The 115,343-nt window shown below is 65.9% G+C and carries 94 protein-coding genes and 1 tRNA gene (1 of these 95 running past the window's edge); 68 read left to right on the top strand and 27 right to left on the bottom strand.

Annotated elements, in window-relative coordinates:
* On the top strand, positions 1 to 520 hold the end of the coding sequence (locus QWL29_RS05385; protein ID WP_305821855.1) for a sugar-transfer associated ATP-grasp domain-containing protein. Its footprint begins 530 nt before the window's first position; the window shows 520 of its 1,050 coding nt (coding positions 531–1,050); its start codon lies beyond the left edge, outside the window; its stop codon occupies positions 518 to 520.
* A gap of 6 nt (positions 521 to 526) precedes the next feature.
* On the opposite strand, the gene QWL29_RS05380 is transcribed toward QWL29_RS05385, so the two are convergent.
* Positions 527 to 601, bottom strand: a tRNA-Arg gene (locus tag QWL29_RS05380).
* 223 nt (positions 602 to 824) lie between these two features.
* Here QWL29_RS05380 and QWL29_RS05375 point away from each other — a divergent pair.
* The 28 genes from QWL29_RS05375 (at position 825) to QWL29_RS05240 (ending at position 38,185) form a co-directional block, all read left to right on the top strand.
* Positions 825 to 2,738, top strand: coding sequence for an ATP-binding cassette domain-containing protein (locus tag QWL29_RS05375; protein ID WP_305821854.1), 1,914 nt, complete (start codon positions 825 to 827; stop codon positions 2,736 to 2,738).
* A gap of 231 nt (positions 2,739 to 2,969) precedes the next feature.
* Positions 2,970 to 4,166, top strand: a complete 1,197-nt coding sequence (epsL, locus tag QWL29_RS05370; RefSeq protein ID WP_308634911.1) for an XrtB/PEP-CTERM-associated polysaccharide biosynthesis outer membrane protein EpsL — start codon at positions 2,970 to 2,972, stop codon at positions 4,164 to 4,166.
* A 10-nt stretch (positions 4,167 to 4,176) separates the two neighbouring features.
* On the top strand, positions 4,177 to 5,559 hold the full coding sequence (locus QWL29_RS05365; protein WP_305821852.1) for an undecaprenyl-phosphate glucose phosphotransferase: 1,383 nt from the start codon (positions 4,177 to 4,179) through the stop codon (positions 5,557 to 5,559).
* 202 nt (positions 5,560 to 5,761) lie between these two features.
* Positions 5,762 to 6,736, top strand: coding sequence for a GDP-L-fucose synthase (gene fcl, locus QWL29_RS05360; RefSeq protein WP_305821851.1), 975 nt, complete (start codon positions 5,762 to 5,764; stop codon positions 6,734 to 6,736).
* 30 nt (positions 6,737 to 6,766) lie between these two features.
* The gene (locus QWL29_RS05355; protein ID WP_305821850.1) at positions 6,767 to 7,840 is read left to right on the top strand and encodes an EpsD family peptidyl-prolyl cis-trans isomerase; all 1,074 of its coding nucleotides are present in this window, start codon (positions 6,767 to 6,769) and stop codon (positions 7,838 to 7,840) included.
* Between the two features lie 28 nt (positions 7,841 to 7,868).
* A complete protein-coding gene (gene epsE, locus QWL29_RS05350; protein WP_305821849.1) occupies positions 7,869 to 8,657 on the top strand; it encodes a polysaccharide export protein EpsE in 789 nt (262 codons plus the stop codon).
* A 13-nt stretch (positions 8,658 to 8,670) separates the two neighbouring features.
* Positions 8,671 to 10,080, top strand: a complete 1,410-nt coding sequence (gene epsF, locus QWL29_RS05345; RefSeq protein ID WP_305821848.1) for a chain length determinant protein EpsF — start codon at positions 8,671 to 8,673, stop codon at positions 10,078 to 10,080.
* 9 nt (positions 10,081 to 10,089) lie between these two features.
* Entirely contained in the window at positions 10,090 to 10,956 is an 867-nt protein-coding gene (gene epsG, locus QWL29_RS05340) for a chain length determinant protein tyrosine kinase EpsG (protein WP_305821847.1), read from the top strand.
* The gene (gene xrtB, locus QWL29_RS05335) at positions 10,957 to 11,895 is read left to right on the top strand and encodes an exosortase B (RefSeq protein WP_305821846.1); all 939 of its coding nucleotides are present in this window, start codon (positions 10,957 to 10,959) and stop codon (positions 11,893 to 11,895) included.
* Positions 11,892 to 12,686, top strand: coding sequence for an exosortase-associated protein EpsI, B-type (gene epsI / locus QWL29_RS05330; RefSeq protein ID WP_305821845.1), 795 nt, complete (start codon positions 11,892 to 11,894; stop codon positions 12,684 to 12,686). Before xrtB ends, epsI begins: the two co-directional genes overlap by 4 nt.
* Positions 12,683 to 14,191 (top strand): O-antigen ligase family protein, encoded by a 1,509-nt coding sequence (locus tag QWL29_RS05325; RefSeq protein WP_305821844.1) that lies wholly within the window; start codon positions 12,683 to 12,685, stop codon positions 14,189 to 14,191. The genes epsI and QWL29_RS05325 overlap by 4 nt, the downstream gene beginning before the upstream one ends.
* Positions 14,192 to 14,207: 16 nt before the next feature.
* On the top strand, positions 14,208 to 15,734 hold the full coding sequence (locus QWL29_RS05320; RefSeq protein ID WP_305821843.1) for a lipopolysaccharide biosynthesis protein: 1,527 nt from the start codon (positions 14,208 to 14,210) through the stop codon (positions 15,732 to 15,734).
* Position 15,735: 1 nt separating this feature from the next.
* Complete coding sequence (locus QWL29_RS05315; protein ID WP_305821842.1) at positions 15,736 to 17,046, top strand: glycosyltransferase family 4 protein; 1,311 nt, start codon at positions 15,736 to 15,738, stop codon at positions 17,044 to 17,046.
* Positions 17,036 to 17,815, top strand: coding sequence for a glycosyltransferase family 2 protein (locus QWL29_RS05310; RefSeq protein ID WP_305821841.1), 780 nt, complete (start codon positions 17,036 to 17,038; stop codon positions 17,813 to 17,815). Before QWL29_RS05315 ends, QWL29_RS05310 begins: the two co-directional genes overlap by 11 nt.
* Positions 17,816 to 18,143: 328 nt before the next feature.
* Positions 18,144 to 20,381: a heparinase II/III domain-containing protein gene (locus tag QWL29_RS05305; RefSeq protein WP_305821840.1), complete on the top strand. Its 2,238-nt coding sequence runs from the start codon at positions 18,144 to 18,146 to the stop codon at positions 20,379 to 20,381.
* Positions 20,382 to 20,610: 229 nt separating this feature from the next.
* Positions 20,611 to 22,029, top strand: coding sequence for a glycosyltransferase (locus QWL29_RS05300; RefSeq protein WP_305821839.1), 1,419 nt, complete (start codon positions 20,611 to 20,613; stop codon positions 22,027 to 22,029).
* Positions 22,011 to 23,294: a phenylacetate--CoA ligase family protein gene (locus QWL29_RS05295; RefSeq protein ID WP_305821838.1), complete on the top strand. Its 1,284-nt coding sequence runs from the start codon at positions 22,011 to 22,013 to the stop codon at positions 23,292 to 23,294. The genes QWL29_RS05300 and QWL29_RS05295 overlap by 19 nt, the downstream gene beginning before the upstream one ends.
* A 127-nt stretch (positions 23,295 to 23,421) precedes the next feature.
* Positions 23,422 to 24,546: a glycosyltransferase family 4 protein gene (locus tag QWL29_RS05290; RefSeq protein WP_305821837.1), complete on the top strand. Its 1,125-nt coding sequence runs from the start codon at positions 23,422 to 23,424 to the stop codon at positions 24,544 to 24,546.
* Positions 24,543 to 26,504, top strand: coding sequence for a heparinase II/III family protein (locus QWL29_RS05285; protein ID WP_305821836.1), 1,962 nt, complete (start codon positions 24,543 to 24,545; stop codon positions 26,502 to 26,504). The genes QWL29_RS05290 and QWL29_RS05285 overlap by 4 nt, the downstream gene beginning before the upstream one ends.
* Before the next feature lie 39 nt (positions 26,505 to 26,543).
* Positions 26,544 to 27,650, top strand: coding sequence for a non-hydrolyzing UDP-N-acetylglucosamine 2-epimerase (gene wecB, locus QWL29_RS05280; protein WP_305821835.1), 1,107 nt, complete (start codon positions 26,544 to 26,546; stop codon positions 27,648 to 27,650).
* A gap of 7 nt (positions 27,651 to 27,657) precedes the next feature.
* Positions 27,658 to 28,401: a WecB/TagA/CpsF family glycosyltransferase gene (locus QWL29_RS05275; protein ID WP_305821834.1), complete on the top strand. Its 744-nt coding sequence runs from the start codon at positions 27,658 to 27,660 to the stop codon at positions 28,399 to 28,401.
* A gap of 164 nt (positions 28,402 to 28,565) precedes the next feature.
* A complete protein-coding gene (gene galE / locus QWL29_RS05270) occupies positions 28,566 to 29,570 on the top strand; it encodes a UDP-glucose 4-epimerase GalE (protein WP_305821833.1) in 1,005 nt (334 codons plus the stop codon).
* Positions 29,571 to 29,691: 121 nt separating this feature from the next.
* Complete coding sequence (locus tag QWL29_RS05265) at positions 29,692 to 30,861, top strand: nucleotidyltransferase family protein (RefSeq protein ID WP_305821832.1); 1,170 nt, start codon at positions 29,692 to 29,694, stop codon at positions 30,859 to 30,861.
* Positions 30,858 to 32,276 carry a mannose-1-phosphate guanylyltransferase/mannose-6-phosphate isomerase gene (locus tag QWL29_RS05260; RefSeq protein WP_305821831.1) on the top strand — a complete coding sequence of 473 codons (1,419 nt, stop codon included), beginning with the start codon at positions 30,858 to 30,860 and terminating at the stop codon, positions 32,274 to 32,276. The genes QWL29_RS05265 and QWL29_RS05260 overlap by 4 nt, the downstream gene beginning before the upstream one ends.
* Positions 32,277 to 32,582: 306 nt before the next feature.
* Positions 32,583 to 33,359 carry a PEP_CTERM-anchored TLD domain-containing protein gene (locus QWL29_RS05255; protein WP_305821830.1) on the top strand — a complete coding sequence of 259 codons (777 nt, stop codon included), beginning with the start codon at positions 32,583 to 32,585 and terminating at the stop codon, positions 33,357 to 33,359.
* Positions 33,360 to 33,369: 10 nt separating this feature from the next.
* Complete coding sequence (locus QWL29_RS05250; protein WP_305821829.1) at positions 33,370 to 34,401, top strand: TIGR03790 family protein; 1,032 nt, start codon at positions 33,370 to 33,372, stop codon at positions 34,399 to 34,401.
* A 197-nt stretch (positions 34,402 to 34,598) separates the two neighbouring features.
* Complete coding sequence (locus QWL29_RS05245) at positions 34,599 to 37,583, top strand: ExeM/NucH family extracellular endonuclease (protein WP_305821828.1); 2,985 nt, start codon at positions 34,599 to 34,601, stop codon at positions 37,581 to 37,583.
* 17 nt (positions 37,584 to 37,600) lie between these two features.
* Positions 37,601 to 38,185, top strand: a complete 585-nt coding sequence (locus QWL29_RS05240) for an NF038129 family PEP-CTERM protein (RefSeq protein WP_305821827.1) — start codon at positions 37,601 to 37,603, stop codon at positions 38,183 to 38,185.
* Between the two features lie 98 nt (positions 38,186 to 38,283).
* On the opposite strand, the gene QWL29_RS05235 is transcribed toward QWL29_RS05240, so the two are convergent.
* Positions 38,284 to 38,589: a hypothetical protein gene (locus tag QWL29_RS05235; RefSeq protein ID WP_305821826.1), complete on the bottom strand. Its 306-nt coding sequence runs from the start codon at positions 38,587 to 38,589 to the stop codon at positions 38,284 to 38,286.
* Between the two features lie 332 nt (positions 38,590 to 38,921).
* On the opposite strand from QWL29_RS05235, the gene QWL29_RS05230 reads away from it, so the two are divergent.
* From QWL29_RS05230 to QWL29_RS05170, 13 genes are all read left to right on the top strand, one after another.
* A complete protein-coding gene (locus tag QWL29_RS05230; RefSeq protein ID WP_305821825.1) occupies positions 38,922 to 39,356 on the top strand; it encodes a hypothetical protein in 435 nt (144 codons plus the stop codon).
* A gap of 48 nt (positions 39,357 to 39,404) precedes the next feature.
* Positions 39,405 to 40,436, top strand: a complete 1,032-nt coding sequence (locus QWL29_RS05225; protein WP_305821824.1) for a hypothetical protein — start codon at positions 39,405 to 39,407, stop codon at positions 40,434 to 40,436.
* Between the two features lie 174 nt (positions 40,437 to 40,610).
* Complete coding sequence (gene gspG / locus QWL29_RS05220) at positions 40,611 to 41,051, top strand: type II secretion system major pseudopilin GspG (RefSeq protein WP_305821823.1); 441 nt, start codon at positions 40,611 to 40,613, stop codon at positions 41,049 to 41,051.
* A 36-nt stretch (positions 41,052 to 41,087) separates the two neighbouring features.
* On the top strand, positions 41,088 to 42,275 hold the full coding sequence (locus QWL29_RS05215; protein WP_305821822.1) for a type II secretion system F family protein: 1,188 nt from the start codon (positions 41,088 to 41,090) through the stop codon (positions 42,273 to 42,275).
* 14 nt (positions 42,276 to 42,289) lie between these two features.
* Positions 42,290 to 43,969: a GspE/PulE family protein gene (locus QWL29_RS05210; RefSeq protein ID WP_305821913.1), complete on the top strand. Its 1,680-nt coding sequence runs from the start codon at positions 42,290 to 42,292 to the stop codon at positions 43,967 to 43,969.
* The gene (locus QWL29_RS05205) at positions 43,962 to 44,762 is read left to right on the top strand and encodes a hypothetical protein (RefSeq protein ID WP_305821821.1); all 801 of its coding nucleotides are present in this window, start codon (positions 43,962 to 43,964) and stop codon (positions 44,760 to 44,762) included. Before QWL29_RS05210 ends, QWL29_RS05205 begins: the two co-directional genes overlap by 8 nt.
* Entirely contained in the window at positions 44,759 to 45,322 is a 564-nt protein-coding gene (locus QWL29_RS05200) for a hypothetical protein (RefSeq protein WP_305821820.1), read from the top strand. The genes QWL29_RS05205 and QWL29_RS05200 overlap by 4 nt, the downstream gene beginning before the upstream one ends.
* On the top strand, positions 45,319 to 45,948 hold the full coding sequence (locus QWL29_RS05195; protein ID WP_305821819.1) for a hypothetical protein: 630 nt from the start codon (positions 45,319 to 45,321) through the stop codon (positions 45,946 to 45,948). The genes QWL29_RS05200 and QWL29_RS05195 overlap by 4 nt, the downstream gene beginning before the upstream one ends.
* Positions 45,945 to 46,469, top strand: coding sequence for a hypothetical protein (locus QWL29_RS05190; protein WP_305821818.1), 525 nt, complete (start codon positions 45,945 to 45,947; stop codon positions 46,467 to 46,469). Before QWL29_RS05195 ends, QWL29_RS05190 begins: the two co-directional genes overlap by 4 nt.
* Positions 46,469 to 48,469 (top strand): secretin GspD/PilQ domain-containing protein, encoded by a 2,001-nt coding sequence (locus tag QWL29_RS05185; protein ID WP_305821817.1) that lies wholly within the window; start codon positions 46,469 to 46,471, stop codon positions 48,467 to 48,469. Before QWL29_RS05190 ends, QWL29_RS05185 begins: the two co-directional genes overlap by 1 nt.
* Positions 48,466 to 49,038 (top strand): type II secretion system protein, encoded by a 573-nt coding sequence (locus tag QWL29_RS05180; protein ID WP_305821816.1) that lies wholly within the window; start codon positions 48,466 to 48,468, stop codon positions 49,036 to 49,038. The genes QWL29_RS05185 and QWL29_RS05180 overlap by 4 nt, the downstream gene beginning before the upstream one ends.
* Positions 49,039 to 49,051: 13 nt before the next feature.
* Positions 49,052 to 49,429, top strand: coding sequence for a prepilin-type N-terminal cleavage/methylation domain-containing protein (locus tag QWL29_RS05175; protein ID WP_305821912.1), 378 nt, complete (start codon positions 49,052 to 49,054; stop codon positions 49,427 to 49,429).
* Complete coding sequence (locus QWL29_RS05170) at positions 49,423 to 50,187, top strand: type II secretion system protein (protein WP_305821815.1); 765 nt, start codon at positions 49,423 to 49,425, stop codon at positions 50,185 to 50,187. Before QWL29_RS05175 ends, QWL29_RS05170 begins: the two co-directional genes overlap by 7 nt.
* Here QWL29_RS05170 and murJ read toward each other — a convergent pair whose 3' ends face one another.
* The gene (gene murJ / locus QWL29_RS05165) at positions 50,188 to 51,738 is read right to left on the bottom strand and encodes a murein biosynthesis integral membrane protein MurJ (RefSeq protein WP_305821814.1); all 1,551 of its coding nucleotides are present in this window, start codon (positions 51,736 to 51,738) and stop codon (positions 50,188 to 50,190) included. It lies immediately after the preceding gene.
* A gap of 209 nt (positions 51,739 to 51,947) precedes the next feature.
* On the opposite strand from murJ, the gene rpsT reads away from it, so the two are divergent.
* Complete coding sequence (gene rpsT, locus QWL29_RS05160) at positions 51,948 to 52,214, top strand: 30S ribosomal protein S20 (protein WP_056339242.1); 267 nt, start codon at positions 51,948 to 51,950, stop codon at positions 52,212 to 52,214.
* A gap of 299 nt (positions 52,215 to 52,513) precedes the next feature.
* On the opposite strand, the gene QWL29_RS05155 is transcribed toward rpsT, so the two are convergent.
* Positions 52,514 to 53,317: a DUF2243 domain-containing protein gene (locus tag QWL29_RS05155; RefSeq protein WP_305821813.1), complete on the bottom strand. Its 804-nt coding sequence runs from the start codon at positions 53,315 to 53,317 to the stop codon at positions 52,514 to 52,516.
* Positions 53,318 to 53,684: 367 nt separating this feature from the next.
* On the opposite strand from QWL29_RS05155, the gene QWL29_RS05150 reads away from it, so the two are divergent.
* The gene (locus QWL29_RS05150; protein WP_305821812.1) at positions 53,685 to 55,919 is read left to right on the top strand and encodes an NADP-dependent isocitrate dehydrogenase; all 2,235 of its coding nucleotides are present in this window, start codon (positions 53,685 to 53,687) and stop codon (positions 55,917 to 55,919) included.
* Positions 55,920 to 56,213: 294 nt separating this feature from the next.
* On the opposite strand, the gene QWL29_RS05145 is transcribed toward QWL29_RS05150, so the two are convergent.
* Positions 56,214 to 56,780, bottom strand: coding sequence for a pseudouridine synthase (locus QWL29_RS05145; protein ID WP_305821811.1), 567 nt, complete (start codon positions 56,778 to 56,780; stop codon positions 56,214 to 56,216).
* Positions 56,781 to 56,965: 185 nt separating this feature from the next.
* On the opposite strand from QWL29_RS05145, the gene icd reads away from it, so the two are divergent.
* Positions 56,966 to 58,228, top strand: a complete 1,263-nt coding sequence (gene icd, locus QWL29_RS05140; RefSeq protein ID WP_305821810.1) for an NADP-dependent isocitrate dehydrogenase — start codon at positions 56,966 to 56,968, stop codon at positions 58,226 to 58,228.
* A gap of 72 nt (positions 58,229 to 58,300) precedes the next feature.
* Positions 58,301 to 58,552, top strand: a complete 252-nt coding sequence (locus QWL29_RS05135; RefSeq protein WP_305821809.1) for a hypothetical protein — start codon at positions 58,301 to 58,303, stop codon at positions 58,550 to 58,552.
* Positions 58,553 to 58,618: 66 nt separating this feature from the next.
* Here QWL29_RS05135 and cspE read toward each other — a convergent pair whose 3' ends face one another.
* Positions 58,619 to 58,822, bottom strand: coding sequence for a transcription antiterminator/RNA stability regulator CspE (gene cspE / locus QWL29_RS05130; RefSeq protein ID WP_020653506.1), 204 nt, complete (start codon positions 58,820 to 58,822; stop codon positions 58,619 to 58,621).
* A gap of 332 nt (positions 58,823 to 59,154) precedes the next feature.
* On the opposite strand from cspE, the gene clpS reads away from it, so the two are divergent.
* The 4 genes from clpS to QWL29_RS05110 all read left to right on the top strand — a co-directional run bounded on the left by clpS (position 59,155) and on the right by QWL29_RS05110 (position 67,432).
* Positions 59,155 to 59,457, top strand: a complete 303-nt coding sequence (gene clpS / locus QWL29_RS05125; protein WP_229438817.1) for an ATP-dependent Clp protease adapter ClpS — start codon at positions 59,155 to 59,157, stop codon at positions 59,455 to 59,457.
* Positions 59,454 to 61,754: an ATP-dependent Clp protease ATP-binding subunit ClpA gene (gene clpA, locus QWL29_RS05120; RefSeq protein WP_305821808.1), complete on the top strand. Its 2,301-nt coding sequence runs from the start codon at positions 59,454 to 59,456 to the stop codon at positions 61,752 to 61,754. Before clpS ends, clpA begins: the two co-directional genes overlap by 4 nt.
* A 456-nt stretch (positions 61,755 to 62,210) precedes the next feature.
* Complete coding sequence (locus tag QWL29_RS05115) at positions 62,211 to 65,576, top strand: S41 family peptidase (RefSeq protein ID WP_305821807.1); 3,366 nt, start codon at positions 62,211 to 62,213, stop codon at positions 65,574 to 65,576.
* A gap of 221 nt (positions 65,577 to 65,797) precedes the next feature.
* On the top strand, positions 65,798 to 67,432 hold the full coding sequence (locus tag QWL29_RS05110) for a methyl-accepting chemotaxis protein (RefSeq protein WP_305821806.1): 1,635 nt from the start codon (positions 65,798 to 65,800) through the stop codon (positions 67,430 to 67,432).
* Positions 67,433 to 67,462: 30 nt separating this feature from the next.
* Here QWL29_RS05110 and QWL29_RS05105 read toward each other — a convergent pair whose 3' ends face one another.
* Positions 67,463 to 68,641, bottom strand: coding sequence for a trans-sulfuration enzyme family protein (locus QWL29_RS05105; protein WP_305821805.1), 1,179 nt, complete (start codon positions 68,639 to 68,641; stop codon positions 67,463 to 67,465).
* The gene (locus QWL29_RS05100) at positions 68,638 to 70,026 is read right to left on the bottom strand and encodes a pyridoxal-phosphate dependent enzyme (protein WP_305821804.1); all 1,389 of its coding nucleotides are present in this window, start codon (positions 70,024 to 70,026) and stop codon (positions 68,638 to 68,640) included. Before QWL29_RS05100 ends, QWL29_RS05105 begins: the two co-directional genes overlap by 4 nt.
* Before the next feature lie 368 nt (positions 70,027 to 70,394).
* On the opposite strand from QWL29_RS05100, the gene QWL29_RS05095 reads away from it, so the two are divergent.
* Complete coding sequence (locus QWL29_RS05095; protein WP_305821803.1) at positions 70,395 to 71,081, top strand: hypothetical protein; 687 nt, start codon at positions 70,395 to 70,397, stop codon at positions 71,079 to 71,081.
* Between the two features lie 77 nt (positions 71,082 to 71,158).
* Here QWL29_RS05095 and QWL29_RS05090 read toward each other — a convergent pair whose 3' ends face one another.
* Positions 71,159 to 71,566, bottom strand: a complete 408-nt coding sequence (locus QWL29_RS05090; protein ID WP_305821802.1) for a DUF2251 domain-containing protein — start codon at positions 71,564 to 71,566, stop codon at positions 71,159 to 71,161.
* 179 nt (positions 71,567 to 71,745) lie between these two features.
* On the opposite strand from QWL29_RS05090, the gene QWL29_RS05085 reads away from it, so the two are divergent.
* The gene (locus QWL29_RS05085) at positions 71,746 to 72,207 is read left to right on the top strand and encodes a DUF2127 domain-containing protein (protein ID WP_305821801.1); all 462 of its coding nucleotides are present in this window, start codon (positions 71,746 to 71,748) and stop codon (positions 72,205 to 72,207) included.
* Between the two features lie 42 nt (positions 72,208 to 72,249).
* Here the strand turns inward: QWL29_RS05085 and QWL29_RS05080 are convergent, their stop codons facing one another.
* Both QWL29_RS05080 and prpR read right to left on the bottom strand, forming a co-directional pair.
* Entirely contained in the window at positions 72,250 to 75,258 is a 3,009-nt protein-coding gene (locus tag QWL29_RS05080) for a sensor histidine kinase (protein ID WP_305821800.1), read from the bottom strand.
* Between the two features lie 95 nt (positions 75,259 to 75,353).
* The gene (prpR, locus tag QWL29_RS05075) at positions 75,354 to 76,979 is read right to left on the bottom strand and encodes a propionate catabolism operon regulatory protein PrpR (RefSeq protein ID WP_305821799.1); all 1,626 of its coding nucleotides are present in this window, start codon (positions 76,977 to 76,979) and stop codon (positions 75,354 to 75,356) included.
* Positions 76,980 to 77,180: 201 nt separating this feature from the next.
* Between prpR and prpB the strand changes: the two genes are divergently transcribed.
* The 6 genes from prpB to QWL29_RS05045 all read left to right on the top strand — a co-directional run bounded on the left by prpB (position 77,181) and on the right by QWL29_RS05045 (position 86,797).
* A complete protein-coding gene (gene prpB, locus QWL29_RS05070) occupies positions 77,181 to 78,077 on the top strand; it encodes a methylisocitrate lyase (RefSeq protein WP_305821798.1) in 897 nt (298 codons plus the stop codon).
* Between the two features lie 20 nt (positions 78,078 to 78,097).
* Entirely contained in the window at positions 78,098 to 79,252 is a 1,155-nt protein-coding gene (gene prpC / locus QWL29_RS05065) for a bifunctional 2-methylcitrate synthase/citrate synthase (RefSeq protein ID WP_305821797.1), read from the top strand.
* Positions 79,252 to 79,788, top strand: a complete 537-nt coding sequence (locus QWL29_RS05060; RefSeq protein WP_305821796.1) for a GNAT family N-acetyltransferase — start codon at positions 79,252 to 79,254, stop codon at positions 79,786 to 79,788. The genes prpC and QWL29_RS05060 overlap by 1 nt, the downstream gene beginning before the upstream one ends.
* Positions 79,785 to 82,385: a Fe/S-dependent 2-methylisocitrate dehydratase AcnD gene (gene acnD / locus QWL29_RS05055; RefSeq protein ID WP_305821795.1), complete on the top strand. Its 2,601-nt coding sequence runs from the start codon at positions 79,785 to 79,787 to the stop codon at positions 82,383 to 82,385. The genes QWL29_RS05060 and acnD overlap by 4 nt, the downstream gene beginning before the upstream one ends.
* Before the next feature lie 171 nt (positions 82,386 to 82,556).
* Positions 82,557 to 83,747, top strand: a complete 1,191-nt coding sequence (prpF, locus tag QWL29_RS05050) for a 2-methylaconitate cis-trans isomerase PrpF (protein ID WP_305821794.1) — start codon at positions 82,557 to 82,559, stop codon at positions 83,745 to 83,747.
* 179 nt (positions 83,748 to 83,926) lie between these two features.
* A complete protein-coding gene (locus QWL29_RS05045) occupies positions 83,927 to 86,797 on the top strand; it encodes a sensor domain-containing protein (RefSeq protein WP_308634901.1) in 2,871 nt (956 codons plus the stop codon).
* A gap of 119 nt (positions 86,798 to 86,916) precedes the next feature.
* Here the strand turns inward: QWL29_RS05045 and xth are convergent, their stop codons facing one another.
* Positions 86,917 to 87,681 (bottom strand): exodeoxyribonuclease III, encoded by a 765-nt coding sequence (xth, locus tag QWL29_RS05040; protein WP_305821792.1) that lies wholly within the window; start codon positions 87,679 to 87,681, stop codon positions 86,917 to 86,919.
* A gap of 274 nt (positions 87,682 to 87,955) precedes the next feature.
* On the opposite strand from xth, the gene QWL29_RS05035 reads away from it, so the two are divergent.
* Both QWL29_RS05035 and QWL29_RS05030 read left to right on the top strand, forming a co-directional pair.
* Positions 87,956 to 88,477 (top strand): phiTE_015 family protein, encoded by a 522-nt coding sequence (locus tag QWL29_RS05035; RefSeq protein WP_305821791.1) that lies wholly within the window; start codon positions 87,956 to 87,958, stop codon positions 88,475 to 88,477.
* Positions 88,477 to 88,665, top strand: a complete 189-nt coding sequence (locus QWL29_RS05030) for a DUF1653 domain-containing protein (protein ID WP_305821790.1) — start codon at positions 88,477 to 88,479, stop codon at positions 88,663 to 88,665. The genes QWL29_RS05035 and QWL29_RS05030 overlap by 1 nt, the downstream gene beginning before the upstream one ends.
* 517 nt (positions 88,666 to 89,182) lie before the next feature.
* On the opposite strand, the gene QWL29_RS05025 is transcribed toward QWL29_RS05030, so the two are convergent.
* On the bottom strand, positions 89,183 to 90,679 hold the full coding sequence (locus QWL29_RS05025) for a leucyl aminopeptidase (RefSeq protein ID WP_305821789.1): 1,497 nt from the start codon (positions 90,677 to 90,679) through the stop codon (positions 89,183 to 89,185).
* A gap of 79 nt (positions 90,680 to 90,758) precedes the next feature.
* Here QWL29_RS05025 and lptF point away from each other — a divergent pair, with 79 nt between their 5' ends.
* Genes lptF through QWL29_RS05010 form a run of 3 tightly spaced genes read left to right on the top strand, consistent with a single transcriptional unit; the run spans position 90,759 to position 93,516 of the window.
* Entirely contained in the window at positions 90,759 to 91,919 is a 1,161-nt protein-coding gene (gene lptF / locus QWL29_RS05020; RefSeq protein WP_305821788.1) for an LPS export ABC transporter permease LptF, read from the top strand.
* On the top strand, positions 91,916 to 93,109 hold the full coding sequence (gene lptG / locus QWL29_RS05015) for an LPS export ABC transporter permease LptG (RefSeq protein WP_305821787.1): 1,194 nt from the start codon (positions 91,916 to 91,918) through the stop codon (positions 93,107 to 93,109). Before lptF ends, lptG begins: the two co-directional genes overlap by 4 nt.
* Positions 93,109 to 93,516 carry a sirohydrochlorin chelatase gene (locus QWL29_RS05010; RefSeq protein WP_305821786.1) on the top strand — a complete coding sequence of 136 codons (408 nt, stop codon included), beginning with the start codon at positions 93,109 to 93,111 and terminating at the stop codon, positions 93,514 to 93,516. Before lptG ends, QWL29_RS05010 begins: the two co-directional genes overlap by 1 nt.
* On the opposite strand, the gene QWL29_RS05005 is transcribed toward QWL29_RS05010, so the two are convergent.
* On the bottom strand, positions 93,488 to 94,552 hold the full coding sequence (locus tag QWL29_RS05005; protein ID WP_305821785.1) for an alpha/beta hydrolase: 1,065 nt from the start codon (positions 94,550 to 94,552) through the stop codon (positions 93,488 to 93,490). The two genes, QWL29_RS05010 and QWL29_RS05005, sit on opposite strands and share 29 nt — an antisense overlap.
* 272 nt (positions 94,553 to 94,824) lie before the next feature.
* Between QWL29_RS05005 and QWL29_RS05000 the strand changes: the two genes are divergently transcribed.
* Complete coding sequence (locus QWL29_RS05000) at positions 94,825 to 95,271, top strand: hypothetical protein (RefSeq protein WP_305821784.1); 447 nt, start codon at positions 94,825 to 94,827, stop codon at positions 95,269 to 95,271.
* Between the two features lie 35 nt (positions 95,272 to 95,306).
* On the opposite strand, the gene cobA is transcribed toward QWL29_RS05000, so the two are convergent.
* From cobA to QWL29_RS04970, 6 genes are read right to left on the bottom strand one after another with little or no spacing between them, the layout of a single operon-like run.
* Positions 95,307 to 96,020 carry a uroporphyrinogen-III C-methyltransferase gene (cobA, locus tag QWL29_RS04995; protein ID WP_305821783.1) on the bottom strand — a complete coding sequence of 238 codons (714 nt, stop codon included), beginning with the start codon at positions 96,018 to 96,020 and terminating at the stop codon, positions 95,307 to 95,309.
* 12 nt (positions 96,021 to 96,032) lie between these two features.
* On the bottom strand, positions 96,033 to 97,364 hold the full coding sequence (locus QWL29_RS04990) for a sulfate adenylyltransferase subunit 1 (RefSeq protein ID WP_305821782.1): 1,332 nt from the start codon (positions 97,362 to 97,364) through the stop codon (positions 96,033 to 96,035).
* A complete protein-coding gene (gene cysD, locus QWL29_RS04985; protein WP_305821781.1) occupies positions 97,364 to 98,302 on the bottom strand; it encodes a sulfate adenylyltransferase subunit CysD in 939 nt (312 codons plus the stop codon). The genes QWL29_RS04990 and cysD overlap by 1 nt, the downstream gene beginning before the upstream one ends.
* Positions 98,303 to 98,338: 36 nt before the next feature.
* A complete protein-coding gene (locus QWL29_RS04980) occupies positions 98,339 to 99,055 on the bottom strand; it encodes a phosphoadenylyl-sulfate reductase (protein WP_305821780.1) in 717 nt (238 codons plus the stop codon).
* A 14-nt stretch (positions 99,056 to 99,069) separates the two neighbouring features.
* The gene (locus tag QWL29_RS04975; RefSeq protein WP_305821779.1) at positions 99,070 to 99,630 is read right to left on the bottom strand and encodes a DUF934 domain-containing protein; all 561 of its coding nucleotides are present in this window, start codon (positions 99,628 to 99,630) and stop codon (positions 99,070 to 99,072) included.
* Positions 99,623 to 101,308, bottom strand: a complete 1,686-nt coding sequence (locus tag QWL29_RS04970) for a nitrite/sulfite reductase (RefSeq protein WP_305821778.1) — start codon at positions 101,306 to 101,308, stop codon at positions 99,623 to 99,625. The genes QWL29_RS04975 and QWL29_RS04970 overlap by 8 nt, the downstream gene beginning before the upstream one ends.
* Before the next feature lie 170 nt (positions 101,309 to 101,478).
* Between QWL29_RS04970 and QWL29_RS04965 the strand changes: the two genes are divergently transcribed.
* A complete protein-coding gene (locus QWL29_RS04965) occupies positions 101,479 to 102,417 on the top strand; it encodes a CysB family HTH-type transcriptional regulator (protein WP_305821777.1) in 939 nt (312 codons plus the stop codon).
* 6 nt (positions 102,418 to 102,423) lie between these two features.
* Positions 102,424 to 103,074, top strand: a complete 651-nt coding sequence (locus QWL29_RS04960; RefSeq protein WP_305821776.1) for a class I SAM-dependent methyltransferase — start codon at positions 102,424 to 102,426, stop codon at positions 103,072 to 103,074.
* 413 nt (positions 103,075 to 103,487) lie between these two features.
* On the opposite strand, the gene QWL29_RS04955 is transcribed toward QWL29_RS04960, so the two are convergent.
* From QWL29_RS04955 to QWL29_RS04940, 4 genes are all read right to left on the bottom strand, one after another.
* Positions 103,488 to 104,501 carry a porin gene (locus QWL29_RS04955; RefSeq protein WP_305821775.1) on the bottom strand — a complete coding sequence of 338 codons (1,014 nt, stop codon included), beginning with the start codon at positions 104,499 to 104,501 and terminating at the stop codon, positions 103,488 to 103,490.
* A 143-nt stretch (positions 104,502 to 104,644) separates the two neighbouring features.
* Entirely contained in the window at positions 104,645 to 105,802 is a 1,158-nt protein-coding gene (locus QWL29_RS04950; RefSeq protein ID WP_305821774.1) for a PAS domain-containing sensor histidine kinase, read from the bottom strand.
* A gap of 366 nt (positions 105,803 to 106,168) precedes the next feature.
* Positions 106,169 to 106,930, bottom strand: a complete 762-nt coding sequence (locus QWL29_RS04945) for a LytR/AlgR family response regulator transcription factor (protein ID WP_305821773.1) — start codon at positions 106,928 to 106,930, stop codon at positions 106,169 to 106,171.
* A gap of 78 nt (positions 106,931 to 107,008) precedes the next feature.
* A complete protein-coding gene (locus QWL29_RS04940; protein ID WP_305821911.1) occupies positions 107,009 to 108,286 on the bottom strand; it encodes a sensor histidine kinase in 1,278 nt (425 codons plus the stop codon).
* Between the two features lie 321 nt (positions 108,287 to 108,607).
* Between QWL29_RS04940 and QWL29_RS04935 the strand changes: the two genes are divergently transcribed.
* Entirely contained in the window at positions 108,608 to 109,546 is a 939-nt protein-coding gene (locus QWL29_RS04935) for an exopolyphosphatase (protein ID WP_305821910.1), read from the top strand.
* A 79-nt stretch (positions 109,547 to 109,625) separates the two neighbouring features.
* On the opposite strand, the gene QWL29_RS04930 is transcribed toward QWL29_RS04935, so the two are convergent.
* The 3 genes from QWL29_RS04930 to QWL29_RS04920 all read right to left on the bottom strand — a co-directional run bounded on the left by QWL29_RS04930 (position 109,626) and on the right by QWL29_RS04920 (position 114,197).
* Positions 109,626 to 112,151, bottom strand: a complete 2,526-nt coding sequence (locus QWL29_RS04930) for a sensor domain-containing protein (RefSeq protein ID WP_305821772.1) — start codon at positions 112,149 to 112,151, stop codon at positions 109,626 to 109,628.
* Positions 112,152 to 112,286: 135 nt separating this feature from the next.
* On the bottom strand, positions 112,287 to 113,552 hold the full coding sequence (locus QWL29_RS04925) for a nitronate monooxygenase (RefSeq protein ID WP_305821771.1): 1,266 nt from the start codon (positions 113,550 to 113,552) through the stop codon (positions 112,287 to 112,289).
* A gap of 159 nt (positions 113,553 to 113,711) precedes the next feature.
* Entirely contained in the window at positions 113,712 to 114,197 is a 486-nt protein-coding gene (locus QWL29_RS04920; RefSeq protein WP_305821770.1) for a YajQ family cyclic di-GMP-binding protein, read from the bottom strand.
* A 137-nt stretch (positions 114,198 to 114,334) separates the two neighbouring features.
* Here QWL29_RS04920 and murB point away from each other — a divergent pair.
* A partial coding sequence (gene murB, locus QWL29_RS04915) for a UDP-N-acetylmuramate dehydrogenase (RefSeq protein WP_305821769.1) occupies positions 114,335 to 115,343 on the top strand: 1,009 nt, incomplete at its 3' end.

Here is a 115,343-nt window from a genome sequence, read left to right as displayed (position 1 = left end):
CCCGCGCCTGGCGACGGCGCGCGTGGTGGTGCGGGTCGACGACAGCGGGCCGCTGGTCCATCGCGCAGTGCTGCGTATCCCGGTCGGCAAGAACATGATCGATAACTTCCGGCACGGCGCTACCGGCAACTTGCTGGGCGCCATCGACGTCGACACCGGTGTGCTGTTCAATGTCATCGGGAGGAAAGGCTCACGCCTGGAGCCAATCCCGGCGCACCCGGACACCGGCCAGCCGATCATCGGCTGCACGCTGCCCGACTGGCAGCAGGCGGTCGCGATGTGCCTGCGCGCCGCACCCTTGTTCCCCGGCATCATGTACCAGTCCTGGGATATTGCCTTTACGGACGAAGGGCCGCAAACCATCGAGGTGAATTCAGGCGGAGACGTGGACGTGTTGCAACTGGCCTCGGGACGCGGCATTGCGGATGAAACATGGTGGAGATTGTTCCGGGAACCGAAACCGCAGAATGTCGTACGGCGCTGGATGATGCGCAGCGGGCCGTGGAGCGAAGGGCGCTGAGGCGTTTGGTCCCCCCGACTGGAATCGAACCAGTATCCCACGCTTAGGAGGCATGTGCACTATCCATTGTGCTACGGGGAGGACGCGCGTGCTGCCGGGGCGGCACGAAAGCAGGGCAGGCCTGCAGTTCGGCGAGCGGACCCTGCACAAAGCAGGCCGGTATCGTGAACCGAGTGCAATTATAGCCGAGGAAAGCGGATTCTTTGGAAGTAGGCGTGCCGCAATCGGTACAATGTCGGCTTCTTTCAATTGATTCGCCGCGCCGCTGCTCGATCCCGAGTGTCGAGCGGCCCGCATACAGATTATGGCTGTCATTTCCCTTTCGTCCGCACAATTGGCCTTTGGCCACGTCGCATTGCTCGACCACGCGGACTTTTCCCTCGAAACCGGCGAGCGCGTCGGCCTGATCGGCCGCAACGGCACCGGCAAGTCCTCGCTCCTGAAAACCATCGCCGGCCGCTTCAAGCTCGACGATGGCCTGCTGGTCATGCAGCAGGGCATCAAGATCGCCTATGTCGAGCAGGAGCCGACCTTCGATCCCGAATCGACGGTGTTCGACGCCGTTGCCGCCGGCATGGGCGAGCTGCAGGGCATGCTCGCCGAATACGAAGCGCTGACCGGGCAGTTCGGCCAGGGCGACGACGAGGCGCTGATGGAGCGCATGCATGTGATCCAGGTAAAGCTCGACGCCACCGATGGCTGGAACCTGGGCAACAAGGTCGACACCACCCTCGACCGCCTGGGCCTGGCGCGCGATGCGAAGATGGGCACGCTTTCGGGCGGCATGCAAAAGCGCGTGGCGCTGGCCGTGGCCCTGGTCTCGGCGCCCGACGTCCTGCTGCTCGACGAACCGACCAACCACCTGGACTTCAAGTCCATCATGTGGCTGGAAGGCTTGCTGCGCGAATTCCGCGGCTCGGTCCTGTTCATTACCCACGACCGCAGCTTCCTCGACAACGTCGCGACCCGCATTATCGAGCTCGACCGTGGCCGCCTGTTGTCGTTCCCCGGTAATTTCTCCACCTACCAGGAACGCAAGCGCGAACTGCTGGCCAACGAGGAAGTCGAGAATGCCAAGTTCGACAAGTTCCTGGCCCAGGAAGAAGTGTGGATCCGCAAGGGCGTGCAGGCGCGCCGCACCCGCGACGAAGGCCGCGTGCGCCGCCTGGAAGCCCTGCGCCTGCAGCGCGTCGCACGGCGCGATACGCAAGGCCAGATCAAGCTCGACGTCGGCACCGGCGAGCGTTCCGGCAAGATCGTGGCGGAACTGGAAAACGTGTCGAAAGCGTATGGCGAGAAAGTCATCGTCACCAACTTCACGGGCACCATCCTGCGCGGCGACAAGGTCGGCCTGATCGGGCCGAACGGCGCCGGCAAGACCACGCTGCTGAAGATGATCCTGGGCGAGGAAAGCGCCGACAGCGGCACCACCCGCCTCGGCACCAAGCTGAACGTGGCGTACTTCGACCAGATGCGCACCCAGCTGAACGAGGAGGCCAGCCTGGCCGACACGATTTCGCCGGGCAGCGACTGGGTCGAAGTCAATGGCCAGCGCAAGCACGTGATGACGTACCTGAACGACTTCCTGTTCGCGCCCGAGCGTTCGCGTTCGCCGGTGAAGTCGCTGTCTGGTGGCGAGCGCAACCGCCTGCTGCTGGCGCGCCTGTTCGCCAAGCCGGCCAACTGCCTGGTGCTCGATGAACCGACCAACGACCTCGACATCGACACCCTGGAGCTGCTGGAAGAGCTGCTCGAGGAGTACACCGGCACCGTATTCCTGGTCAGCCACGACCGCACCTTCCTCGACAATGTCGTGACCCAGGTGATCGTGGCCGAAGGGCAGGGCCAGTGGCGCGAATACGTGGGCGGCTACAGCGACTGGGAACGGGTCAAGGCAATCGAGCCGAAGACGGCAGCTCCGGCTCCGGCCGCAGCCAAGGCCGCACCGGCGCCGGTTGCCGAGGCCTCGGCTGCCGCTAAGAAAGTGAAGCTAAGCTACAAGGAACAGCGCGAGCTGGAAGAGCTGCCCAAGCTGATCGCCTCGCTCGAGGACGAGCAGGCCCTGATCACGGCCCAGCTGAACGCGCCGGACTTCTATAAAACCAATCCGGCCGATGCGCGCCGCATCAACGCGCGCTTCAGCGAAATCGACGAACAGTTGATGGAAGCGCTGGAGCGCTGGGAAAAAATCGAGGCGCGCGCCCGCGGCGACGCCTGACCCGGCTGCGATCCTGACCGGGGCGCCAGCGTGCAACCCCGGTCGCGTTGATCCAGCACAGATCGCATTTCAGGGGTTTCGTCAGTATCGGCTTTGGCGTGTCGGATCGCCGCTGCTCCGGTCCGCGCCGGAACCGCTGTGCTCGTCTCCCTGCCATCACCGCCTGCGTGCATGGCGATGGAAAGCGGCGCCGGTTTCCCGCCCGACGCAGCGCTTTCCGAGACGAACACCATGTCGCGATTTTGCCTGCGCCCACCTGCGCTCCTGGCCGGGGCACTCGTTTGCGGTCCGGCGCTTGCCGTGCCCGGCACAGGACTCGATTTGTACGGTCGCATCGGCTGGGCCTACGACGACAATCTACTGCGTATTCCCGACGACGCGCCGGCCTTCGATAACGGGCGCTCCGATTCCTGGCGCACCCTGGAAGCCGGCGCCGTCTACGACCGCACGATCAGCCGCCAGCGCCTGGTCGCCCACGCCAAGCTGTCGAAGGTAAAGTTCGACCATTTTCGCCAGCTCGACTACGACGGGCGCGACATCCAGGGTACCTGGTACTGGCAGCTCGGCAACCGTTTCGAGGGCCAGCTCGGCGTCGTCCATGCGCAGACGCTGGCGCCGTACACCGATTTTCGCAGCGACCAGCGCAACCTGCGGGAGCAGCGCCGCGGCTTTTTCGAGGGCGGCTGGAAACTGCATCCGCGCTGGGAAGCGCACGCCGCCTTTTCGCGCGATAAGTACGACTACGCACTGGCGGCCCAGGCCTTCAACGACCGTACCGAAGACGTAGCCGAGCTCGAAGGACGCTACCTGGCCCGCAGCGGCAGCGCGGTCGGGCTGGTGCTGCGCCGCATCGAGGGCAGTTATCCGAACCGGCGCCCATTTTCCCTCGGTCCGCTGACCGACGACTTCACCCAGGACGAACTGAAGGCGCGCGTGGACTGGAAGGCGAGCGGCGCCACCACGGTCCAGGCCTTGGCCGGCTATGCGCGCCGCAAGCAGCCTTCGTTCGGCAGTGGGCGCACGAGCGGCGCCAACGGCCGGGTGACGCTGCTGCACGACCCAAGCGGCAAGCTGCATTACCGCGCCTCGCTCTGGCGCGACTTCGCGCCGATCGAAAGCACGGTCGTCAGCTATACCCTGAACAAGGGAGCGAGCGCCGGCGCCACCTGGGATGCGCGCGCCAAGCTGCGCGTGGAAGCGGACGCGGCCTACGAGAAGCGCGACTATAACGCGCGCGCGGGGCTGTCCGCCCCCGGCGGCCTGGACGATGCGCTACGCACCGCCAGCCTGAAGGCGACCTGGGCGCCGCGCCAGGCCATCTCGCTGTCGGCCGGCTGGTTCTACCAGGCGCGCAGCGGCTCGCGCCTGCTCGGCATCGGCAAGTTCGAGTCGCAGTCCTTTGCCATCAACGCCAGCGGACAGTTCTGAAGACCAGGCAATGACGGTCAATGACATTCCGATCATTTCGTTTTTCCAGCGCGTGCTGGATCCCTTGATCATCATGGGGTCCCTGTACGCGTCGTCGATGGCCTTCAACGAACCGTTTTCCGGCTATTTGCTGGTGCTGATGATCCTAGCCTTCTTCATTTCCTCGGCCGTCTATCAGCACGTCGACCCCTACCGCACCTGGCGCAGCGGGCGCATGCTGGCGTATGCGCGCGATACCCTGTTCGGCTGGTGCCTCACGGTGGGCGTGCTGTACTTCCTCGGCTCGGCCAGCGGCCTGAAATACTATTACGACGCGCGCGTCCTGCTGGCCTGGGCGATCGCCGCGCCGAGCACCTTGCTGGTGTGCCATATCGCGGTGCGGTTGGCGGCCGGCCGGCCCGGCCGCAGCCGCGAAGTGCGCTCGACCGTGGTGGTCGGCGCCAACGATGTCGGCCTGAAGTTCGCCGCCATCTGCGACCGCCACCCGAACCTGTTCATGCAGGTGCACGGCTTCTTCGACGACCGCGCCGGCGAGCGCCATCCGCCCGGCTTGCGGCACCCGATGCTGGGCAGGATGTCGGAGCTGAGCCAGTACGTGCGCGCGCACAACATCAAATTGATCTTCATCAGCCAACCGGTGTCGGCGCAGCCGCGCATCCGGCGCCTGATCGACGAACTCCAGGACACCACGGCCTCGGTGTATTTCCTGCCCGACGTCTACGTATTCGACCTGATGCAGGCACGCTTCGACAACGTCGGCGGCATGCCGGTGATCGCGATCCGCGAGAGCCCCTTCATGGGCCTGAACGGGCTGGTCAAGCGCGTCAGCGACATCGTGCTTGCCAGCCTCATCCTGGTCGGGCTGGCGCCCCTGATGCTGGCGGTGGCGGCTGCGGTGAAGTGGACTTCGCCGGGGCCGGTGATTTTCAAGCAGCGCCGTTACGGCCTGTACGGCGAGGAAATCTGGGTCTACAAGTTCCGCTCGATGACCAGCCTGGACGACGGCAAGGACATCGTCCAGGCGCGCCGCAACGACGGGCGGGTGACGCCGGTCGGCCGCTTCCTGCGCCGCACCTCGCTCGACGAGCTGCCGCAATTCGTTAACGTGCTGCAAGGGCGGATGAGCATTGTCGGGCCGCGCCCGCATGCCGTCGCCCATAACGAGCAGTACAGGAAACTGATCAAGGGCTACATGCTGCGCCACAAAGTGAAGCCGGGTATCACCGGCTGGGCCCAGGTGAACGGCTTGCGCGGCGAAACGGCCACGCTCGACAAGATGGAAGCGCGCATCCAGCACGACCTCGACTACCTGCGTAATTGGTCGCTGTGGCTGGATCTGTGGATCATTTTAAAGACAGTCAAGGTTGTTTTGACGCGTGAGAACGCGTTTTAAGACGAAGCGCCGGCGCGCGACAGCTGAGGGAATCCGGAGTTCATTTCTCGGCCTTTGTACGCTTCGATCCTTGTCAAAGGTTGCGCTGCGTTCGACGGGTAGGCTTGCAACGGTATTGTGCCCAACCGTACGCGTGTGCGGATGGGTTTGCTCCTTCGCATTATTTGCCGCAATCGCGACGCGTTCCCACCAGGAGGGCAGCTTGAATCATTCCGATCCCCGCATTTATATTGCCGGTCACCGCGGCCTGGTCGGCTCGGCCATCGTGCGCGCACTGCTTGCGCGCGGCCACGCCAACCTCGTCATGCGCAGCCACGACGAACTCGAACTGACCGACCAGGCCCAGGTACGCGCATTCTTCCGCAGCGAGCGCATCGACCAGGTCTACCTGGCGGCGGCCAGGGTGGGCGGCATCCACGCCAACAATACCTATCCCGCCGAATTCATCTACGACAACCTGCAGGTGGAAACGAACGTCGTCCACGAAGCCTGGCGCGCAGGCGTGCAAAAGCTGCTGTTTCTCGGCTCGTCCTGCATCTATCCGCGCCTGGCGCAGCAACCGATCCAGGAAGACTACCTGATGGCCGGCGAGCTGGAACCGACCAACGAGCCGTATGCGATCGCCAAGATCGCCGGCATTAAATTGTGCGAGAGTTATAACCGCCAGTACGGCACCGACTACCGCAGCGTCATGCCCACCAACCTGTATGGGCCGGGCGACAACTACCACCCCGAGAACAGCCACGTGATCCCGGCCATGATCCGGCGCTTCCACGAAGCCAGGGTGGGCGCCGTGCCCGAGGTCGCGATCTGGGGCAGCGGCAGGCCGATGCGCGAATTCCTGTACGTCGACGACATGGCCGCCGCCAGCGTGCACGTGATGAATCTTCCGCTTGAAGTCTACCGCGGCACGACCGATCCCATGCATTCGCACCTGAACGTGGGCACCGGCGTGGATGTCAGCATCGCCGAACTGGCCGGGCTGGTGAGCGACGTGGTCGGCTACACGGGGCGCATCGTGTTCGATACCTCGCGCCCGGACGGCACGCCGCGCAAGCTGCTCGACGTATCGAAGCTGCATGCACTGGGCTGGCGCGCCAGCACGCCCCTGCGCGAAGGATTGCGGCGCGCCTACGCGGCATTTCTCGAAACGCAGGCCATGGAGACGCCGGCCTGAAGCGGCAGGTTCCATTCACGAGGAGTCATCTTGAACAACATTCATCAGGCCCGCAAGGCATCGCTTCCGGCCGTCATCCTGCTGGCGGCGGTACTGGCCGGCTGTGGCGACCGGGAAAAGGAATCGAAACCGGGCCAGGCGCTCGCCAGCGTCAACGGCGAGGAAATCACCGTGCTGCAGCTGAACGAGGAAATCCAGCGTGCCGGCGTGCCCGCGGCGCGCCAGCAGGAAGCCAGCAAGCAGCTGCTGCAGGCGCTGATCGACCGCCAGTTGCTCGAGGGCGCTGCCGAGCAGGAGAAACTCGACCGCGACACGAAGGTCGTGCAGGCCATCGAAAGGGCGCGTTCGCTGATCGTGGCCCAGGCCTACATGCAAAAGCGCCTGGCGAACGTCGCGCGGCCCACGCCGGCCGAGGTCGAGGATTACTTCAAGCAGCATCCCGAGTTCTTCTCGAACCGCAAGCAGTTCCAGATGGACCAGCTGGTGCTCGCCGCCAAGGACCTGACGCCCGAGGCGCGCGCCGCCGCCGACGCCGCCCGTTCGCTGGAAGAAGTGGCGGTTTGGCTCGATGCGCACCAGGTCAAGTACGGCCGCGCCCAGGTCACGCGCAGCACCTCCCAGCTCAATCCCCAGCTCTCCAAGAAATTGCTGGGCATGCCGAAGAACCAGCTGTTCAGCGTGCGCGAAGGCGAGCGCGCCATGCTGCTGGCGGTGGCCGATGTGCGCGATGCCCCGGTGCCGCTGGAAGTGGCCGCGCCTCAGATCGAAAAATACCTGATGAGCAACAAGAACAAGGAACTCGCCGCGGCCGAGGTCGAGCGCCTGCGCCAGCACGCGAAAATCGAGTACCTGAACAAGGACCTGGCCGCAGGACCGAAGGCGGCGCCGGCCAGCATGACCGCCCCCGCGGCTGGGGCGCCAAGTGCCGCGGCCGGCGTTGCACCGGCGCAGGAAGGCCTGGCGCCGGGCGCCGCAGGGGGCATGGCCGAGGACATGGCAAAGGACCACCCGCCTGGCGGGATGGCCGATGCCGCAGCCCCGGATGCGGTGGCGCCCGCAGCCGACCATGCCGCCGTCGACCGCGGCGTGGCTGGCCTGAAATGAATCCGACCAGACGCATACAGGAGGAAACATGAAACCACTTGCACACTGGATGGCCGCGGCCGTGCTGGCACTGGGCGCAGGCGTGGCCAGCGCCGCCGAAGTCCTGCTCGGCCCGGGCGACGTGGTGCGCCTGTCGGTCTACGGCAGCCCCGACCTGTCGATCGAAACGCGGGTCAGCGAAAGCGGCGCGATCACCTTTCCGCTGCTGGGCCAGGTCGGCATCGGCGGCCTGTCCGTGGCCGCCGCCGAGCGCAAGATCGGCAGCCTGCTGGAAAAGGGCGGCTACCTGAAGAAGGCCGAAGTAAACATGATCATCACCACCCTGGCCAGCCAGCAGGTGTCGGTGCTGGGCCAGGTCAACCGTCCCGGGCGCTATCCGGTCGAGGGCCGGCGCAAGGTGCTCGACCTGCTGGCCATGGCGGGCGGCGCCAGCGCCGACGGCGGCGACCTGATCAGCCTGGTGCGCACGCGCGACGGCAAGACCACGCGCGAGACCATCGATGTGGTCGACATGGTGCGCAAGGGTGAACTCGACAAGGACTACGAGGTAGCCGGCGGCGACATCATCTTCGTCGAGCGCGCGCCGCGCGCCTACGTCACCGGCGAGGTGCAGCGGCCCGGCGCCTTCCGCATCGAGCGCGGCATGACGGTCCAGCAGGCGATCTCCGCCGGCGGCGGCCTGACCCCGCGCGGCAGCGACAGCCGCCTGCGCATCACGCGCCGCGACGCCGCCGGCAACCCGGTCACCCTCGAAGCCCGCGCCAGCGACCCGGTGCAGGTCGACGATGTGATCACGGTGCGCGAAAGCTGGTTCTGAGCGGGAGCACGCCATGCACCTCTACCAATTCCTCCTGCTGCTGCTCGCGCGCAGGAAGCTGATCCTGGCCACCCTGTGCACCACCATCCTGCTGGCGCTGGGCTGGAGCCTGGTCCAGGGCAAGACCTATACCGCCACCACCTCGGTGCTGCTGAACTACAAGGGCGTCGATCCGCTCACCGGCCTGACCATGCCCGGGCAGCTGCTGCCCGGCTACATGGCGACCCAGATCGACATCATCAGCAGCAAGAACGTGGCGCTGCGCGTGGTCGAGCGCCTGCGCATGGCCAGCAACCCGGCCGTGATCGCCCAGTTCCAGGAGGCGACCGAGGGCCGCGGCACGGTGCGCGACTGGCTGGCTGACCTGCTGCTGCGCAAGCTCGACATCAAGCCCTCGCGCGAATCGAGCGTGGTCGAGATCAGCTTCAAGGGCGCCGACCCGGGCTTCGCGGCGGCGGTGGCGAACGCCTTTGCCGAGGAATACCAGAACGTCAGCGTGCGCCTGAAAACCGAGCCGATGAAAAAGGCGTCAAGCTATTTCAATGAGCAGACCAGACAATTGCGCGACAACGTGGAAACCGCGCAGGCGCGCCTGTCCAAGTATCAGCAGGACAAGGGTATCGTCAGCCTCGACAACAACCGGGTCGACATCGAACTCTCGCGCCTGAGCGATTTGTCGTCGCAACTGGTGGCGGCGCAGACGCTGGCGCTGGAAGCCACTTCGCGCGAGCGCATGGCCGGCGGTGGCAATGCCCAGTCGCCGGATGTCGCCAACAATCCGCTGATCCAGAACCTGCGCGTGTCGCTGTCGGCGGCCGAGGCCAAGCTGGCCGAAAGCAGCGCGCGCTACGGCCGCAACCACCCGGCTTACCAGGCCGCCAGCGCCGAAGTGGGCAAGATGCGTTCCGACCTGAATGCGGCGCTGGCGACCGTCTCGCGCAGCGTCGGCGGCAATGCCCAGGTGCTGCGCCAGCGCGAGGAAGATTTGCGCAACGCACTGGCCGCGCAAAAGGCCAAGGTGCTGGAGCTGAACCGCACGCGCGATGAACTTGGCGTGCTGCTGAAGGACCTCGACAGCGCCCAGCGTGCTTTCGACGCCGCCAGCGGACGCTTTTCGCAGACCCGCATCGAGGCCCAGTCCGAGCAGTCCGACATCGCCGTGCTCAATCCCGCCGTGCCCCCGGCCGAGCCTTCCGGCCCGCGCATCCTGCTCAACACCCTGGTGGCGGTGCTGCTCGGCACCGTGCTCGGCGTCGGGCTGGCGCTGCTGCTCGAATTGCTGAACCGTCCGGTGCGTTCCAGCGGCGACGTCCAGGAACTGCTCGGCATCCCGGTGCTGGGTACGGTGGCCTGGCAGCCGGCGCGCCCGCGGGGCGGCCTGCGCGCCCTGATGACGCCGCGCCGCCTGCTGCGCCTGAATTAGGAGCTATCGATGAATTCCCCTATCCTGTCGCCGCTGCCGGTCGATCCCCTCGATTCCAGCATGGGCGCCCTGCTGGTGGACGCCGGCAAGCTCACGCTCGAGGGCGCCGAGCGCGCCTTGCGCATGCAGAAGGATCTCGGCATCCGTTTCGGCGAGGCCGCCGTGCGCCTGGGCCTGGTGAGCGAGGACGACGTCCAGGAAGCGCTGGCGCGCCAGTTCGCCTACCCGTATCTGCCGAAAGGGCAGGCGAACCTGTCGCCGCGCCTGGTGGCTGCCTACGAGCCGTTTTCTCCGCAGGTCGAGTCGCTGCGCGCGATCCGCAGCCAGTTGATGCTGCGCTGGTTCGCGCGTGGGCACCGCGCGCTGGCCGTGCTGGGAGCCGATCCCGAAGACGGCGCAGCCCTGTTCGCAGCCAACCTAGCCGTGGTGTTTTCCCAGCTCGGCGAGCAGACCCTGCTGGTCGACGCCAATTTGCGCGCGCCGCGTCAGCACGAAGTGTTCGGATTGCGTGCCCGCCAGGGCTTGTCCGACCTGCTGGCGGGGCGTGCCGACCTCGACGTGGTACTGCGCGTGGGCGGCTTCGTCGATCTCTCGGTGCTGCCGGCCGGCACGCTGCCGCCGAACCCGCAGGAGCTGCTCAGCCGCGACACCTTCCGCACGCTCGATGCCTCGCTCGCCAGCCGCTACGACGTGGTGCTGTACGACCTCGCACCCTTCGGCGCCGGAGCCGATGCGCTGGCGGTGGCGGCGCGCGCCGGCGGCGTGCTGCTGGCCGTGCACAAGGACCATACCCGCGTGGCCCAGCTGGCGCGCATGGCCGAACAGCTGGCCGAGGCCGGGGCCGAGGTGGTCGGCGCGGTGGTGATGGAGTTCTGAATGACGACCCAGGTGCGTCCCGGCCCGGCAACACAGGCGGCACCAGCGGCGCCTGCGGCGGGCAGCCCGCCGCTGCAGGCACGCCTGTGTGCCGGCTTGCGCACAGCCTTGCCCGAATGGTGGCCAGTGCTGGCCGGGCTGGCCGCGCTGTTCCTGCCGACCATGTATTCCCTGTTCACCGGCGCCTGGATCGGCGAAGAACAGGCGCATGGGCCGATGATCTTCGCACTGGCATTGTGGCTGGGCTGGCGCAAGTGGCCCGACGCCCTGGCTAGGCCGGCCGCACCGTCCTGGCTGGCCTGGCCCCTGCTGGCGCTGGGCCTGGCGCTGTACCTGCTGGGCCGTTCGCAGCAGATACTGATGTTCGAGATCGGTTCCATCATCGTGGTGCTGGCCGCGGTCGTGCTGGCCAAGCTGGGCGCGCACGTCTTGCGCGTGCTGTGGTTCCCGTTCTTCTTCATGCTGTTCATGGTGCCGCTGCCGAGCGAGGTCGTGGCTGCCGTCACCATGCCCATGAAGATGGCCGTGTCCTGGGCCACCGAACACCTGCTGTTTGCCGCCGGCTACCCGATCGCGCGCTCCGGCGTGATCCTGCAGATCGGCCAGTACCAGCTGCTGGTGGCCGACGCCTGCGCCGGCCTGCAGACCCTGCTCACGCTCGAGGCGCTCGGCCTGTTCTACCTGAACCTGATGCGCCATCCTTCGGCCTTTCGCAACATTGGCCTGGCGATCCTGATCATTCCGATCTCGTTTTCCGCCAATGTGATCCGCGTGATCACCCTGACCCTGGTCACCTATTACCTGGGCGACGCCGCCGGCCAGGGTTTCCTGCACGGCTTTGCCGGCATGGTGCTGTTCCTCACCGCGCTGGTGCTGATCCTCGCGGTGGATTCAGGCCTGCAATGGTATGTCGCGCGGCGCAGGGGAGGGGAAGGATGAACCGCCGCTTCCTGGCCAGCCTGGTGCTCGGCCTGGGCATGGCCGGCACCTCGGCGCTCACCGGCGCGCTCACGCCCGGCGTGAAGCTGGCCCAGGACCAGGCGCCGTTCCAGCTCGAGACCATGATCCCGCAGCGCTTCGGCGCCTGGCAGCTCGACCCCAGCGTGGTCCCGCTCACGCCCGATCCCGAGCAGCAGGGCATGCTCAAGAAACTGTACGACCAGACCCTGTCGCGCACCTACATCGATGCGGCGGGGCGGCGCGTGATGCTGTCGATCGCCTATGGCGGCGACCAGAGCAAGGCGCTGCAGCTGCACCTGCCCGAAGTCTGTTACGTGGCCCAGGGCTTCCAGCTGGTGCGCGACGGCGCCGGCAGCCTGGCCACGCACCACGGCGCGCTGCCGGTCAAGCGCCTGGTGGCGCGCCAGGGGCAACGCAACGAGCCGATCACCTACTGGATCACGATCGGCGACAAGGCCACGCGCTCGGGCATCGAGCAAAAGCTGCGGCGCCTGGCCTACGGCCTGTCGGGCGAGATTCCCGACGGGATGCTGGTGCGGGTGTCCAGCATTGCCGTGGATGACACCCGCGCCTACGCATTGCAGGACCAGTTCGTGGCCGAGCTGCTGGCCAGCCTCGATGCGCCCAGCCGCGCACGCCTGATCGGCGCTTCGGATCCAGTTCCGGCCGGGCAGGGTAGCGGATCCGCCGGGCAGCAACCGCTGCAGCGGGAGGCTCAGCAAGACTCCCAGCAACAGGCGCAGCAAGCCATGGAGCAAAAAACGCGATGAGCGAAACCCTGCTCCAGTACCTGTTCACCTCGCTCCCGTTTATTGTCGTGGTGCTGCTGGCGCTGCTTGCCGTGCTCGGCATTGGCCTCGGCCTGGTGTGGCCGCGCCTGCTGGTCTATCCCTACCTGTGCATCTTCTTCTGGATGAATTCGACCAGCTACGGCAATTTGTCCGTGTTCGCCAGCCCCGGCGTCTACAGCCGCGGCTCGGGCATGCTGCTGTTTCCGGTGGTGCTGTGGTACGTGCTGGGCGCCTGGTGCTGCGCGCGCATCGCGGCAGGCTTCAGCGGTGGCCGGGCGCCGGGCGGGGCACAGGGAGGCATGCCGGGCAGGGCGCAGGCGCCGGTTTCCGGGAGCACAGCGTCCTGCAACCTGCTGCCCTGGTTCTGGGGCTGGACCGTGCTGCTGGCCTGCCACGCCGGCGCCGCTTTCGTCGCCGGCGTACCGCTCAAGGACGCGCTGGCGCCGTCCGGCTTCTCGAACATCGTCTGGATGGGCGCGCTGATAGCCCTGATGCTGCTCGCGTTCCGCACCCGCGAGCAGGCACTGGAACTGGCCCGCTTCGTGATGCTCGCTGGCCTGGGCCGCGCCCTGTTCGGGCTGGGGCGCTGGGCTGCCTTCGGTGGTGACCCGAACAATGTGTACGCGAACATGAACGCGATCCGCATCCGCCTGACGTTCTTCGACATCAACGACAGCCTGCTGTGCATGCTCGCCTTTTCGATTGCCGCGGTGCAGCTGTTCCAGGCCGCGCAGGTGCGGCGCGCCACGCTCTGGCGCCTCCTCGAGTGGCTGACCCTGGGCGCCACCGCCGCCTGCATCGTGCTGTCCTACCGGCGCAGCGCCTGGTTCGGCTTCATGCTCGGGTTTGCCATCGTGATGCTGCGCTTCCCGATCCGGCGCCGGCTGCAGCTGGCGCTGGCGGCGCTGCCCCTGGCCGGCGCCGCGCTCGGCTATGCGGCCCTGCGCCGCCTCGGCCAGACGCGCGGCGGCAGCGGCCTGTTCTACGACATGCAGTCGCGCCGCTTCGGCCCGGAAAGCGAGCGTGTGCTGGAACTCAAGCTGGTGCTGGGCGATATCCTGGCAAAACCCTTCACCGGCATCGGCTCCTGGGGCCGCTATTCGGGCTACGAGCAGATTTCCTGGCAAGCCAATCCGGACGGCGGCCTGTTCCTGCACAGCGGGATCCTGCACGTGGCCCTGAAAAGCGGCCTGCCCGGCATCGCGCTGCTGGCCGGAACGGTGGTCGCCTTCGTGCTGGCCGCGCGCCGTGCCCTGCACAGCCTGCCGCCGGAGCTGCTGCCGCTGGGCACCGCGGGCGCGGCGGCGCTGGCCTTCATGATTCCCGACGTGCTGGTCGGCACGCCTTTCCCGCAGGTGCGCACCACGCAAATGCTGGCCATCGCGCTGGCGCTGCCCTATGTGGCGCTGGCCGCCGCGGCGCGTCCTGCGCTGCCCTTGCGCATGGTGGCGCCGCGCGCCCGTATCCAGCCTGTGCCGGCCTGAGCGCACCAAGACCGCCATGCAACTGCGCCTGTTCCGGAATGCCTGGTCGAACCTGCTCGGAGCAGCGGTGCCGGCGCTGGCGGCCCTGGCCACCGTGCCCCTGGTCGTGGCCGGCCTGGGCGAGGCCAACTACGGCCTGTATGCGCTGGTGACGGCCATCGTCGGCTATTTCGCCGTCATCGACATCAACGTCACCGCCGGCTCGGTGAAATACATTGCCGCCCAGCATGCGCGTGCCGAGGACGAGCAGATCGCCCGCACGCTGAGCTTCGGCGCCGCCATCTACGCGCTGATCGGCGCGCTCGGCGGCTGCGGCCTGTTGTTCGGCGCCCGCTTCCTGGTCGCGGGGGTATTCGCGGTGCCGCCGCACCTGGCAGCCGACGCCGTCGCCAGCCTGCAGCTGGCTGCGCTCGGCTTCTTCGTCGGCCAGTTGCAAAGCTACCTGCACAGCGTGCCGCAGGCGCTGATGCGCTTCGATGTATCGGGCCGGCTCGAGATGGTATTCGGCACCCTGGTGCCGCTGCTGACGGTTGGCGTACTGATGCTGGGATATGGCCTGTTCGAGATCATCGCGCTGCGCGTGGCGGCAAGCGCCATTCATTGCCTGCTGCTGTGGCGCGGTATCGTCCGCCTGCTGCCGGGCCTGCACTGGCGCTGGCCCGGGCGCGCGCTGCGGCGCGGCATCCTCGGCTTTTCCGCCTATTCCTTCCTGTCGCGTTTTGCCGCGCTGTCGTATGCCCATGCCGACAAGCTCATCATCGGGGCCTTGGTCGGGGTCACCGGGTTGGCCTATTTCACGGTCGCGGCCACGCTCGCGAACCGGGTGCTGGGCTTGAGCTTCCGCCTGTCCGGCGTGTTCTTCCCGGCGGCGAGCATGCTGGCCGCGGGCGGCGAGCTGGCACGCCTGGACCACGCCTACCTGAAGGCGACCCGCTACGTGGTCTACCTGAACGCGGCCATGCTGGTGCTGCTGGCGGTGTTCGCCGAACCCTTGCTGCGCTACTGGATGAACCCGGATTTCGCCGCACATGGCGCCGCCGTGCTGGCGCTGATGGCGCTGGCCCAATTCGTCGATTCCCTCACCAGCCTGCCGTCGCTGGTGAACGACGGCATGGGCCATCCGCGCGTCTCCGGCCTGTTCGCGGTGGCGCGTGCGCTGGCCGGGCTGCTGGTCGTCTACCTGGGCGTGGCAGGGTGGGGTATCGCCGGGGCAGCCTGGGGTCACCTGATCGCTTCGGTGCTGTTCACGGGCGCTTTCCTGGTCTTCGTGCACGGGCGCACGGTGCCGACTTCGCTGGTCCGCCTATGCACGCACGGCCTGTTGCCGGGCATGGCGGGCGCCGCCGGCGTGGCGCTGGCGGCGGCGCTGGCCGAAGCCTGGCTGCACCGCGGCGCGCTCGACTTCGTGCTGGTGCTGGCGCTGACCCTGGTCCTGCTGGTGCTGGCCGGCGTGCTGGTCGCCGAGCGCGAGGACCGGCGCTGGGCCTGGGCGCAGTTGCGGTTCCGGCTGCGGGCGCGGGCGCGGGCGCGGGCGGGAGGCTAGGGTGCGCATCCTGCTCGTGTCCGAAGACTTGCCCGGCGAGCAGATCGGCGGCCTCGGCAAGCACGTGGTCACGCTCGGGAATGCCCTGCTGGCGCGCGGCCACGAGGTGCGCATCCTCGGCCGCAACGACCGCGCCAATCAACACGACAATCAGAACGGGAATCACAGCGGCAATCACATCGGCAACAACACCGGAGGCCGCAACACGGGCGGCGCCGGCCATGCTGCCGACGGCGCCGCGCATTCCGCCCGCCAGATCGGCTTCCACGGCGCCTTCGTGCCCGGCTTCGACTACGCCCATCCGGGCTGGAAGGAAAGCCAGCTCGGCGTCTTCAATCCGCTGAAGCGCCCTTATTTTGCGCGCAAGATCGGCACCGCCATCAACCGCCATGCCGCCGACGCCGACATCGTGCACTACCATGGCCATCTGCCGATGGTGGGCCTGCATGTGGCGCCGGGCATGAACTATGTGCAGACTCGCCACGACCAGGGCAGCGAATGCCTGACCCACCTGCGTTTTCGCGACGACACGCCCTGCACCACGCTGGCGCCGCGCGACTGCTCGGCCTGCATCTGCGCGCATGCCGGTGCGCTGCGCAAGAGCGTCACGGCAGTGGCGGTGCGGCGTTACCGCGAGCAGACCGCGCGCGCCTTTGCCATGCACAAGACCGTGTTCGTCTCGCACTTCCTGCAGCGCCAGTTCCTGCGCGCCGTGCCGCACGCCGACCTGGCGCGCTGCCGCGTGATTCCGAATTTCGTCGATTATCCGCGCCTGGCCGCCACCGTCGATGGCGCGCTGGCGCCGGTGGCGGGGCGTGTGGTGCTGGTCGGCCGGGTCGATGCCGGCAAGGGCTTCGGCGAATTCCTGGCCGCCGCCGCGGGGCGCCTGCCCGAGCTGGCGCAGGTGCTGGTGGCCGGCGACGGTCCCCAGCGTCGGTTGCTCGAAAGCCGCCATGCGGGGTCGGGCGTGCGCTTCCTCGGCTGGCAGGACTATCCGGGTGCGCTCTCGCTGGCTGCCAGCGCCCATGTGTGCGTGGTGCCCTCGGTCTGCGAAGAAGCCTGCAGCACCACCGTGCTGGAAGCGCTGGCCCTGGGCCGGCCCTGCATTGCGCTGGCGCGCGGCGGCACGCCGGAACTGGCCGCCTACCAGCAGTATCCGGGCCAGCTGCAGCTGGCCTGGAGCATGCCCGACCTGGTCGCGCGCGTGCGCCGCCAACTGGCTACGGCGCCGGCCCGGCCATCCCGCGCGGCCGCGTTCGGCGCCGACGCCGCCCACATCCTTCCCCGCCTGCTGGAGCTGTATGCCGAATGAACTGCTGAATACACCCCCGAAGCCGCCGCGCTTCTCGATCGTCACCTGCACCTGGAACAGCGCCGCGACCCTGGCCGACACCCTGGCCTCGGTGCGCACGCAAAGCTGCCAGGACCTCGAGCACATCTTCGTCGACGCCGGCTCCAGCGACGCCACCCTCGGCCTGATCGACGCCCACCCGGTCGCCAGGCGCGTGCTGCACGGCGTCGACGGCGGCATCAGCCGCGCCATGAATGCCGGCATCCTGGCCGCGCGCGGCGACTACATCGCCCACCTGCATTCCGACGATTACTATGCCGCCCCCGACGTGCTGGACAGGGTGGCGCGCTGCATCGAGGAAACCGGCGCGGCCTGGGTGGTGGGCCAGGTGCGCGTGCTGAAGGATGGCCGGCTGGCCGAACCCTACCCGATGCGTCCGTTCAGCTACCGGGCCTATGCCTCCGGCCACGCGGCGATCGCCCATCCGGCAGTGTTCGTGCGGCGCGATTTGTTCGCGCAGGTGGGCCTGTTCGACGAGGGCCTGCGCTATGCGATGGACATCGACCTCTGGCTGCGCCTGGCCGCGCATGCAACGCCGGTCCAGATCGCCCGGCCGCTGACGGTGTTCCGCGAGCATGCCGGCAGCGTGTCCAGCGCCAACAAGCTGCGCGCGCGTCAGGAAGAGTTCACGGTGCGGCGCCGCTACCTGCGCAAGGCGCCGCTCGCGTTCGCCATCTACTGCCTGCGCTACCTGAAACGCGTGCGCGCCTTGCGCGCGGCCCCCACCTGAAAACATGCCGGCGTGCGCCGCATTTTCGGTAACTTGCCTGTACAAAAACGAAAGTTGGCAGAGCGTCTTTGTGAACACAACACAGCTATTGCCACTGTGAAAATGATGCTGAAACAAGCTTAATATTCTGGCGTTGGATTTCTGCGATGCACACAAAAAAAGGATGATTTCGGGAAAAAAGTTGCCGCTGTTCAATTTCTTACTGCGGTAACATGAATTTGTAGCGGTCGACATGGGTTCAGTAAAAGCGTCGATCGTCGGCAATATCGGGCCCAACGCCGTGTTTGGCCCTCTCGACAAGTCATCCCATCGTCCGGAGCATCATTCAATGAAATTCAACCGACAGGGCCTGTTGCAGGCCCTCGCCCTGGCGTCCCTGTGCGCACTGTCGCTGAACGCGCGTGCCGACTGGGCGCAGTCGACCGACCCGCTGATCGTCCAGCCGGGTCCCACCAACAATGCCGTGCAGGCCCAGAATCCGCCCGGCTTCACCTGGGCGCGCCACGCCACGGGCCCGGCCGCCTACGAAATCGAGATCACCCCGGAGAGCGGCGCGCCCGTCAAGGCTGTCGTCGAACGCAACTGGTACCTGCCGGCCAAGGCGCTGCCGCTGGGGAACTACACCTGGCGCGTGCGTCCGAGCGGCAGCAACGACTGGTCCAGCCCGCGCAGCTTCCAGCTCACCAGCCGTTCCACGGTGTTCGAAGTACCCGACAACGCCACCCTGCGCAGCCGCATCGCCGCCAAGGCGCGTCCGCGCGCACTGCCGCCTTCATTCACCCTGTACACAAGCTGGAACGCCGCCAAGAAAGCCGAGCTCGACCCTTACGTGAGCCGCATGAGCAACGAGATCAAGCTCCAGATCAACGCGCTGCCGGCGCTGAACGACGCGCGCTGGCCGATCGCGATCACCACGCCGCTGACCGCCGCCATGGCCGCCCAGCAGACCGACATCCGCCAGCGCATCAACGAAGCCAGCCGCCAGCTGGAAGCGGCCGCCATCATGTGGCGCATGAAGCGCGATCCGCTGTTCCTGAACGAGGCGCTGCGCAAGGGCGACCAGTTGGCCAGCCTGAATCCGACCGGCCCGACCAGCTATGCCAACCAGGACCAGGCCACGCGCCAGATCTCGGTGTCCCTGATCAAGGCCGTCGACAGCCTGGCCGGCGACCTGGACGCAACGCGCAAGGCGCGCTGGCTGGAAACCGTGCGCGTGCGCACCGAGGAAATCTACCGCAACCTGGCGGGCGACAACGGCCGCCTCGACCAGTACCCCTTCGATTCGCACGGAAACACCAGCCTGGTGTTCCTGGTGCTGATTTCCTCGCTCTCGCTGGGCGACATCCCGGAAGCGCAGAAATGGTTCGACTTCTCGTTCCGCGCCTATGCCAATGCGCCGTCGCCCTGGGCCGGCCCGGAAGGCGGCTTCGCCAACGGCACCGCCTATGCCGAGTACGCGGCCGGCTACCTGGTGCAATTGTGGGACCCGCTGACCCAGGCCACCGGCGTGAACTTCTACGCCAAGCCCTGGGCCCTGGGTTTCCTCGACTTTGCCACCCAGTTCACGCCGCCGGGCTCGAAGATCCACGCCTTTGGCGACGGCTCCGAGACCAAGCCCGACACCCGCGTGTTCCACGCTTTCGGTTCGCGCATGGTGTCGCCGCGCGCCGCCTGGTACGTCGACAAGCTGGGCGGCACCGAAGACACGCTGTCGCTGCTGCAGGCGCCGTACCCGATGCCGGTGGCCGACACCAGGACCCAGGCGCCGCCGTCGAGCAGCGCCTACTACCCGAGCATCGGCTGGGTGGCGATGCACAGCGATATCGGCTCGACCGCGCGCAGCTCGCTCTTCTTCAAGTCCAGCCCCTACGGTTCCTTCAACCATAGCCATGGCGACCAGAATGGCTTGTTGCTGTCGGTGGCCGGCCAGCCGCTGCTGGTCAAGGCCGGCTGGTACGACTGGTACGGCTCGCCTTACTGGACCGACTGGTACCACCAGAGCCGCTCGCAGAACGCCATCACCTTCGACGGCGGCAAGGGGCAACTGGTGAACGGCTACCGCGAGCAGCTGCAACGCAACGGCAAGATCACGGCGTTCTCGGCCCAGCCGGGCTACGACTATGCCGAGGGCGACGCCACCGCGGCCTACGGTGGCCAGTTGACCATGGCCAAGCGCCAGGTCTGGCACCTGCGCAATGCCGGAAATGCGATCCTGGTGCGCGACCGCCTGTCCGCCAGCGTGCCGCACACTTATGAATTCAACCTGCACGCCCCGGTGGCGATGACGGTGGAAAACACGGGTGCGGTGAAGATTGCCGCCAACGGCCAGTCGGTCTGCGTGCGCAGCCTGAACGGCAACGCCAGCTTCGCCAAGTGGGCCGGCCCGGCGCCGAAGTCCGGCGTGACGGAGGACCACGGCGCTTTCTACCTGCCGAACGACGGCAAGTCGACTGCCGAGTTCCTGGTGCTGCTCGACGTCGGCTGCAAGCGCCCACCGGTGCAGGTGGCGGCCTCGGGTACGGTGCGCACGGTCACGGTGGCGGGGCAAGCGGTCACGCTGAACTGATACGGCGCGGTGTCCGCCCGCGCTTCCCGTAGCGGGTGTCATCGCTAGCCAATCCCCACAGCGTCCATGCCGTGAGGATTTTTTTTATCCCGGCAGCCCGTGGCTTTCCAGCGCCGAATCAGGCCCGCGCTTGAGCGGCCGCAAAGGCGCCGTGCGCGCGCTTGCTGCGGCCGGGTTTCGGGCAGCGCGCTGCGCTAGTATCGACCGGTCATCACCAGCCGACCCCGACATGCGCTCCCGTCCGCTATCGATTGCCTACATCGTCCGCGACCCCTTGCCGCCGCGCCGGGCCGATGTGCTGACCCTGTTCGGCGCCGAATTGCCGCGCCATGGCGTGCATGCCGAACTGGTCGGGCAGGCCGGCCCGGATGCCGCGGACGGTCCCGATGGCCCGGATGGCACCGACGACACCGACGGCACCGGCAGCACCGGGCAGCCTGACCGGGGCGGCATGCAGGTGGTCGGCCGCCTGGGCAGCCGTTTCGCCGCCGTATTCTCTCCGTTCTGGGACGTGCTCGGCCTGCTGCGCGCCTGGCGCCGCGTGCGTCCGGGCTGCATCCAGGTGCGCGACAAGATCGCCAGCGCCTTCGTGGCCTGGCTGGCCGCGCGTCTGCTGGGCGTCCCTTTTGTCTACTGGATGTCGTTTCCGATCGTCGAAGGCTTCGAGGTGCGGCGCGACGCCATCGGCAAGCGGGGCAGGGGAGCACTGTGGCTTGCGCACGCGCTGCGTGCGCAAGCCGCGCGTCTGCTGGGCGTCCCTTTTGTCTACTGGATGTCGTTTCCGATCGTCGAAGGCTTCGAGGTGCGGCGCGACGCCATCGGCAAGCGGGGCAGGGGAGCACTGTGGCTTGCGCCCGCGCTGCGTGCGCAAGCCTCGCGTCTGCTGCTGTACCGCCTGGTGCTGCCGCGCGCCGACCACGTGTTCGTGCAGAGCGAGGCGATGCGCGTCTGGCTGGCCGGGCGCGGCATTGCCCCCGGGCGCATGACGGCGGTGCCGATGGGCGTCGACAGCGCCCTGTTCGAGCGCAGCGCCATCGCGCCCAGCAGCGACCCGCGCCTGGATGGGCGCCGCGTGGTGCTCTACCTGGGCAGCGTGGCGCAATCGCGCCAGTCCGGCTTCCTGCTCGACGTTGCGCTGCTGCTGCGCGCGCGCCTGCCGGAGGTCTTGCTGGTGATCGCCGGCGACGCGCCCTCGCTCGACGAAATGGCCTGGATGCGGCGCGAGATCGCCAGCCTGAAGCTCGACCGGCACGTGCTGCTCACCGGCTGGCTGCCCCAGCGCGAGGCGCTCGGCTATGCCGTGCGCGCCGAAGTCGGCCTGTCGCCGATCCCGCGCGGGGTGCTGTTCGACGTGTCTTCTCCCACCAAGCTGGTCGAGTACCTGGCGCTGGGCCTCCCGAGCGTGGCCAACGACATTCCCGACCAGGCTCTGGTCCTCGAAGAGAGCGGAGCCGGGCTGTGCGTGCCGATGCAGGCCGAAGCCTTTGCCGAAGCCACGCTGCGCCTGCTGGACGACCGCGCACTGGCGGCCGGGGTGGCCGCGCGCGGGCCGCCCTGGGTCCGTGCGCACCGCAGCTACGCCATCCTCGGCCGCAAGGTCGCGCAGGTCTACAGCGCCATCTGCCCGCCATGTGGACCTATTCGCTGAAGTTTACGCTGCGCTCGCTGCTGCGCGAGCTGCTGCGCGGCTTCTGGGGCCGCTACCTGGTGTACCCGCGCCTGGCCGCCGTGGAGCGCTCGGCGGCGCTGCTGAACGCAGCCATCGCGCGCCGCGCGCGCCGCATCGGCGTGCCCGTGGAGCCGGACGGCACCCGCCTGCGCCGTCTCACTCAAGGCGCGGCGCTGCTCGACAAGACCGAGCTGCAGCGCCATCCGGAGCGCTTCCTGCGTCCGCGCAGCCTGGGCACGCTGCTGCGCAACACGATCCGCACCAGCGGCACCTCGGGCAGCCCGCTGGCGCTGGTGCAGACCCTGGGCGCCGTGATCCGCGAGGAAGGCTTCATCCAGCGCCAGCTGGCCTGGATCGGCTGGCGCCACGGCCAGCGGCGCGCCTGGATCCGTGGCGAGATCGTTTGCCCGCCGCAGCCGCCCGACGGGCGCTACTGGTGCCAGGACTGGTTCGGCAAGATGCTCATGATGTCGTCCTACCACCTGTCGAACGCCACCATTGGCGCCTATGTCGGCGCGCTCGAGCGGCACGACCCGGTGGTCATCCATGCCTACCCGTCCTCGGTCGGCACCCTCGCCGCCTGGCTGAACGCGGCCGGGCAGCGCTATCGCGGCCGGGCACTGCGCGGCGTACTCACGTCGTCGGAAACCCTGGAGCCGGAAGTACGCATGGCCGTGGAAAGCGCCTTCGGCGTGCCGGTCTACGACTGGTATGGCCAGGCCGAACGGGTGGTGGCCATCGGCAGCTGCGAGCGCGGCAACTACCACGTGCTGACCGACTACGGCGCCGTCGAATTGCTGGAAGGAGAAGACGGCAGCTGCGAACTGGTCGGCACCACCCTGAACAATGCGGCCATGCCGCTGGTGCGCTACCGCACCGGCGACCGTGTTCTCCCTGGCAACGGCCGGCCCTGCGCCTGCGGCCGGGTTTTCCCCACCGTCAAGGCCGTGATCGGGCGCCAGGAGCGCATCGTGACCCTGCCCGACGGCCGGGTCATTGCCCGCCTCGACCGGGTATTCCAGGGCCATGAACGCGGCCTGCTCGAAGGCCAGGTGTTGTATCGCGGCGACGCGCGTTTCGTGCTGCGCGTCGTCGCCACCGACGCCTTCGGCGCGGCCGACGAAGCGGCCCTGCTGGACAAGTTCCTCCTGCGTGTACCCGGCGTGGACGCAGGCGTGGAGCGGGTTGCGGCCATTCCACGCGGACCGAACGGCAAGTATGAATTTATTGCGTTTGAAATGTGAATTCTGTGGCGAACCGTGCGCGGGAGGGGAAATTCTTGATGTATGATCGAAATATTGTACCTTTATTAAGAAACGTGAACCACTTCCTTCCCACCAGATCGGTGCCAACGCCTGCCGGAGCCTGCGCATGAAAGCGCGCGCGCCGCGCATCCTGATGGTCGGCACGGCCCTCGACGGGCGGGGTGGGGTGGCAGCGATATTGTCGGTGCTGCGGGCCGGCGGTTTGTTCGAACGCGAGGCGGTGCACTACGTCAGCACCCACCGCGAGGGCGGCGCCCTGGCCAAGCTGTGCCACGCCGGCGCCGGCCTCTGGGCCACGCTGGCGACCTGCCTGCTGCAGCGTCCGGCCATCGTCCACGCCCATGCTTCATCGGGAGCGAGTTTCGTGCGCAAGTCGCTGGTGCTGCTGCTGGCACGCGCCAGCGGCTGCAAGACCATTTTCCACCTGCACGGCGGCACCTTCCGCGAATACGCACTGGAGCGCTCCGGCGCCCTGATGCGGCGCTGGATCCGCCATACCCTCGAACGCAGCTCGCTCGTCATCGCCCTGTCCGACAGCTGGGCCGTCTTTATCGAAGGCTTCGCGCCGAAGGCGCGCGTGGCCGTGGTGCCGAACGCAGTGTCCCTGCCTGCGGCAAGGACCACCACCGTCCCGGAAAGCCCGGCACACCTTGCCAGCCTGGCAGGCGAGACGGAAACCGTGGTCCCGGGCCGCATCCTCTTCCTTGGCCGGCTCGAAGCAGCCAAGGGCACGGCCGAACTGCTGGACGCCGTCGTGCAACTGGCGCCGCGCTTTCCGCAGCTGCGCCTGGTGATGGGCGGCAGCGGCGACCTGGACGGATTCCGGCGCCAGGCGGCGCAGCGCGGCATCGCCGGGCATATCGACTTGCCCGGCTGGCTGGACGCCGCCGCGCGCGACGCCGAGCTGGCGCGGGCCAGCGTGTTCTGCCTGCCGTCGCATGCCGAGGGCTTGCCGATGGCGCTGCTGGAAGCGATGGCGGCCGGCAAGGCGGTGGTGGCCAGCAGCGTGGGCGGCATCCCGGAACTGGTGCGCGACGGCGAGAATGGCCTGCTGGTGCCGCCGCACGACGGCGCCGCCCTGGCGCGCGCCCTGGCGCGCCTGCTCGCCGACGAGGGCCTGCGCAGCCGGCTCGGCGCCAGCGCGCGCAAGACAGTGGAAGCACAGTATTCGACACAGGCAGTCTGCGGCCGCCTGGCCGCGATCTACAACGATTTGGCGGGGACGCGATGAACGCAACAGTACGCATGGTTTGGCTGGTCAACCGTTTGCGCTGCATGTCGGTGGCCGAGATCGGCTACCGCGTGCGCCAGGCCGCGCGCACAAGGATGAGCCGGGGAGCGGCCCACCGGGCCGCGCCTGCTCCCTTGCCGCGCGCGCGCAGCTTCGACGTCCACGGCGCCCCGGCGCTCGACCCGGTCCAGATAGATGCCCTGCTGGCCGAAGCCGACCGCATCTGCGCCGGCCACGTGGTGCTGTTCGCCGACCGCAGCTTCGACGTCGGCGTGCCCACCGTCTGGAACCGCGACCCGGACAGCGGCATCACCGGCCCGGCCGTGTTTTCGGGCGACATCGCCATCGACAGGCAGGAACTGGTCGGCGACATCAAGCACGTCTGGGAACTGAACCGCCACCTGCACCTGGTGCGCCTGGCGCAAGCCTGGAGCGTGTCGGGCGAAGTGCGCTGGCTGCACGCGCTCGAACAGCAGCTGCGCAGCTGGCTCGACCAGTGCCCGCCGCTGACCGGCCCCAACTGGACCAGCCCGCTCGAAATGGGCATCCGCCTGGTCAACTGGGCCTTGCTGTGGCAACTGGTGGGCGGCGAATCGAGCAGCCTGTTCGCCGGCGAATCCGGCCAGCGCCTGCGCGCCGACTGGCTCGACAGCATCCACGCCCATTGCCGCACGATTGCGCGCAACCTGTCGCGCCATTCCTCGGCCAACAACCATTTGATCGGCGAACTCACCGGCCTGTTCGTCGGCGCCTCGGTCTGGCCCTGCTGGAAAGAGTCCGGCGCCTGGATGGAGCAGGCCCGGCGCGAGCTCGAGGTGCAGGCGCGCCTGCAGTATTCGCTCGACGGCGTGAACAAGGAGCAGGCCTTTGCCTACCACGTGTTCTCGGCCGAATTCCTGTTCGTGGCCGGGCTGGTGGGACAGGCGACCGGGGTGCCGTTCTCGCGCAACTACTGGGGCGTGCTGCAGCGTGCGCTGCGCTTCCTGCGCTCGGTGCGCGACGTCGGCGGCCACGTGCCGATGGTGGGCGACGCCGACGACGGCATCGTGTTCCGCCTCGACGCCGCCGGCAGCGACCGCGCCGCGCAACTGCTGGCGCTGGGCGACACCGTGTTCGGCGCCGCCCCCGACAGCCACCCTGGCGTGCGCTGGCTGCTGCACGCGCTGCCCGGGCGCCGTCCGGACGCCGACGCCCACGAACCCGACACCGGCTGGGCCTTCCCCGACGGCGGCTACTTCCTGTTCGGCTCGCACTTCGGCGAACCCGACGAAATCAAGGGCATGCTCGACTGCGGGCCGCTCGGCTACCTCGGCATCGCCGCCCACGGCCACGCCGACGCCCTGTCGATGACGCTCTCGGTGGCGGGCGAGGAAGTGCTGGTCGACCCCGGCACTTATTCGTACTGGCAAGACCAGAAATGGCGCGATTATTTCCGCGGTACCTCAGCGCACAACACGGTGCGCATCGACGGCCGCGACCAGTCGGTCTCGGGCGGGCGCTTCCTGTGGCTGAGAAAAGCGCGCGCCAGCATCGAGCGCATGCCGACCTCGCCCCACGAATTCGATTTCCGCGGCTCGCACGATGGCTACGCGCGCCTGGCGGACCCGGTGCGCCACGTGCGCAGCGTGCGTTTCGACGCCGCCAGCTCGACGCTGACGGTGCGCGACGAGGTTGCCGGCAAGCGCCCGCATCCGATGGAGCTGTTCTGGCACTTCGCCCCGGAACTGAACGTGCGCCTGACCAGCACCGGCCTGCACGTGCGCGGCAAGCGCTTCGCCCTGCAAATGCAGGCCAGCGGCGCCGACCTGAAGCTGGAACTGGTGCGCGGCGCCGAAAACCCGCCGCTGGGCTGGTACTCGCGCTGCTACGAATCGAAGGAGCCGTGCGACGTGTTGCGCATCAGCACCGTATCGTCCGCCGTTCCGGTCGAGTGCAGGTTTACAATAACGTTTTTCTAATTAGTTTCCATAATTACTACAATGCAGGATCGTCCAAACATGCTTATCTATCTGGTTGCAGGCGCACGTCCCAATTTCATGAAAATCGCGCCGATCGTGCGCGCATTGCAGGCGCAGGACAAGCTGGCGTTCAAGATCATCCACACCGGCCAGCACTACGACCGCGAGATGAACGACGTCTTCTTCGAGGAACTCGGCATTCCCCAGCCGGACGTGTTCATGGCCGCCGGCGGCGGCAGCCACGCCCAGCAGACGGCGAAAATCATGGTCGGCTTCGAGGAGCTCTGCATGAACGAGCGTCCGGCCGCCGTGCTGGTGGTCGGCGACGTGAATTCCACGCTGGCCTGCTCGATCGTCGCCAAGAAACTGAACATCCCGGTGGCCCACGTCGAGGCCGGCCTGCGCAGCGGCGACATGTCGATGCCGGAAGAAATCAACCGCCTCGTCACCGACAGCATCTCGGACTGGTTCTTCGCCACCGAGCCGGCCGCCGTCGAGCACCTGCGCCGCGAAGGCAAGGCGGACTCGGCAGTGCACTATGTCGGCCACGTGATGGTGGACAACGTGCTGTACCAGGCCGACAAACTCACGCGCGCCGATACCTCCGGTTTCGAGACCGCCGCCTTCAAGGCCGCAGCGCAGGAAAACGGTGGCCGCTACGGCGTCGTCACCATGCACCGCCCGAGCAACGTCGACGAGCCGGAAACCTTTGCCCGCATCGCCGGCGCCCTCAAGGAAATCGCGCAGGAGCTGCCGCTGATCTTCCCGGTGCACCCGCGTACCCGCGCGAACATCGAGAAGTTCGGCATCGACCTCGGTCCGAACATCACCCTGGCCGGCCCGCAAGCCTACATGGCCTTCCTGAACCTCTGGAAAGACGCGGCCATGGTCCTCACCGACTCCGGCGGGCTGCAGGAAGAAACCACGGCCCTGGGCGTACCTTGCGTAACCATCCGCGAAAACACCGAGCGTCCGGTGACGGTCGACGAGGGCTCGAACGTGCTGGCCGGTACCGACCCGGAAAAAATCCTGCTGGAAGCGCGCAAGGTCTTGCGCGGCGAAGGCAAGCAGGGCCGCCGTCCTGAACTGTGGGACGGCAAGGCCGCCGAACGCATCGTCGCCATTCTCGCCAAAGCGCTGGGGTGAGGCTGGCATGACACCCGCCATCACCATGATGGGCTGCAGGATCGACAATCTGTCGATGGAGGAAACCCTCGTGCGTATCGAGGAATTCATCCGCTCCGGCCAGCCCCATCAGCACGTGGTGGTGAATGTCGACAAGCTGGTGAAAGCCAGCCGCGATCCGGACCTGCGCCGCATCGTCAACGACTGCGCGCTGGTGAATGCCGACGGCATGCCGGTGGTGTGGGCCTCGCGCCTGCTGGGCAAACCGCTGAAGGAGCGGGTGGCCGGCATCGATTTGTTCGAGGCGCTGATGCGGCGCGCCGGCGAAAAGAATTGGCGCGTGTTCCTGCTCGGTGCGCGCGAGGAAGTCGTGTCCGCGGTGGCCGACACCTATCGCCGCCGCTATCCCGACCTGATGATCGCCGGCTGGCGCAACGGTTACTGGACGAATGAAGAGGAAGTGCAGGTGGCCGAACAGGTGCGCGCCAGCGGCGCCGACCTGCTGTTCGTGGCAATCAGCTCGCCCAAGAAAGAACAATTTCTCGGCCGCTGGCAAGGCGAGATGAAGATCCCGTTCGCCATGGGCGTGGGCGGGACCTTCGACGTGGCGATTGGCCTCGTGCGCCGTGCGCCGCGCTGGATGCAGCGCGCCGGCCTGGAATGGTTCTACCGCTTCCTGCAGGAGCCGCGCCGCATGTTCCGCCGTTACTTTATCGACGACATGGCGTTTGTCTGGCTGTTCATCAAGGAAGCAGCCGGCCGCAAGGTGTGATGGAAGTGTGATGTTTGCCCGTAAGGGAAAGTGAAGAATAGGGGAAGGCGGCCACAGAAAGCCGCTGCCGAAAGAACAAGGGGGGATGGCATGACGCTGTCCTGGAGCGCCGAAACAGGCGCGTATCAATCGCATCAACAGTACAAACACAGAGAGTGACGACAATGAAGATTCTGGTTACGGGCGGCGTGGGCTACATCGGTTCCCACACCGTCGTCGAGTTGCAACATGCCGGGTACGACGTGGTCGTGGTCGACAATCTCTCGAATGCCCAGCGCTCGGTGCAAGAGCGTGTGCAAAAGATCACCGGCAAACCGTTCGAACGGGTCGAAGCCGACATCCGCGACCGCGCGGCCATGGAAGCGGTGTTTGCCGCCCACAAGGTCGACGCCGTGGTCCACTTCGCCGGTCTGAAGGCCGTCGGCGAATCGGTGGCGCAGCCGCTGCGCTACTACGACAACAATGTCTCGGGCAGCGTGGTGCTGTTCGAAACCATGGCCAAGTTCGGCGTCAAGACCCTGGTGTTTTCCAGCTCGGCGACCGTCTACGGCGACCCGGCCTCGGTGCCGATCCTGGAAGACTTCCCGCTCTCGGCCACCAATCCCTATGGCCGCAGCAAGCTGATGATCGAAGACATCCTGCGCGACCTGATCAAGGCCGAGCCGGACTGGCATATCGCGCTGCTGCGCTACTTCAACCCGGTCGGCGCCCACGAAAGCGGCCTGATCGGCGAAGAGCCATCCGGCATTCCGAACAACCTGGTGCCCTACATCGCCCAGGTGGCGACTGGCCAGCGCGAAAAGCTGTCGGTCTACGGCGGCGACTACCCGACCCCGGACGGCACCGGCATGCGCGACTACATCCACGTCGTGGATTTGTCGATCGGCCACGTGAAGACCCTGGAAAAGCTGGCCAAGGCGCCGGGCCTGCTGACGTACAACCTCGGCACTGGCCGCGGCAACAGCGTACTGGAAATGGTCGCCGCGTTCGAAAAGGCCTGCGGCCGTCCGATTCCCTACCAGATCGTCGACCGCCGTCCGGGCGACATCGCCAAGTGCTACGCCGACCCGGCGCGCGCACGCGACGAACTCGGCTGGGAGGCCACGCGCGACGTGGCGCAGATGTGCGCCGACACCTGGCACTACCAGACCGCCAACGGCAAGGCTTGAGCCTGCCGGGCAAGCTTGTACCCACGGAAAACCATGCACGCCGGGCGACAAAACAGCACAAGAATTCATACAAAGTTTGACAGCCCGGCAGCGCAAAACCTAACAGAATGAGGACGCTCCAATGAAAGCAATGATTCTCGCGGCAGGCAAGGGCACCCGCGTGCGCCCGCTCACCTACGATCTTCCGAAACCGATGATTCCGCTGCTCGGTAAACCCGTCATGGCTTACCTGGTCGAGCACCTGAAGAAGCACGGCATCACGGAGATCATGGTCAACGTCAGCTGGCTGCACGAAAAGATCGAAGAGTATTTCGGCGAAGGCGAGCAGTTCGGCGTGCAGATCGGCTATTCCTTCGAAGGCTACATGACCGACGACGGCACGGTCGTGCCGGAGCCGATCGGCTCGGCCGGCGGCATGAAGAAGATCCAGGAATTCGGCGGCTTTTTCGACGACACCACCATCGTGCTGTGCGGCGACGCCCTGATCGACCTCGATTTGAAGGCGGCCCTGCTGGAACACCGCCGCAAGGGCGCGATGGCCTCGGTCATCACCAAGGAAGTCCCGTGGGACAAGGTCTCGTCGTACGGCGTGGTCGTCACCGACGAAGAAGGGCGCATCAAGCAGTTCCAGGAAAAGCCGAGCCAGGAAGAAGCGCTGTCGAACTACATCAGCACCGGCATCTACATCTTCGAGCCGGAAGTGATCGACCTGATCCCGGCCGGCGTGCCGTTCGACATCGGTTCCGAGCTGTTCCCGCTGCTGGCCGAGCGCGGCCTGCCGTTCTATGCCCAGACGCGCCCGTTCAACTGGCTCGACATCGGTACCATGAGCGATTACTGGGAAGTGCTGCAAACGGTGCTGACCGGCGAAGTCAACCACATGGACGTGCCGGGCATCCAGATCGAGCCGGGCATCTGGACCGGTTTGAACACCAGCATCGACTGGAGCGGCGGCACGAAAATCGAAGGGCCGGTGTACATCGGCTCGGGCGTGCGCATCGAAGCGGGCGCGCATATCGTCGGCCCGACCTGGATCGGACATGGCAGCCACATCTGCGAAGGCGCGGAGATTGTGCGAAGTGTGTTGTTTGAATATACTCGCGTGTTGCATGATGTAACGTTGCATGAAATGATAGTCTTTAAAGAATATAGTGTCGACCGTGCCGGAGAAATGAAGCACGCGTCGGAGTATGGTTCCGATGAATGGCTGAATGCGCGTGACCGCCGGCGCAGTAGCCGCAAGGAAATCGCGAGTCAGAAAAGTAATAACCTAGAGAAAGCGAACGCATGAAGATTTACCCAGTGATCCTCTCCGGCGGCGCCGGTACCCGGCTGTGGCCCCTGTCGCGCGCCGTGCTGCCCAAGCAGCTGTTGCCGTTGGTTGCGGACAAGACCATGCTGCAGGAAACCGCGTTGCGCGTTGCCGGCTTGCCTGGTCTGATGGCGCCGCTTGTCGTGTGTGGCAACGACCACCGCTTCATGGTGGCCGAACAGCTGCGCGCGGCGGGCATTACGCCGCTGGGGATCCTGCTCGAGCCGGTTGGCCGCAACACCGCGCCGGCCGTCGCCGCCGCAGCGCATTTCCTGAAATCCGTCGATCCGGAAGCGGTCATGCTGGTGCTGCCGGCCGACCACGTGATCACCGACCGCGAAGCCTTCAAGGAAGCGGTGCTGCGCGCCGCCACCATGGTGCAGGGCGGCGGCCTGGCCACCTTCGGCATCGTGCCGAAGTCGCCTGAAACCGGCTACGGCTACATCCGCCGCGGCGCGGCGCTGGCCAACTGCGCCGACTGCTACGCGGTCGAACGCTTCGTCGAGAAGCCGGACCTGGCCACGGCCCAGGCCTTCGTGGCCGACGGCGGCTACTACTGGAACAGCGGCATGTTCATGTTCGCCGCCGAGCGCTATCTGTCCGAGCTGGCGAAATTCGCTCCGGAAATCGCCGACGCTGCCGACAAGGCAGTGAACAACGGTTACCGCGACCTCGATTTCTGCCGCCTCGACGACGCCGCCTTCACGGCTTGCCCGTCGGATTCGATCGACTACGCCGTCATGGAACATACCCAGGACGCAGTGGTGGTGCCGGCCGACATCGGCTGGAGCGACGTCGGTTCCTGGTCGGCCCTGTGGGAAGTGCAGCCGCACGACGAAAACGGCAATGCCCAGCGCGGCGACGTCTACCTGGACGGCGTGAAGAATTCCCTGGTGCGCGCCGAAAGCCGCATCGTGGCCGTGGTCGGCGTCGAAGACATCGTTGTCGTCGAGACCGAAGATGCGGTGCTGGTCGCGCACAAGGACCAGGTCCAGCGCGTCAAGCAGGTGGTCGAGCACCTGAAGTCGAAAGAGCGCACCGAGCACCTGCACCACACCCGCGTGTACCGCCCATGGGGCCACTACGAGGGCATCGATTCCGGCGACCGTTTCCAGGTCAAGCGCATCACCGTCAAGCCGGGCGAAAAGCTGTCGCTGCAGATGCACCACCACCGTGCCGAGCACTGGGTGGTCGTCTCGGGCACCGCGCGCGTCACCTGCGGCGACAAGGTCAGCCTGCTGTCGGAAAACGAATCGACCTACATCCCGATCGGCATGAACCACCGCCTGGAAAACCCGGGCAAGCTGCCGCTGCACATCATCGAAGTGCAGTCGGGCAGCTACCTTGGCGAGGACGACATCGTCCGCTTCGAGGATATCTACAAGCGTTCGTAAGCGCGTCTTGCTGATACAGGAACGGGCCGCGAGGCCCGTTTTTTTTATTGGGCCGGGTCCGTAGGGTGGGTTCTCGAACCCACCACAACGGCGCATGCGCACCGCCTGCCCGAGCCGGTGGTCTGTCGGCAACTGCCGAGGCCGGTGGTCTGTCGGCAACTGCCGAGGCCGGTGGTCTGTCGGCATCCTCGTGGTGGGTTCGAGAACCCACCCTACACTCGCACAACATCCCCAAGTCAACAGTGTGAGACCCTCCCACGGCCAGGCATACAATGCCCCGGTCAGTGCATCCTCTCGGGAGTGATCATGAAGACGCTATTTGCCGCCGGCGCGCTCGCGCTGGCCTTGTCCTCGGCGGCGCCGCAGGCAGCCGCGCAGACCGGCGCGCCGCCGCTCGATCCGCTGCTCGAAGGCCAGCTCGAACGCTGGCTCGGCGCCGGCGACCAGGTCTTTGCCAATCTCTACACGCGCCAGCCCGGCGACGATGCGCTGGACTTCCACGCCGCCGCCGACGGCCGCGGCGACACCTTCACGCTGCTGCGCGTGAGCGATCCGCAAGACAACAGCTGGCTGGTCGGCGGCTACAACCCGCAGAGCTGGGAATTCGACGGCGGCTGGAACCTCACCCCGCGCGACTTCCAGCGCACCGCCTTCATCTTCAACCTCACCGAGCCGGCCGTCTACCGCCAGATTCCTACCAGCTTCGAGCTGCCCAGCCAGGGGTCGTTCCAGACCTTCAATGCGCCCGACCAGGGACCGACCTTCGGCGCCGGGGCCGATCTGTTCGTCAACGACAGGCTCGATACCGCCTTTTCCTGGCGCCTGAGCTACGGCAATCCGGACGGGGAAGGGCGGAGCATCGTCGACGGCAGCGTCGGCGGCCAGTTCTTGCGCATCGATGCGCTCGAGATCTACGCCGTGTCGCCGATCCCGGAACCGGCCCAGGCGGCGATGCTGGCGGCGGGCCTGGGCCTGCTCGGCATCGGGATGTCCGGCATCAGGACGTCCGGCATCGGGCTGGCCGGGACTGGGCAACGCCGGCAGCACAGTGCGCGCCGCGGTTCCCCGACGCGCTGCGCCTGACGGCCGGCTCATGGCCCGGCTCCTGCGCACGGCGCAGCTCTTGCTGTTCCTGGTCCTGCATGGCGCCGCGCTGGCGCAGGCGCCATCGTTTGACACCGGCGCGCTGGGGCCGGCGCAGCTGGCCATCGTGGTCAACGACGCCGACCCGGCCAGCGTGGCCGTGGCCGCCTACTACCGCGAGCGGCGCGGCATTCCGGCCGCGAACGTGGTCCATGTGCGCATCCCCGGCAAGCCGCGCAGCCTGGAGCCGGCGCGCTTTCGCCTGCTGAAGGAGGAAATCGACAGCCAGCTCGGCCCCGGCATCGAGGCCGTGCTGATGGTCTGGACCGCGCCGTACGCCGTGGCCTGCAACAGCATCACCGGGGCCTACACCCTCGGCTTCGACGCCGCCCTGTGCCGCGATACCTGCGCCGCCGGCCAGCCCAGCGCCTATTTCAATGCGCCCAGCCGGCGTCCATTCACCAGCCACGGCATGCGCCTGGCCATGCTGCTGCCCACGGAATCGGTAGCGGCAGCCAGGGAGGTGGTCGACCGCGGCGTGACCAGCGGCTTTCGCCCGGTGCCGGCGGGCGCCTATTACCTCACCACCGGCGAAACCGCGCGCAACAGCCGCGCCGCGTTTTTTCCGCCGGCCGGCCGCCTCGTCGCGAAACAGCTCGACGTCAAGCGCCTCCAGGCCGAGGCGCTGGAAAACGCCCGCGACGTCATGCTGTACCAGCTTGGCACGGCCAGCGTCGACAAGCTCGAGACCCTGCATTTCCTGCCCGGCGCCCTGGCCGACCACCTGACCTCGTATGGCGGCGATTTGCTGGGAAGCCGGCAGATGAGCAGCCTGCGCTGGCTGGACGCCGGCGCCACCGCCAGCTACGGCACCGTCAGCGAGCCCTGCAGCCACTGGCAGAAATTCCCGAACCCGGCCGTGCTGCTGCGCCATTACCTGCGCGGCGACAGCGCCATCGAAGCCTACTGGAAGAGCGTGGCCTGGCCGGCCCACGGCCTGTTCATCGGCGAGCCGCTGGCCGCTCCCTACCGGCGGCGCTGATGCACCGCCATCGCCCGCGCAGGCCTCAAGGCTGCGCAATATACGTGCATATGTTGTCGGGATACCTCAGCCGCGCACCGGGGTAGCGATTGCTTGTCATTATCTTGTCAAATTGTGGTTTTATTATCGTTTCTGATAATAAAATGATTAGCCGTAAAGACAAAACGCTTAGCTTCCCTACCACAATCAGGATGCCCATGAAAATGCACGTTGCAAGGAATCACCCAGCCAGCCGACTGACCGTCCTGGCCGCCTCGTTGGCAGGACTATTGACGGGCCTGTCGGCGCCGGCCCTGGCCGCGCCGGCCGATGTGGTCATCAGCCAGTACTACGGCGGCGCCGGCAGTGGCGGCGCGCTCTGGAACAAGGACTTCGTCGAACTGTTCAACCGCAGCAGCGCCCCGGTCAACCTGAGTGGCTGGAGCGTGCAGTACCAGTCGGCAGCGGGTACCAGCTGGGCAGTGATCGCCGCGACGAACACGGTCCTGCAGCCAGGCCAGTATTACCTCGTGACGGCACAAACAGCCGCCACCGGCAGCGACGTCGGCCCAGGCGACGCCTCGGGCGGCCTGGCGCTGTCGGCTACCACCGGCAAGGTGGCGCTGGCCAGCGTCGCCCGGGCCATGAGCACCCCCGAAGGCGAAGCCGTGATCGACATGGTCGGCTTCGGCACCGCCAACCGCTTCGAGGGCAGTAGCGCTGCCCCGGCGCCATCGACCGTGAATTCCATCCAGCGCGGCGAACTCGGCTGCCTCGACACCGACAACAACGGCAACGATTTCAGCGCCGCGCAAGTCGCTGGCCCGCGCCGCGCCAGTTCGCCGCTGAACGCCTGCAACAGTGGCCCGGTCGTGTACCAGATCGTGACCAGCTGCCCGGCCGGCGTGCAGGCCGAATTCGGCAGCGGCGCCATTGCCGCCCTGTCGGCAAGCGACCGCGACAGCATCGTGAACAGCGCCGTCATCGCGTCCGGCGCCGTGCCCGGCATCAGCATCGGCAGCTTCACCGCGGCCGGCGCGGTCGGCGGCACGGCCAACGCTACCCTGAACATCGACCCATCGCTGGCAGCAGGCAACTACCCGCTGACGATTACCTTCGCCAACAACGACGGCCAGGATGCCAGCTGCAACGTCGCCGTGAGCGTGGCCGGCCAATTGACCATCCCGCAAATCCAGGGTCCGAACCCGAAGAGCGCCTACAACAACACCGTGCAGACCACGCAAGGCGTCGTCACCCACAAGGTCGGCAGCGGCTACTTCCTGCAAGACGCGAACGGCGATGGCGACCCGGCCACCTCGGACGGCATCTTCGTCTTCAGCAACAATGCCGGCGTCAACGTGGGCGACCTGGTGCGCATCACCGGCACCGTCACCGAATACACGCCAAGCGGCGCCGCCCGTTCCTATACCGAATTCAAGGACCTGACTGCGACCACGAAAATCGGCGCCGGCTACAGCGTCGCCCCGACGAATATCGAACTGCCGACCGACCTGGCGCGCGTGGAAGGCATGCTGGTGCGCTTCACGAATGCCCTGACGGTGAACGGCAACGCCTACCTGGGCGACCGTGGCGAACTGGTGCTGTCGAACGGCCGCCGCGAAATCCCGACCAACCGTTACCCGGCAGGTTCCGCCGAAGCGCGTGCGCTGGCACAGGAAAACGCAGCCAACGTCATCGTCCTCGACGACAATATCTTCACGACGCCCGCCACGATCCCCTACCTGGCCGCGGACGGCACCGTGCGCAGCGGCGACACCGTCACCGACCTGACGGGCGTGATCGACTTCGGCGCCCAGGGCGGCGGCGGCGCGGCCTTCAAGCTGCAGCCGACCGTGGCCCCGACCTTCTCGCGCACCAACGAGCGCACCCCGGCGCCGGTGCTGGCGGCGGGTAATGTGAAAGTGGCCAGCGCCAACGTGCTGAATTTCTTCACCACCTTCACGAATGGCGGCGATGCCTGGGGCCGCACCGGCCAGAGCTGCACGCTCGGCGGCACCACGCGCGCCTCGAACTGCCGCGGCGCCGACAACCTGGCCGAATTCGTGCGCCAGCGCGACAAGATCGTCGAATCGCTGGGCGCCATCAACGCCGATGTCGTCGGCCTGATGGAAATCGAGAACAATGGCGATACCACCACGTCCTACCTGGTGGAGCAGCTCAACGCCAAGCTCGGCGCCGGCACCTATGCCGTCGTGCCAAAGCCGGCCACCACCGGCACCGACGCGATCCGCGTGGCCATGATCTACAAGCCGGGCGCGGTCAGCCTGGTGGGCAATGCACTGTCGGATGGCGACGCCGTCAACAACCGTCCGCCGATCGCCCAGACCTTCAAGGCTGCGAACGGCGGCAAGTTCTCGCTGGTCGTGAATCACCTGAAATCGAAAGGCAGCTGCGGCGGTGGCGCCGGCAATACCGACAGCGGCGACGGCCAGGGCTGCTGGAATGCCACCCGCGTCGAACAGGCCGCCCGCCTGCGCGACTACTTCCTGCCGCTGGTGGCGGGCGCCGCCAACGACAGCGACATCCTGGTGGTGGGCGACATGAACGCCTACGGCCATGAAGACCCGATCCGCCTGCTGAACGCGGGCGGCTACGTGAACGAGATCGAGCGCTTCGTGCGTGCGCAAGGCATTCCTTACTCGTACGTGTTCGGCGCCGAAAGCGGCTACCTGGATCATGCGCTGGCCAGCAACAGCCTGTCGGGCCAGGTGGCGGGCGTGACCGAGTGGCACAACAACGCCGACGAACCGGACGCGATCGACTACAACCTGAACGACACCGCCGAGGACCCGTACGTGCGCAATGCTTACCGTGCCTCGGACCACGACCCGGTGGTGGTCAGCCTGAACCTGGCGCCGCCCTATGCCGACGTCACGGCATCGGTGGCCCTGACCAAGTCGAGCATCGTGGTCAACCGCGTTACCGGCAAGTACAGCGGCAGCGTGACGGTGAAGAACACGAGCGGCGCGGCCATCAGCGGTCCGCTGCACCTGGTGCTGCAAGGCTTGCCAGGCGGCGTCACGCTCGACAACAAGAACGGCGTCGTTGACGGCGCGCCTTACATCACGCTGGCGAACACCACGCTGGCCCCTGGCGCATCGGTCACCGTCACCACCACCTTTACCAACCCATCGAAAGTCGGCATCGGCTACAACGCCAAGCTGCTCTCGGGCTCTTTCTAAGTTTAAGGAACCGAACCATGTTTAACCTGAAAAACCTGTTCGCCCGTGCCATGCTGGCTCTGATGCTGGTCACCGGCGCCGGCGCCGCCTCGGCAGGCCCGACCTACCAGGTCACCATCGACACCCAGGGCCTGAGTGGCACCGGCATGCTCGACTTCGCCTTCCTCGGCCTGGAGTCGGCCGGCGCCGCCACCGCCTACCTGAGCAACTTCAGCGGCGACTTCGGCGACTTCTGGCTTGAAGGCGACGTCACCGGCGACCGCGACACCGGCATCCTTTTCGGCAACTCGGTGTTCTTCAACGACTACCTGCAGGCCGTGAACCTGGGCGGCGTGTTCCGCTTTAACGTGATGTTCGACTTCGCCGGCGAAGGCGATGGCATGACCCTGGGCGTGGCGCTGTACGACGAGTTCTTCACCACCTACCTGGGCGCGGAAGGCAACCTGGTGCAGTTCGACCTGATGCCGGGCAGCGGCGTGACCGTGTCGGCTGCCGACGGTGTGGCCCGCGTGGCCGAAGTGCCGGAGCCGGCATCGATGGCCATGCTGCTGGCCGGCCTGATCCTGCTGGGCTGGACGCTGCGCCAGCGCCGCATGCCTTAAGTCTTACGGCATGCCGCCGGCCTGGTGTGCCGGCGTAAAAAAGGCCCGCCCGGCTTAGCTGGGCGGGCCTTTTTTCGCGCCGGTTTTCGTGTCGATGCTTAGCCATTGTCCTGGGCTGCACGGCGCATGGCGTCGATGCGGAAAGCTTCGGCATTGCCGTCGATAATGCGCAGGCCGGCGCAGCCGTCGGCTGCGCAGTCGGGGGCAGGGGTCTGGCCGACGGCGGCCGGATCGACCGAGAGGTCGACGGCATGGGTGGCGGCGGCAGATACGGCGACAGAGGCGATGACAGCGGCGGTCTGGATTGGTGCGCCGGCCGTGTCGCTTGCCGCGCCGCCGCAGGCGCTGAGGAAGGCGGCAAACAGGGAAGCGGCGAGAATGGTGCGAATGTATTGGGTATGCATGGTGGAAGAAGCAGGCTCGTCAGTCGATGAAACGATTGTAGCCTCAAATTTTTCCTTGAATCAATTTATTTTCGTAAAAATGGGCGAAGATAAAAGATTATGAACGCAAGAAGGCATCAGGATAGGCGCAGATGAATGGTGATTGTGGGAAATATCCTACGAGAAATATCAGATGCGCCATAGAACGATTGCTGCCACCTCGTCGCATCCGTGCCACAGCGTGTGCTACGGCTGTTAGCGCCTCAGGAAGGCGAAGTAAATGAAACATGCCGTCTCTTCCCAAGCAAATCGTTCGTGCTTGACCATTGATGGCACAAGCGTATGATGAGCCGATGCGAAAACTTGTTCTTCTTTCATTGCTGGCCTGCGCGGCCTGCACGACCCGGGCCGACGCGCCAGCCGAGTCTCCAGCCCCACTTCCGGCCACGCCGCAGGTTGTCCAGCCGGCCGTGTCCGCACCTGGCGCGAGTGGCACGCTGGGCCAGATCAGCGGTCTGATCGGCAAGGCCGAATGCACCTCCGACCAGCAATGCCAGGTCCTGCCCGTGGGCGCACGTCCCTGCGGCGGGCCGGCCAGCTACCTGGCCTGGTCGAATGCCAGGACCTCCGGCGCCGAACTGCAGGCCCTGGCCGACCGCCACCGCAGCGAGCAGCAGGCGAGCAATACGCGTTCCGGCATGGTCTCCGACTGCCGCGCCATCGCACCGCCGGCGGCGGCTTGCCGGGCAGGGACCTGCCAGTTGACCGATGCCGTCTCGGCGCAATAAACGCTTGTTCTTCACGCCTGAACCTGCCGAATGGCGGCGCGAGGCGGCATGCTGACGCGCCTGCGCAACCTGTTCGGCGCGCGTGCCGCACGCGCCCCGGCGGCGCCGCCGGTGGTGCAGCATGCGGTGGCCGCACCGCTCGAGGTAGCAAGCGGCAGTGCACCTGCGTTTCGCGTTGCCGAACATTGCTGGGGACAGCAGGGCTATCCCATCATGGATTGGGCGGCGGCCGCCCGCTGGGTCGACGTACTCCCAGCCGAGGAACAGGCGTCGGCCTGGATCGCCATCGAACGCGCCTGGCTGCTGCACCTGCGCGATGCGCTCGGCGCCGGCTTCCGGCTGACGGAATCCGGGAACTGCCTGTTGCTGGCTGCGCTGGAAGACAATGTCGCAAATGCCGCGCTCGGCTTCATGGAGCGCACGCTCAAGCGCGTCGTCCGCACGCTCGACGGCATTGCCCAGGTAACGCCCGAGGGCAAGGACATCCTGATCGTGTTCGACGACGAGGATTCCTATTACCGCTATGTGTCGCATGCGTATCCCGGAGGCGGCGAATTCGCCAACAGCGGCGGCATGTACATCAATGGCGGTTGCGGCCATTTCGTCACCGTCAGGCGCGACCTGAGCGCCATCGAGCCCGTCATCGCCCACGAAATGACGCACGGCTGCCTCGCGCACCTGCCGATTCCGCTCTGGCTGAACGAGGGCTTGGCCGTGAATACCGAACAGCGCCTGACCGGGGTGCAGGGATCGGTCCATACGCCCCAGGAACTGCGCGGCATGCAACTCGCCTTCTGGAGCGAGGCGACCATCCGGGAATTCTGGTCCGGGCATGCGTTCCAGCGGCTGGACGACGGCAATCTGCTGTCCTACGACCTGGCGCGCATCCTGGTGGCGTACATGGCCAAGGATTGGGCGGCGTTCCGGCCGTTCGTGCTGGCGGCGCATCACGCTGATGGCGGTGCGCAGGCGGCACGCGACTGCCTGGGCGCCGATCTGGGCGAACTGGTGTGCGCCTTGCTGGGGCAAGCCCATGCGCCGGAATGGAGTCCTGCGCCATTCGCGAGGATTCCGGAATGAAGGCGAGGGCCGATGTCGCCGTAGTCGACCACCATGACAGGCGTGTGACAAACCGACAAATGCTCTGACATTGCCGCGCCGGCAGCACCTGGCAAGCTTTTGCGTTGCCTCGCAGACACCACCATGATAGTCTGCACGGATGCGGCCGCCCCGGCCGAACCAGGAGTGTGTTGGATGGCTGAAGCAATGTTCGTCGGATCCCGTGGCAAGCGCGCACAAGGTTTCACCTTGCTCGAACTGCTGGTGGTCATCGTGATCATCGGCCTGCTCGCAGCCTATGTCGGCCCCAAGTATTTCAGCCAGCTCGGCAAGTCGGAAGTGACGATTGCGAAAGCCCAGATCGACGCCTTCGAGAAGTCGCTCGACACCTACCGCCTCGACGTCGGCCGCTACCCGAGCGGCGAAGAAGGCCTGGCCGCCCTGATGACCGCCCCGGCCAGCGCCGGCGCCAAGTGGAATGGCCCCTACCTGAAGAAGGGCGTACCGGCCGACCCGTGGGGCCACGCATATCAATACCGTTCGCCGGGCGCCAAGGGAGAATACGAGATTGTCTCGTTCGGCAAGGACGGCCAGCCAGGCGGTAGCGGCGACAACGCCGACATCTCCTCGCTCTGATCCGGCTCCCCATTCCACCTATCCGGGCACGTCTTCATGCAGTTTGCAGTACGCACCCTCGCGTCCGACCTGTCGATCGCCAGCGTCGTCGTCGACGCGCTCGACGAAGCCGACGCGCGCCGCCAGGTTGAACTGCGCGGCCTGCACGTCAGCGCGGTCGAGCCGGCCGGCGGTCATCGTTTGCAGCGCGCGCGCGGCGGCAAGCTCTCCATCGTCCTGTTCAGCCAGGAGCTGCTGGCGCTGCTGAAGGCGGGCCTGGGCATCGTCGAAGGCCTGGAAGCGCTGCTGGAAAAGGAAGCCAACCCGGCCGCGCGCGTGGTGCTCGAGCGCCTGCTGGCCGGCCTGCGCGAGGGCAAGCGCTTTTCCAGCGTGCTGGCAAGCCAGCCCGCGCTGTTCCCGCCGCTGTACGTCGGCATCGTGCGCGCCGCCGAAGGCACCAGCGATCTGCCGCGCGCGCTGGCGCGCTACATCGACTACCAGCAGCGCATCGACACCGTGCGCGCGAAGATCGTCAGCGCCTCGATCTACCCGGTGATCCTGCTGTGCGTGGGCGGCGGCGTCAGCGCTTTCCTGATCGGCTACGTGGTGCCGCGCTTCGCCGAGGTCTACCAGGGCGCGGGGCGCAACCTGCCGTGGATGTCGCAGCTGCTGCTGGAGTGGGGACAGTTCGCGTCCAGCCACGGCATGCCCATCCTGTTCTGCGCGCTGGCGCTGCTGGCGCTGGCCATCGCAGGCGCGCGCCGCCTGCTCAGGAGCGGCGGCCTTGCGCGCCTGCTGGCGCGCCTGCCCGGTATCGGCGAACGCGCGCGCATCTACGAGCTGTCGCGCCTGTATCTCACGCTCGGCATGCTGAGCGAGGGCGGCATCACCATCGTCAACGCCATCGAGACCGTGCAGTCGATGGTCTCGCCGGCGCTGCGCCAGTCGCTGGCGCAGGCGCGCGCCGCCATCGAATCGGGCCGCCCCCTGTCGGATGCCTTCGAAGCGCATGGGCTCACTACGCCGATCTCGCTGCGCATGCTGCGCGTGGGCGAGCGCACCGGCGACATGGGGCCGATGCTCACGCAATCGGCCGCCTTCTACGACGGCGAGATCAGCCGCTGGATCGACCGTTTCACGCGCACCTTCGAGCCGCTCCTGATGGCGGCCATCGGCCTGGTGGTGGGCGCCATCGTGGTGCTGCTCTACATGCCGATCTTCGACCTGGCGGGAGACATGTCGTGAGCGCGTCCGGTACCATGGTGCTGCTCGATGCGGCCATGCTGGCGCGCGCGCGTGCGCAGAGCCGCCAGTCGCAGCGTTCTCTGGTGGCCGAGCTCGAAGCCATCAGCGGTTTCGAGCCGCGCCAGCTGGTGCGGGCGCTGGCCGAACCCTTCGGCTTGACGGTGATGGAAACGGCCGAGATGCTGAGCCAGGAGCCCGCCTTCGACCGGCTGCCGCTGGCCCAGGCCATGGCGCGCCACTGCGTGCTGCTGCGCGGCGCGGGCGGCCAGGTGACCGGCGTGATCGCCGACCCCTTCGACCTCGACCAGCAGACCTGGCTGTCCAGCATGGCCGGCGCCACGCCGCGAGCGCCGCTGCACCTGCGCCTGGCGCTGCAGTCCGACATCCAGGCCTATCTGTCGCGCCAGGAAGCCTCGGCGCGCGCCGTGGACACGCTCGCGCCCGGCGGCGCCGACGCCCGGCGCGACGGCAAGACCGCCGCCGTGCTGTCGTTCGCCTCGGTGTCGGAAGCGGGCAGCCCGGCCGTCAAGCTGGTCAACTCGACGCTCTACGACGCCCTGAAGGCCGGCGCCTCGGACATCCACCTGGAAAGCACGGCCACCGGCATCGCCGTCAAGTACCGCGTCGACGGCGTGCTCGATCATGCGGCCTCGGTCGGCGGCATCGAGCTGGCCGAGCACATCATCTCGCGCCTGAAAGTGCTGGCCGAACTCGACATCGCCGAGCGCCGCATTCCGCAGGACGGCAGCTTTCGCGTCGAGTCCGGCGGGAGGGAGATCGATTTGCGCGTCTCGATCATGCCCAGCATTCACGGCGAGGATGCGGTGATCCGAATCCTGGACAAGCGCGCCATGATCGAGGCCTACGGCGCGCTGACCCTGGAAGCCCTGGGCTTCGATGCGCCGTCGCTGGCCACGCTGCGCATGCTGGCCCAGGAAGCCTACGGCATGCTGCTGGTGACCGGGCCCACCGGCTCGGGCAAGACTACCACCCTGTACGCGGCGCTTACCGAAATCCACAACGGCCGCGAAAAGATCATCACCATCGAAGACCCGGTCGAATACCAGCTGCCCGGCATCCTGCAGATCCCGGTCAACGAAAAGAAGGGCCTCACGTTTGCGAAGGGCCTGCGCTCGATCCTGCGCCACGACCCCGACAAGATCATGGTCGGCGAGATCCGCGACCGCGAGACCGCCGAGATCGCGGTGCAGTCGGCGCTCACCGGCCACCTGGTGCTGACGACCGTCCACGCCAACAATGTATTCGACGTGTTTGGCCGCTTCACCCACATGGGCATCGATCCGTATGCATTTGTCTCGGCCCTGAACGGCATCTGGGCCCAGCGCCTGGTGCGCATGAACTGCCCGCACTGCGCGGTGCGCTACACGCCCACCGACCACGAGCTGGTAGCGGCACGCCTGGAGCGCGAGGCCGCCGAAGACTACCTGTTCATGCGCGGCAAGGGCTGCGGCGATTGCCGCGGCACCGGCTACAAGGGCCGCCGCTCGATCGCCGAGATCCTGACCCTGAACGACGAGATCCGCGAGCTGATCGTCGACAAGCAGCCGATCCGGCGCATCAAGGCCGCCGCCCACGCCAACGGCACGCGCAGCCTGCGCATGGCCGCGCTCGACCTGGTGCGGCGCGGCGCCACCACGCTCGACGAAATCAAGCGGGTGACCCAGCATGCCTAGACTGCCCGGACAAGCGCTGCGCCTGGGGCTGGGCCACGACAGCCTGGCCCTGATCCGCGTCGGCCGCGACGCGACGGTGCTGGCCGAAGCGTCCCTGGGCGATGTCCACGATCCGCAGGCGCTGCGGCAGGGGCTGCGCGCGCTGCTGGCCGGAACCGCAGTGGCAGGCTGGCCGCTGACCGTGGTGCTGGCCGATGAACTGGTGCGCATGTGGCAGGTGGCGCCGCCGCCCGCCGCGGCCCATCTGGCCGACCTGGAGGCCGCCGCCGCCATGCGCTACCAGGCCCTGTTCGGCGCGCCGCCGGGCGGCTGGAAGATCGCCGCCGACTGGCAGGCTGCGCGGCCTTTCCTGGCCGCCGCGCTGCCGCTGGCGCTGCTCGAGGTGCTTGAGGAAGCGGCGCGCGAAGCGCGCTGCCACCTGGTCGAGATCGTGCCGCAGTTCGTGGCCGCCATGAACGCCTGGCGCCGCCTGCACCGTCCGGGCGCCTGGTTCGGCCTGATGCACGGCCAGGTCCTGACCCTGGCCGCCTACGACGGCCGCACCCTGGTGGCCTTGCGCACAACCGTGGTGCCGCCCGGCGCCGACCGCGACTGGCTGGAAAGCCACGTGGCGCGCGAGGCGCTGCGCGTGGGCGTGGGGCGGCCCGAGCGGGTGCAGGTGTGCGGGCCGGCGCCGCGCAGCTGGGCCAGCCACGAAGGGCGCCTGAAGTTCGGCTGCACGCTGCTCGACGGCGAAGGCGCCGGCGGCCAGTCGGGCGCCGTACGCCTGGCCTGTACCGGGAGCCCGGCATGAAGCGCGTGCGTCTCGATTTCGCGCGCCCGGGCCTGCGCCGCGCGCTGTTCCTGGCGCCGCCCGGCGTCTGGGGCCCGGTCATGGGCGCACTCGCCGTGTGCTGCGCCGCGCTCGTGCAGGCGCTCGATTACCGCGAGGCGCGCGAGGAAGTCGATGCCCTGCAGGCGGCCCTGCGCGCCCGCGCCGGCGTGCAGCCCGCGCCCGCCCTGCAGCCCGCGTTGCCGCCGACAACGCGAAAAGCGCCGCCGAGCGAACAGCAGGCCACGGCCGTAAATGCCGCCGTCATGCAGCTGAACCTGCCGTGGCGTGCCCTGCACGACGCGGTGCGCGCGGCGACGCCGGCCTCGGTGGCGCTGCTGGCGCTGGAGCCGGATGCGCGCAAGCGTGTGCTGCGCATCACGGCCGAGGCGCGCACCAGCGACGACATGATCGGCTACGTCGAAAAACTGCAGGAGCAGGGCGTATTCGGCGCCGCCACCCTGGTGCGCCACGAGATCGGCGAGCAGGACCCGAACCGGCCGCTGCGCTTCCAGGTCGATGCCGAGTGGGGCGCGCCATGAAGCGGCCGCAGTTTGCCGCGCCGGCGCTGCGCCTGCGCCTGGCCCTGCGCGCCGCCAGTCCCGTGCTGCTGGCCGCGCTCCTGCTGGGCGCAGCCGGCATCGCCGCGCTGGCCTGGCTGCTGCCGGCGCGCGCAGCGCTGGAAGCCGAGCGCGAACTGGCGCGCCGCGCCGCCGCCTTGCCGCCGCCGCTGCAGCGCGTGGTTCCGGCGCAGACGGCCGATGCCAACCTGGCCCTGTTCTACGCGACCCTGGGCGACAGGCGCTACGCCGAACGGCAGATCAAGACCCTGTTCGACATCGCCGCCAAGACCGGCCTGAGCCTGCGCCAGGGCGAATACAAGAGCGGCTACGACCGCAACGGCAAGCTGCACACCTACCAGATCAACCTGCCGGTGCAGGGCAGCTATGGCCAGGTGTGGCAATTCGCGCTGCAGGCGCTGCGCGCGATTCCCTTCGCCTCGCTCGACGACATCAGCTTCAGGCGCGACAGCATCGGCCAGGCGAACGTCGAGGCGCGCCTGCGGCTGACGCTGTATTTAGCCGATCCTGTGGCCGATCCTGTGGCCGCGCCTGTAGCCGTGCCTGTGGCCGCGCCTGTGGCCGCCGCGTCGGGAGCGCCGCGATGAAACCGCGCCACATGTTGATGGGCGCGGCGCTGGCGCTTGCCGCCGGCCTCGCCGCCTTCGGCGACAAGTCGCCGGATGACGCGGTGGCCGAGGCGGTCGAGCGTCCGGTGCAGGCGACGCAGGCGGCACCGCAGGCCGCGGCCAGGCAGCGCGCAGCCGAGGCCAAGGTGGCGATCCTGCGCCTGCAGCCGCGCGCGACCCTGATCGGCGACGCCGGCGGCAGCGGCGGCGATGTGTTCGGCAGCCAGGACTGGACACCGCCGCCGCCACCACCGCCACAGCAAACCGCAGCGCCGCTGCCGCCGGTGGCGCCGCCCTTGCCCTTCACCTTCATCGGCAAGTCGGTCGAAGACGGCAAGTGGGAGGTCTACCTGGCGAGCGGCGAGCGCACCCACATCGCGGTCGAGGGCGGCACGCTCGACGGCGCCTGGCGTGTCGAGCGCATCGCGCCGCCGCTGATGACCCTGACTTACCTGCCGCTGAACCAGGTTCAGCAGCTCAATATTGGAGCATTCGACTAATGGTACGTTCCCGCATCCGTTCCGTCGCCGCCGTGGGCCTGGCGTGCACGCTGCTCGCGGGCTGCGCGGCCCAGCGCGCCTACCAGGAGGGCAATGCCCTGGTTGCACGGGAAGAGGTCGGCGCCGGCCTGGCGAAATACCGCGAGGCGGTGGCTGCCGACCCCGGCAACCCGCTGTACCGCGCCGCCTACCTGCGCGCGCGCGACGGCGCCACCGTGCGCCTGATCGACGGGGCCGAGCGCGACCTTGCCGGCGGCCGCGCCGAGGAAGCGCGCAGCGCCTTTGCGCGCGTGCTCGAGATCGATCCGGCCAACGAGCGTGGCCGGGCCGGCATGCGCCAGCTCGAAGCCGATGCGCGCCACAGCGCGCTGATCGAGGCCGCCACGGCCGACGTCGCGAAAAAAGACTACGAGGCCGCGCGCCAGAAGCTGTCGGCCATCCTCACCGAACGCCCGCTGCACGAGCGCGCGCGCCTGATGCTGAACGAAGTGAACGAGCTGGCGGTGGCGCCGACCTCCGAGAACGCCCTGGCCGCCGCCTTCCGTAAACCCATCAGCCTGGAGTTCCGCGACGCGCCGCTGCGCCAGGTCTTCGAGATCATCGCGCGCCACTCGGGCCTGAACTTCGTGTTCGACAAGGACGTGCGCTCGGACGGGCGCACCTCGATCTTCCTGAAGAACAGCACCGTGGAAGCGGCCGTGCACTTCCTGCTGGTGACCAACCAGCTCGAGCGCCAGGTCATGGACGGCAACACCATCCTGGTCTACCCGAACGTGGCCGTAAAGCTCAAGGAATACCAGGAGATGACGGTCAAGACCTTTTATCTCGCGAACGCCGAGGCCAAGACCATCGCCAACACCTTCAAGACCATTTTGAAGTCGCGCGACGTCGTCATCGACGAAAAGCTGAACCTGGTGATCCTGCGCGACAGCCCGGAGGCGATCAAGCTCGCAACCCAGCTGGTGGCCCTGCAGGACGTGCCCGAGCCGGAAGTCATGCTCGACGTCGAGGTCCTGGAAATCAAGCGCAGCCGCCTGATGGACCTGGGCCTGAGCTGGCCGCCCAGCCTTGGCTTTGCGCCGGTGATGGCAGCCCAGGGCGCACCGATCACGATCAATACCTTGCGTGGCCTGAATAGCAGCAACATCGGCGTCACCGGCATCGGCGCCACCCTGAACGCCAACAAGACCGACACCGATTCGAACACCCTCGCCAACCCGCGCATCCGCGTGCGCAACAAGGAAAAGGCCAAGGTCGTGATCGGCGACCGGGTGCCGAACTTCACCACAACGGTCTCGACCGGCGTGGGCGGTTTCGCCTCGCAGTCGATCACCTATGTCGACGTCGGCCTGACCCTGAACGTCGAGCCGACCATCTACCTGAACAACGAAGTCGGCATCCGCATCTCGCTCGAGGTCAGTAACCTGATCGACTCGATCAAGACCAACGACGGCTCGGTGGCCTATCGCATCGGCACGCGCTCGGCGCAGACCATGCTGCAATTGAAGGACGGCGAGAACCAGGTGCTGGCGGGCCTGATCAGCAGCGAAGACCGCACCAGCGGCAGCAAGGTGCCGGGCGTGGGCAGCCTGCCGGTGCTGGGCCGCCTGTTCGGCAGCACGCGCGACTCGAACGACCAGACCGAGATCGTGCTGTCGATCACGCCGCACCTGGTGCGCACCATCCAGCGCCCGCCGGCCGGCGCGTCGGAATTCGGCGCCGGCACCGAGGCCAGCTTCCGCCGCCGTCCCGACCCCGCCGTACGCTTGCCGGCCGTGGCGCCGGCGCCGGGTGCGCGTGCGCTGCCGCCCGCACAGCCGTCGAATGCCCAGCCGGTATCGCCACCGCTCGGCCAGCCGGCGGCGCCCGGTGTGCCGCCGCCGGTTACCGGCATCCCGCTGTCGCAACCGGTCGGCACCACGCCGCAGGTGACGCCGCAGGTAATGCCGCAGGTAATGCCGATTCCCGCGCCGGTCACGACCCCGATCCCGAACCAATGATGCAGACCCGTAGGGTGGACGGCTTTTGTAATCCAGTCCCCCGGACTGGATTACGCCACGCGGTCAAGCCAGGCTCGCATCAACGCGGCAATGGCAAGGCGCGTCCCCGCGGCTTCACCCTGATCGAACTCCTGGTCACCCTCACCATCCTGGCCCTGCTGGCCACGCTGGTGATCCCGGTCGGCCAGACCGTCGTCCAGCGCCGCAACGAAGCCCAGCTGCGCCAGTCCCTGCGCGAGATCCGCTCCGCCATCGACACCTACAAACGCGCCAGCGACGAAGGCCGCGTCAGGAAGACCTCCGGCGCCACCGGCTACCCGGCCAAACTGGAATTATTGGTCGAAGGCGTGACCGACCTGCGCAGCCCGAAGGGAGCCAAGATCTACTTCCTGCGCCGCCTGCCGCGCGACCCTTTCAATCCTGATCCGGAACTGGCCGACGCCGCCACCTGGGGCAAGCGCAGCTACGCCAGCGAAGCCGAGGAGCCGAAAGAGGGCGACGATGTCTACGACGTCTACTCGACTTCCGGCAAGACCGGCCTGAACGGCATCCCCTACAAGCGCTGGTGAGACCATGACGAGCATGAATCCCAGGCGCGGCTTTACCCTGATCGAACTGCTGGTGGTGCTCGGCATCGTCGCCTTGCTGCTGACCCTGGCCGTGCCGCGCTTCTTCCCGAGCGTCGACAAGACGAAAGAGACCATCCTGCTCGACAACCTGCGCAACACGCGCGCCGTGATCGACCAGTACCACGCCGACACCGGCCGCTATCCGGACTCGCTGGAGCAGCTGGTCGAGAAAAAATACCTGGCGCGGGTGCCGGTCGACCCGGTGACCGAGAGCGAGAGCACCTGGGTGGTCGTGGCGCCCGAGGCCGACGGCGAGCAGGGCGCCATGTACGACATCCGCAGCGGCGCGCCCGGCAATGGCCGCGACGGCCGCCCCTACGCCGAATGGTAGCGCGGCCCGCCCGTCACGCGGCCGGCTTCACCTACGTCGGCATGGTGTTTTTTGTCGCCATCCTGGGCCTGGTCGGCGCGGCCACGCTGAAAGTCGACTCGCTGCTGCGCCGCGCCGCCGCCGAGCAGGACCTGCTCGAGATCGGCGCCGAATTCAGCGAGGCCCTGCGCAGCTATGCCGCCGCCACGCCGCGCGGCTCCCCGACTGCGCCGCCGACCCTGCAGGAGCTGTTGAAGGATCCGCGCTTTCCCGGCACGCGGCGGCATTTGCGGAAAATCTTCGTCGACCCGGTCACGGGCAAGGACGAGTGGGGCATCGTGTACCAGGGCGACAAGACCGGCGTGCTGGCGGTGTACAGCCTGTCGCAGGCGCAGCCGCTGAAGCTGGCGAATTTCGACGCGCGCTTCCTGAACTTCGAGAACAAGGAGCACCTGTCGGAGTGGAAGTTCACGGCGACCGGGCAGGGCGTGAGCGTGACGGTGCCGAGCAACATCGCGCCGCCGCCGGGTACGCCAGGCACGCCGGAAGCGCCGGCGCCGCTGTTCCCGGCTCCGGGCACGCAACCGGCACCTGGTACGCCTGCCGTGCCGGTTCCGCCGTCCGCCCCGCCCGAGCAGCCGGCACCCGAAACCGAACCACCCCCGGAACCCGAAGAGCCGCCATCGCAGCCGGAAGCGCCGGAAGTGGAGCCAGCACCGGACCCGCCGCCTGGCGAGCCGGCAGAGCCGCCGCAGCCGCCACAGCAGGTACGGCGCTGATTACTTGGCGCGGCGCTTGAAGTCGCGCGGGCGGAAGCCCAGCACGCCCAGCACGCCGAAATAGGTGATGCCGCACAGGGCGATGATGCCGAGCAGGGCGCCGGCGCGCAGCAGCGGATGGGCGCGCAGCGCGATCCAGTCGAACTGGATCTGGCAGAACCAGGCCACGGCCCCCATCGCCGACACCGCCACGACCAGCTTCAGGAAGAACGCACCCCAGCCCGGCAGCGGCACGTAGATGGCGCGCTTGCGCAGGCCGCGGTAGAGCAGGGCGGCGTTCAGGCAGGCGGCGACGCCGATCGACAGCGCCAGTCCGGCCACGCCCAGCAGCGGCACGAAGGCCAGGTTCATCAGCTGGGTGGCCACCAGCGTGCCGACCGCGATGTACACCGGCGTGCGCACTTCCTGGCGCGCGAAAAAGGCCGGCGCCAGCGTCTTGACCAGGATGAAGCCGAGCAGGCCGGCGCTGTAGGCCATCAGCGGCATGGACGAGGCATTCACAGCGGCGGCGTCGAAGGCGCCGTAGTGGAACAGGGTTGAGATCATCGGCGTGGCCATGGTCGCCAGGCCGACCGCCGCCGGAATCGACAGCAGGAAGGTCAGGCGCAGGCCCCAGTCCAGCAGCGAGGAGTATTCCTGGGTGTCGCCTTCGGTATTCGCCTTGGCCAGGCCGGGCAGCAGGATGGTGCCGAGGGCCACGCCGAGCAGGGCGGTCGGCAGTTCCATCAGGCGGTCGGCGTACTGCAGCGCGGTGACGGCGCCGGCTGCCAGGCTGGCGGCAATCGTGGTGTTGATCAGGAGGCTGATCTGGGCCGCGGCGACGGCGAACACGGCCGGTCCCATCTTGCCCAGCATGCGGCGCACGCCGGCGTCGCGCAGGCCGGTGAAAGGATTGACCGACAGCCGCGGCAGCATGCCGAGCTTGATCAGCGGCGGCAGCTGCAGCGCCACCTGCAGTATGCCGCCGATGCACACGCCGACCGCCATTGCATAGATCGGCTGCTCGAAATGATCGGCCAGCACGACGGCGGCAAAGATGAAGGAGAGGTTCAGCAGCACCGGCGTGAACGCGGGAATCTTGAACTGGCGCCAGGTGTTCAGCACGCCGCTGGCCATGGCGACGAAGGCCATGCAGGCGATGTAGGGGAACATCATGCGCGTCATGACCACGGCGGCATCAAAAGCGGCCGGCTCGCGCTGCAGCCCGCCGCCGATCCAGAGGATCAATACCGGGGCGGCGATGATGCCGACGATGCTGGTCAGCACCGTCGCCCAGATCAGTACGGTGGCCACATGGTCGACCAGGGTCTTGGTGGCTTCCTGGCCGTGCCTGGTCTTGTATTCGGTCAGGATGGGCACGAAGGCCTGGGAGAAGGCGCCTTCGGCGAACAGGCGCCGCAACAGGTTCGGCAGGCGGAACGCGATGTTGAAGGCGTCGGTGAAGTTCGAGGCGCCGAAGGCGGCGGCGAACAGGCTTTCACGCAACAGGCCGGTGATGCGCGACACCATGGTCATGCTGGAGATGGCGGCGAGGGTCTTGAGCAGATTCATGGGCCGAGATTATAACTGTGCAACACCTCGCGCGGCCCGGGTTCGGTGGGTTTTGTGAATAATGAATTGCCGGGAAGGGATTCCTTCGCTATAATCGTGGGCTGTACTGAATTCTGTTAGCAGACACTTATGTTTGGCAGGCACTGGAATGGGCCAGTTTGACTCGCTAATGTTTGCAAACGCAACTTGACCCCGATTTAGGAAATTCCATGGCAAATACCGCACAAGCACGCAAGCGCGCTCGTCAAGCAGTTAAGCAAAACGCACACAACAGCGCCCAGCGCTCGACCCTGCGTACCGCAATCAAGGCCGTCCGCAAAGCCATCCAGGCTGGCGACAAAGCCGCTGCAACCAGCATCTTCCAGTCGTCCGTGTCGACCATCGACAGCATCGCCGACAAGAAGATCATCCACAAGAACAAGGCCGCTCGCCACAAGAGCCGCCTGGCTGCTGCCCTGAAAGCCCTGTCGGCCTAATAGACCGGTTGGCGCGCGGCACACGCCGCGCTGGCAGTACAGTGGAAGAAAGACCCGCCCGACGCATGTCCGGCGGGTTTTTCCGCTTTGTGCTTCTGCGTGTTCATCCGATTGTCTTTTGGGACACGTGCTTATGCATGGGCGTAGGGTGGGCACTCGTGCCCACGCGGTCGTGCCCACGTGCACCGCACCGTTTCGCGGAGCCCCGCAATGGTTCGCCGCTGCTCGCATGGTGATACCGCGTGGGCTCGAGAGCCCACCCTGCAAGAGCAACGGCCAAACCCAAACGTTATCCCCCATCACTTTCGCGCCGACGTCCATGCCAGGCACCCTGCCACCCACGCCGAATTGCTCACCACCCAGGCCCCGTGCCGGTAGAGCAGGGCAGTGCGGCTTTGATCCCGCACATCCAGCGCCCACACATCCCCCGACGGCGCCGACCACAAGATCCGCCCGTCCACCGCCTCGATCCCGGCAAACACCTGGCTTGGCGTCGTGCCCGGCTTGAAGAACACCATCACCGTATTTACGTTCGGCGGCGGCAGCGCCGCCACCGGGCCGCCGGCCAGCACCGCCGCCGCCAGCATCGCCGCGCCAGTCCTGCCGCCAAGCGCGCCGCCGTTCCGGTCCCGCCCCAGCCACCAGCCCAGCGCCACGAAGGCCACGCCAAACACGAAGAACCACAGTAAATCCCAGAACAGCAGGTTCTCGCTGCCCTGCCGGATGCGGTGGATGCCGAGCAGCCAGTGCGACAGCACCCCATCCAGGATGTGCCAGGCGCCAAAGCCGATCAGCGCATTCGCCAGCAGCAGCCGGTCGCCACCGGGCGCAGCCAGGCTGTGCCGCCCCTTCCACAGCTTCCACAGCCCGGCAAAGGCGATCACGTACATCAGCAGGTGGAAGAAGCCGTCGGCCATGATCTGCACCCGGATGTCCTCGAAAGGCGGGCGCGTGACCAGCGACAGCAAATGGTGCCACTGCAAGATCTGGTGCAGCAGGATGCCGTCGAAGAAGCCGCCCAGGCCAAAGCCCAGCAGGAGGCCGGCCCAGCCGAGCGAGCGCAACGCGGGAATGGTGAAAGCATCGGACTGGCGCACGCTCATGGCAGCTCCTGACAAGTGATAAAGGTAGAAAGCCCGGGCACATGCTAGCGCGTTCGCGCACCGCCGAGCGCCCGGCAGGCGGCGCGGGGACGGGCTTGCCGGGCCTTAAACCTATAGCGCACAGTAAAATACTGGTGCATAATGTGAAACGCGCGTCTTATGTCTTATAGAAGAGTTGACGCGGCGCTCCAGGAGAGCCGAGCAGCGGACAGGCCCGGGCAGTGTTGCCCATCGCGCGCTGTCCATCGCGCGCCAAGCGGAGTAGTATCGGCGCGTGGATGGCGTGCCGCCCGACAGCGGGCGCAGACAGGCCTTATTTATTAGTTAGATATTCGCGATACCGTCGCGAGAACCGAGGAAATAGTGCATGAGCAGTGATCCGACCATCATCTACACCCTGACCGACGAGGCGCCGCTGCTGGCGACCCACGCCTTCCTGCCTGTCGTCAGCACCTTCACCAAGGCTGCGGGTATCCGCGTCGAGCAGGCCGATATCTCGGTCGCCGCCCGTATCCTGGCCCAATTCCCGGAAAACCTGACCGAGGAACAACGCGTTCCCGACGTGCTGGCCGAGCTGGGCAAGAAGACCCTGGAAGCGGACGCGAACATCATCAAGCTGCCGAACATTTCCGCATCGGTCGGCCAGCTGGTTGCCGCGATCAAGGAACTGCAGGGCAAGGGCTACAACATCCCCGACTACCCGGCCGATCCGAAGACCGACGAAGAAAAAGCCATCAAGGCACGCTACAGCAAGTGCACCGGTTCCGCCGTGAACCCGGTCCTGCGCGAAGGTAACTCCGACCGCCGCGCCCCGCGCGCCGTCAAGGAATACGCACGCAAGAACCCGCACTCGATGCAGCCATGGTCGCAAGCGTCGCGCACCCACGTCTCGCACATGACCCACGGCGACTTCTACCACGGCGAAAAGTCGATGACCGTGAGCGGCGCGCGTGAAGTCAAGATGGAACTGATCACCAAGAGCGGCCAGACCGTGGTGCTCAAGCCAAAAGTCGCGCTGCAGGATGGCGAGATCATCGATTCGATGTTCATGAGCCGCAAGGCCCTGCTCGAATTCTACGAACAGCAGATCGAAGACGCGAAAGAAACCGGCATCCTGTTCTCGCTGCACGTGAAAGCCACGATGATGAAGGTCTCGCACCCGATCGTCTTCGGCCACGCCGTGCGCATGTTCTACAAGGACGCGTTCGCCAAGCACGGCGCGCTGTTCGACAGCCTGGGCATCAACGTCAACAACGGCATGGCCGATCTGTACAACAAGATCGCCGACCTGCCGGCCTCGCAGCGCGAAGAAATCGAACGCGATTTGCACGCCTGCCAGGAACACCGTCCGGCGCTGGCCATGGTCGACTCGGCCAAGGGCATCACCAACTTCCATTCGCCAAACGACGTCATCGTCGACGCCTCGATGCCGGCGATGATCCGCGCCGGCGGCAAGATGTACGACGCGAATGGCCGCCTGAAGGAAGTCAAGGCCGTCATTCCGGAATCGACCTTCGCCCGCATCTACCAGGAGATCATCAACTTCTGCAAATGGCATGGCGCCTTCGATCCGAAGACCATGGGCACGGTACCGAACGTCGGCCTGATGGCCCAGCAAGCCGAGGAATACGGCTCGCACGACAAGACCTTCGAAATCGCCGAAGACGGCGTGGCCAACATCACCGACCTCGCCACCGGCGAAGTGCTGATGAGCCAGAACGTCGAGCAGGGCGACATCTGGCGCATGTGCCAGGTGAAAGATGCGCCGGTCCGCGACTGGGTCAAGCTGGCCGTGACGCGCGCACGCAACTCGGGCATGCCGGCCGTGTTCTGGCTCGACCCGTACCGTCCGCACGAGAATGAACTGATCAAGAAGGTCAAGACCTACCTGAAGGATCACGACACCACCGGCCTGGACATCCAGATCATGTCGCAAGTGCGTGCGATGCGTTACACCCTGGAACGCGTCAAGCGTGGCCTGGACACCATCTCGGTGACCGGCAACATCCTGCGCGACTACCTGACCGATTTGTTCCCGATCATGGAACTGGGCACCTCGGCCAAGATGCTGTCGATCGTCCCGCTGATGGCTGGCGGCGGCATGTACGAAACCGGCGCCGGCGGTTCGGCTCCAAAACACGTGCAGCAGCTGACCGAAGAAAATCACCTGCGCTGGGATTCGCTGGGCGAGTTCCTGGCCCTGGCGGTGTCGCTGGAAGACCTGGGCCTGAAGACCGGCAACGCCAAGGCCAAGGTGCTGTCGCAGACCCTGGACGCCGCTACCGGCAAGCTGCTGGACAACCGCAAGTCGCCATCGCCGAAGACCGGCGAGCTCGACAACCGCGGCAGCCAGTTCTACCTGTCGCTGTACTGGGCCCAGGAACTGGCCGCGCAAACCGAGGATGCCGAGCTGGCAGCCCAGTTCGCGCCGCTGGCGAAGACCCTGGCCGAGAACGAAGCCAAGATCGTTGCCGAGCTGCTGGAAGTGCAGGGCAAGCCGGCCGATATCGGCGGTTACTACAAGCTCGATGAAGCCAAGGTGACGGCGGTGATGCGTCCGAGCGCGACCTTCAATGCGGCGCTGGAAACGATTGGTGCCTGATTGACCTAACCGCGCGGCGCTGCCGCGTGGTGCGTAGTAAAAACAAACCCCGCCGGCTTTGCTAGCCCGGCGGGGTTTTTATTTTGGGCGCCAGCGTTATCCGTATGGTGGGCACACTGTGCCCACGCGGATGTGTGCGTCATGTTGGCTTCAAAACGCGGCGATGACGCAGGCGATTGTTGACGACGTTCGCGGAATATCCCGGATGACGCCGGCGGCCCGCGGCTCGTCGGGTTTTAAATCGGCCAACGCTGCATCGCCTTCCGCGTGGGCACAGCGTGCCCACCGTACGGTTCAGCGCCCCGGCTTCAGCGCTGCAACCGGCACCTCGATGTATTCACCCGGCATCAAGGGATGGGTGGCCAAGGAAAACGGCCCGATACTGCTGCGCACCAGCCGCAAGGTCGGCAAGCCCACCGCCGCCGTCATCCTCCGCACCTGCCGGTTCTTGCCTTCCTCCAGCGTGATCGCGATCCAGCCGGTCGGCTTGTCGGCGCGCGCCCGGATCGGCGGGTTGCGCGGCCACAGCCATTCCGGCTCGGCAATCTGCACCGCGCGGCAAGGCTTGGTCACGAAATCGCCCAGGTCGAGCGGCGCCTGCAGCCGCGCCAGCGCATCCGCATCCGGCACGCCATCCACCTGCACCAGGTAGGTCTTGGCCTCCTTGTGGTCCGGGTGGGCGATCTTGTGCTGCAGCTTGCCGTCGTCGGTGAGCAGCATCAGGCCTTCGCTGTCGGCGTCGAGGCGGCCCGCCGGATAGATGTTGGGAATGTCGAGGTAGTCGGCCAGCGATTGCCGGCCGTCCTGCGGGCTGAACTGGCACAGGACCTGGAAGGGTTTATTGAAGAGAATCAGGGGCATGGAAGCGATAAAATGGTTCGGACTGCCGAGCGTGGCGCATCGCACAAGACTGGTGCATAATGCACAACGCCATCTCTTATAGAGGACTAGCGGCGAAAGCAGGCATTGTAAAGGAAGCGCAGGCGATGCCCGCTGCCAGAAGCGGCGACCTTCCAGCCAGCCACGCGACCATTTCGGAGAACACGATGTACCAACATATCCACGTACCCGCCGACGGCCAGAAAATCACCGTCAATGCCGATTTCTCGCTGACTGTACCAGACAACCCGGTGATCCCCTACATCGAGGGCGACGGCACCGGCGCCGACATCACCCCGGTGATGCGCAAGGTGGTCGACGCGGCGGTGGCGCACGCCTACGGCGGTGCGCGCCGGATCAGCTGGATGGAGATATTTGCCGGCGAAAAGGCGACGGGCGTGTACGGCCCCGACGTCTGGCTGCCCGAGGAAACGCTGGCGGTGCTGAAGGAATACGTGGTCTCGATCAAGGGCCCGCTGACCACGCCGGTCGGCGGCGGCATCCGTTCGCTGAACGTGGCCTTGCGCCAGGAACTCGACTTGTATGTCTGCCTGCGTCCGGTGCGGTATTTCGCCGGCGTGCCGTCGCCGCTGAAGCAGCCGGAAAAGACCGACATGGTGATCTTCCGCGAAAATTCGGAAGACATCTATGCCGGCATTGAATGGGCGGCGGGGTCGGAGGGTGTGCAGAAACTGATCGCCTTCCTGACGAACGAGATGGGCGTGAAGAAGATCCGCTTCCCGGAAACCTCGGGCCTGGGTATCAAGCCGGTCTCGCGCGAAGGTACCGAGCGCCTGGTGCGCAAGGCGATCCAGTACGCCATCGACAACGACAAGCCCTCGGTGACGATCGTCCACAAGGGCAACATCATGAAGTACACCGAAGGTGGCTTCCGCGATTGGGCCTATGCGCTGGCGCAAACCGAATTCGGCGCCGAATTGATCGACGGCGGCCCGTGGTGCAAGTTCAAGAATCCACGGACCGGGCGCGACATCATGATCAAGGATTCGATCGCCGACGCCTTCCTGCAGCAGATCCTGCTGCGCCCGGCCGAATACAGCGTGATCGCCACCCTGAATTTGAACGGCGACTATATCTCCGATGCGCTGGCGGCCCAGGTTGGCGGCATTGGCATTGCACCGGGTGCGAATATGTCGGATTCGGTGGCGATGTTCGAAGCCACCCACGGCACCGCACCGAAATACGCCGGCAAGGATTATGTGAATCCGGGTTCCCTGATCCTGTCGGCCGAAATGATGCTGCGTCATATGGGCTGGATTGAGGCGGCAGGCCTGATCATCGCGGCTATGGAAAAGGCAATCGGATCGAAACGCGTGACCTACGATTTTGCGCGCCTGATGGAAAATGCGACCCAGGTATCGTGTTCGGGATTCGGCGACGTCATGATCGAGCAGATGCAACCGGCATGAAATGCTTGCCGCCGCCTGTATTCCAGGCGGGTGTCTATTCCTGGCGATAGAAAGGGAATGCGAGGGAATGCGATGGACGGCGAAAAGGATTACGAACGAATCGGCCGCATGATATACGGTTTGCAGCGCGCCGGCCTGGATGAAGAGCGGCTGAAGGAAATGGCGCTTGACGCCACCCATCCCGAACATGCGGCCCGGGCAGGGCGCATGCTGCAACTGTTCGAGGCGGTCGTTGGCCGGGGCGGCCAGCGCCTCGATGGCGACGGGTTGACGGCTGCCCTCGAGGAAGCCTGTCGCCTGTTTCCGGCGCTGCGTGGCGATTAGGAAGCGCAGGCGAAAAAAAACCCCGCCGGAGCGGGGTTCTTCGCAGTGGCTTTCCGCCAGGGCCGATTACATGCCCTGGATGTTGGAAGCTTGCTTGCCTTTAGGGCCTTGCGTGACTTCGAATTGGACTTTCTGACCTTCTTTGAGGGTCTTAAAACCGTTCATATTGATCGCGGAGAAGTGTGCAAACAGATCCTCGCCGCCGTCATCTGGAGTGATGAAGCCAAAGCCTTTGGAATCATTGAACCACTTAACAGTACCAGTTGCCATAAAAGAACTTTCAAATAAAAACAAATCACACGAGCCATAAAAGCAAGAAGCTTCTTGCCCCCTCCTCAGCCTGCTCACTTCTTATCAACAAGTACATAAGTACATGTCAATGTTTGCATTGTTGATGCACTAAAGTTGTAAGTCAAGCCCTTTAAAGCAACTGTTGCTAAATTTTTCACACGACTTGCATCATGCCCTCTTGATTTCTGCAATCGGAACGCCATCTGCGCTTTCAACGGAAAACAAGTAAGATGAAGGCAAGTCGAAGTGATCTGATCGCTGCGTCTGATCTTTACGCTTGGCATCATCCTTGAAAGCATTAGAATACGCCCATGGCAACGAAGCACGATACCGAACAGCTGCTGGAGCGGCAGACGATCAAACCACCGCCCCTGTATCAGGTGGCGTTGCTGAATGACGACTACACACCGATGGAATTCGTGGTGGCCATCATTCAGGAGTACTTCAACAAGGATCGCGAGACGGCGACGCAGATCATGCTTTCCGTGCACCGCCATGGTAAAGGCGTGTGTGGTGTGTTTTCCAAAGATATAGCGTGTACCAAAGTGGAGTTTGTCTTAACGCATGCGCGCAAGGCGGGGCATCCCCTGCAGTGCGTGATGGAGGAAGTATGATTGCGCAGGAACTTGAAGTATCCCTACACATGGCCTTTGTCGAAGCCCGACAGGCAAGGCACGAGTTCATTACCGTGGAGCACCTGCTGCTTGCGCTCCTCGACAATCCCTCGGCCGCTGAAGTCCTGCGTGCATGCGCGGTCAATATCGACGACCTGCGCAAGACCCTGACCAATTTCATCGGTGACAACACCCCGACCGTGCCCGGCACGGGCGAGGTCGACACCCAGCCGACGCTCGGCTTCCAGCGTGTGATCCAGCGCGCGATCATGCACGTGCAGTCGGCCTCGAACGGCAAGAAGGAAGTGACCGGTGCCAATGTGCTGGTGGCGATCTTCGGCGAGAAGGATTCGCATGCTGTTTACTACCTGCACCAGCAGGGCGTGACCCGCCTCGACGTGGTCAACTTCATCTCGCACGGCGTGCGCAAGGACCAGCAGATCGACAGCCAGAAGGCGTCGGAAGGCGTGGAAGAGGCGCAGGTCGAAGGCGCGACCAAGGAAAGCCCGCTCGACCAGTTCACGCAGAACCTGAACAAGGCGGCTGCCGACGGCAAGATCGATCCGCTGATCGGGCGCGAGGAAGAAGTCGACCGTGTCATTCAAATTCTTTGCCGCCGCCGCAAGAACAATCCGCTGCTGGTGGGTGAAGCCGGTGTCGGCAAGACCGCCATCGCCGAAGGCCTGGCATGGCGCATCGTCCAGGAAGAAGTGCCTGAAATCCTGCAGAACGCGGTCGTGTTCTCGCTCGACATGGGCGCACTGCTGGCCGGCACCAAGTACCGCGGCGACTTCGAACAGCGCCTGAAAGCCGTCCTCAAGCAATTGAAAGACACGCCGAACGGCATCCTGTTCATCGACGAGATCCACACGATCATCGGCGCCGGCTCGGCTTCGGGCGGCACGCTCGACGCATCGAACCTGCTGAAACCGGCCCTGGCGAATGGCCAGCTCAAGTGCATTGGCGCGACCACGTTCACGGAATTCCGTGGCGTCTTCGAGAAGGACCATGCGCTGAGCCGCCGCTTCCAGAAGGTGGATGTCAACGAGCCGTCGGTCGAGCAGACCGTGCAGATCCTGCGTGGCCTGAAGTCGCGCTTCGAAGAACACCACGGCGTGAAATATTCGTCGTCGGCGCTGTCGACTGCGGCGGAACTGGCGGCGCGCTTCATCAACGACCGTCACTTGCCGGACAAGGCGATCGACGTCATCGACGAAGCGGGCGCAGCCCAGCGCATCCTGCCGAAGTCGAAGCAGAAGAAAACGATTGGCAAGACCGAGATCGAGGAAATCATCGCGAAGATCGCGCGGATTCCCCCGCAAACCGTCAACCAGGACGACCGCAGCAAGCTGCAGACGATCGACCGCGATTTGCGCAACGTCGTCTTCGGCCAGGACCCGGCGATCGAAGCCCTGTCGGCGGCCATCAAGATGGCGCGTGCGGGCCTCGGCAAGCAGGACAAGCCGATCGGTTCTTTCCTGTTCTCCGGTCCGACCGGCGTCGGCAAGACCGAGGTGGCCAAGCAATTGGCCTTCATCCTCGGCATCGAGCTGATCCGCTTCGACATGTCGGAGTACATGGAGCGCCACGCGGTGTCGCGCCTGATCGGTGCGCCGCCGGGCTATGTCGGTTTCGACCAGGGTGGCCTGCTGACCGAAGCCATCACCAAGAAGCCGCACGCGGTGCTGCTGCTGGACGAGATTGAAAAAGCCCACCCGGACATTTTCAACATCCTGCTGCAGGTGATGGACCATGGCACGCTGACCGACAACAACGGACGCAAGGCCGACTTCCGCAACGTGATCATCATCATGACCACCAACGCGGGCGCCGAAAGCCTGACCAAGCGCTCGGTGGGCTTCGTGGATTCGAAGGCGGCAGGCGACGAGATGGCCGACATCAAGCGCATGTTCACGCCAGAGTTCCGCAACCGCCTGGACGCGACCATCAGCTTCCGCGCGCTGGACGAGGAAATCATCCTGCGCGTCGTGGACAAGTTCCTGATGCAGCTGGAAGAGCAGCTGCACGAGAAGAAGGTGGAAGCCATCTTCACCGAGAAACTGCGCAAGTTCCTCGGCGCCAAGGGCTTCGATCCGCAAATGGGTGCGCGTCCGATGTCGCGCCTGATCCAGGACATGATCCGCAAGGCGCTGGCCGACGAGCTGCTGTTCGGCCGCCTGGTCAACGGTGGGCGCGTGACGGTGGATTTGAACGAGAAGGACGACGTGGTCCTCGAGTTCCCGGAAGGCGACGCACTGCCGCCACCGGCCCCGGCCGAGACGGTCGAGATCGAGTAATCGACATGCACTGAGCGAGATGAACTGAGCTCGATCGCTTCACAAGAAACCGCGCCCTGTGCGCGGTTTTTTTTGCCCGCTTAATCGAAACTGCCGAACGCGTGGTGACATATCCCGTACGGTGGGCACTCCGTGCCCACGCGGAACGATGCGCATCGTTGACGCAGCGGGCCAACGCATAACGAAGCGATCCGATGAAGCATCCCAAAGCGTCTCGTCAGCGTTTCCAATGATGGAAACGCCGCGGAGCGAATTCGCCCGGCTAGCGATTCCAGAGAAGCACGTAACCGTGTGGGCACGGCGTGCCCACCGTACGGTCGCGGCCGCAGGCCCACTTTCCAAGCTGCAGGCCACCGTCGACGGCCGCTCCGAGCGGCTTTATTTGCACGTATGCACGCCAACTCATGCATTCCGTGTGGCAAACTCGTTTTCTCTTGTTAACTTGCCACCGCTCGCATGAACCTGTCCCGCACCATCCTCGCCTTGTCCCTGGCCCTTGTCGGCAGCCACGCAGCCGCCGCCGATCCCTATTTCCGTTACCCGGCCGTGCGCGGCAACACCGTCGTGTTCACCGCCGAAGGCGACCTCTGGCGCACCACGACGGCCGGCGGCAAGGCCACGCGCCTGACTACCCACCCGTCCGCCGAAACCCACGCCGCCATTTCGCACGACGGCAAGTACGTCGCCTTTGCCGCCTCCTACGAAGGCGCCCAGGAAGCCTATGTGATGCCGATCGAGGGCGGCCTGCCCAAGCGCGTCACTTTCGAAAACGGCGGCGTCACGGTCCTCGGCTGGACGAAAGCAGGCGAGGTCCTGGTCAGCACCGAGAACTCGGTCGGCCCGTCGAAACACCGCGTGGTGGCCGCGCTCGACCCGGTGAAGCTGGCGCGCCGCGTGCTGCCGCTGGCCGACGCCAACGACGCCGCCCTGAGCGACGACGGCAAGACCGTCTGGTTCACGCGCATGGGCCTGGCCATGACCAACGATAACGTCAAGTCCTACCGCGGCGGCGCCACCGCCCAGCTGTGGCGCTACGAACTGGGCGGCAAGAGCGAGGCCCAGCAGCTGTTCAAGGGCGACCCGGCCAACAACCGCCGCGCCATGCTCTGGCAGGGCCGCCTCTACTTCATCAGCGATGCCGGTGGCGCCGACAACCTCTGGTCCGCCAACCCGGACGGCTCCGACCGGCGCCAGCTCACGCAGCACAAGGAATGGGACGTGCGCAGCGCCTCGCTGGGCGACGGCCGCATCGCCTACCAGCTCGGCGCCGACCTGCACGTGTTCGACATCGCCAGCGGCCAGGACAGCCGCCTGGACGCGAGTTTGCTGTCGGACTTCGACCAGCAGCGCATGCGCCGCGTGAAGTCGCCGCTCGAAGCACTCACCAGCATCGAGCCGGCCAGCAAGGCCGAGCGAATCGTCATCACCGCGCGTGGCCGCGTGACGATTGCCGGCACCGGCAAGCACCGCCGCGTCGAGATCGCCGTGCCGGATGGCGCCCGTGCCCGCAGCGCCGTCTTCTCGCACGACGACAAATGGGTGTACGCGATTGCCGACACCAGCGGCGAAAACGAAATCTGGCGCTACGCCGCCGACGGTTCCGGCAGCGGCGAGCGCCTGACGACGGACGGCGCTTCGCACCGCGCGGCCCTGTATCCTTCGCCCGACGGCAAATGGCTGGCCCATACCGACAAGAAGGGCCGCACCTGGCTGCTGGATCTCGACAAGAAGACCAACGTCATCATCGACGACGCCGGCCAGGCCGGCATCGACCGCCCGGACCAGGTGGTGTGGTCGCCGGACAGCCGCAACCTGAGTTTTGTCCGCGCCGGTTCCAGCGAGCAGCGCAACCAGATCGGCTTATTCAACCTGGTAACGAAGCAGATGGCCTTCGTGACCACCGACCGCTACGAATCGCATGCGCCGGTGTTCTCGCCTGACGGCAAATGGCTGTACTTCCTCTCGGCCCGCAACTTCAACCTGGGTAACGCCTCGCCCTGGGGCGACCGCAACATGGGGCCGGTGTTCGACAAGCGCGTCGGCGTGTATGCGCTGGCGCTGCAGCCGGGCTCGCGCTTCCCGTTCAAGCCGGAAGACGAGCTGACCAAGCCGGAAGAAAAGTCGCCCGAAGCCGCCGCGCGCGAAGCGATCAAGTCGCCGGACGACCGCGACGCCGACAAGAGCGCAGCGGTGGCAGCGGCGGCAGCCGCAGCCACCGCGACTGCAAAGACATCTGCAGCCGCCGAGAAACCGAAGGCGCCGACGCCGGCCATCGTGTATGCCGGCCTGCGCGAGCGTCTGTACGAAGTGCCGGTCGAATCGGGCAACTACAGCGCGCTGGCCATTGACGACAAGCGCCTGTACCTGCTCGACGCCGAAGAGGGCGGCAAGGGCACCCTCAAGACGCTGGAAGTCTCGCGCAGCACGCCGAAACCCGAGACCTTTGCCGCCAACGTGCGCGAGTTCGGCCTGACCACGGACCGCAAGCACGTGTTCTATCGCACCTTCGCCAAGGGTACGCCGGGCGACATGCTGGTCGTCGACACCGGCGCCAAGGCCCCGGCCGACCTGAGCAAGGCCAGGATCAAGGTCGACGACTGGGCGCTGAGTTCGAACCCGCGCATGGAGTGGGTGCAGATGTTCAACGACGCCTGGCGCATGCACCGCGACTTCCTGTACGACGCCAACATGCGCGGCATCGACTGGAACGCCGTGCGCAAGCGCTACGCGCCGCTGGTCGAGCGCGTGACCGACCGCGCCGAACTCGACGACGTGCTTGGCATGATGGTGGGCGAAGTCGGCGCGCTGCACTCGCAGATCCGTCCGGGCGACCTGCGCCGCGCCGCCGCCGAGGGCACGCCGTCCAGCCTGGGCGCGGTGCTGACGCGCACCGGCGAAGGCTACCGCGTCGACCGCGTCTACCGCAGCGAGCCGGAACTGCCGTCGGAAGCCGGGCCACTGTCGGCGCCGGACGTCGACGTCAAGGAAGGCGACATCATCCTGGCCGTGAACGGCAAGTCCGCGACGGGCGCGCGCGACATCGCCGACCTGCTGCTGGACCAGGCCGACAAGCAGGTGCTGCTGCAGGTGAAGAGCCCGGGCGGCAAGCCGCGCCAGGCCATCGTGACGCCGGTGTCGATGACCAGGCACGCCAGCCTGCGCTACGCCGACTGGGAGCAGGGCAGGGCCCAGCAGACCGACAGCGCCTCGAAGGGCAAGATCGGCTACCTGCACCTGCGTGCGATGGTCACGCGCGACATCAACGCCTTTGCGCGCGACTTCTACGCCAACATCAACAAGGAAGGCCTGGTGATCGATGTGCGCCGCAACAACGGCGGCAATATCGACAGCTGGATCATCGAGAAGCTGCTGCGCCGCTCCTGGGCCTTCTGGGCATCGAACGGCAAGCAGCCGCAGTCGAACATGCAGAACACCTTCCGCGGCCACCTGGTGGTGCTGGTCGATGAGCTGACGTATTCGGATGGCGAGACCTTTGCCGCCGGCGTCAAGGCGCTGAAGCTTGGGCCGCTGGTCGGCAAGCGCACCGCCGGCGCCGGCGTGTGGCTGAGCGACGGCAACGGCCTGCTGGACAACGGCATGGCGCGCGTGGCGGAGTTCGGACAGTTCTCGACCGATGGCGAATGGCTGATCGAAGGCGTGGGCGTGGCGCCGGATGTCGAGGTCGACAATTTGCCGCACGAGACCTTCGAAGGGCGCGACCGCCAGCTGGAAGTGGCGATCGAGCTGCTGCAGAAGAAGATGCAGGAGCAGCCGGTCAAGCCGTGGAAGCCGGCGGCGATTCCGGCACTGAAGCGGCAGTGATGTGGCGCGCGGCGTCCCAGTGACGCCGCGACCGCGCATGTTATGACATTGGTGGGTACAAATACCCACCCTACAAAATCCGATTGATCGTGAGTCGCCGTAGGGTGGGTTCTCGAACCCACCATCCCATCGCCTGCTCATCGGCGAAATCGGTTGTACTTCACACGCCCGTCACATTAAGTTTCTACACTGCAAGTATTCCTTCACTTCACCCTACCGTGATGCGACTTGCACGACTCCACACCGGCACCAAGCTCCTCGCTTCCTTCGCCATCGTTTCCCTGCTCATCGTCGTGATTGCCGTAGTTGCCGTATGGCGCATGCACGCCGCCGACGCCCTCACCGCCGACCTGGTCGACGACAAGCTCGCCAAGCAGCAATTGGTTTCCGACCTGCTCGGCCTCGAACGCCTGAACGGCTCGCGCACGGTTGCGATTGCCCGCAGCGACAGCCTGGAACTGGCCGACTACTTCCAGGCCCAGCTGGCCGATGGCCGCAAGCTGCGCACCGCCGTCATCGCCAAACTGGACAAACTGCCCGCCAGCACCCGCGAACGCAGCCTGAAACAGGCCGCTGCCCAGCACGACAAGACACTGGCCGCCGCCCAGGCCGACCTGTTCCGCGCCAAGGACCTCGGCCAGACCAACGTGGTCGAAGACATCATCGGCTCGCGCTGGGAGCCCGCCTTCAAGGCCCAGACTGCCGCCCTCGAGGCCCTGCTGGCCCACGAGGCAAACGAAGCGCGCCGCCTGGCCGACGAATCGGCGTCCAGCACCGCCTTCAGCAAGGCCCTGCTGCTGGCGCTGGGCGCCGCCGCACTGGCCATCGGCGCGCTGCTGGCCTGGCTCCTGACGCGCAACATCGTCGGCCCGCTGCAGCAGGCGGTCGGCCTGGCCGAACAGGTGGCCCACGGCGATTTGCGCCCGACCATTGAACACACGCGGGGCGACGAGATCGGCCGCCTGTTCGACGCCCTGAACGGCATGACCGGCGGCGTCTCGCACACCGTGGCCCAGGTGCTGCAAGGCGCGTATGCCATCGATTCCGCGTCCAACGAAATCGCCGACGGCAACCACGACCTCTCGCAGCGCACCGAGCGCCAGGCCGCATCGCTGCGCCAGACCGTCGGCGCGATGGATGCCCTGGCCGGCGCCATCGCCGACAACAACGCCAGTTCGCGCCGTGCCAACAGCCTGGCGCAAACCGCGTCGAACGTGGCCGGCGAGGGCGCGGCGGCCGTCGAGCAGCTGGTCGCGCGCATGGAGGCGATCAAGGCCTCGGCCGCGCGCATTGTCGACATCACCGGCATGATCGACAGCATCGCCTTCCAGACGAATATCCTGGCCCTGAACGCGGCGGTGGAAGCGGCGCGCGCCGGCGAGCAGGGTCGTGGCTTTGCCGTGGTGGCGTCCGAGGTGCGCAACCTGGCCCAGCGCTCGGCCCAGGCGGCGAAAGAGATCAAGAACCTGATCGGCGCCTCGAACGCCGAGATCGCATCCGGCACCGGCATCGCGAACGCGGCCGGCGCCACCATGCGCGCCGTGCTCGCCCATGTGCACGACGTGGCCGCGATCCTGGCAGCCATCGACAGCGCCAGCGCCAGCCAGGCCGGTGGCGTGGCCCAGGTCGGACGCGCGATCGCGGAGATGGATGTCTCGACCCAGCAGAACGCGGCAATGGTCGAGGAAGCGGCGGCCGCCGCGGAATCGATGCGCGAGCAGGCGGCCGAACTGGCGCGCCTGGTCGGCACCTTCAAATTGCGCGGCGGCCCGGTGCAAGCCGCCGCTGCAGTGCATGAAATCGCACCTGAAATTGCACCTCCGCCTGCACCGCAGCGGCTGGCACTGGCCGCCTGATGGCGCAGCGGGCCGCAGCCCGCAGTCCGGTCAAACGGCGTCGAGCGCGCGCTGCAGATCCGCGCGCTGGTCTTCCAGGTGCTCGATGCCCACCGACAGGCGGATCAGGCTGTCGCCGATCCCCAGTTCCGCGCGCTGCGCCGGCGGAATCGTCGCATGCGTCATCAGCGCCGGATGCTCGATCAGGCTCTCGACGCCGCCCAGGCTCTCGGCCAGCGTGAACACGCGGCAGGTTTCCAGGAAGCGGCGCGAGCCGGCCAAATCGGTATCGAGCTCGATCGAGATGATGCCCCCGAAAGCATCCATCTGGCGCCGCGCCAGCGCGTGCTGCGGGTGCGATTCCAGCCCCGGGTAATGCACCTTGCGCACTTTCGGTTCGCGCTCCAGCCACTGCGCCAGGTCCAGGGCATTGGCGCTGCTGCGTTCCACGCGCAGGGCCAGGGTCTTGATCCCGCGCAGCACCAGGAAGCTGTCGAACGGTCCCTGGATCGCGCCGACCGCGTTCTGGATGAAGCCGAGACCTTCGCGCAGTTCCGCATGGTGATCGGCCTGGCCGACCACCGCCACGCCGCCGATCACGTCCGAGTGGCCGTTCATGTACTTGGTGGTCGAGTGCACCACGATGTCGATGCCCAGTTCCAGCGGGCGCTGGTTGATCGGGCTGGCGAAGGTGTTGTCGCACACGCTGACGATGCCGCGCTCGCGGCACAGCGTCGCGATCGCCCGCAGATCGGCCAGCTTCAGCATCGGGTTGGTCGGCGTCTCGACCCAGACCATCTTCGTTTCAGGCGTGATTGCGGCAGCCAGCGCTTCCGGGTCGGCCAGGTTCACGTAGCTGAAGCTGTGGCCGGCGCTTTTCCTGCGCACGCGCTCGAACAGGCGGTAGGTGCCGCCGTACATGTCGTCGCCGGCCACGATGTGCGAGCCGGCCGGCAGCAGTTCCAGCACTGCCGAAATGGCGGCCAGGCCGGAAGCGAAGGCAAACGCGGCGCTGCCGCTTTCGATGTCGGCCACGCAGCGCTCCAGCGCCCAGCGCGTGGGATTGTGCGAGCGGCCATAGTCCAGGCCCTTGTGCACGCCCGGGCTCTCCTGCACGAAGGTCGAGGTGGCGAAGATCGGCGGCATCACCGCCCCGGTGCTGGGGTCGGGCGCCTGGCCGCCGTGGATGACGCGGGTAGCGAGGTGCTGTTTGTTGATGGTATCGGTCACGATAGGGTCCTGCGCAGATGGTTGAGAAGGTCGAAGCGGGTGATCAGGCCATAGAACTTGTCGTCCTCGAGAATCACCGCGGTCAGGCCGCGGTCGAGGATACTGCGTAACTGGGCCATGCTGCTCGACGGCTTGAGGGTTTGCAGATGCGCCGTCATGGTCGTCGACACCGGCGACTTGAAGTGCCCCGGTTCGTCGATCACGTGCAGCAGCAAGTCGGATTCGTCGATGATGCCGACCAGGCGGCCCTTGTCGATCACGGGCATCTGGGCCAGGTCGCTGCTGCGCATGCGGTTGAAGGCGGTGAGCAGGGTGTCGTTCGGCGCCAGGCTGACGACTTCGCCGGCGTCGAAACGGCGTCCGATCAGGTCGCGCAGGTCGCCCAGTTCCGGGCGCTGCAACAGGCCCTGGTCGACCATCCAGCCATCGCTGTAGACCTTGGTCAGGTAGCGGGTGCCGGTATCGCAGACGAAGGTGACGACGCGTTTCGGCGTAGTCTGTTCGCGGCAATAGCGCAGGGCGGCGGCGAGCAGGGTGCCGGTCGAGGAACCAGCCAGGATGCCTTCGCGCTGCAGCAGGGCGCGCGCGGTGTTGAAGCTTTCCTCGTCGCTGATCGAATAGGCGCTCTTCACGCGCGACAAATCGGCGATGCCGGGAATGAAGTCTTCGCCGATGCCCTCGACGGCCCAGGAGCCGGCGTCTTTCGACAAGTGCCCGGTCTGCACGTATTCGGTCAGGATCGAACCCTGCGGGTCGGCCAGCACGAATTCCAGGTTCGGCTGGGCGTGCCTGAAGAAGTTGGACAGGCCGGTGAGCGTGCCGGACGAACCCACGCCGACCACGATGGCGTCGAGATTGTGGTCGGTCTGCTGCCAGATTTCCGGGCCGGTGGTGGTTTCGTGGGCGCGCGGATTGGCGAGGTTGTTGAACTGGTCGGCGAACCAGGCGCCGGGAATCGACTGCGCCAAACGCGCCGCCACGTCCTGGTAGTACTCGGGGTGGCCCTTGCCGACGTCCGAGCGGGTCAGGTGGATTTCGGCGCCCAGGGCTTTGAGGTGCAGCACCTTTTCGGCGGCCATCTTGTCGGGCACCACCAGCACCACGCGGTAACCCTTGATGCGCGCCACCAGGGCCAGGCCCAGGCCGGTATTTCCGGCGGTGGCCTCGACCACGGTGCCGCCCGGCTGCAGGCGACCGTCGAGCTCGGCTGCTTCGATCATGGCCACGCCGATGCGGTCCTTGATCGAACCGCCGGGGTTTTGCGATTCCAGTTTCAGGAACAGCTGGCAGGGGCCAGTGTCCATGCGCGTGACTTGCACCAGCGGGGTATTGCCTATCAGCGAGAAAATCGCTGCTTGAGTCGGGTGTTCCAGATCGCGTTGCATGTTGCCTCCGAAGGAGCGCCTTGTGGACGCCGTGAACGCAGGAAAGAGGGCGCAGATGGGCGCCGGTCGTGAAGAACAAGACATCTTACGGCGATCCGTGGACGCGGGTTTGAACTGGCGCGAACGGTGTACGAGCGGCGCCGCGAGACATCGAAGGCCGCCACCTTAGCATGTATAGTCATGTTTGTTTAATAAGATAATCGCATATCGGTATGCGATTCATGCGCTCAGCTTTTGAAGGCATGGTTGCGGCCGGGACGCCATGTGAACGCTCAATCGCGCTACCCGATCGGCATATGATTTTGTCAATTGTTATTGCCGCCGGGTGCTATACTGCCCCATCTTTCTCGCCTGGATAATCGGACACCATGAGCTTCAAGCGCCTCCTTTCCCTGACCGCAGCCGCCGCGCTGCTCGTGCTGTCCGCCTGTGGTGGCCATGGCGTCGAGCTGGGCGATTTCACTGTGGCGAACAAAGTGGAAGGCGATGCGCCTTTCGAGCTGACGCCCCCCAGCTCGAAGAGTCCCGGCGCATTCACTTTCACCAGCAGCAATCCGCAGGTGGCCAGCATCGCCGGCAGGACCGTGACCGTGCACCTTGCCGGCACCACCACCATCACCGCGTCGCAGCCCGAGGTCGGCAGCTACAACCCCACGTCCACCAGCACCGTGCTCACCGTGACGGAACGGGTTTGCGAAGCGCCGTCGGTGCGCCAGAACGGGCAATGCGTGGCGCCGGCCAGCACCGCCGGCTTCGTCACGGTTGGCGAAACCCTGTGGATGCCGGCCGAGAACCTGTTCACCTGGGCCAAGGCCGACGCCTACTGCAAGAACACGACAATCCAGGGCAAGACCGGCTGGAAACTGCCGGCGCAAGCCGACCTGGACGCGCTGATCAAATCCGGGCAACTGGCGGGGCAAAATTGGGCGACAGGCCATGCCTGGGTTGCGGAGGCAGGCAGTGGCAACAATACCCATGTGGCGCTGAACCTGGCAGGCGGGGCGTCGACGTCCTTCGAGAGCGAGGTCAAGGCTTACGTGACCTGCGTGCGCTGAGCCTGCCGATTGATGGCCCGGCGCGCTCCCAGGCGCGCCACGGCGCTGACGCTTGAATCGCTGCGCCCTGGTCCGCGCTAGGCGAACAGGGCGATCATCGCGTCGTCCCAGGCGTGGCCTGCGGACGACCATGCACCGCCGGGCGCCACCGGCGGAAAGCCGGTCCGGCACCGCCCCTGGCGCGCGCTGAAGTCGAAGACGGCGTGCGGATAGTCATTGATGAGCAGGACCGCCTTCAGGCCGTCTTGCGACCAGCCGATCCTCGCCATCGAAGGACGGGCGCGATCCGTCACGTTGTTGGCGTTATAGATGTGCAGGGCATCCTGGATCGCGTTGCCCTCGGCCTGCGTATCGAGCGCATAAAAATAACCGGTATCGCCATCGTCTTCGAACACGGCGACGAAGCGGCCCTCAGGAGAATTGCCTCCGACCACGGTTTCGCGCCCAGCGAAAAATTCTTCTTCAGCAGTAGTGATAATTGGCATAGGGGTGAAATTCAGAATGCTTGCGCCGGCATGCCAGCACATTTTGGTGGCGCTGCGGATGTGTCGAACTCGCTAGAATGCACACTGTACATGATTGCTACTTGTTACTTGTAAGGTTCTGCGGGCGAGGGCAGGCGAGAGGGCTTCGCCGGCGAGACCGTCGATACGAGGTTGAAACGATGCGCCTGTCGCAAGGTATCCGCACCGTCGCGGCGATCGAGGCCTCAAAAGGTCTGGTGGTGCTGCTGACCGGTTTCGGCCTGTTTGCGCTGCTGCACCGGGATGTGCAGCAGCTGGCCGAATCACTGGTGCGCCACGCGCACCTGAATCCCGCTTCCCACACGCCGCGCGTGTTCCTGGAATTCGCCGGCAAGCTGGACAATACACACCTGATGCAGCTGGCGGCAGCGGCGCTGGCGTATTCCGCCGTGCGCATGATCGAGGCGTATGGCCTCTGGTATCAACGCACCTGGGGCGAGGGCTTCGCCGCGGCCAGCGGCGCGGTCTACCTGCCTTTCGAATTCCGGGAACTGTTCCACCAGCCCAGCCTGCTCAGCGCCTGCCTGCTGGCCGTCAACCTGGGCGTGGTCGGCTTCATGATCTACAGCCTGCGCCGGCGCCGGGCCGCCCGGACCATCTAGTTCCGTGGCCGGCGCGGCTGCGTGCAAACGCAGGCGGCAGCCTCAGGATGCGGCCGGCTTGCCTTCCAGCGGCCATGCCAGGCGCACCACCGTGCCGCCGCCGCTACGGCGCGCCACGGTCAAGCGCCCACCCACGCGCGCCGCACGTTCGTGCATCCCGGGCAGGCCCCAATGGCCTTTGCGGCCGCCCGCATCCAGCACGGCGTCGTCGATCCCCTTGCCGTCGTCGCTCACGTCGAGTATCAACTGCCCGTCCCGGCATGCAAGCCGGACCTCGATATGGCGCGCATTGGCATGCCGGGCAGCGTTGCGCAAGGCTTCGCGTGCGATCTCGACGACGTCTTCGCCGATGGCCGGGCTGGCCTTTACCGCCGTGTCGTCGAGCAGGATCGACACAGTCGTGCCGGGACTGGTTTCCTGCAGCGAGTGTACGGTCGCGGCGAGCGCCTCCTCGAAGGCGGCGGTTTCGTTGCGCAGGCCCTGCAGCTGGTCGCGGCCCTCGGTAATGGCATGGCGCGCTTCGCCCAGCACCTGTTCGAGCTTGCGGCGAACCTCGCCTTCCGCCGGCAAGGCGCCGACCACCGTGTCCAGGCGCAGGACAAGTCCCTGCACGGTCTGCAGGAAGGTATCGTGGAGCGTCCGGGCAATGCGCTCGCGTTCGGCATTGCGCACCTCGATGCGCTCGGCCACGCGCCGGGTCAGGTAGCGCACCCGGTAGCGGTGCAGCGAATAGACCAGCGCCGCCAGCAGCAGCACGCACAGCGCCTGGAAAGGGCGGCTTTCGAACAGGGTCGGCGCCACCCGCAGGTCGACGGTGGCCGCCCCCGCGCTGGGAACGCCGTCCTCGTTCGTGGCACGCACATGGAAGCGGTAAGCGCCAGGGCCGACATTGTTGTAGAACGCGGTGCGGCGGTTGCCTGCGCTTTGCCAGTCGGGGTCGACGCCGTCGAGCCGGTACTGGAAGCGCATGGCTTCGGGCCGGCCGATGCCAGGCGCCGTGAAGCCGATGCTGAATTCGCCGGCGCCGGGCCCGAGGTCGACTGGCCCAGGCTCGGACGACCCCGCAGCCAGTGCCAGCTCGCCCGACTGCACGCCGAGCACCGCGACGCTCGGCGCATACCCGTTGCGGCGCCAGGAGCGGGTGTCGATGCTGACCACGCCGCCCGAGGCGGCCAGCCAGATGCGGCCGGCGCCATCGGCGACGGCGGTAGGCAGGCGCGTTTCGGTGACGGCCTGGCCCGGATAGCCCTCGAGTGCGCCAATGAGTTCGTAGCGCAGCGGCTGGGCCGGGTCGGCGACGCTGCGTTGCCAGTCCGCGCGCCGCACGTACAGTACGCCGCGCGCGCCGTTCAGCCAGCGGTCGCCCGCGGCCGTGACGTGCATGCCGGTGAGGTTGCTCAGCACGTCGGGATCGGCGGCGCGCAGGAGGTCGATGCGGCCGTCCTTCAGCACGCCCAGGCCGCGCTCGCCGCTGATGGCAACGCCGTCCTGGGTGAAGATGGCCGATGCCAGGCCAACGGCCGTGGCATCGAAGACCTGCTGGCGGCCATTGTCGTACAACACCAGCTCGCCGTCGCCCAGGCCGAGCCAGAGCTGCCCCGGCGCGCCGGTGGCGGAGACAAAGATTTTGGGCGGTAGCTTGAAATGGCTGCGCGGCAGCCACTTGCCGCCGACCAGGCCCATCAGCCCAGTCTCGATGCTGGCAATCCACAGCACCTTGCCGTCGTCGCGCATGCCGATCAGGCGCAAGTCCACGGGCTTGCCATCCGGCCCCGGCGGCAGCGCGATGTGCTCGACGGTGCCGCAACGGTTCACCTCGATCGAGCGCTTCCCGCCCAGCAGCAGGGCGCCGCGATGGTCGTTGCCGACCACGGTCACCTCGCGGCCCGCTTCGAGGCGCGGCGTCGCGCCCGGCGCCAGGCGCCACAAGGCGCCGCTGCGCGAGTCGGCGGCCCAGACCACGCCCGCGCAATCGCGGGCCAGGCTGTAATGCAGGCCGGCGCCGGGCAGGGGCGAACGCAACACGCGCTGCGCCCGGAAGCGGTCCAGCCCGTGCTGGGTGGCGACCCAGACGTTGCCCTCGCGGTCTTCGAGCACGGTCCGTGGATCGTCGCCGGTCAGCGATGCCACCGCGATATGGGCGTCGGCGTCCTTGCCCATGTCGAATCCGGCCCTTGCCGCCGCCGCGCCGTAGCGCAGGTGGACGCCGCGCGCGCCGTCCGGCGTCCACAGCGTGCCGTCGGCGTCGAACTGGCCGCCGGAGCGCGATTCCGACTGGTTGAACCAGGCGGGGCGCGGGCGGGGCTGCACTGCACTGCCGGTGGCTGGCGACAGCAGCCGCAGCTGGCCGCGCTGCACCAGCCACAGGCGCCCGTCCGGCGACAGGGTGAGTTTGCCGCCGCTCGCGGCAACCCGGTCGAAGCGGCCGCTCGCGCGGTCCAGGCGCCAGACGTTCCTGTCGTCGGCGGCCCAGAGCTGGCCGTCGCCGTCGAGCAGCATGCTGTCGAAACCATCGGCATCGAGCCTGCCCTCGATCGCGGCCTTGTGCCAGGCCTTGCCGTCGAAGCGGTGCAGGCCGGTCGAGGCCGCGGCCCAGACGCTGCCGTCGCTGTCGATTGCCACGACGTCGATGCCGCGAATCGGCTCGGCGGCGTCCGGGATGTCCTCGAGCCGCCCATCCGGATGCAGGACCGACAGCCGGCCGGCCACGTAGATGATCCACAGCTTGCCGTTCGCTTCGGCGTGCAGCCCGGCGATGCGCGCCCGCGTCAGCAGTCCGCGCGCCGGCAGCGCATACCGTACGAAGCGGTCGCCATCGAAGCGGTACAGGCCATCGGAGGTGCCGAGCCAGAGCCAGCCGTCGGGCGTCTGGGCCATGGCGGTAACCGGCGGCGGCCCGCCTTCGAGCGCGGTCCAGCGCGTGTGCGAGGTGTTCGCAATGCCCACTTCCGCGGGCAGGGCGGCGGCCGGCCCGGCCCAGGCCAGCAGGCACAGGAAGCCGATGAACCCAATGATGCGCGAATGGCAGGACAGGAAGAGCGGTTTCAGCACGGTGGGCATTCGGTAGATGGACAAACGGCACCAGTGTAGCGCCGGGATGGAAACGATACCAGATGCTTGCCACGATGCCGCCAGGCGCATGGGCTTCAGGCGCCTGCTTTTACCCGCCGCCACAAGGTCGTGCGGCTGATCCCGAGATGGCGCGCAGCGGCATCGCGCGAGCCGCCGAAGCGCGCGATGACATCGGCGGTGCTTTCCGTGAAAGCGGCCGGCATGGGCGTCGTGATCGCAGTTGGCGTAGCGGAGCCGGTCAGCGAACCTTGCCCCAGTTCCGGCGCCACCGACAGCAGGAAGCCCGGCGTCAGCGCCTGCAAGGGCTCCGCCGCCAGGAACAAGGCGAGCCGCTCCATCAGGTTGCGCAGCTCGCGCACATTGCCCGGCCAGCCATACCGCTCCAGCAGCGGCGCGCAGGCCGTCAATTCCGCATGCAGGTTCGGATGCGGCCGCGCCCCGAGCGCCGCCAGCGACTGCTTCAGCGACCACTGAGCCAGCGGCGCGATATCGGCCGCGCGCGCACGCAGCGGCGGCAGCGCCAGGCGCAGCACCGCCAGCCGATAAAACAGGTCGGCGCGGAAGCGCCCCTCGCGCACGCGCGCCTCCAGGTCGCAGTGGGTGGCGCTGATCACCCGCACCTCGATCGGCACCGGGCGCGTGCCGCCCACACGCATCACTTCGCGTTCTTCCAGCACGCGCAGCAGCCGCGTTTGCAGGGCCAGCGGCATCTCGCCGATCTCGTCGAGGAACAGCGTGCCGCGGTTTGCCGCCTCGAACAGCCCCGCATGCCCGCCGCGCCGCGCGCCGGTGAATGCGCCTTCCTCGTGCCCGAACAGTTCCGATTCCAGCAGCGACTCGGCAATCGCCCCGCAATTCACGGCGACGAAGGGCCGGTTCGCGCCCAGGCTGCGCGGTCCTTCGCGGTGGATCGCCTGCGCCACCAGTTCCTTGCCGCTGCCGGTCTCGCCCTGGATCAGGACGGTGGCCGGCGAGCGCGCATACAGCACCACCGATTGCCGCAGCCTTTCCATTGCCTCGGATTCGCCGCGCAAATCGTTCAGGCCACGCCGTGCGCGCCGCGGCTCGTTCGACGGTCCGCGCCGGATGCGGTTCGCTTCCAGCTGCGTCAGGCGCGCCAGTTCCAGCGCATCGTCGAAGGCCTGGCGGATCGAGGCCGCCGAGTACAGGAACACGCTGCTCAAGCCCGCTTCCTCGGCCAGGTCGGTAATCAGGCCGGCGCCGATCACGACCTCGATCCCGTTCGTCTTCATTTCCTTGATCGCGGCGCGCGCATCCTCGCGCGTCACGTAGGTGCGCTGGGCGATGGTGAGGCCGAAGGTGGCGCTGAAGTCGGCCAGTTCCGGCAAGGGCTGCTGGTAGCTGATCACGCCGATGCGGCTGGAGACCTTGCGCGCGCGGGCCAGCGCCTGCATCACGTCGAAGCCGCTGGCCTTGGCGACAACCACCGGCGCCGACACGCGCCCTTTCAAATAGGCGCCGTTCGAGCCGGCCGCAATCACCACGTCGCAGCGCTCGTTCGCCATGCGTTCGCGGATGTGGCGCGCCGCCTCGTCGAAACCGAGCTTGATCGGCTCGATGGTGGCGAGGTGGTCGTACTCGAGCGTGATGTCGCGGAACAGGTCGGACAGGCGCGAAACCGACACGGTCCAGATGACCGGCTTGTCGGCTTCCTGGGGCAGGGGAGAGAGAGGGCGCATGTTGCAATTCTACTGCAACGGTGTTGCGACAATGTTTCAAGCTGAAACATGATTGAAACAGCACGGATATTGATACAGCAGGCTGCTCCACGCTAAACGTTTGAACTATCAGGCTTTTCAGCAGCCCAAACCGTGCCGGCCGTGCTGGCATGCTCTTTGCAATTACCGAGGTATTCATTTGTCGAACCACCAGGAGACCCCATGATCCAATCGCCAGGCGCACTGTTCCGTCGCGCCGTCCAGGAAGAATCGCCGCTGCAGGTTGTCGGCGCCATCAACGCGAATCACGCCCTGCTGGCCAAGCGCGCCGGCTTCAAGGCCATCTACCTGTCGGGTGGCGGCGTGGCGGCCGGTTCGCTCGGCCTGCCGGACCTGGGCATCTCGAACCTGGACGACGTGCTCACCGACGTGCGCCGCATTACCGACGTCTGCGACTTGCCGCTGCTGGTCGACGTTGATACCGGCTTCGGTGCCTCGGCCTTCAACGTGGCGCGTACCGTGAAGTCGATGATCAAGTTCGGCGCCGCCGCCATGCACATCGAAGACCAGGTCGGCGCCAAGCGCTGCGGCCACCGTCCGGGCAAGGAAATCGTCTCGAAAGGCGAGATGGTCGACCGCATCAAGGCCGCCGTCGATGCGCGTACCGACGAGAATTTCGTCATCATGGCGCGCACCGATGCGCTGGCCGTGGAAGGCATCGACGCCGCCATCGAGCGCGCCGTGGCCTGCGTCGAAGCCGGCGCCGACATGATCTTCCCGGAAGCCATGACCGATCTCGCCATGTATTCGAAATTCGCGAAAGCCGTCGGCGTGCCGATCCTGGCCAACATCACCGAATTCGGCTCGACCCCGCTGTTCACGGTCGATGAGCTGAAAACCGCCGACGTCGGCATCGTCTTGTACCCGCTGTCCGCTTTCCGCGCCATGAACAAGGCGGCCGAAAACGTCTACACTGCGATTCGCCGCGACGGCAGCCAGCAAGCCGTGGTCGATACCATGCAGACCCGCGCCGAACTGTACGAGCGCATCAATTACCACGACTTCGAGCAGCACCTCGACGCCCTCTTCGCGGCTCAACATTCAGCGCAAAAGAAATAATCGAAAACAGGAGACCTAACATGAGCGAACAACAAGCCCCAACTTTCAAGCCGAAAAAATCCGTGGCCCTGTCGGGCGTCGCCGCCGGTAACACCGCCCTGTGCTCGGTCGGCAAATCGGGCAATGACCTGCATTACCGCGGCTACGACATCCTGGATGTGGCCAACTCCTGCGAATTCGAGGAAATCGCCTACCTGCTGGTGCACGGCAAGCTGCCGACCGGCGCCGAGCTGCGCGGCTACAAGGCCAAGCTGAAATCCCTGCGCGGCCTGCCGCAAGCCGTGAAGCTGGCGCTGGAAGCGCTGCCGGCCGGCAGCCACCCGATGGACGTGATGCGCACCGGCGTCTCGATCCTGGGCTGCGCGCTGCCGGAAAAGGACGACCACAACATCGCCGGCGCACGCGACATCGCCGACCGCCTGATGGCCTCGTTCGGCTCGATGCTGCTGTACTGGTACCACTTCAGCCACAACGGCAAGCGCATCGAAACCGAGACCGACGACGAATCCATCGGCGGCCACTTCCTGCACCTGCTGCACGGCCATAAACCGTCCGATGAATGGGTGCGCGCGATGCACACCTCGCTCATCCTCTACGCAGAACACGAGTTCAACGCCTCGACCTTCACCGCGCGCGTGATCGCCGGCACCGGCTCCGACATGCACTCGGCGATTACCGGCGCCATCGGCGCGCTGCGCGGGCCGAAGCACGGCGGCGCCAACGAAGTCGCGCTCGACATCCAGAAGCGCTACGAAAACGCCGACGAAGCCGAGGCCGACATCCGCAACCGCGTGGCGAACAAAGAAGTCGTGATCGGCTTCGGCCACCCCGTGTACACGATTTCCGACCCGCGCAACGTGGTCATCAAGGAAGTGGCGCGCACGCTGTCGGCATCGGGCGGTTCGATGAAGATGTTCGACATCGCCGAGCGCCTGGAATCGGTGATGTGGGAAGTGAAGAAGATGTTCCCGAACCTGGACTGGTTCTCGGCCGTGTCGTACCACATGATGGGCGTGCCGACCGCGATGTTCACGCCGCTCTTCGTCATTTCGCGTACCTCGGGCTGGGCTGCCCACGTGATCGAGCAGCGCATCGACAACAAGATCATCCGCCCGAGCGCGAACTATGTCGGTCCGGAAGACCTCCAGTTCGTACCGATCGCCGACCGTAGCTGATGGACACGCTGCCCGCCACCGCACCCACGCTGCGCCAGCTCGGCCCCGCCGATGCCGCGCGCTACCGTGCGCTGCGGCTGGCGGGCCTGCGCGCCTTTCCGCATGCCTTTCGTCCTTCGTATGACGAGGCGGTGCTGCAGCCGCTGTCCTGGGCCGAAGGGCGCCTGAATAAAGCCGGGGAATACTGGTTCGGCGCCTTCGACGGCATCGAGCTGGTCGGCGCCATCTGCCTGCGCACGCAGGAAGGGCAGAAGAACCGCCACTCCGCCAGCCTGAATGCGCTGGTCGTCGATCCCGGGCGCCAGCGCCAGGGCATCGCCTCCGCGCTGGTCGCCTGCCTGATCGGCTTCGCCCGCTCGCTCGGCCATGTCCGCCAGATCACGCTCACCGTCATCGACGGGAATGCAGCGGCCATCGGCCTGTACGAGCGCTTCGGCTTCCGGCAGTTCGGCCTGGAACCGGACGCTTTCCTGCATGACGGGCAGTATTACGCCAAGCAGCATCGACAACTATTTTTAGTAACACCATCATCATGAACAACGCATACCGCAAACCCCTGCACGGCACCAATCTGCATTACTTCGACGCGCGCGCAGCCGTCGACGAAATCGAGGCCGGCGCCTGGGACAAGCTCCCGTACACCTCGCGCGTGCTGGCCGAAAACCTGGTGCGCCGCTGCGAGCCGATGGCGCTGGTGCCATCGCTGAAACAGCTCATCGAGCGCAAACGCGATCTCGACTTCCCCTGGTTCCCGGCGCGCGTGGTCTGCCACGACATCCTGGGCCAGACCGCGCTGGTCGACCTGGCCGGCCTGCGCGACGCCATCGCCCTCGAAGGCGGGAATCCGGCCCTGGTGAACCCGGTGGTGCCGACCCAGCTGGTGGTCGACCACTCGCTGGCGGTGGAATGCGGCGGCTTCGACCCCGACGCCTTTGCCAAGAACCGCGCCATCGAAGACCGCCGCAACGAAGACCGCTTCCACTTCATCGACTGGACCAAGAAGGCCTTCCAGAACGTGGACGTGATCCCGCCCGGGAACGGCATCCTGCACCAGATTAACCTGGAGCGCATGTCGCCGGTCATCCAGGTCAAGGATGGCGTGGCCTTCCCGGACACCCTGGTCGGCACCGACTCGCACACCCCGATGGTCGACGCGCTCGGCGTGATCGCCATCGGCGTGGGCGGCCTGGAAGCCGAGAGCGTGATGCTGGGCCGCGCATCCTACATGCGCCTGCCCGACATCGTCGGCGTCGAGCTCACTGGCAAGCCGCAGCCGGGCATCACCGCCACCGACGTGGTGCTGGCGCTGACCGAGTTCCTGCGCGCCTCGAAAGTCGTGTCGACCTGGCTCGAATTCTATGGCGAAGGCGCGGCCAGGCTGACGCTGGGCGACCGCGCGACCATCTCCAACATGGCGCCGGAATTCGGCGCCACCGCCGCGATGTTCTACATCGACGAGCAGACCATCAAGTACCTGAAGCTCACCGGCCGCGAAGACGACACCGTCAAGCTGGTCGAGCTCTATGCGCAGGAAACCGGCCTGTGGGCCGATGCGTTGACCACCGCCGAGTACGAGCGCGTGCTGCACTTCGATCTGTCGACGGTGGTGCGGAATATCGCCGGTCCGTCGAACCCGCACAAGCGCGTGCCGACCTCCGAGCTTGCTGCACGCGGCATCGCCGGCGTGGTCGAAAATGAGCCGGGCCGCATGCCTGATGGCGCGGTCATCATCGCGGCGATTACCAGCTGCACCAACACGAATAACCCGCGCAACATGATCGCCGCCGGCCTGCTGGCGCGCAATGCGAATGCGCGCGGCCTGCTGCGCAAACCGTGGGTCAAGTCTTCGCTGGCGCCGGGCTCGAAAGCGGTGTCGCTGTACCTGGAAGAAGCGGGCCTGATGCCGGAACTGGAGCAGCTGGGCTTTGGCGTGGTGGCCTTTGCCTGCACCACCTGTAATGGCATGAGCGGCGCGCTCGACCCGGTGATCCAGCAGGAGATCGTCGAGCGCGATCTGTACGCCACCGCCGTATTGTCGGGCAACCGCAACTTCGACGGCCGCATCCACCCGTACGCGAAGCAGGCCTTCCTGGCGTCGCCGCCGCTGGTGATCGCGTATGCGATTGCCGGCACGATCCGTTTCGATATCGAGAAGGATGTGCTGGGCATCGACAGCAACGGCCAGCCGGTGAAGCTGGCCGACATCTGGCCGACCGACGAGGAAATCGACGCCGTCATCGAACAGAGCGTGAAGCCCGAGCAGTTCCGCAAGGTCTACACGCCGATGTTCGCGCGCGTGGCGATTGAAGCCGAAGCCGTGTCGCCGCTGTACGACTGGCGCGAGATGAGCACCTACATCCGCCGTCCGCCGTACTGGGAAGGCGCGCTGGCCGGGGAACGGTCCTTGTCCGGCATGCGCGCGCTGGCGGTATTGGGCGACAACATCACCACCGACCATTTGTCGCCATCGAATGCGATCATGATGGACAGCGCGGCTGGCGAATACCTGTTCAAGATGGGCTTGCCGGAGGAAGACTTCAACTCCTACGCTACCCACCGCGGCGACCACCTGACCGCGCAGCGCGCGACGTTTGCGAATCCGACCCTCAAGAACGAGATGGTGCGCCATGCGGACGGTTCTGTCCGTGCCGGCTCTTTGGCGCGCATCGAGCCGGAAGGGCAGGTCACGCGCATGTGGGAAGCCATCGAGACCTACATGGAGCGCAAGCAGCCGCTGATCGTGGTGGCCGGCGCCGACTACGGCCAGGGCTCGTCGCGCGACTGGGCGGCCAAGGGCGTGCGTTTGGCGGGTGTGGAGGCGATCGTGGCCGAGGGCTTCGAGCGCATCCACCGTACGAACCTGGTGGGCATGGGCGTGCTGCCGCTGGAGTTTTTGCCGGGCGTGAACCGCCTGACGCTGGGGCTGGACGGGACCGAGACCTATGACGTGATCGGCGAGCGCACGCCGCGTGCGGTGCTCACCCTTGTGGTGAATCGCCGCAACGGCGAGCGGGTAGAGGTGCCGGTCACCTGCCGGCTGGATACGGCGGAAGAGGTGTCGATCTATGAGGCGGGCGGGGTGCTGCAGCGGTTTGCGCAGGATTTCCTCGCGTCGTCGAAGGTCGCCGCTTAAGGTTGACGTTTGCGGGCGATGCGTCACCGTCCGCGGCGTTGTTTGAGACACGTAACCGCGTGGGCAGTAGGGCTGGCATTTAGCCAGCCCTACTGCCCACGCGGTACGCACCCAACACCCGGACACGTACGGCGAAACGTCGCCCGCACAATCAAACAGGACCACGAACAAATGGCACACACTCCCCAAATCAAAATCCCCGCCACCTACATGCGCGGCGGCACCAGCAAAGGCGTCTTCTTCCGCCTGCAAGACCTGCCGCAAGCGGCCCGACAACCCGGCCCGGCCCGCGACAAACTCCTGCTGCGCGTCATCGGCAGCCCCGACCCCTACGGCAAGCAGATCGACGGCATGGGCGGCGCCACCTCCAGCACCAGCAAATCCGTCATCGTCTCCAAAAGTACAAGAGCGGACCACGACGTCGACTACCTGTTCGGCCAGGTCGCCATCGACAAGGCCTTCGTCGACTGGTCCGGCAACTGCGGCAACCTGTCCTCGGCCGTCGGCTCGTTCGCTATTCAAGGAGGCCTGGTCGATAAAGACCGCATCCCGCAAAACGGCATGGCCACGGTCCGCATCTGGCAAGCCAACATCGGCAAGACCATCATCGCCCACGTCCCGGTCACGAATGGTGAAGTCCAGGAAACCGGCGACTTCGAACTCGACGGCGTGACCTTCCCGGCCGCCGAAGTCCAGCTCGAATTCATGGACCCGGCGGCCGACGAGGAGGGCGCCGGCGGCTCGATGTTCCCGACCGGGAACCTGGTCGACGACCTCGACGTCCCGGGCCTCGGCACCCTGAAGGTCACGATGATCAACGCCGGCATCCCGACCATCTTCCTGAACGCCGCCGACGTCGGCTATACCGGCGCCGAGCTGCAAGAGGCGATTAACGGCGACCCGAAGGCGCTGGTGCTGTTCGAAACCATCCGTGCCAGCGGCGCCGTGCGCATGGGCCTGATCAAGCACGCCGACGAAGCGGCCGGCCGCCAGCACACGCCGAAGGTGGCTTTCGTTGCGCCGCCACTGGCCTACACGGCGTCGAGCGGCAAGCAGGTACAAGCCGGGGACATCGACCTGGTCGTGCGCGCGCTCTCGATGGGCAAACTCCACCACGCGATGATGGGCACCGCCGCCGTGGCGATCGGCACCGCGGCCGCCGTGCCGGGCACGCTGGTCAACCTGGCCGCCGGCGGCGGCACGCCGGGCGCGGTGCGCTTCGGCCACCCGTCCGGCACCCTGCGCGTGGGCGCCGAGGCCGTGCAGAAGGACGGCGAATGGAGCGTCACCAAGGCCGTGATGAGCCGCAGCGCGCGCGTGCTGATGGAAGGCTGGGTGCGGGTGCCGGGCGACACCTTCTGAGCGTCGGATAGTGCCAGCAGGCGGGCAGGTGGCGTCAATACGACGGCGGCTGCCCGTCTTTGTTTCAAAACTTTCCATTGTGCTAGTAGTTTTTACCCGGCGTGGTTTATGATCTGGCAACGCAAAAGCGGCCCGGACCCAGAGGCCGCAGCCTGGGATGCACCCTGAAGATGGACAGAATGCCTAGCCAACCCGCCCTCGTCGCCGATGCCTTGCGGCTGCTGGGCGCACCTGCCTGCGCCTGCGATGGCGCCGGCATCATCATTGCCGCCAACGATGCGCTGGGCCTGCTGCTCGGCGCTTCGCCGCTGGGCCGCGCCCTGCCTGAACTCTTCGTCGACGCCGCCGCCCAGACCGCCGAAGGCCAGCTGGTGCAAGCCTTGCACCTCGGCTGCAACTGGCATGGCGTGCTGGGCGCGGCCAGGGGCAGGGTAGAGGTACAGGTGCGTTCGCAGCCGCTCGCGCATGGCGGCGCCAGCCTCGTCTTCGCCGACGTCAGCGCCTACGAGCAGGGCCGCGAGACCCTGCGCACCACGGTGCTGGAGCAGCGCGTGCTGATCGAGAACGCGCCGGTCGGCATCCTGTTCACCCAGGGCGGGCGCATGCGCAGCTGTAACCCGCGCCTGGCCGCGATGGCCGGCTACACCCCCGAGGAGCTGGCCTGCGTGGCGCCGGTCGACATGTTCGAGTCGCCCGAAGCCTTTGTCCACTTCATGAACGGCGCCTTCGGCACCATCGCCCAGGGCCAGGTGTATGAAAAGACGGGCCAGCGCTTTCGCCGCCGCGACGGCTCGCTGTTCTGGTGCCGCGTGCGCGCCCACCTGGTCGAGCCGGACCGGCGCGAAGCCGGCACCATCTGGATCGTCGAGGACATCACCGAGGCGCGCCGCGCCCAGCTCGAAGTCGAGGCATTGCTCACGAATTCGGCGCTGGCGATCATCTTCACCCGCGAGCGCGCCATCACCCGCTGCAACGGCGGCTTTCGCGAGATGTTCGGCTACCCGGCCGAGAGCGCGCTGCCAACCCACGTGCGCGGCCTGTACGCCGACGACGCGGCCTGCGACGCCATCGGTGCCGCCGCCTTCGAACAGTTCGCGCTGGGCCGCTCCTACACCACCGAGACCGCGATGGTGCGCGCCGACGGCACGCCGCTCTGGGTGCAGCTGATCGGCTTCATGGTCAATCCCGAGGAGCCCTTGCACGGCAATGCCTGGATCGTCGAAGACCGCACCCGCCACAAGCGCAGCGAAGAATCGCTGCGCGACGCGCTGCTGGAAAACCAGGCCATCCTCGACAGCGCGGTGCTCGGCATCGCCGTGGTCGAGAACGGCCACATCCTGCACTGCAACCGCAAGATGGAAGAGCTGTTCGGCTGCGTGCCAGGAGGTATCGGCGCGGTGTCGGTGCGTACGCTCTACCCGGACGCCGATGCCTGGCAGGCCGCGCGTGCAGAGACCGCGCGCGACTTCGCGGCCGCACGCGTGCACGTGTCCGAGCATTGCCTGATCCGGCGCGACGGCGAGGTGTTCTGGGCGCGCCTGTCCGGGCGGCCTTTCGACCTGGAGAACCCGGGCGGGCGCAGCGTGTGGATGGTCGACGACGTCACGGCCCAGCGCGAGGCGGCCGAGGAAGTGCGGCGCGCGCGCGACGAGCTCGAAGTGCGTGTGGCCGAGCGCACCGCCGAACTGGCCGGTGCGAACGCCTTGCTGCAGGACGAGATCCTGGAACGGCGCCAGGCCGAGGCGCGCGTGCACCACATGGCCTACCACGACAGCCTGACCGGCCTGCCGAACCGCGCGCTGCTGGCCGACCGCATGGAGCAGGCGATCCTGGCGGCAGGGCGCTCGAACACCAAGCTGGCGGTGATGTTCATCGACCTCGACCGCTTCAAGACCATCAACGATTCGCTCGGCCACCTGACCGGCGACTACCTGCTGAAGGAAGTCGCGAATCGCCTGTGCCGCGCGGTGCGCGCCAGCGATACCGTGGCGCGCCTGGGCGGCGACGAATTCGTGGTGCTGGTGCCGGGCGTGCATGCCAGCATCGAGTGCGACGCGGTGGGCGACAAGATCATCGAGGCGCTGGCCCTGCCGGTGCCGGTGGACGGCCACAGCCTGCACATCTCGCCCTCGATCGGCATCTGCCTGTACCCGGACGACGGCGCCGACGTCGAGACCCTGATGCGCCATGCCGACAGCGCCATGTACCACGCCAAGGCGGCCGGCCGCAACAACTACCAGTTCTTCAACCAGCGCATCAACCAGGCCGCGGCGCGCCACTTCGAGCTCGAATCGAACCTGCGCGCGGCGCTGGCGAACGGCGAGTTCGAACCCTTCTACCAGCCGATCATGGACATGGCCACGCGCCGCGTGCATGCGCTGGAAGTGCTGCTGCGCTGGCGCCGCCCCGGCATCGGCCTGGCGCTGCCGGACGACTTCATTCCGATTTTGGAAGAAAACGGCATGATCGTGCCGGTAGGCGAGTGGGTGATCCGCCGCGCCTGCGAGCAGAGCATGGCCTGGCAGCGCCAGGGCTTGCCGCCGGTGCCGCTGGCGATCAATCTGTCGGCGCGCCAGTTCATGCACCGCGCGCTGGTGGCCTCGATCCGGCGCATCGTCGACGAGACCGGGATCGACCCGACCCTGGTCGAATTCGAGATCACCGAATCGGCGCTGATGCAGCACAGCGAGCAGACGCTGGAGATCCTCGGCCAGATCAACCGCATGGGCATGCGCCTGTCGATCGACGACTTCGGCACCGGCTACTCGAGCCTGGCCTACCTGAAGCGCTTCCCGGTCCGCAAGATCAAGATCGACCGCGCCTTTATCCGCGAGCTCGAGGCCAGCAGCGAGGACCGCGCGATCGTCGCGGCCGTGATGGCGCTGGCGAACAGCCTGCAGCTGCAGGTGGTGGCGGAAGGGGTGGAGACCGAGGAGCAGCTGGCGCTGCTGCAAGGGTATGGCTGCCAGTACGTGCAGGGCTGGCTGTTTGCAAAGGCGCTCGATAGCGAGGCGACGCGGGAATTGCTGGCCGCGGACGCGCAGACGTAACCGCGTGGGCACAAGTGCCCACCCTACGCATACATCGGCCAGTGGCTTTGGATACCGTAGGGTGGGCGCCCCGTGCCCACGCGTTGACGCAGCGCAGCCCGCCGCGCCCTTCGAACCGCTTAATCCAGCGTCGCAATCACCGGCGTATGGTCCGACGGCTGCTCCCAGGTGCGCGGTTCGCGGTCGATGGTGCAGGCCGTGCAGCGCCTGGCCAGCTCGGTCGACAGCAGGATGTGGTCGATGCGCAGCCCGCGGTTGCGGCGAAACGCCATCATGCGGTAGTCCCACCAGCTGTACTGCTTCTCGGGCTGCTCGAACATGCGGAAGGCGTCCACCATGCCCAGGTCGACCAGCGCGGTCATCGCTGCTTTCTCCCTGTCCGAGAAGTGGATCTTGCCTTCCCACTCGGCCGGATCGTGCACGTCGCGGTCTTCGGGGGCGATGTTGTAGTCGCCCAGCAGCGCCAGTTGCGAGTGCTGGCGCATCTCTTCACCCAGCCATTCGTGCAGGGCTTTCAGCCAGGCCAGCTTGTAGACATATTTGTCCGAGTCGACCGCCTGGCCGTTCGGGATATAGGCACAGACGAAGCGCACGCCCTCGATGGTAGCGGCAATGATGCGCTGCTGAGGGTCTTCGAAGCGCGGGTTGTTCTTGACCACATCAAGGATCGGGAACTTCGAGAGGATCGCGACGCCGTTGTAGGTCTTCTGGCCGGTGTAGGCAACCTGATAACCGGCAGAATTAATTTCCGCGAGCGGGAACTTATCGTCGGTCAGCTTGGTCTCTTGAAGGCAGAGTACGTCAACCGGACTGGTCTCGAGCCACTTCAGCAAGTGGGGCAGGCGGACCTTCAGCGAATTGACGTTCCAGGTAGCTATTTTCATGTATGCGCGTGGTAGGTGGCACGCCAGGCGGACCTTCCGTCCTGGCAGGTGCGCAGTATCGTTGCTGGGCGCAAATCCTGCAACTTTCCGAAGAACGTGGCCCATCCGCTGCCCCGTCGTGCGCTTTGCTTAAATTGCAATCGCAATGCTCAAGAGCCAGATTTGTGGTTTAAAATATATGAATGCGACATCTGGGGCAAAGGATGGAATGGAATGTAACATTTCAATCGTAAAAAACCACAGTTGGAAATCGTTACTATTCAGGAACTTGTAGTTGTTTTCGCATAACTTGCGATGTAGTATGCCATTTGGCGGGCTGAACCATTCGGTTCCGCCGCCCGGCAAGGCCGCACGATTGCATGCATTCGTGACAATGGTTTTGCAACAAAATGGTACTATGGGAAATATTGCTGTTTCGATAGCGAGTTTCCGTACCCATATGAAAAGGACTGAGATGCGCAGTGCATTTGAAGCGTGGGCCCAGCGCGATGGCCACATTGTTCGACGCCGTGAAGACAAGCCCGAGGAATACCTCGTGTATGAAACCCAGCGCCGCTGGGTAATCTGGCAGGCGGCCCTGGCGCACGGTGCCAAGGCAGCCGAGGCGCAGGCAAAGGTGGAGCAGCAGACCGCTGCCCCGGCCATGCAGCAGGACGAAGCCGCGGTCCGCAACCGCGTGCTCAACGAGGTGCTCGACGCGTTCAGCGACCTCGACGAGACAGCCGGCATGGAAGGCGTACTGAAGGTCATCCAGGGCCTGAAGAAACGTCAAAAAGCGACGGCTGAACAAGCCTGATGCAATACCGGCACTACAAAGGCGGCCTCTACGAGCTGGTCTGCGAAGCCACGCTTGAGGCCGACCTCACGCCCATGATCATCTACCGCGCCGCGGACGGGTCGATCTGGGCGCGTCCGAAAAGCGTGTTCTTCGAGCTGGTCGAGGTCGATGGCGTGATGACGCCGCGGTTTGCGCCGGTGTCGTAAGACGGGCAACGTGCACGACCACTGATGCGCCGTTGTTGGGGTGGGTACTTGCCCACGCGGTCTCACGTCTGCATAGATGCGTCGGATGCCAAAATCACGATTGCACACGTATCGTATCGATGTTGGTCGATGCCGATATGACGCGGCGGTACCATACCGATTCGCCGTAGGGTGGGCACTTGTGCCCACGCGGTCTCACCGGCCGCATTAACGCGGCACCTGCTCTATCCCCATTGACGATGTATCGACGTTGGTCGATGCCGATATGACGCGGCGGTACCATACCGCGTGGGCACAAGTGCCCACCCTACGCCCCGCCGTTTCAACGTTATCACGAATGGACCCCACGCCGTTTCAACGTTATCGCGAATGGACCCCACGCCGTTTCAATGTTATCGCGAATAGACCCCATACCGTTTCCAACGTCATCGCGGATAGCCCCCCCGCCGTTTCCATCGTCATCGCCAATAAAAACGGGCCGCATCTGCGGCCCGTTTTCATTCCATCCTGACCGCGATTACACGCGGTTCATCAGGAAGGTCGTCAGCAGCGGCACCGGACGGCCGGTCGCGCCTTTCGATGCGCCGCTCTTCCATGCCGTGCCCGCGATGTCCAGGTGGGCCCAGGTGTAGTTGCGGGTGAAGTTCTCCAGGAAGCAGGCCGCGGTGATCGAAGCGCCGCCGGGGGTGCCGATGTTCGCCAAATCGGCGAAGTTCGACTTCAGCTGGTCGTTGTAGATCTCGCCGATCGGCAGGCGCCAGGCGCCGTCGCCGGTCTCTTTACCCGCTTGCAGCAGTTCGTCGGCCAGGGCGTCGTGGGCGGCGTCGTGGCGGGTGAACAGGCCGCTGTTGTGGTGGCCCAGCGAGACGATGCAGGCGCCGGTGAGCGTGGCGATGTCGACCACGGCCGCCGGCTTGAAGCGCTCGGCGTAGGTGAGGGCGTCGCACAGGACCAGGCGGCCTTCGGCGTCGGTATTCAGGATTTCGATGGTGAGACCGTTCATCGAAGTGACGATGTCGCCCGGCTTCGAGGCGCGGCCCGACGGCATGTTTTCGCAGGCGGCCACGATGCCGATCACGTTCAGCTTCAGGCCCATCTCGCCGATGGCGCGGAAGGTGCCCAGCACCGAACCGGCGCCGCACATGTCGTACTTCATTTCGTCCATGCCGGGACCGGCTTTCAGCGAAATGCCGCCGGTATCGAAGGTGATGCCCTTGCCGACCAGGACCACAGGCGCATCCTTCTTGCCGCCGCCCATGTGCTTCAGGACGATGAACTTCGGCGCTTCGTCGCTGCCCTTGGTCACCGACAGGAAGCTGCCCATCTTCAGGGCTTCGAGCTGCTTGCGCTCCAGGACTTCGACTTCGAAGCCATGGTCGTCGGCCAGCTTGCGTGCCACGGTGGCGAGGTAGGTCGGGGTGCAGACGTTCGGCGACAGGTTGCCCAGTTCCTTGGTCAGCGCCATGCCGTTGGCAATCGCGATCGACTGCGCCAGCGAGGCCTTGGCCTGCGGGCTGGCCAGCGGCACGGCGACGGTGATCTTGCGCACGCCGGTCAGGGCCGGGTCTTTCTTGCTCTTTTGGGCGTCGGTGCGGAATTCGCCTTCGTTGGCGGCCACCACGATGCTGCGCAATGCCCATTCAGGCTCGCGCTCTTTCACTTCGGTCGTTGGAAATGCGATAATGGCATCCGCAGTGCCGAGCGAAGCAAAGGCCTTCAAGGTCGCGTTCACGGCAGTGCTGAAATTCTTTTCGCTGACCACTTCGTCCGCGCCCATGCCCACCAGCAGAACGCGCGCCGCGGTCACGCCGGCCACGCCGCGCAGCAGCAGGGTCGAGCCGGCCTTGCCGCTGATGTCACCCGATTTCAATGCCGCCGTGATTTCGCCGGTTTGATCGAGGGCTTTCGCAGCCTGCGACAGTTTTTTGTTTTCGAACACCGCCACTGCCACACAGCCGGTCTTGGCCGCGGCCAGGGTGTTTTTTGTGTCGAATGCTTTTATGCTAAAGTCCATTTGATTCTCCCGTTTCGTTTTGTGCGCAGCATGCGAATACAAGTGCGGCTACTGCTTAACCTGCAATTATAACTATCGAATGATTTTTTCACGCGCCTTGTACCGTGAACTGGCCAGCGCGGCCGGAGCAACCTTCACGGTGCTGTTCTCGGTATGTATTACCTGGACCCTGATCGCCATTCTTGGCAGGGCCGCTGGCGGGCGTGTCGCATCGGGCGATGTGGTCGCCCTGATCGCGTTCCAATCCCTGAATTATCTGCCAACTGTCCTGACTCTCACCAGCTTTATTTCGGTGCTGGTCGTGCTCACGCGTACCTACCGCGACTCCGAAATGGTGGTCTGGTTCGCCTCGGGCCAGTCGCTGCTCAAGTGGATTCGTCCGGTGCTGGTGTTTGGCATTCCGATGGTGCTGCTGGTGGCCGTGCTGTCGCTGTTCGTCACGCCCTGGGCCAAGATGAAGAGCACCGAGTTCGTGCAGCGCTTCGAGAAGCGCGAAGACCTGAAACGCGTGGCCCCCGGCCAGTTCCGCGAGTCTTCGTCCGCCGACCGCGTGTTCTTCGTCGAGGGCAGCGCCAGCGGGTCGACCGTGGTCCAGAACGTGTTCGTCAACTCCCTGCAGGGCGCCAGCAACTCGGTGGTGGTGGCCAAGGAAGGCGTGATCGAACCCGACGGCAAGGGCGGCCAGTTCCTGGTGCTGAAGAACGGCCGCCGCTACCAGGGCGTGCCGGGCCAGGCCGACTACCAGTCGATGGAGTTCGAACGCTACAGCATGCGCGTGGCGACCAAGGTGCCGGTGCTCGGCACCGACGTGCCGCTCGACGCCCAGTCCACCGCCATGCTGCTGGCAGTGAAGAACCAGTACACACAGTCGGAGCTGCTGTCGCGCCTTTCCTCGCCCATCGTTTGCCTGGTGCTGGTGCTGCTGGCGATCCCGCTCGGCTTCGTCAATCCGCGCGCCGGCAGTTCGGCCAACCTGATCCTGGCGCTCCTGATCTTCTTCACCTATAACAACCTGGTCAAAATGGTCGAAGCCGCCGTCAAGAAGGACAAGCTCGACTTCGCGCTGGCCTGGTGGCCGCTGCACCTGGTCGTGGCGTTGATCGTGGTGGCCCTGTTCGCCTGGCGCCTGAACGTGAATCACCGCTACCACCCGCTGGTGCGGATCAATGCCTGGAAGCGCCGCCGGATGCTGCGCAAGTCGCCGGAACTGGCGGGAGCAACGGGAGGAACTGCGCGATGAAAGTCCTGCAACGCTATTTTGCGGTGAACATCGCGCAGGCCGTGGTTTTCGTGCTGTTCGCCTTCCTCGGCCTGATCGCCTTCATGGACCTGACCGGCGAACTGCCGTCGGTCGGCAAGGGCAACTACCAGTTCCAGCACGCGCTGATCTACGTGGCGCTGATGCTGCCCGGGCACGTGTACGAGGTGATGCCGGTGGCGGCGCTGATCGGCACCATCTACGCGATGGCGCAGTTCGCGCAAAGCTCGGAATTCACCATCATGCGCGCGTCCTCGATGTCGACCCGCATGGCCGGCTGGATGCTTTTCAAGATCGGCATCGTCTTTGTCGTGGTCACCTTCATCTTCGGCGAACTGATCACGCCGCGCACCGCGCCGCTGGCGGAAAAGGTACGCCTGTCGGCCAAGGGCGCCACGCTGGCCTCGGAATTCCGCTCGGGGATGTGGACCAAGGATAACGTGCACACGCCGGGCCCGAACGGCGCGCGCGGCCCGATTACCGGTTCTCGCTTCTTCAACGCGCGCCAGATCGCCGCCGACGGCCAGCTGCTCGACGTGCGCGTGTACGAATTCGACCCGTCGATGCGCATGCGCGCCATCTATACCGCGGCCAGCGCCAGCTTCCGCGGCAACGGCACCTGGCGCCTGCAGAACGTGACCGAAACCGTGTTCTCGAACAGCCGCACGCTGCCCGAACCGGGCGCACCGGTGCTGGCCGGGCAGACCATCCAGAGCACCTTCGGCCAGGACACGAGTGCAGTCGCCACGCGCCGCGTCGAGAGCCTCGACCTGGCCTCCGAGATCACGCCGAAGATCCTGCAGGTCTCGCGCCGCGATCCCGAGCGCATGTCGGCCAGCGAACTGGCCGTGTACTCGCGCCACCTGGTCGAGAACCGCCAGGAGAGCGAGCGCTTCCAGATCGCGTTCTGGAAAAAGCTGATCGATCCGCTGGCGATCTTCGTGCTGATGGCGCTGGCGCTGCCGTTCGCCTACCTGCACACGCGCAGCGGCGGCGTCAGCCTGAAGATCTTCATCGGCATCATGATCGGGGTGAGCTTCATCCTGATCAATACGCTGTTCTCGCACCTCGGGGTGCTCTCGACCTGGCCGGCGTTCGTGACGGCGGCGGCGCCGAGTCTGCTGTTCCTGTTGTTGGCGATCGGCGCGCTGCGCTGGGTGGAGCGGCACTGATGACCGACACGACAAAGCAGCGCGCACTGGTCCTGTTCGCGCATGGCGCACGCGCCGCATCCTGGGCCGCGCCCTTCGAGCGCCTGCGCGCGCTGATCGACGCGCAGACCGGGGTGCAGCAGCCCGGCACCGAGGTGGCGCTCGCCTTTCTCGAACTGATGGAGCCGCGCCTGCCCGAGGTGGTTTCCAGCCTGGTCGCGCGCGGCGTGCGGGACGTGACGGTGGTCCCGGTGTTCCTGGGGCAGGGCGGGCATCTGCTGCGCGACCTGCCGCAGCTGGCCGATGCGTTGCGCGCGGCGCATCCCGACTTGCGTCTCCATGTGGCCGGCGCCGTCGGCGAAGACCCGAACGTGCTGGCGGCGATGCGCGACTACTGCCTCAGCGTCCTGGGCCCGGCGCCGGGCTGATCGCGTCCAGGGCGAGACTGGCTGTCTCGCTTTCTTCCTCTGCTTCCACCTCTGCTTCTACCTTTGCATGGCGCGCGAGTTGTTCGCACATCCAGGCATGGCTGCGCGCCAGCGCCAGTTCGGCCATCCGCGTCGGGAAATGGATGAAGCCGTGCGGCGCGTCCGGCAGCAGGTTCAGTTCCACGTCCGCCACCTCGCGCCAGCACTGCGCCAGTTCCAGGGTATCGTCGCGCAGTGGGTCGATGTCGCCGACGGCCATCCAGGCGGGCGGCATGCCGGCCAGGTCGCCGTACAGCGGCGACAGCGGCGCGCGGCGCCGTTCGGCGTCGCTCATGCCGGGCGTGAGCAGGCGCAGCGCCGCCAGCATGCCGGGGCCGTCCAGCACCAGGGTATCCGGCCCGGCGGCCTGCACGCTCGGGCTGCCGGCCAGGTCGTAGACGCCGTAGAACAGCACGGCGCCGGCAATGCGCCGCATCAGGCCCGGCCAGGCCTGCAGGCGCTGCAGCACGCCCGCCGCCAGGTGGCCGCCGGCCGATTCGCCGACCACGAACACGGGCAGCGTACGGTATTCCGGCAGGCCGTCCCTTAGCACCCAGCGCGCGGCCGCCAGGCAGTCGTCCATGATTTCCCGCAGCGGCGTGCGCGTGGCCAGGCGGTAGTCGACCGAGACCACGACCGCATCGAGCGCCTGGACGCGCGCGGCGTTGAAGCGGTCGTCCATGCGCGCATTCCCGATCACCCAGCCGCCGCCGTGGATGTCGATGACCAGCGCCTTCGGCGCGCTGGCGCGACTGCCTGCCGGGCGCAGGATCCGCACCGGCACGCGCAGGCCATCGGCTTCGGCGATGCGCTGTTCGACCCGGATGCCGCCGCGTTCCAGCCTGGCGTCGGCGCCGACCTGCGACACGCGCAGCAGGGCCTGGCCCAGCATCGGCATGCAGCGGTTGCGGATACGGAAGCGCGGCGCCCAGGCCAGCTTGCGGTTGAAGCGGCCGGCTTCGGCCAGGGTGGCGGCGTCCAGCGGAATCGTGTTCATCGTGATGTGTTGGCAGGAAGCGATGCGTTCATGCTAACCGCCGCGTTGCGCGCGCACTGTGCGCTGGCGTCCGCCCAAAGAGAAGGACACTGCCGTTCTGGCAAGAATTCCAATGCGGTCCTGACAAGGAATGCGGCGAACACGCCACGGATTGTTCCGAATCATGGCATGGCACCGTCCGCCGGTTTGACACTTGTTCGGAAACCACCCACACTGCTCGGGCATTTCCGGCTCATCCATACGGGCCGGCCTTCAACCAACCGGCCCGCGCCATGCTTCCACCAATCCTGAAGCACCTTGTTGCCACGCTGTTGGGGCCTGCCCGGGCCTGCCTGCGCTATGTCGCCCGCTTGCCGGCGGCGCTGGTGGTGGAGATACGCTGCGCGCGCCGCATCGACGCCGCCGCGCGCCGGGTCGGCGCCATGCGCACCAAGATCGGCATCATGTCGGGCCACCTGAACGCCGGCAGCATCGAGGGCCGTGTCGACGCCGACCGCAACCTGCGGCGCATGCTGAGCGAGTTGAAGGACGACCTGAGCGAGATGCGGCGCGACCTGGCGACCTGGCACGTGAAGGAATGCCGCGGCCGCACCGGCGCGCGGCTGGAAGCGGCGATCGCGCAGCTGAACCGGATCGCGGCCGATACCTGGTCGGCGGCCGACAAGCTGGTGCTGCAGATCGACGAATACGATGGGGCGCGGGCGCATTGCCCGGGGTGATCCGATACGGCGTTAATTCACGTTCGTATTCAGGTTCACGTGACCTGATGCTCGCGCAAGCGCAGCGCTTCCCCGATCATCACCAGCACCGGCCCCTGCGCCGCATCCAGCCCGCGCGCCAGGTCGGCCAGCGTCAGGCGCGCAATCCGTTCATCGGCGCGGCTGCAGTTTTCCACCACCACCACCGGCGTATCCCTGCTCCGGCCTTGCGCCAGCAGGCGTTCGGCGGTGGCCGCGGCTTCGCGCCCGCCCATGTACTGGACCATGGTGTCGGTGTGCGGCAGGGCGGGGTGTTCCGGCTCGTCGGGCGCGGTGCTGGAAGTGAAGAAGGCGACGCTGCGCGCCACGCCGCGCTTGGTCAGCGGCTGGCGGGTCGCGGCGGCGGCGGCCACCGCGGTGGTAATCCCGGGCACGATCTCGACCTCGACACCCTCGGCCTCGAGCGCGCGCAACTCCTCGTCGGCGCGGCCGAACAGCATCGGGTCGCCGCCCTTCAGGCGCACCACCATCCTGTACTTGAAGGCGCAGTCGACCAGCAAGGCGTTGATCGCATCCTGCGCCGTGGAGCGCTGGCCGGAACGTTTGCCGACCGAGATCAGCTCGGCCTGCGCGCACAGTGCCAGCATCTCGGGTGTCACCAGTGCGTCGTAGAGCACGACCTCGGCCTGTGCCAATAAGCGCGCTCCGCGCACGGTGATCAGGTCGGCCGCACCAGGGCCGGCGCCGATCAGGTAAACCTTCCCCGCCATCCACTACTCCTGTTAATTTTCCAGGCGAATCATACCCGCTGCGACGGTCTGGTGGGTGACTTCGTCGATCAGGATAAAGGCCCCGGTGGCGCGGATGTCGGCGTAGGCGTCGGCGGCCAGGGGCTGCTGCACGGTGAGATTGATGCGCGCGATGTCGTTCAGCTTCAGGCCCTGGGCCGCGCCGTCCACGAGCTTGCGCTCCTGGGTGTTCACGTCGAGCAGGGTGTCGACCCGGGTCACTTTCGCCGCGGTCTGGCGCGTTCCGTGCTTGATCCAGTACTTGCGGCGCAGGTCGAGCGGCTCGTCGGACATCCAGCAGACGTCGGCCACGACCTGCTTCAGCAGGGTCGCCGGGGCCGTAGCGCCGGACAGCGTGTCGCCGCGCGAGATGTCCAGGTACTCGTTCAGCAGCAGGGTCACCGATTGGCCGGCGCTGGCCGACTGCAGCGAACCGTCGAAGGTGACGATGTCCTTCACGGTGGCCGTCTGGCCCGAAGGCTGCACGACCAGGGTGTCGCCGACCGACACGCGGCCCGACTCGATGCGGCCCATGTAGCCGCGGAAGTCGTTCGCTTCGTGGCCGTTGTGGCGCGCCACCAGCTGCACCGGGAAGCGGAACGGTGCATCGTGCGCTTCGTCGTAGACCGACAGCGATTCGAGCAGCTCGATCAGGGTCGGGCCGGTGTACCAGTCCATGTTGTCGCCACGGTCGACGACATTGTCGCCGGACAGGGCCGACAGCGGGATCGCGGTCACGTCCTTCAGGCCCAGCGAAGCGGCGAACTCGCCGTAGGCGGCCACGATGCGGTCGTAGACCTGCTGGTCGTAGTTCACCAGATCCATCTTGTTGACGGCGACGATCACGTGCTCGATCTGCAGCAGCTTGGCGATGGTCGAGTGGCGCTTGGTCTGGATCAGCAAGTCCACGCTGCCGTCTTCGCTCAGCTTCACTTTCGACACGTCGACCAGGATGATCACCGCGTCGGCGGTCGAGGCGCCGGTGACCATGTTGCGGGTGTACTGCTCGTGGCCCGGCGTGTCGGCGATGATGAACTTGCGTTTCGGCGTGGCGAAATAACGGTAGGCGACGTCGATGGTGATGCCTTGCTCGCGCTCGGCTTCCAGGCCGTCGGTCAGCAGCGACAGATCGATGGTGTCGCCCACGGTGCGCTTGTGCTTCGAGCGCGAGACAGCGGCCAGCTGGTCGGCGAAGATGCCCTTGCTGTCGAACAGCAGGCGGCCGATCAGCGTGCTCTTGCCGTCGTCGACGGAGCCGGCGGTGATGAAGCGCAGCAGGCTGTGTTGCTGGCGTTGTTCGTCAGGGGTGTGAATGCGTGCGTTCATCAGAAATATCCTTGCTTCTTGCGTTTTTCCATCGAGGCTTCCGAGGTCTGGTCGTCCATGCGCGTGGCGCCGCGCTCGGTCACTTGCGTGACGGCGGTTTCGGCGATGATCGCTTCGACGGTGGCCGCATCCGACGACACCGGGCAGGTGCAGGAAATGTCGCCCACGGTCCGGAAGCGCACGGTTTGCGTTTCCACGGTCTCGCCTTCGCGCGCCGGGGTCAGCGGAGTCAATGGCACCAGCAGGCCGTTACGCGGGATCACCTGGCGTTCGTGCGCAAAATAGATAGTCGGGAGCGCAAGTTGTTCGCGGGCGATGTATTGCCACACGTCGAGCTCGGTCCAGTTCGAGATCGGGAACACGCGCATGTTTTCGCCCGGATGCACGCGGGTGTTGTACAGGTCCCAGAGTTCCGGACGCTGGGCCTTCGGGTCCCACTGGCCGAATTCGTCGCGGAAGGAGAAGATGCGCTCTTTGGCACGGGCTTTTTCCTCGTCGCGGCGGGCGCCGCCGATGCAGGCGTCGAAACCGTGTTCGGCGATGGTTTCCAGCAGCGTCACGGCTTGCGCGGCATTGCGCGAATCGATGGCCGGATTGCGCAGGCGCACGGTGCCGCGCTTGATCGAGTCTTCCACCGAGCCGACGATCAGGCGTTCGCCGAGTTCGGCCACGCGCGCATCGCGGAAGGCGATGACTTCGTCGAAGTTGTGGCCGGTGTCGATGTGCACCAGCGGGAAGGGGAATTTACCGGGGCGGAAAGCCTTTTCGGCCAGGCGCAGCAGCACGACCGAGTCCTTGCCACCCGAGAACAGCAGGGCCGGGTTGCTGCATTCGGCCGCCACTTCGCGCAGGATGTGGATCGCTTCGGATTCGAGGGCGTCGAGGTGGCGCGCATTGACGTCGGCCAGGACCGCATTGGTGTCAGAAAGATTCGTCATGAATGGTGCCTTGTATTCTTGAGTAGCCGAACTGAATCAGGCTGCTACGGATTTAATTCGGATTAATTTCCCGTCGATCAGGTGCAGGCCGCATTCCTTCGATTCCGGGTTTTCCCACCACCAGCGGCCGGCGCGCACGTCCTCGCCCGGCTGGATCGCGCGAGTGCAGGGTTCGCAGCCGATCGACGGGTAGCCGCGGTCGTGCAGCGCGTTATACGGCACGTTATTGGCGCGGATGTATTCCCAGACGTTGTCCTCGGACCAGTCGGCCAGCGGATTGAACTTGGTCATGCCGTGCGCCGGATCGTCTTCCTGGGTCGACAGTTCCGAACGGGTGGCAGACTGGGCGCGGCGCTGGCCGGTGATCCAGGCTTTATTGCCCGCCAGCGCGCGACCGAGCGGCTCGACCTTGCGGATGCGGCAGCACTCGCGCCGCATCTCGACGCTGTCGTAGAAGGCGTTCAGGCCGTTCTGCGCCACGTAGGCGTCGACCGCATCGGCCTGCGGACGGAACAGCATGATGTCGTGGCCGTAATGGGTTTTCACCGCATCCAGCACGGCCAGGGTTTCCTTGTGCAAGCGCCCGGTTTCCAGAGAGAAGATGCCAATCGGCAGATGGCTCTTCAAAATCAGGTCGGTCAGCACCATGTCCTCGGCCGCCAGGCTGGACGCAAACACGGCCGGGGTGTATTCGGCTGCGATGCGTGCCAGGATGGCTTGCGTATCGGCGACGCGGTTGGCGAGATCGCTCATGCTGTCATCCCGAATCAGATGCCCGCACCGATGTCGGTGTGTTCCGGCTTGACGTCGCGCTCGGCGCGGCGGAACAGCGGCAGCGGCTGGTCGACCGAGGCCTGGTAGGTTTCCGAGAACACGGTCAGGCCTTTCAGTGCGTCGTGGATCGAGCGGTCCTGGCGCGTGGCGTAGGCATTGAAGCCGACCCGCGACATCGAGAACAATTGGTCGCGCAACACGTCGCCAATCGCACGCAGTTCGCCGGTATAGGCCAGGCGGCGGCGCACGTTGTAGGCGATCGAATAGCCGCGGCCATCGGAGAATTTCGGGAAATCCACCGCAATCACGGCAAAGCGCTCGGCGTCGCCCTTCAAGGCTTCGAAACGCTCGTCGGCGGCGATCCACACGCCGAGTTCGGCGCGCTGCGACAGCGTCTCCTTTTGCGCCAGCCAGACCGTCAGCGGGACGATGACCTTGCCTTCCGGGACAACAACCGCTTCCGGCGCCTCGTTTTCTTCGAGACGCAGCACGCGCCAATCGTCGGCCACGACTTCACGGCCGCGGATAATCTGTTCGTGAATCACTTCAAGCATGGTCTTCCCCAACCAGTTCGCCCGCCGCGATCGGCGTGGCATACACATGTTCCTTGAATGGCGCGATGCCCAGGCGCTGGGCGGTGTCGACAAACCGTTCGTCTTCGAAACGGTTCTGCACGTACACATTCAGCAGGCGGCCGATGACTTCCGGCATTTGCCCGGCCGAGAACGACGGCCCGATGATCTTGCCGATGGCAGCGTTATTGCCCTGCGCACCGCCAATCGACACCTGGTACCACTCGCTGCCGTCCTTGTCGACGCCGAGCACGCCGATCGAACCCACGTGGTGGTGACCGCAGGCATTGATGCAGCCCGAGATGTTCAGTTCGATGTCGCCGATGTCGTGCTGGAAGTCGAGGTTGTCGAAGCGCTCGGCAATCGCCGCCGCAATCGGGAGCGACTTGGCATTTGCCAGCGAGCAGAAGTCGCCGCCCGGACAGGCAATGATGTCGGTCAGGAGGCCGATGTTCGGCGTCGCCAGGCCTTTCGATTTCGCCAGTTGCCAGACTTCGAACAGGTCAGCCTGCTTCACATCCGCCAGCACCAGGTTCTGCTCGTGGGTCACGCGCAGTTCGCCAAAGCTGTACTTGTCGGCCAGGTCGGCCACGAAGTCCATCTGCTCGGCGGTGGCGTCGCCCGGCGGCACGCCGGTTTTCTTCAGCGACAGCACGACCGCGGCATAGCCCGGCACTTTATGGGGCTTGACGTTGCGGTTCAGCCAGTTGGCGAAAGCCTTGTTATCAGCGTGCGCGGCGAGCGGATTGATGGATGCCAAAGTCGCATACGGCGGCGCCACGAAATAGGCGGCCACGCGCTCGTATTCTTCCTGGCTCAGGGTTTCCGGGCCATCCTTCAGGTCTTGCCATTCTTCTTCGACCAGGCGCGAGAATTCTTCCACGCCCAGGGCCTTCAGCAGGATCTTGATGCGGGCTTTATATTTGTTGTCGCGGCGGCCGTACGAGTTGTACACGCGCATCACGGCTTCGGTATAGGTGAGCAGGTGCTGCCATGGCAGGAAGTCGCGGATCACGCTGCCGATGATCGGGGTGCGGCCCATGCCGCCACCGGCCATGAACTTGAATCCGACTTCGCCCGCCTCGTTGCGGGTGAGCGTGAGGCCGATGTCGTGGATGGCAATCGCCGCGCGGTCTTCCACCGAACCATTGATCGCCACCTTGAATTTACGGGGCAGGGCGATAAATTCCGGGTGGAAGGTGCTCCACTGGCGCAGGATTTCGGCAAAGGCGCGCGGGTCCATGATCTCATCTGCAGCCACGCCGGCGAACTCATCAGTGGTAATGTTGCGGATGCAATTGCCCGATGTTTGAATCGCGTGCATCTCGACCGAGGCCAGCTCTAGCAGGATCTCCGGCGTCTGCTCCAGCTCGATCCAGTTGTACTGGATGTTCTGGCGCGTGGTGAAGTGGCCATAGCCGCGGTCGTACTCCCGCGCGATGTGGGCAAACATGCGCATCTGCGCCGTGGACAACAGACCATACGGCACGGCGACGCGCAGCATGTAGGCATGGCGCTGCATGTACAGGCCGTTTTGCAGGCGCAGCGGCACGAATTCTTCTTCGGTCAGCTCGTCGTTCAGGCGGCGCGCCACCTGGTCGCGGTACTGCGCAATGCGCTCGCGCACGATGAGATGGTCGTATTTGTCGTAGCGGTACATAGTAATTCCTGATGAGGACGGGCCAGGCGGCCCTTTAGGCTAGATGGAATGGTAAGCGCGCGACGCTTTATTCCAAACTACTGACAATTTATTTGCTTATATACGGTAGGGGTATAAGCATTCGCATAAAATAGCGGCTGGCGTTTTTCACATACAAGACAACAACAGGAATGAACCTTCATCAATTGCGCTTCGTCCGCGAAGCCGTGCGCCAGAACTACAACCTGACCGATGCGGCCAAGGCCTTGTTCACCTCGCAGCCGGGGGTGTCGAAGGCCATCATCGAACTCGAGGAAGAGCTGGGCGTCGACATCTTCACGCGCCACGGCAAGCGCATCCGCGGCCTGACGGAACCGGGCCGCCTGGTGCTGGCCTCGGTCGAGCTGATCATGCAGGAAATCGAAAGCCTGAAGCGGATCGGCAAGGAATACGCGGCCCACGACAGCGGCAGCTTCACGATTGCCACCACGCATACCCAGGCACGCTACATGCTGCCGAAGGTGGTGCAGGCCTTCATGGGCAAGTTCCCGAAAGTGCGCCTCTCTCTGCTGCAAGGCAACCCGAAGCAGATCGCCGACATGGTGAAGAATGGCCAGGCCGACCTGGCGATTGCCACCGAGTCGATTGCCGCCATTGACGGCCTGATCACGCTGCCGTGCTACCAGTGGGAGCACGTGGTGATCGTGCCGCCGGAACACGAGCTGCTGCGCTCGAAGGCGGTGTCGCTGGAAGAAATTGCCACCTACCCCTTGATTACCTACGACGGCGCCTTTGCCGGCCGCAGCAAGATCGACCACGCCTTCAATCTGCGCGAACTGAAGCCCGACGTGCTGCTCGAAGCCATCGACGCCGACGTGATCAAGACCTATGTCGAGCTGGGCATGGGCGTGGGCATCATCGCCGGCATGGCGTTTGACGCCGAGCGCGACCGCAACCTGCGTGCGATTCCCGTCGGGCAGTTGTTCGGCATGAACGTGTCGCGCGTGGCGGTGAAGCAGGGCGCCTACCTGCGCAGCTATATTTATACTTTCATCGAGCTGCTGGCCCCGAGCCTGAACCGCAAGATGGTCGAAGCCGCCATGCGCGGCGGCGAAAACTACGAACTGTAAGCAAACATGAGCAATACACAACTCGCAAAATTCTATGCCCAGCTGGGCGAAGCCGTCGAAGACATCTACCTCGAGCCCGACATGGACGAGGACATCGACGACATGAGCATCCACCTCGGCAATTTGCTGACCGGCCACACCGTGCTGGAACTGGGCTGCGGTACAGGCTACTGGACCGAAGTCGTGGCCGAATCGGCCGCGTCGGTGCTGGCGCTGGACATCAACGCCAACCTGGTCGACATCGCCCGCGAGCGCGGCATGCCGGCGGACAAGGTAGCTTTTCGCGTGGCCGATGCCCTGGACCTGCCGGAAGACATCGGCAAGTTCTCGGCGGTGCTGGTCAGCTTCCTGTGGTCGCACCTGACCAAGGGCGAACAGGAAAAGTTGCTGGCGACCTTGAAGAAGCGTCTCGGGAAAGATGTGCTGCTGGTGATCCTGGACGATTCCTTTGTCGAAGGCTTCAGCGAAACCACGGCGCGCACCGATGCCGAAGGCACGACCTGGGAAATCCTGACGACCGCCGATGGCGAGCGTGTCGAGCTGCCGAAAAGCTACCCATCCGACAGCGCCCTGCGCAAGCGGCTGGGCAACGCCGGCAAGGAAATCAAGATCGAGCGCGTCGAGTTCTTCTGGATCCTGACCTGCCGCCTGAAATAATCGTAGGGTGGGCCGGGCCGCGCTAGGCACTTGTGCCCACGCGGTGCCACGGCGGCATGTCGAAACGTCATCAATAAAAAAGGCCGATGATCATCGCATCTCTGCGAGATCATCGGCCTCGTTATGTCAAGCTCCGTACCGCGTGGGTTCAAGAACCCACCCTACGCGCTGACTCGTCATTCCGGCTACGTGCGTCGAGGATGGCGTAGGGTGGGCTCTCGAGCCCACGCGGTACCACCGTTACGTGTCGAAATGCATGCAAAGAAAAAGGCCGATGATCATCGCGTTGTTGCGAGATCATCGGCCTTGTTGTATCAGCCGACGTCATGGTGGGTTCAAGAACCCACCCTGCGCTCATGCGCAGGTACATGGCCGAAACAATGGCGCCATGCAACCGGGCGCCCGTGATCGGCTTAGAACGTGTGACGAATACCCAGCGTGAACGCGCTCGGATCGGTACCCAGCGCAGTTGCGGCCGGGGTGATGCTCGGGGTCGATGCGGTCAGGCCGAACACGCCGCGGGCGTTGTTGCGCATGGTGCCGTAGGTGGTGTAGACGTTGGTGCGCTTCGACAGCGCGTAGCTGTAGGCCACGGCCCAGGCGTTGCCCTTGGCGCCGTTGTCGATTTCGTTGCGCTGCACGTTGGCGTAGAACTTGTTCGTGCCCTTGGTGTACACGCCGCCCACGTTGATCTGCTCGAACTTGTTGTTGTTGCCGGTCTGGTCAGCCACCAGGTAGTTACCCTTCAGGTCGAAGTCGCCGAACTTGAAGCCGGCGCCGAAGGCGTATTCCTTGTCGTCGCCGGTCGCCAGGCGTTCGTAGTTGTGGTAACCGGCGCCCAGGTAGATGCCGTTGTTCGCGTATTCCACGGCCACGCCCCACAGGTCGGCCGATGGATCGGTGGTGCGTTCGCCGGCCGAGTAGGCGGCCAGGACGCTGAAGCCGCTCATCGAATTGCTCTTGTAGTTGACCGAGTTGGCCAGGCGGCGGGTCAGCTTGCCGCTGCCGAACGACGACAAGTTGCTGCCGTAGAAGCCCTGGCCGAAGGCGTCGGTGGCGGCGGCGACCGAGGCGATCGGGCTGTATTCGCGGCCCACGGTCACTTGGCCGAAGGCGCCTTGCAGGCCGACCACGGCGCGGCGGCCGAACAGTTCGGTGTCGGCGGCGCCGGTATCCAGGCGCACGCCGGATTCGATGTTGAAGATGGCTTTCAGGCCATTGCCCAGGTCTTCGGTACCGCGGAAGCCGATGCGGCTGCTCGACTGGTTGCCCGAGTTGATGACGGTACGGCGCGATTCGCCCGGCGCATCGGTATCTTCGACGGCGATGGCCGCGTCCATGACGCCGTAGATGGTGACGTTGCTCTGCGCATGCGCGAACAGCGGGAGGGACGTGATCAGCGCTGCGGCCAGGGCTTTGTATTGCATGAAGATCTCCAATAAGGTTCGACGAAGGATTGAGTTGGCTTATCGCAAACTCAAGGTCGAGCGAATCTTATCGGAACAATATGTCGATTTGATGACAGACCGTCATGCCAGTGTTGTAAAAACAGCGCATTGACCAAAACCGGCTAAACCGTATGCCCGTTCACCGGCAGCACGATGTCGATGCGCGTGCCCGGGCCGCTGCCGTTATCGGCGCCGATGTTGATTTCTCCCTTCAGCGCCCAGACCCGCTCGCGCATGCCCACCAGACCCAGCGATTCGGCCTTTTCCATGTCGGTGTCGACGATGCCGCGGCCGTTGTCGCAGATGGTGACCAGCAAATCGTGGTTGCTGCGGTAGAGCGTGAGGATGACGTGGGTCGCATGCGCATGGCGCGCCACGTTGGTGAGCGCTTCCTGCACGATGCGGAAGATGGCGGTGCTGGCGCTGTCGTCGAGGCGCAGCTCGGCTTCGTCGGCCAGCAGGTCGCAGGCGATGCCGTGGCGTTCGGTGAAGTCGTCGCGCAGGCCCTGCAGCGCAAAGTACAGCCCGCCTTCGTCGAGCGCGCGCGGGCGCAAGTTGGTGGCGATGCGGCGCAGCGAGGTGATGGCGGTGAGCAGGTTGGCGTCCATGCCGGCGATCAGGTGACCCGTGTCGCCGCCGTCGCCGCTGGCCTGGCGCAGCAGGGTCAGGTCCATGCGCAGCGAGGCCAGCAGCTGGCCGAGGTCGTCGTGCAGTTCGCGCGAGATGTGGGTGCGTTCTTCCTCGCGGATGGTTTGCAGGGCCGCCGACAGCTGGCGCAACTGGTCGTGCGAGCGCGCCAGCTTCTGCTGCACGCGCTGGCGCTCGGACACGTCGCGCAGGATGATGGTGTACAGGATGATGCCGTCCTGGAAGGCGTCGGTGATCGAGCCTTCGATGGGAAAGCTGCCGTTCGGGCGGATGCCGATACCGGCATAGTCGGTGGCGCGGCGCCCCGCGCGCGCGCCCTGGAAGTGGTCGAGCGGGCTATGGCCGGCGTCGGCCGGGGCGCGGATGAAGCGCGCCAGCGGCTGGCCCAGCATTTGCGCGACGCTGACGCCGAACATGGCCGCCGCCGCCGGGTTGGCCAGCACCACGCGGCTGTACTCGTCGGCCGAGATGATGGCCTCGCCGGCATTGTCGACGATGCGGCGGCTGTGCTGGGTGGGCGCGTCGCCATGGCCGTCGGCATTCAGGCGGGCGACCAGGTGGCCGCCGAGCAGGCCGAGCGCGAACAAGGCCGTGCCGCGCCCGCGCCGGCGCGGGTTGCGCTGTAGAGTCATGGAAAGTCCCGCAGTCCGTATGAACGAAACGGTCCGCGGCGCGGACCAATCGCTACGATACGGCGCGAACCGATGGGCAGGTTTGAGGGGCGACAAGCACGCGGGGAGGGTGTGGCGCGTGGTGGCGCGTGGTGGTGTGAAGCACACGCCGGNCCGTATGAACGAAACGGTCCGCGGCGCGGACCAATCGCTACGATACGGCGCGAACCGATGGGCAGGTTTGAGGGGCGACAAGCACGCGGGGAGGGTGTGGCGCGTGGTGGCGCGTGGTGGTGTGAAGCACACGCCGGAACGCGGTGGGTTCGAGAACCCACCCTACGAAGTCAACAGTAGGGTGGGTTCTCGAACCCACCATTCCTTACACCTTTACATCTGCTTGAACAGATGCAGGAAACTGCGGCTCACTTCGAGCTTTTCCGACCGCCCCTTGATCAGCACCAGGTGGCGCCCGCGGATATCGCGCGTCACGCCTTCGATCGCATTCACGTTCACCAGCGTGGCGCGGTGGATCTGCCAGAACAGCGACGGGTCGAGCTCGTCGGCCAAATCGCGCACGGGTTTGCGGATCAGGGCCTCGAACTTCTCGGTTTGCACGCAGGTATATTTTTCGTCGGAACGGAAGAACAAAATCTCCTCGACCGGGATCATGCGCAAATCCGAGCCGATGCTGGCCTGGATCCACTGCAAATGCTTCGGCTTCGGCGCCGCGATCTTTTCCGCCAGCTGCGACAGCATGGCGGTGACGCTGTCGTTGACCACCGCGCCCGGCTTGCCGAGGCGCGCTTTCAGGCGCTCGACCGTCACCTTCAGGCGCTCCGGCTCGGAAGGCTTGAGCACGTAATCGACCGCGCCACGCTCGAAAGCCTCGACCGCGTACTGGTCGTAGGCCGTAACGAACACGACCTGGCTGCGGTCGCCGATCTCGGCCGCCGCTTCCATGCCGGTCTTGCCGGGCATGCGGATGTCGAGGAAGGTGAAGTCGGGCTTGACCTGGCCGACCAGCTCCACGGCTTCTTCGCCGTTCTTGGCCTCGCCCACGATGTCCAGTTCCGGCCACACCTGTTCCAGGCGCATGCGCAGCTGGTCCCGCATCAGTCTTTCGTCGTCGGCAATAATCGCGGTAGGCATGGCGGGGTCCGGTCGGTTGGGAAAAGAGAGTGACAATTATTCAAGAAAACGGCGCGCCAGGCAAGCTATCCGGCCCGCTTATCTCGACACATGGTAAGGCACCTCGACCATGGCGATCACGCCGGTCGGGCTGTTCGAGGCGATGTGCAATTGCCCGGCGTCGCCGTGCAGCAGGCGCAGGCGCTCGCGGATGGTCGGCAAACCGAGGCCGGTGCCATTGCTCGGCACCACGCCAAAGCCCACGCCATCGTCGGTGACCGTCAGGCGCAATTTGCCGTCGGCCACATCGGCGACGATCTTCAGGGTGCCGCCTTCGGGCTTGCATTCGAGGCCGTGCTTGATCGCGTTCTCGACCATGGATTGCAGCATCATCGGCGGGAAGGCGGCGTTGCGCAGGCCCTCGGGAATCTGCATGTCCACGGTCAGGCGTTCTTCCATGCGCATCTTGAGCAGGTTCAGGTAGGCGTTGACCATGTCGACTTCGCGCCCGAGGTTGGTTACCAGGATGTTGTCGCGCATTTGCGGCAGCACGGCGCGCAGGTACTGGATCAGGCTGCGCTGCATGGCCGAGGCGCGCGGCGGATTGGTTTCGATCAGGTGCTCGACCGAGGCCAGGGTGTTGAACAGGAAGTGCGGCTCCACTTGCGCCTGCATCATCTGCATCCTGGTTTCGGAAAGCTGGCGCTGCATAGATTCGCGCTCGGCGGCGGCGTTCGCGGTGCGGGTCTGCAGTTCCGCGCGCTTCTTGCCGCCAACCAGGGCCTTGGTGCCGAACAGGGCCAGCACCAGCAGCCAGACGAAACTGGTGAACCAGGTCGAGGCCTGTTTGTGGTAACGCGACACTTTTGCTTCTGCCGCATCGTCGACCGCGCCTTCGATCGCGACCGACAATTCCTCGGCAATCTGCGGCGGCAGCTCGATGTGGACCGAGTCGCCGTTCGGGTGCACGCCTTTCGGCAGGCTGAGTTCGGGCGAGGAGGGCGCGGCCGGCGCGCCAGGGGCGGCCGGTGCTGCCGGTGCTGCCGGTGCCGCGGGGGCGCCTGGAGCGGCGGGAGCGCCGGGCGCAGCCGGCACCGCCGGCGGGTTCTTGTTGCGCGAATTGAAGCGGATGCCGCTGTCGTCGATGGTGATGCTGGCCCGTTCCTTGCGCTCGCCGCGTTCCAGGCGCGGCTCTTCGTCGCTGCCGGAAAACAGCTCTTCCTGCAAGATGGTGCCGGCGATCAGCATCAGCGCCGCGAACAGGAAAAACTTCCACCACGACAGTTGCGTCACCCAGGTGGCCACGCTGTCGAAGGCACGGTACAGCCACGACAAGGTGCCGGAAAAATAGTAATGGGCAGAGCTGCGCGCTTGCATGGTCAGGTGTTTGTCAGGTGTCATTGCGGGTGCGAGTGTACCGCGTTGCCGCCGCCCGGTGAAAAAAGTGATGCCTGGAATACATCGCCACCGGTCTCGCTGTGTTGGAATGACACAACTCTAACCCCGGGCGACATGCCCCGCACGGGTTGTGCGACAGCCTGCACAAAGCAGGCAACAGGCTGCATGCAAACGCGTGGCACAGCGTTGTAAGTTGCCAAACATACATACAAAAGCTGTCCATCGGAAATTTTGCGCGGTATGATGATTTCACTTCCTGGCCGCGCCAGCCCATTATTCGTTCGATGAAAGGGTATGCCGATGTCTGCCGTTCCTGCTCGATTCCGTCTCGTCACCCGCAGCGATTTCGATGGCCTGGTCTGCGCCGTCCTCCTGAAACACCTGGACCTGATCGACGACATCCTGTTCGTCCATCCCAAGGACATGCAGGACGGGAAGATCGCCATCACCAGCCGCGACATCACCACCAATTTGCCGTATGTAGCGGGCGCGCACCTGGTGTTCGACCATCACCTGTCGGAAGCGATGCGCAATACCGGGCTGCGCGCCAACCACGTGATCCAGCCGGAGGCGCCGTCGGCCGCGCGCGTGGTCTGGGACCATTACGGTGGCGCCGGCGTGTTCCCCGCCAGCTGGAGCGAGATGATGACGGCGGTCGACAAGGCCGACGCGGCGCGCTTTACCCGCAGCGAAGTGCTGGAGCCGAGCGGCTGGAACCTGCTCAACTTCCTGATGGATGCGCGCACCGGACTCGGGCGCTTCCATGACTTCCGTATCTCGAACTACCAGCTGATGATGGCCCTGATCGACGCCTGCCGCACGCTGGACATCGCGCAGATCATGGCGCTGGCCGACGTCGAGGAGCGGACCCGGCTGTATTTCGAGCACAGCGAGCGCTGCAAGGAACAGATCCGCCGCTGCGCGCGGGTCGAGCGCAACCTGGTGGTGCTGGACCTGCGCGAGGAAGCGACGATTTATGCGGGGAACCGGTTCATCATTTATGCGCTGTTCCCGGAGACGAATATCTCGATCCACGTGCTGTGGGGGCTGAAGAACCAGAACACGGTGTTCGCCACGGGCAAGTCGATCCTGAACCGGACCTCGAAGACGAACATCGGGGCCTTGATGCTCGAGTATGGCGGCGGCGGGCATGAGAATGCGGGGACCTGCCAGGTGGCGAACGAGATGGCGGAAGACGTGCTGGGGGCGCTCATCCACCGGATCACCAGCGAAGGGTAATCGAAGCCTGCTGCAGTGACCGTACGGTGGGCACCCAGGCCAAAATGCTTACGCCGCAGCGCATCTGCAGCGCCAAGCTTTACGCCGGCATCCGGTCCCGCACCAGCTCGCGCGCCGCCTCCGCCTCCATCGGCTCGCCCAGCCACGCTCCCTGCAGCCCTTCGCAGCCATGCGCCTTGAGAAATTCCATCTGCGAGCGCGTTTCCACCGCTTCCCCGATCACCGGCATCTTGAGGTTGTGCCCGATATCGATCAGCGTGCGCGCCATCACGTTGCCTTCGCGCGTGTCCTCGTCTTCGGCAATCGCGTGTACGGCCTGCTTCGACAGTTTCAGCTGTCCCACCGACAGTTCGCGCAAAAAGCCAAGGTCGCTCATGCCATGCCCGAACTCGTCCACAGACAGCGTCAGCCCCAGCTCGCGTAGTTGCGCCGCCAGGTCGCGCACCTGGCCCGGATTGCGGATCAGCGCTTCCTCGCGCAATTCGATTTGCAGGCTGTCCGGGGACAGGCCGTGCTGGGCCAGGCGTTTGGCGATGTTGGCAACGAAATCCTGCTGCATGTATTCGCGCGCCGAGACGTTGACCGACACCGGCACCCCGGTCACGCCGAGCTCCTTCAGTTCGCGCAGGAAGGCGCAGGCCTGGTCCAGCACCCAGGCGCCGAACTGGACGATGCGGCCGTTTTCCTCGGCTTCGAGCAAAAAGGCCGACGGCAGCAGCACGCCGCGTTCGGGATGGCGCCAGCGCAATAGCGCCTCGAAACTCTGCACGGTGCCTGTGCGGGCGTCGATGCAGGGCTGGTACAGCATGAAGAGCTCGCCCTTTTCGATGGCCTGCGACATGCCGGCGTCGAGCTGCTGGCGGGCGTCGGTGGTCGACTTCATGTCGCTGGAGAAGAAATAGATCTCGTTGCGGCCGGTGGCCTTGGCGTGGTACATCGCCACGTCGGCCGAGCGCACCAGTTCGGCTGCGGTATGGCCATCGTGCGGATACACCGACACCCCGAGGCTGGCGCCGACCGCGATTTCCTTGTGCATGAAGGAGACCGGCTGGGTCAGGCCCTGGCGCAGGCGCTCGATCATGCGCACGGTGAAGCGCAGCGAGGGCTGGTTGACCAGCACCAGCACGAATTCGTCGCCGGACAGGCGCGCCACGGTATCGCTGTCGCGCACCGAGGCCAGCAGGCGCTTGGCCACGACCTTCAGCACCACGTCGCCGGCCTCGTGGCCATGGGAGTCGTTGATGGTCTTGAAGTTGTTCAGGTCGATCAGCACGGTGGCCACCAGCGACTTCTGGCGCTGCGCAAGGTGCAGCGACTGTTCGAGCCGGTCCCACAGCAGGTTGCGGTTGGCCAGGCCCGTGAGGGCGTCGTGGTTGACCTCGTGCTCGAGATGGGCGGTGCGCTGCTTGGTGGCGGTGACGTCCATGATGATGCCGATGAAGTGGCTGGTCTTGCCATGCTCGTCGAGCACCGGGGTGATGCTCAGGTCGTTCCAGAACAGCTCGCCGTTCTTGCGCATGTTGCGAAACACCACGTTGACCGGGCGCCGCGCGGCGATGGCGTCGCGTACGCGGGCGCGCTCGTTGCCGTCCATGCCGGGCGCCGCCATGAAGCGCGAGTCGCGCCCGATGACGTCTTCGGCGCGATAGCCGCTGATGCGCTCGAAGGCGGGGTTCACGTATTCGATCGGGCAATCGTTGCCGTCGATGGCGGTGATGACGATGCCGTTGCTGGCCGCGTGCAGGGCCCGTTCGCGCAGGCGCAGCGCCTGTTCGTGGGCGCGGCGCTGGGTGATGTCGAGCCCCATGCCGAACAGGTAGCGGCCGCCGTTGCAGTCGACGCGCGAGCCGCACAGCAGCATCGGCGTTTCGCGCCCGCTGCGGCCGAGGACGTCGACCTCGATCACGACTTCCTCGCCGGTCTCGAATACGCGGCGGATGCTGTCGGCAATCAGCGGCCGGGTCTTCAGGTCGAACAGCTCGACCGCGCTCGTGGCCTCGACTTCCTCGGGCATGAGTTCGGTGATGCGCTCGTGGTTGCGGTTCCAGAGCACGAAGCGGCCAGCCCGGTTGATGGCGTAGAAGGTGCCCGGAAGCACGTCGACCACGGCGGCCAGCGGCGTACGCCCGACCAGCACCGATTCGGGCGTGCTGTCGTCGTGCACGTTGTCGATGGCGGCGATCCAGGACTGGATGACGCCGCCGGCATCGTATTGCGGCGACAAAGCCAGTTCGGCGAGGACGGTGCCGCCGTCGCCGCGCCGCAGCGCCAGCTTGTTGGTGCGGCCGTGGTCGGCGGCCAGGCCGCGCCAGCGCATGGCCGGATCGTCGAGCGCTGCCTGGACGGCGCGTGTGTCGGCAATCGCGTTGGCGGCAACATCGGCGGCCGCGGGATCCGAGGCGGGCGGCACGGTCATGGGGGCGATGTTATCGGCGCGCGCGGCGGCCGCCGGCGTTTCCGCCGCCAGCAGCTTGGTGAGCGAGCAGCCGATGGCCCGGTCGGCAGGGAGCATCAACAGGCGTTCGCAGGCCGTGTTCCAGGTCAGGATGGCGCCGCTCTCGTCGAGCAGGAAAGCGGCATTGGCGGTCGGAACGGACACAGTCATGCTGGCGCCTCGGAAAAAGGGAACACTGCTGTTGGACTTGCCAGCCCTGCGCATGTTCCCCAAGTTCCAGACTAGACCATAAAAATAAAAAAGCCATGGCAAAACCATGGCTTTTCGAGGCAGCGGACGTGCTGCTTACGCGACGGCGCTTTCCTGTTTTTCCGGCAGTGCCACCTGGTCGTCCACGCTGAACTGGTAGTCCTTGAACACGTGCTCGGCAGACAGGATCTGGTAGGAACCGTCGGCCAGCTTGTGCGTCGTGTCCTTCAGGCGGTAGGTGAAGTGGCCGCAGGTCCAGCAATTGTAGTTGCGCATGTGCGTGCACAGGCAGGTCTTGTCCATTACCAGCGGGTTCTTGACGTCCGGATTGGCCAGCACTTCGCGGTTGTACGAATTGATGTAGGCGCAATTGCCGGTCGCGTCCAGCAGGTAGCCGTAGGATTCGCAGCCCGGGCGGATGCCGGAACCGATCGCCGGCGTGCTTTTCAGCATGCGCATCGGATAACCGGTTGGCGAGATGCCGTTGACGATGATGTCTTCCTCGCTGGCGCGGTAATATTCCTGCTTCACGCTGTCGGGCATGCCGCACTCGTGGGTCACGGTGAAGCGGGTCGCTACCTGCACGCCGCCCACGCCTTTTTCCAGGAAGCGCACGGCGTCGGAACCGGTGAACACGCCGCCGGCCGCGATCAGCGGGATGTCGATGTTTTCCGCGCGCATGTAAGCGAGGATTTCATCGATGATGGTGTGCAGGTCGTATTCCTTCCAGTCGAAACCGAAGCCCAGGTGGCCGCCGGCCAGGGGACCCTCGACGATGATGAAATCGGGCGGACGGTTCAGCTTGGCAACCTTGCGCAGGAACAGCTGCAGCGCGCGCACCGAGGACACGATGATGCCCAGCTTGGCTTCGCGGAAGCGCGGGTGGTCCTTGATCAGATCGAAGGAACCGAGGTGCAGGCCGGCCGACATGGTGATGCCGTCGATGCCGGCGTCGAGCGCGGAAGCCAGGCGCGTGCGCAGGGTTTCCTTGGGCGCGTTCATGGTCAGCTTTTCCATGACGTTCACAAAAATCAGGCCATCGCCCTTTTTCGCCGCCATGGTGGCGCCCACGTGCAGGCGGGTCGCCTCGGCCAGGCGTTCGAGGTCGAACTGCACCACCGCCTTGTCCATGTTGTTGATGTTGAACTTGTAGAGCTTGGTCTTGTCCTTGACGAAGGTGGTATCGAACTTGCGGTCCGACACGTCCTGCACCATGGCGTCCGAGATATGGCCGATACCGCCCAGGCGGGCAGCTTCCAGCGCCAGCTCGGAGGTCGAGATGTCCACGCCCATCCCGCCGATCATGATGGGCACATATTCCTTGTTGCCCAGACGCAGGCGGAAATCATCAACACGTTTCATTGCTATCCTTAATACTACCGGTTGCGCTCGCTCAAGCTGGCGACACCATGCCTGGAACGAGTTTATGCGGCCTCAATTCTACCCCAGCTCAATCCTGGTGAGGCGTATGAAAGGACTACGGAGGCGGCGCTGCCGCAGTCCCGGCGCAGAGACGACGAATTAGTCGCGGAAATTGTTGAACGCCAGCGGCAGGTCCTGCACATCCTTGCGCAGCAGGGCGATGGCTTCCTGCAGGATGTCGCGGTCCTTGCCGGTCACGCGCACGGCTTCGCCCTGGATGCTGGCCTGCACCTTCATCTTGCTTTCCTTGATCAGCTTGGTGATCTTCTTCGCGTCGTCGGTCTCGATGCCGTTGCGCACCTTGATCACCTGCTTGACCTTGTCGCCGCCGATTTTCTCGACCTTCTGCTCGTCGAGGAAACGCACGTCGACCTTGCGCTTGCTCATTTTATTGATGAGCACATCGCGCACCTGGCCGAGCTGGAAGTCGGAGTCGGCGAACAGCGTCAGTTCGCGTTCCTTCTGGTCGACCTTGGCCGAGCTGCCCTTGAAGTCGAAGCGGGTGGTGATTTCCTTGTTCGATTGCTCGACGGCGTTCTTGACTTCGACCATGTCTGCTTCGCAGACGACATCAAACGATGGCATGGTGTTTTCCTTATAGCTGCTGTATTTGTAAGTGGCGGTATTTTAACGGACAAGCCCCTGCGCGAGGATGGTTTTTGCCTTGGCGCAGCACCTTGGCTCTATAATTCCCCGGATTCCAGCCTCGCCCACCAGCGCACATGCCGCCCAATCTCTCCATCGAACACGACGTTTCCCTCCAGCCCTTCAACACCTTCGGCCTGCCGGCCCGGGCGCGCCATTACCTGCGCATCACCGATCCGGCCCAGCTCGACAGCCTGCGCACCGACGCCGCCACCGCCAGCCTGCCGCGCTTCGTGCTCGGCGGCGGCAGCAATGTGCTGCTCACGCGCGACGTCGAGGCGCTGCTGCTGCACATGGCGATTCCCGGGCGCGAGATCGTCGGCGAAGAGAACGGCGCCGTGCTGGTGCGCGCCGGCGCCGGCGAAAACTGGCATGGCTTTGTCGAGTTCACCCTGGCGCAGGGGCTGGGCGGGCTGGAAAACCTGTCCCTGATCCCCGGCACCGTGGGCGCCGCGCCGATCCAGAACATCGGGGCCTATGGGCTGGAAATCAAGGATGTGTTCCATTCGCTCACAGCGTATGATCTGGCGACAGGTACGCAGCGCGTGTTGCGCGCGGCCGACTGCCGCTTCGGCTACCGCGACAGCGTGTTCAAGCAGGCGGATGGGGCGGGGCTGGTGGTGCTGGACGTGACCTTCGCCCTGCCGCGCGCCTGGCAGCCGAACCTGCGCTATGCCGAGCTGGCGAATGCGCTGCAGGAGGCGGGCATCGTTTCGCCGACGCCGCAGCAGGTGAGCGAAACGGTGGTGGCGATCCGGCGCCGCAAGCTGCCCGATCCGGCCGTGATCGGGAATGCGGGCAGCTTCTTCAAGAATCCGGTGGTGACGGGCGCACAGTGCGCGGCGCTGCTGGCGCGCTTTCCGCAGCTGGTGCACCACGCGCAGGCGGACGGGAGCGAGAAGCTGGCGGCCGGCTGGCTGATCGACCAGTGCGGCTGGAAAGGGCGCAGCATGGGCGCGGCGGGCGTGTATCCGAAGCAGGCGCTGGTGCTGGTGAATAACGGCGGGGCGAGCGGGGCGGAAGTGCTGGCGCTGGCCAGGACGATCCAGGCCGATGTGCTGGAGAAGTTCGGGGTGCCGCTGGAGC

Origin of the sequence: Massilia brevitalea (assembly GCF_030711405.1) — a bacterium.
GTDB classification, from domain to species: Bacteria; Pseudomonadota; Gammaproteobacteria; order Burkholderiales; family Burkholderiaceae_D; genus Telluria; species Telluria brevitalea.
This window is presented reverse-complemented; position numbering and strand designations above follow the sequence as displayed.

Coding starts and splice junctions, on each gene's coding strand:
- QWL29_RS05145 (WP_305821811.1), bottom strand. CDS start 56,780: ATGCCCCTGATTCTCTTCAATAAACCCTTCCAGGTCCTGTGCCAGTTC.
- acnD (WP_305821795.1), top strand. CDS start 79,785: ATGAACAACGCATACCGCAAACCCCTGCACGGCACCAATCTGCATTAC.
- lptG (WP_305821787.1), top strand. CDS start 91,916: ATGAAAGTCCTGCAACGCTATTTTGCGGTGAACATCGCGCAGGCCGTG.
- QWL29_RS05090 (WP_305821802.1), bottom strand. CDS start 71,566: ATGCCAATTATCACTACTGCTGAAGAAGAATTTTTCGCTGGGCGCGAA.
- QWL29_RS05000 (WP_305821784.1), top strand. CDS start 94,825: ATGCTTCCACCAATCCTGAAGCACCTTGTTGCCACGCTGTTGGGGCCT.
- epsL (WP_308634911.1), top strand. CDS start 2,970: ATGTCGCGATTTTGCCTGCGCCCACCTGCGCTCCTGGCCGGGGCACTC.
- QWL29_RS05235 (WP_305821826.1), bottom strand. CDS start 38,589: ATGCATACCCAATACATTCGCACCATTCTCGCCGCTTCCCTGTTTGCC.
- QWL29_RS05155 (WP_305821813.1), bottom strand. CDS start 53,317: ATGAGCGTGCGCCAGTCCGATGCTTTCACCATTCCCGCGTTGCGCTCG.
- QWL29_RS05260 (WP_305821831.1), top strand. CDS start 30,858: ATGAAGATTTACCCAGTGATCCTCTCCGGCGGCGCCGGTACCCGGCTG.
- cysD (WP_305821781.1), bottom strand. CDS start 98,302: ATGACGAATCTTTCTGACACCAATGCGGTCCTGGCCGACGTCAATGCG.
- lptF (WP_305821788.1), top strand. CDS start 90,759: ATGATTTTTTCACGCGCCTTGTACCGTGAACTGGCCAGCGCGGCCGGA.
- QWL29_RS04945 (WP_305821773.1), bottom strand. CDS start 106,930: ATGCCTACCGCGATTATTGCCGACGACGAAAGACTGATGCGGGACCAG.
- QWL29_RS05375 (WP_305821854.1), top strand. CDS start 825: ATGGCTGTCATTTCCCTTTCGTCCGCACAATTGGCCTTTGGCCACGTC.
- QWL29_RS05240 (WP_305821827.1), top strand. CDS start 37,601: ATGTTTAACCTGAAAAACCTGTTCGCCCGTGCCATGCTGGCTCTGATG.
- QWL29_RS04920 (WP_305821770.1), bottom strand. CDS start 114,197: ATGCCATCGTTTGATGTCGTCTGCGAAGCAGACATGGTCGAAGTCAAG.
- QWL29_RS05320 (WP_305821843.1), top strand. CDS start 14,208: ATGCAACTGCGCCTGTTCCGGAATGCCTGGTCGAACCTGCTCGGAGCA.
- QWL29_RS04950 (WP_305821774.1), bottom strand. CDS start 105,802: ATGACTCTACAGCGCAACCCGCGCCGGCGCGGGCGCGGCACGGCCTTG.
- murJ (WP_305821814.1), bottom strand. CDS start 51,738: ATGAATCTGCTCAAGACCCTCGCCGCCATCTCCAGCATGACCATGGTG.
- epsG (WP_305821847.1), top strand. CDS start 10,090: ATGAATTCCCCTATCCTGTCGCCGCTGCCGGTCGATCCCCTCGATTCC.
- QWL29_RS04965 (WP_305821777.1), top strand. CDS start 101,479: ATGAACCTTCATCAATTGCGCTTCGTCCGCGAAGCCGTGCGCCAGAAC.
- clpA (WP_305821808.1), top strand. CDS start 59,454: ATGATTGCGCAGGAACTTGAAGTATCCCTACACATGGCCTTTGTCGAA.
- QWL29_RS05285 (WP_305821836.1), top strand. CDS start 24,543: ATGAACGCAACAGTACGCATGGTTTGGCTGGTCAACCGTTTGCGCTGC.
- QWL29_RS04980 (WP_305821780.1), bottom strand. CDS start 99,055: ATGAGCGATCTCGCCAACCGCGTCGCCGATACGCAAGCCATCCTGGCA.
- QWL29_RS05010 (WP_305821786.1), top strand. CDS start 93,109: ATGACCGACACGACAAAGCAGCGCGCACTGGTCCTGTTCGCGCATGGC.
- QWL29_RS05290 (WP_305821837.1), top strand. CDS start 23,422: ATGAAAGCGCGCGCGCCGCGCATCCTGATGGTCGGCACGGCCCTCGAC.
- QWL29_RS05200 (WP_305821820.1), top strand. CDS start 44,759: ATGAAGCGCGTGCGTCTCGATTTCGCGCGCCCGGGCCTGCGCCGCGCG.
- QWL29_RS05215 (WP_305821822.1), top strand. CDS start 41,088: ATGCAGTTTGCAGTACGCACCCTCGCGTCCGACCTGTCGATCGCCAGC.
- QWL29_RS05295 (WP_305821838.1), top strand. CDS start 22,011: ATGTGGACCTATTCGCTGAAGTTTACGCTGCGCTCGCTGCTGCGCGAG.
- cobA (WP_305821783.1), bottom strand. CDS start 96,020: ATGGCGGGGAAGGTTTACCTGATCGGCGCCGGCCCTGGTGCGGCCGAC.
- QWL29_RS05085 (WP_305821801.1), top strand. CDS start 71,746: ATGCGCCTGTCGCAAGGTATCCGCACCGTCGCGGCGATCGAGGCCTCA.
- QWL29_RS04925 (WP_305821771.1), bottom strand. CDS start 113,552: ATGAAACGTGTTGATGATTTCCGCCTGCGTCTGGGCAACAAGGAATAT.
- QWL29_RS05310 (WP_305821841.1), top strand. CDS start 17,036: ATGCCGAATGAACTGCTGAATACACCCCCGAAGCCGCCGCGCTTCTCG.
- QWL29_RS05135 (WP_305821809.1), top strand. CDS start 58,301: ATGGACGGCGAAAAGGATTACGAACGAATCGGCCGCATGATATACGGT.
- QWL29_RS04960 (WP_305821776.1), top strand. CDS start 102,424: ATGAGCAATACACAACTCGCAAAATTCTATGCCCAGCTGGGCGAAGCC.
- xrtB (WP_305821846.1), top strand. CDS start 10,957: ATGACGACCCAGGTGCGTCCCGGCCCGGCAACACAGGCGGCACCAGCG.
- QWL29_RS05300 (WP_305821839.1), top strand. CDS start 20,611: ATGCGCTCCCGTCCGCTATCGATTGCCTACATCGTCCGCGACCCCTTG.
- clpS (WP_229438817.1), top strand. CDS start 59,155: ATGGCAACGAAGCACGATACCGAACAGCTGCTGGAGCGGCAGACGATC.
- QWL29_RS05250 (WP_305821829.1), top strand. CDS start 33,370: ATGGCCCGGCTCCTGCGCACGGCGCAGCTCTTGCTGTTCCTGGTCCTG.
- prpC (WP_305821797.1), top strand. CDS start 78,098: ATGAGCGAACAACAAGCCCCAACTTTCAAGCCGAAAAAATCCGTGGCC.
- QWL29_RS05095 (WP_305821803.1), top strand. CDS start 70,395: ATGAGCTTCAAGCGCCTCCTTTCCCTGACCGCAGCCGCCGCGCTGCTC.
- prpB (WP_305821798.1), top strand. CDS start 77,181: ATGATCCAATCGCCAGGCGCACTGTTCCGTCGCGCCGTCCAGGAAGAA.
- QWL29_RS05325 (WP_305821844.1), top strand. CDS start 12,683: ATGAGCGAAACCCTGCTCCAGTACCTGTTCACCTCGCTCCCGTTTATT.
- QWL29_RS05185 (WP_305821817.1), top strand. CDS start 46,469: ATGGTACGTTCCCGCATCCGTTCCGTCGCCGCCGTGGGCCTGGCGTGC.
- QWL29_RS05305 (WP_305821840.1), top strand. CDS start 18,144: ATGAAATTCAACCGACAGGGCCTGTTGCAGGCCCTCGCCCTGGCGTCC.
- QWL29_RS04975 (WP_305821779.1), bottom strand. CDS start 99,630: ATGCTTGAAGTGATTCACGAACAGATTATCCGCGGCCGTGAAGTCGTG.
- QWL29_RS05060 (WP_305821796.1), top strand. CDS start 79,252: ATGGACACGCTGCCCGCCACCGCACCCACGCTGCGCCAGCTCGGCCCC.
- icd (WP_305821810.1), top strand. CDS start 56,966: ATGTACCAACATATCCACGTACCCGCCGACGGCCAGAAAATCACCGTC.
- prpR (WP_305821799.1), bottom strand. CDS start 76,979: ATGCGCCCTCTCTCTCCCCTGCCCCAGGAAGCCGACAAGCCGGTCATC.
- QWL29_RS05170 (WP_305821815.1), top strand. CDS start 49,423: ATGGTAGCGCGGCCCGCCCGTCACGCGGCCGGCTTCACCTACGTCGGC.
- prpF (WP_305821794.1), top strand. CDS start 82,557: ATGGCACACACTCCCCAAATCAAAATCCCCGCCACCTACATGCGCGGC.
- QWL29_RS05275 (WP_305821834.1), top strand. CDS start 27,658: ATGACACCCGCCATCACCATGATGGGCTGCAGGATCGACAATCTGTCG.
- QWL29_RS05255 (WP_305821830.1), top strand. CDS start 32,583: ATGAAGACGCTATTTGCCGCCGGCGCGCTCGCGCTGGCCTTGTCCTCG.
- QWL29_RS05110 (WP_305821806.1), top strand. CDS start 65,798: ATGCGACTTGCACGACTCCACACCGGCACCAAGCTCCTCGCTTCCTTC.
- rpsT (WP_056339242.1), top strand. CDS start 51,948: ATGGCAAATACCGCACAAGCACGCAAGCGCGCTCGTCAAGCAGTTAAG.
- QWL29_RS05180 (WP_305821816.1), top strand. CDS start 48,466: ATGATGCAGACCCGTAGGGTGGACGGCTTTTGTAATCCAGTCCCCCGG.
- cspE (WP_020653506.1), bottom strand. CDS start 58,822: ATGGCAACTGGTACTGTTAAGTGGTTCAATGATTCCAAAGGCTTTGGC.
- QWL29_RS05265 (WP_305821832.1), top strand. CDS start 29,692: ATGAAAGCAATGATTCTCGCGGCAGGCAAGGGCACCCGCGTGCGCCCG.
- epsF (WP_305821848.1), top strand. CDS start 8,671: ATGCACCTCTACCAATTCCTCCTGCTGCTGCTCGCGCGCAGGAAGCTG.
- QWL29_RS05230 (WP_305821825.1), top strand. CDS start 38,922: ATGCGAAAACTTGTTCTTCTTTCATTGCTGGCCTGCGCGGCCTGCACG.
- QWL29_RS05225 (WP_305821824.1), top strand. CDS start 39,405: ATGCTGACGCGCCTGCGCAACCTGTTCGGCGCGCGTGCCGCACGCGCC.
- wecB (WP_305821835.1), top strand. CDS start 26,544: ATGCTTATCTATCTGGTTGCAGGCGCACGTCCCAATTTCATGAAAATC.
- QWL29_RS05205 (WP_305821821.1), top strand. CDS start 43,962: ATGCCTAGACTGCCCGGACAAGCGCTGCGCCTGGGGCTGGGCCACGAC.
- QWL29_RS04970 (WP_305821778.1), bottom strand. CDS start 101,308: ATGTACCGCTACGACAAATACGACCATCTCATCGTGCGCGAGCGCATT.
- QWL29_RS05045 (WP_308634901.1), top strand. CDS start 83,927: ATGCCTAGCCAACCCGCCCTCGTCGCCGATGCCTTGCGGCTGCTGGGC.
- epsE (WP_305821849.1), top strand. CDS start 7,869: ATGAAACCACTTGCACACTGGATGGCCGCGGCCGTGCTGGCACTGGGC.
- QWL29_RS05210 (WP_305821913.1), top strand. CDS start 42,290: ATGGTGCTGCTCGATGCGGCCATGCTGGCGCGCGCGCGTGCGCAGAGC.
- QWL29_RS04940 (WP_305821911.1), bottom strand. CDS start 108,286: ATGCAAGCGCGCAGCTCTGCCCATTACTATTTTTCCGGCACCTTGTCG.
- QWL29_RS05245 (WP_305821828.1), top strand. CDS start 34,599: ATGAAAATGCACGTTGCAAGGAATCACCCAGCCAGCCGACTGACCGTC.
- QWL29_RS05175 (WP_305821912.1), top strand. CDS start 49,052: ATGAATCCCAGGCGCGGCTTTACCCTGATCGAACTGCTGGTGGTGCTC.
- gspG (WP_305821823.1), top strand. CDS start 40,611: ATGGCTGAAGCAATGTTCGTCGGATCCCGTGGCAAGCGCGCACAAGGT.
- epsI (WP_305821845.1), top strand. CDS start 11,892: ATGAACCGCCGCTTCCTGGCCAGCCTGGTGCTCGGCCTGGGCATGGCC.
- QWL29_RS05005 (WP_305821785.1), bottom strand. CDS start 94,552: ATGAACACGATTCCGCTGGACGCCGCCACCCTGGCCGAAGCCGGCCGC.
- QWL29_RS05025 (WP_305821789.1), bottom strand. CDS start 90,679: ATGGACTTTAGCATAAAAGCATTCGACACAAAAAACACCCTGGCCGCG.
- QWL29_RS05365 (WP_305821852.1), top strand. CDS start 4,177: ATGACGGTCAATGACATTCCGATCATTTCGTTTTTCCAGCGCGTGCTG.
- QWL29_RS04935 (WP_305821910.1), top strand. CDS start 108,608: ATGTCTGCCGTTCCTGCTCGATTCCGTCTCGTCACCCGCAGCGATTTC.
- xth (WP_305821792.1), bottom strand. CDS start 87,681: ATGAAAATAGCTACCTGGAACGTCAATTCGCTGAAGGTCCGCCTGCCC.
- QWL29_RS05115 (WP_305821807.1), top strand. CDS start 62,211: ATGAACCTGTCCCGCACCATCCTCGCCTTGTCCCTGGCCCTTGTCGGC.
- QWL29_RS05195 (WP_305821819.1), top strand. CDS start 45,319: ATGAAGCGGCCGCAGTTTGCCGCGCCGGCGCTGCGCCTGCGCCTGGCC.
- QWL29_RS05030 (WP_305821790.1), top strand. CDS start 88,477: ATGCAATACCGGCACTACAAAGGCGGCCTCTACGAGCTGGTCTGCGAA.
- QWL29_RS05100 (WP_305821804.1), bottom strand. CDS start 70,026: ATGCAACGCGATCTGGAACACCCGACTCAAGCAGCGATTTTCTCGCTG.
- QWL29_RS04990 (WP_305821782.1), bottom strand. CDS start 97,364: ATGAACGCACGCATTCACACCCCTGACGAACAACGCCAGCAACACAGC.
- QWL29_RS04955 (WP_305821775.1), bottom strand. CDS start 104,501: ATGCAATACAAAGCCCTGGCCGCAGCGCTGATCACGTCCCTCCCGCTG.
- QWL29_RS05150 (WP_305821812.1), top strand. CDS start 53,685: ATGAGCAGTGATCCGACCATCATCTACACCCTGACCGACGAGGCGCCG.
- QWL29_RS04930 (WP_305821772.1), bottom strand. CDS start 112,151: ATGACTGTGTCCGTTCCGACCGCCAATGCCGCTTTCCTGCTCGACGAG.
- galE (WP_305821833.1), top strand. CDS start 28,566: ATGAAGATTCTGGTTACGGGCGGCGTGGGCTACATCGGTTCCCACACC.
- QWL29_RS05190 (WP_305821818.1), top strand. CDS start 45,945: ATGAAACCGCGCCACATGTTGATGGGCGCGGCGCTGGCGCTTGCCGCC.